The organism is Lysobacter helvus (assembly GCF_018406645.1).
GTDB classification, from domain to species: Bacteria; Pseudomonadota; Gammaproteobacteria; order Xanthomonadales; family Xanthomonadaceae; genus Noviluteimonas; species Noviluteimonas caseinilytica.
Genome location: NZ_AP024546.1, coordinates 112,158 through 222,791, shown reverse-complemented (window position 1 = coordinate 222,791; position 110,634 = coordinate 112,158). Strand labels below are relative to the sequence as shown.

General features: G+C 66.4%; 112 protein-coding genes, 1 tRNA gene and 1 pseudogene (2 of these 114 running past the window's edge). 74 read left to right on the top strand and 40 right to left on the bottom strand.

The window, feature by feature from the left end; genetic code table 11:
- Together LYSHEL_RS01150 and LYSHEL_RS01145 are read left to right on the top strand one after the other, a co-directional pair.
- Positions 1-20, top strand: partial view of a DNA polymerase III subunit delta' gene (locus LYSHEL_RS01150; protein WP_213435225.1) — the final stretch only. 952 nt of this gene lie to the left of the window's left edge; 20 of the gene's 972 nt are visible here — the last part of the coding sequence; the start codon falls outside the window, past its left edge; it ends in the stop codon at positions 18-20.
- On the top strand, positions 17-382 hold the full coding sequence (locus tag LYSHEL_RS01145; RefSeq protein WP_213435224.1) for a PilZ domain-containing protein: 366 nt from the start codon (positions 17-19) through the stop codon (positions 380-382). The genes LYSHEL_RS01150 and LYSHEL_RS01145 overlap by 4 nt, the downstream gene beginning before the upstream one ends.
- A 7-nt stretch (positions 383-389) precedes the next feature.
- Here the strand turns inward: LYSHEL_RS01145 and LYSHEL_RS01140 are convergent, their stop codons facing one another.
- Positions 390-2,441: a 3-hydroxyacyl-CoA dehydrogenase NAD-binding domain-containing protein gene (locus tag LYSHEL_RS01140; protein WP_213435223.1), complete on the bottom strand. Its 2,052-nt coding sequence runs from the start codon at positions 2,439-2,441 to the stop codon at positions 390-392.
- A gap of 188 nt (positions 2,442-2,629) precedes the next feature.
- On the opposite strand from LYSHEL_RS01140, the gene rpoE reads away from it, so the two are divergent.
- From rpoE to LYSHEL_RS01055, 17 genes are all read left to right on the top strand, one after another.
- The gene (gene rpoE / locus LYSHEL_RS01135) at positions 2,630-3,247 is read left to right on the top strand and encodes an RNA polymerase sigma factor RpoE (RefSeq protein WP_213435222.1); all 618 of its coding nucleotides are present in this window, start codon (positions 2,630-2,632) and stop codon (positions 3,245-3,247) included.
- Positions 3,244-4,128 carry an RseA family anti-sigma factor gene (locus LYSHEL_RS01130; RefSeq protein WP_213435221.1) on the top strand — a complete coding sequence of 295 codons (885 nt, stop codon included), beginning with the start codon at positions 3,244-3,246 and terminating at the stop codon, positions 4,126-4,128. Before rpoE ends, LYSHEL_RS01130 begins: the two co-directional genes overlap by 4 nt.
- A gap of 55 nt (positions 4,129-4,183) precedes the next feature.
- Entirely contained in the window at positions 4,184-5,701 is a 1,518-nt protein-coding gene (locus LYSHEL_RS01125; RefSeq protein WP_213435220.1) for a DegQ family serine endoprotease, read from the top strand.
- Positions 5,702-5,805: 104 nt separating this feature from the next.
- Positions 5,806-7,599 (top strand): translation elongation factor 4, encoded by a 1,794-nt coding sequence (lepA, locus tag LYSHEL_RS01120; protein WP_213435219.1) that lies wholly within the window; start codon positions 5,806-5,808, stop codon positions 7,597-7,599.
- A 36-nt stretch (positions 7,600-7,635) separates the two neighbouring features.
- On the top strand, positions 7,636-8,436 hold the full coding sequence (lepB, locus tag LYSHEL_RS01115) for a signal peptidase I (RefSeq protein WP_213437475.1): 801 nt from the start codon (positions 7,636-7,638) through the stop codon (positions 8,434-8,436).
- A gap of 36 nt (positions 8,437-8,472) precedes the next feature.
- A complete protein-coding gene (locus tag LYSHEL_RS01110; protein ID WP_213435218.1) occupies positions 8,473-8,853 on the top strand; it encodes a DUF4845 domain-containing protein in 381 nt (126 codons plus the stop codon).
- Positions 8,837-9,517: a ribonuclease III gene (gene rnc / locus LYSHEL_RS01105; protein ID WP_213435217.1), complete on the top strand. Its 681-nt coding sequence runs from the start codon at positions 8,837-8,839 to the stop codon at positions 9,515-9,517. The genes LYSHEL_RS01110 and rnc overlap by 17 nt, the downstream gene beginning before the upstream one ends.
- A gap of 70 nt (positions 9,518-9,587) precedes the next feature.
- Positions 9,588-10,487: a GTPase Era gene (gene era, locus LYSHEL_RS01100; RefSeq protein ID WP_213435216.1), complete on the top strand. Its 900-nt coding sequence runs from the start codon at positions 9,588-9,590 to the stop codon at positions 10,485-10,487.
- Positions 10,488-10,522: 35 nt separating this feature from the next.
- A complete protein-coding gene (gene recO, locus LYSHEL_RS01095; RefSeq protein WP_213435215.1) occupies positions 10,523-11,260 on the top strand; it encodes a DNA repair protein RecO in 738 nt (245 codons plus the stop codon).
- A 28-nt stretch (positions 11,261-11,288) separates the two neighbouring features.
- Entirely contained in the window at positions 11,289-13,310 is a 2,022-nt protein-coding gene (locus tag LYSHEL_RS01090; RefSeq protein WP_213435214.1) for a translocation/assembly module TamB domain-containing protein, read from the top strand.
- Between the two features lie 32 nt (positions 13,311-13,342).
- Positions 13,343-13,972 (top strand): DUF1318 domain-containing protein, encoded by a 630-nt coding sequence (locus LYSHEL_RS01085; RefSeq protein WP_244858617.1) that lies wholly within the window; start codon positions 13,343-13,345, stop codon positions 13,970-13,972.
- Between the two features lie 66 nt (positions 13,973-14,038).
- Positions 14,039-15,373, top strand: a complete 1,335-nt coding sequence (gene rlmD / locus LYSHEL_RS01080; protein ID WP_213435213.1) for a 23S rRNA (uracil(1939)-C(5))-methyltransferase RlmD — start codon at positions 14,039-14,041, stop codon at positions 15,371-15,373.
- Positions 15,374-15,412: 39 nt separating this feature from the next.
- Entirely contained in the window at positions 15,413-16,411 is a 999-nt protein-coding gene (gene nagZ / locus LYSHEL_RS01075; RefSeq protein ID WP_213435212.1) for a beta-N-acetylhexosaminidase, read from the top strand.
- Positions 16,408-16,965, top strand: coding sequence for a hypoxanthine-guanine phosphoribosyltransferase (locus LYSHEL_RS01070; RefSeq protein WP_213435211.1), 558 nt, complete (start codon positions 16,408-16,410; stop codon positions 16,963-16,965). The genes nagZ and LYSHEL_RS01070 overlap by 4 nt, the downstream gene beginning before the upstream one ends.
- A gap of 2 nt (positions 16,966-16,967) precedes the next feature.
- Positions 16,968-17,717 carry an S-methyl-5'-thioinosine phosphorylase gene (locus tag LYSHEL_RS01065; protein WP_213435210.1) on the top strand — a complete coding sequence of 250 codons (750 nt, stop codon included), beginning with the start codon at positions 16,968-16,970 and terminating at the stop codon, positions 17,715-17,717.
- Positions 17,718-17,832: 115 nt separating this feature from the next.
- On the top strand, positions 17,833-18,039 hold the full coding sequence (locus LYSHEL_RS01060; protein WP_213435209.1) for a cold-shock protein: 207 nt from the start codon (positions 17,833-17,835) through the stop codon (positions 18,037-18,039).
- Positions 18,040-18,118: 79 nt separating this feature from the next.
- Positions 18,119-19,720, top strand: a complete 1,602-nt coding sequence (locus LYSHEL_RS01055) for an acyl-CoA dehydrogenase family protein (protein WP_213435208.1) — start codon at positions 18,119-18,121, stop codon at positions 19,718-19,720.
- Here the strand turns inward: LYSHEL_RS01055 and LYSHEL_RS01050 are convergent.
- From LYSHEL_RS01050 to LYSHEL_RS01030, 5 genes are read right to left on the bottom strand one after another with little or no spacing between them, the layout of a single operon-like run.
- Positions 19,717-20,304, bottom strand: coding sequence for an HD domain-containing protein (locus tag LYSHEL_RS01050; protein ID WP_213435207.1), 588 nt, complete (start codon positions 20,302-20,304; stop codon positions 19,717-19,719). The genes LYSHEL_RS01055 and LYSHEL_RS01050 overlap by 4 nt on opposite strands.
- Positions 20,297-22,099, bottom strand: a complete 1,803-nt coding sequence (locus LYSHEL_RS01045; RefSeq protein ID WP_213435206.1) for an ABC transporter transmembrane domain-containing protein — start codon at positions 22,097-22,099, stop codon at positions 20,297-20,299. The genes LYSHEL_RS01050 and LYSHEL_RS01045 overlap by 8 nt, the downstream gene beginning before the upstream one ends.
- Positions 22,096-22,689 carry an IMPACT family protein gene (locus LYSHEL_RS01040; RefSeq protein WP_213435205.1) on the bottom strand — a complete coding sequence of 198 codons (594 nt, stop codon included), beginning with the start codon at positions 22,687-22,689 and terminating at the stop codon, positions 22,096-22,098. The genes LYSHEL_RS01045 and LYSHEL_RS01040 overlap by 4 nt, the downstream gene beginning before the upstream one ends.
- Entirely contained in the window at positions 22,686-23,639 is a 954-nt protein-coding gene (locus LYSHEL_RS01035) for a hypothetical protein (RefSeq protein WP_213435204.1), read from the bottom strand. The genes LYSHEL_RS01040 and LYSHEL_RS01035 overlap by 4 nt, the downstream gene beginning before the upstream one ends.
- Positions 23,636-24,199: an RNA polymerase sigma factor gene (locus LYSHEL_RS01030; protein ID WP_213435203.1), complete on the bottom strand. Its 564-nt coding sequence runs from the start codon at positions 24,197-24,199 to the stop codon at positions 23,636-23,638. The genes LYSHEL_RS01035 and LYSHEL_RS01030 overlap by 4 nt, the downstream gene beginning before the upstream one ends.
- Before the next feature lie 270 nt (positions 24,200-24,469).
- Here LYSHEL_RS01030 and LYSHEL_RS01025 point away from each other — a divergent pair, with 270 nt between their 5' ends.
- The 3 genes from LYSHEL_RS01025 to LYSHEL_RS01015 all read left to right on the top strand — a co-directional run bounded on the left by LYSHEL_RS01025 (position 24,470) and on the right by LYSHEL_RS01015 (position 28,189).
- Positions 24,470-27,337, top strand: a complete 2,868-nt coding sequence (locus LYSHEL_RS01025) for an EAL domain-containing protein (protein WP_213437471.1) — start codon at positions 24,470-24,472, stop codon at positions 27,335-27,337.
- Between the two features lie 259 nt (positions 27,338-27,596).
- Positions 27,597-27,884, top strand: coding sequence for a ribbon-helix-helix domain-containing protein (locus LYSHEL_RS01020; RefSeq protein WP_213435202.1), 288 nt, complete (start codon positions 27,597-27,599; stop codon positions 27,882-27,884).
- 50 nt (positions 27,885-27,934) lie between these two features.
- Complete coding sequence (locus tag LYSHEL_RS01015; protein ID WP_244858616.1) at positions 27,935-28,189, top strand: hypothetical protein; 255 nt, start codon at positions 27,935-27,937, stop codon at positions 28,187-28,189.
- A 3-nt stretch (positions 28,190-28,192) separates the two neighbouring features.
- On the opposite strand, the gene LYSHEL_RS01010 is transcribed toward LYSHEL_RS01015, so the two are convergent.
- Positions 28,193-29,632, bottom strand: coding sequence for an aldehyde dehydrogenase family protein (locus LYSHEL_RS01010; protein ID WP_213435200.1), 1,440 nt, complete (start codon positions 29,630-29,632; stop codon positions 28,193-28,195).
- 14 nt (positions 29,633-29,646) lie between these two features.
- The gene (gene xseA, locus LYSHEL_RS01005) at positions 29,647-30,990 is read right to left on the bottom strand and encodes an exodeoxyribonuclease VII large subunit (protein ID WP_213435199.1); all 1,344 of its coding nucleotides are present in this window, start codon (positions 30,988-30,990) and stop codon (positions 29,647-29,649) included.
- Between the two features lie 113 nt (positions 30,991-31,103).
- Between xseA and ispG the strand changes: the two genes are divergently transcribed.
- The gene (ispG, locus tag LYSHEL_RS01000) at positions 31,104-32,378 is read left to right on the top strand and encodes a flavodoxin-dependent (E)-4-hydroxy-3-methylbut-2-enyl-diphosphate synthase (protein WP_213437469.1); all 1,275 of its coding nucleotides are present in this window, start codon (positions 31,104-31,106) and stop codon (positions 32,376-32,378) included.
- Here ispG and LYSHEL_RS00995 read toward each other — a convergent pair whose 3' ends face one another.
- Positions 32,379-33,722: a cryptochrome/photolyase family protein gene (locus LYSHEL_RS00995; RefSeq protein WP_213435198.1), complete on the bottom strand. Its 1,344-nt coding sequence runs from the start codon at positions 33,720-33,722 to the stop codon at positions 32,379-32,381.
- Between the two features lie 146 nt (positions 33,723-33,868).
- Between LYSHEL_RS00995 and LYSHEL_RS00990 the strand changes: the two genes are divergently transcribed.
- Positions 33,869-34,252 (top strand): response regulator, encoded by a 384-nt coding sequence (locus tag LYSHEL_RS00990; protein ID WP_213435197.1) that lies wholly within the window; start codon positions 33,869-33,871, stop codon positions 34,250-34,252.
- A gap of 9 nt (positions 34,253-34,261) precedes the next feature.
- On the opposite strand, the gene LYSHEL_RS00985 is transcribed toward LYSHEL_RS00990, so the two are convergent.
- Together LYSHEL_RS00985 and LYSHEL_RS00980 are read right to left on the bottom strand one after the other, a co-directional pair.
- The gene (locus tag LYSHEL_RS00985) at positions 34,262-34,453 is read right to left on the bottom strand and encodes a hypothetical protein (protein WP_213435196.1); all 192 of its coding nucleotides are present in this window, start codon (positions 34,451-34,453) and stop codon (positions 34,262-34,264) included.
- A gap of 129 nt (positions 34,454-34,582) precedes the next feature.
- Complete coding sequence (locus LYSHEL_RS00980) at positions 34,583-35,329, bottom strand: helix-turn-helix domain-containing protein (protein ID WP_213435195.1); 747 nt, start codon at positions 35,327-35,329, stop codon at positions 34,583-34,585.
- Between the two features lie 143 nt (positions 35,330-35,472).
- On the opposite strand from LYSHEL_RS00980, the gene LYSHEL_RS00975 reads away from it, so the two are divergent.
- From LYSHEL_RS00975 to LYSHEL_RS00940, 8 genes are all read left to right on the top strand, one after another.
- Positions 35,473-36,486 (top strand): beta-ketoacyl-ACP synthase 3, encoded by a 1,014-nt coding sequence (locus LYSHEL_RS00975; RefSeq protein ID WP_213435194.1) that lies wholly within the window; start codon positions 35,473-35,475, stop codon positions 36,484-36,486.
- On the top strand, positions 36,486-37,475 hold the full coding sequence (locus tag LYSHEL_RS00970) for an NAD-dependent epimerase/dehydratase family protein (protein ID WP_213435193.1): 990 nt from the start codon (positions 36,486-36,488) through the stop codon (positions 37,473-37,475). Before LYSHEL_RS00975 ends, LYSHEL_RS00970 begins: the two co-directional genes overlap by 1 nt.
- Positions 37,468-38,307: an MBL fold metallo-hydrolase gene (locus LYSHEL_RS00965; protein ID WP_213435192.1), complete on the top strand. Its 840-nt coding sequence runs from the start codon at positions 37,468-37,470 to the stop codon at positions 38,305-38,307. Before LYSHEL_RS00970 ends, LYSHEL_RS00965 begins: the two co-directional genes overlap by 8 nt.
- On the top strand, positions 38,300-39,457 hold the full coding sequence (locus LYSHEL_RS00960; RefSeq protein ID WP_213435191.1) for an ATP-grasp domain-containing protein: 1,158 nt from the start codon (positions 38,300-38,302) through the stop codon (positions 39,455-39,457). The genes LYSHEL_RS00965 and LYSHEL_RS00960 overlap by 8 nt, the downstream gene beginning before the upstream one ends.
- A complete protein-coding gene (locus LYSHEL_RS00955) occupies positions 39,454-40,566 on the top strand; it encodes a hypothetical protein (protein WP_213435190.1) in 1,113 nt (370 codons plus the stop codon). The genes LYSHEL_RS00960 and LYSHEL_RS00955 overlap by 4 nt, the downstream gene beginning before the upstream one ends.
- A gap of 9 nt (positions 40,567-40,575) precedes the next feature.
- Positions 40,576-41,586 carry an aromatic ring-hydroxylating oxygenase subunit alpha gene (locus tag LYSHEL_RS00950; protein ID WP_213435189.1) on the top strand — a complete coding sequence of 337 codons (1,011 nt, stop codon included), beginning with the start codon at positions 40,576-40,578 and terminating at the stop codon, positions 41,584-41,586.
- A gap of 64 nt (positions 41,587-41,650) precedes the next feature.
- Entirely contained in the window at positions 41,651-42,022 is a 372-nt protein-coding gene (locus tag LYSHEL_RS00945; protein ID WP_213435188.1) for an ArsR/SmtB family transcription factor, read from the top strand.
- The gene (locus tag LYSHEL_RS00940) at positions 42,019-42,504 is read left to right on the top strand and encodes an SRPBCC family protein (protein ID WP_213435187.1); all 486 of its coding nucleotides are present in this window, start codon (positions 42,019-42,021) and stop codon (positions 42,502-42,504) included. The genes LYSHEL_RS00945 and LYSHEL_RS00940 overlap by 4 nt, the downstream gene beginning before the upstream one ends.
- Positions 42,505-42,517: 13 nt before the next feature.
- On the opposite strand, the gene LYSHEL_RS00935 is transcribed toward LYSHEL_RS00940, so the two are convergent.
- A complete protein-coding gene (locus tag LYSHEL_RS00935; protein ID WP_213435186.1) occupies positions 42,518-43,435 on the bottom strand; it encodes a hypothetical protein in 918 nt (305 codons plus the stop codon).
- A 72-nt stretch (positions 43,436-43,507) separates the two neighbouring features.
- Positions 43,508-44,338, bottom strand: coding sequence for an alpha/beta fold hydrolase (locus LYSHEL_RS00930; protein WP_213435185.1), 831 nt, complete (start codon positions 44,336-44,338; stop codon positions 43,508-43,510).
- Between the two features lie 153 nt (positions 44,339-44,491).
- On the opposite strand from LYSHEL_RS00930, the gene LYSHEL_RS00925 reads away from it, so the two are divergent.
- Positions 44,492-45,040: a hypothetical protein gene (locus LYSHEL_RS00925; protein ID WP_213435184.1), complete on the top strand. Its 549-nt coding sequence runs from the start codon at positions 44,492-44,494 to the stop codon at positions 45,038-45,040.
- Between the two features lie 239 nt (positions 45,041-45,279).
- Here the strand turns inward: LYSHEL_RS00925 and LYSHEL_RS00920 are convergent, their stop codons facing one another.
- Positions 45,280-45,567: a hypothetical protein gene (locus LYSHEL_RS00920; protein ID WP_213435183.1), complete on the bottom strand. Its 288-nt coding sequence runs from the start codon at positions 45,565-45,567 to the stop codon at positions 45,280-45,282.
- 549 nt (positions 45,568-46,116) lie between these two features.
- On the opposite strand from LYSHEL_RS00920, the gene LYSHEL_RS00915 reads away from it, so the two are divergent.
- From LYSHEL_RS00915 to LYSHEL_RS00900, 4 genes are all read left to right on the top strand, one after another.
- Entirely contained in the window at positions 46,117-47,085 is a 969-nt protein-coding gene (locus LYSHEL_RS00915; RefSeq protein ID WP_213435182.1) for an AlbA family DNA-binding domain-containing protein, read from the top strand.
- Between the two features lie 110 nt (positions 47,086-47,195).
- Positions 47,196-48,557, top strand: a complete 1,362-nt coding sequence (locus LYSHEL_RS00910) for a HEPN domain-containing protein (protein ID WP_213435181.1) — start codon at positions 47,196-47,198, stop codon at positions 48,555-48,557.
- A gap of 34 nt (positions 48,558-48,591) precedes the next feature.
- Positions 48,592-49,893, top strand: coding sequence for a HEPN/Toprim-associated domain-containing protein (locus LYSHEL_RS00905; protein ID WP_213435180.1), 1,302 nt, complete (start codon positions 48,592-48,594; stop codon positions 49,891-49,893).
- Between the two features lie 21 nt (positions 49,894-49,914).
- A complete protein-coding gene (locus tag LYSHEL_RS00900) occupies positions 49,915-50,481 on the top strand; it encodes an HNH endonuclease (RefSeq protein ID WP_213435179.1) in 567 nt (188 codons plus the stop codon).
- 86 nt (positions 50,482-50,567) lie between these two features.
- Here the strand turns inward: LYSHEL_RS00900 and LYSHEL_RS00895 are convergent, their stop codons facing one another.
- The 4 genes from LYSHEL_RS00895 to LYSHEL_RS00880 all read right to left on the bottom strand — a co-directional run bounded on the left by LYSHEL_RS00895 (position 50,568) and on the right by LYSHEL_RS00880 (position 53,640).
- The gene (locus tag LYSHEL_RS00895; RefSeq protein ID WP_213435178.1) at positions 50,568-51,032 is read right to left on the bottom strand and encodes a HEPN family nuclease; all 465 of its coding nucleotides are present in this window, start codon (positions 51,030-51,032) and stop codon (positions 50,568-50,570) included.
- 153 nt (positions 51,033-51,185) lie between these two features.
- Positions 51,186-51,722 carry a hypothetical protein gene (locus LYSHEL_RS00890; protein WP_213435177.1) on the bottom strand — a complete coding sequence of 179 codons (537 nt, stop codon included), beginning with the start codon at positions 51,720-51,722 and terminating at the stop codon, positions 51,186-51,188.
- Positions 51,723-52,200: 478 nt separating this feature from the next.
- The gene (locus LYSHEL_RS00885; protein WP_213435176.1) at positions 52,201-52,881 is read right to left on the bottom strand and encodes an ATP-grasp domain-containing protein; all 681 of its coding nucleotides are present in this window, start codon (positions 52,879-52,881) and stop codon (positions 52,201-52,203) included.
- Between the two features lie 393 nt (positions 52,882-53,274).
- Positions 53,275-53,640, bottom strand: coding sequence for a hypothetical protein (locus tag LYSHEL_RS00880; protein ID WP_213435175.1), 366 nt, complete (start codon positions 53,638-53,640; stop codon positions 53,275-53,277).
- Between the two features lie 418 nt (positions 53,641-54,058).
- Between LYSHEL_RS00880 and LYSHEL_RS15945 the strand changes: the two genes are divergently transcribed.
- From LYSHEL_RS15945 to LYSHEL_RS00865, 3 genes are read left to right on the top strand one after another with little or no spacing between them, the layout of a single operon-like run.
- On the top strand, positions 54,059-54,325 hold the full coding sequence (locus LYSHEL_RS15945) for a hypothetical protein (protein ID WP_244858615.1): 267 nt from the start codon (positions 54,059-54,061) through the stop codon (positions 54,323-54,325).
- A 26-nt stretch (positions 54,326-54,351) separates the two neighbouring features.
- Positions 54,352-54,894, top strand: a complete 543-nt coding sequence (locus LYSHEL_RS00870) for a BglII/BstYI family type II restriction endonuclease (RefSeq protein ID WP_213435173.1) — start codon at positions 54,352-54,354, stop codon at positions 54,892-54,894.
- A 60-nt stretch (positions 54,895-54,954) separates the two neighbouring features.
- The gene (locus tag LYSHEL_RS00865; protein ID WP_213435172.1) at positions 54,955-56,721 is read left to right on the top strand and encodes a hypothetical protein; all 1,767 of its coding nucleotides are present in this window, start codon (positions 54,955-54,957) and stop codon (positions 56,719-56,721) included.
- A gap of 134 nt (positions 56,722-56,855) precedes the next feature.
- On the opposite strand, the gene LYSHEL_RS00860 is transcribed toward LYSHEL_RS00865, so the two are convergent.
- Complete coding sequence (locus LYSHEL_RS00860) at positions 56,856-57,395, bottom strand: MarR family winged helix-turn-helix transcriptional regulator (RefSeq protein WP_213435171.1); 540 nt, start codon at positions 57,393-57,395, stop codon at positions 56,856-56,858.
- 108 nt (positions 57,396-57,503) lie between these two features.
- On the opposite strand from LYSHEL_RS00860, the gene LYSHEL_RS00855 reads away from it, so the two are divergent.
- Positions 57,504-58,520, top strand: a complete 1,017-nt coding sequence (locus LYSHEL_RS00855) for a hypothetical protein (protein WP_213435170.1) — start codon at positions 57,504-57,506, stop codon at positions 58,518-58,520.
- A 597-nt stretch (positions 58,521-59,117) separates the two neighbouring features.
- On the opposite strand, the gene LYSHEL_RS00850 is transcribed toward LYSHEL_RS00855, so the two are convergent.
- Both LYSHEL_RS00850 and LYSHEL_RS00845 read right to left on the bottom strand, forming a co-directional pair.
- Entirely contained in the window at positions 59,118-59,585 is a 468-nt protein-coding gene (locus LYSHEL_RS00850; RefSeq protein WP_213435169.1) for a hypothetical protein, read from the bottom strand.
- A gap of 144 nt (positions 59,586-59,729) precedes the next feature.
- A complete protein-coding gene (locus LYSHEL_RS00845) occupies positions 59,730-60,176 on the bottom strand; it encodes a helix-turn-helix domain-containing protein (RefSeq protein WP_213435168.1) in 447 nt (148 codons plus the stop codon).
- 272 nt (positions 60,177-60,448) lie between these two features.
- Here LYSHEL_RS00845 and LYSHEL_RS00840 point away from each other — a divergent pair, with 272 nt between their 5' ends.
- The 3 genes from LYSHEL_RS00840 to LYSHEL_RS16130 all read left to right on the top strand — a co-directional run bounded on the left by LYSHEL_RS00840 (position 60,449) and on the right by LYSHEL_RS16130 (position 62,954).
- Positions 60,449-61,198 (top strand): DUF429 domain-containing protein, encoded by a 750-nt coding sequence (locus LYSHEL_RS00840; protein WP_213435167.1) that lies wholly within the window; start codon positions 60,449-60,451, stop codon positions 61,196-61,198.
- A gap of 131 nt (positions 61,199-61,329) precedes the next feature.
- On the top strand, positions 61,330-62,409 hold the full coding sequence (locus tag LYSHEL_RS00835) for an HNH endonuclease (protein ID WP_213435166.1): 1,080 nt from the start codon (positions 61,330-61,332) through the stop codon (positions 62,407-62,409).
- Positions 62,397-62,954 (top strand): WYL domain-containing protein, encoded by a 558-nt coding sequence (locus tag LYSHEL_RS16130; protein ID WP_407075151.1) that lies wholly within the window; start codon positions 62,397-62,399, stop codon positions 62,952-62,954. The genes LYSHEL_RS00835 and LYSHEL_RS16130 overlap by 13 nt, the downstream gene beginning before the upstream one ends.
- A 49-nt stretch (positions 62,955-63,003) precedes the next feature.
- On the opposite strand, the gene LYSHEL_RS00825 is transcribed toward LYSHEL_RS16130, so the two are convergent.
- Entirely contained in the window at positions 63,004-64,599 is a 1,596-nt protein-coding gene (locus tag LYSHEL_RS00825) for a recombinase family protein (RefSeq protein WP_213435164.1), read from the bottom strand.
- Between the two features lie 177 nt (positions 64,600-64,776).
- On the opposite strand from LYSHEL_RS00825, the gene LYSHEL_RS00820 reads away from it, so the two are divergent.
- The 4 genes from LYSHEL_RS00820 to LYSHEL_RS00805 all read left to right on the top strand — a co-directional run bounded on the left by LYSHEL_RS00820 (position 64,777) and on the right by LYSHEL_RS00805 (position 69,222).
- Positions 64,777-66,423 carry a recombinase family protein gene (locus tag LYSHEL_RS00820; protein ID WP_213435163.1) on the top strand — a complete coding sequence of 549 codons (1,647 nt, stop codon included), beginning with the start codon at positions 64,777-64,779 and terminating at the stop codon, positions 66,421-66,423.
- Positions 66,424-66,541: 118 nt separating this feature from the next.
- The gene (locus tag LYSHEL_RS00815; protein WP_213435162.1) at positions 66,542-67,672 is read left to right on the top strand and encodes a recombinase family protein; all 1,131 of its coding nucleotides are present in this window, start codon (positions 66,542-66,544) and stop codon (positions 67,670-67,672) included.
- Positions 67,673-67,845: 173 nt separating this feature from the next.
- Entirely contained in the window at positions 67,846-68,424 is a 579-nt protein-coding gene (locus tag LYSHEL_RS00810; protein WP_213435161.1) for a DUF4136 domain-containing protein, read from the top strand.
- Positions 68,425-68,472: 48 nt separating this feature from the next.
- On the top strand, positions 68,473-69,222 hold the full coding sequence (locus LYSHEL_RS00805; protein WP_213435160.1) for a hypothetical protein: 750 nt from the start codon (positions 68,473-68,475) through the stop codon (positions 69,220-69,222).
- On the opposite strand, the gene LYSHEL_RS00800 is transcribed toward LYSHEL_RS00805, so the two are convergent.
- From LYSHEL_RS00800 to LYSHEL_RS00795, 3 genes and pseudogenes are all read right to left on the bottom strand, one after another.
- The gene (locus LYSHEL_RS00800) at positions 69,204-70,145 is read right to left on the bottom strand and encodes a tyrosine-type recombinase/integrase (RefSeq protein WP_244858614.1); all 942 of its coding nucleotides are present in this window, start codon (positions 70,143-70,145) and stop codon (positions 69,204-69,206) included. The genes LYSHEL_RS00805 and LYSHEL_RS00800 overlap by 19 nt on opposite strands.
- Positions 70,146-70,238: 93 nt before the next feature.
- Positions 70,239-70,436, bottom strand: a pseudogene (locus LYSHEL_RS16125) (Arm DNA-binding domain-containing protein); the annotation flags it as partial.
- A gap of 142 nt (positions 70,437-70,578) precedes the next feature.
- Positions 70,579-70,654, bottom strand: a tRNA-Ala gene (locus tag LYSHEL_RS00795).
- A 111-nt stretch (positions 70,655-70,765) separates the two neighbouring features.
- Between LYSHEL_RS00795 and LYSHEL_RS00790 the strand changes: the two genes are divergently transcribed.
- The gene (locus tag LYSHEL_RS00790; RefSeq protein WP_213435158.1) at positions 70,766-71,074 is read left to right on the top strand and encodes a hypothetical protein; all 309 of its coding nucleotides are present in this window, start codon (positions 70,766-70,768) and stop codon (positions 71,072-71,074) included.
- A 52-nt stretch (positions 71,075-71,126) separates the two neighbouring features.
- On the top strand, positions 71,127-71,834 hold the full coding sequence (locus tag LYSHEL_RS00785; RefSeq protein ID WP_407075150.1) for a M15 family metallopeptidase: 708 nt from the start codon (positions 71,127-71,129) through the stop codon (positions 71,832-71,834).
- On the opposite strand, the gene LYSHEL_RS00780 is transcribed toward LYSHEL_RS00785, so the two are convergent.
- Positions 71,831-72,901: a serine hydrolase domain-containing protein gene (locus LYSHEL_RS00780; protein ID WP_213435157.1), complete on the bottom strand. Its 1,071-nt coding sequence runs from the start codon at positions 72,899-72,901 to the stop codon at positions 71,831-71,833. The genes LYSHEL_RS00785 and LYSHEL_RS00780 overlap by 4 nt on opposite strands.
- Before the next feature lie 221 nt (positions 72,902-73,122).
- On the bottom strand, positions 73,123-74,673 hold the full coding sequence (locus tag LYSHEL_RS00775) for a histidine kinase (RefSeq protein ID WP_213435156.1): 1,551 nt from the start codon (positions 74,671-74,673) through the stop codon (positions 73,123-73,125).
- A gap of 22 nt (positions 74,674-74,695) precedes the next feature.
- On the opposite strand from LYSHEL_RS00775, the gene LYSHEL_RS00770 reads away from it, so the two are divergent.
- On the top strand, positions 74,696-75,325 hold the full coding sequence (locus tag LYSHEL_RS00770) for a response regulator transcription factor (protein WP_213435155.1): 630 nt from the start codon (positions 74,696-74,698) through the stop codon (positions 75,323-75,325).
- A 6-nt stretch (positions 75,326-75,331) separates the two neighbouring features.
- Here the strand turns inward: LYSHEL_RS00770 and rnd are convergent, their stop codons facing one another.
- Positions 75,332-76,447 carry a ribonuclease D gene (rnd, locus tag LYSHEL_RS00765; protein ID WP_213435154.1) on the bottom strand — a complete coding sequence of 372 codons (1,116 nt, stop codon included), beginning with the start codon at positions 76,445-76,447 and terminating at the stop codon, positions 75,332-75,334.
- Positions 76,448-76,573: 126 nt separating this feature from the next.
- On the opposite strand from rnd, the gene LYSHEL_RS00760 reads away from it, so the two are divergent.
- On the top strand, positions 76,574-78,418 hold the full coding sequence (locus LYSHEL_RS00760; RefSeq protein WP_213435153.1) for a formylglycine-generating enzyme family protein: 1,845 nt from the start codon (positions 76,574-76,576) through the stop codon (positions 78,416-78,418).
- Positions 78,419-78,446: 28 nt separating this feature from the next.
- Positions 78,447-79,346, top strand: a complete 900-nt coding sequence (locus LYSHEL_RS00755) for a M48 family metallopeptidase (RefSeq protein WP_213435152.1) — start codon at positions 78,447-78,449, stop codon at positions 79,344-79,346.
- Between the two features lie 65 nt (positions 79,347-79,411).
- Here the strand turns inward: LYSHEL_RS00755 and phbB (LYSHEL_RS00750) are convergent, their stop codons facing one another.
- The 4 genes from phbB (LYSHEL_RS00750) to gluQRS all read right to left on the bottom strand — a co-directional run bounded on the left by phbB (LYSHEL_RS00750) (position 79,412) and on the right by gluQRS (position 82,648).
- On the bottom strand, positions 79,412-80,152 hold the full coding sequence (gene phbB, locus LYSHEL_RS00750; protein WP_213435151.1) for an acetoacetyl-CoA reductase: 741 nt from the start codon (positions 80,150-80,152) through the stop codon (positions 79,412-79,414).
- 156 nt (positions 80,153-80,308) lie between these two features.
- Positions 80,309-80,797: a polyhydroxyalkanoate synthesis repressor PhaR gene (gene phaR, locus LYSHEL_RS00745; RefSeq protein WP_213435150.1), complete on the bottom strand. Its 489-nt coding sequence runs from the start codon at positions 80,795-80,797 to the stop codon at positions 80,309-80,311.
- Positions 80,798-80,975: 178 nt separating this feature from the next.
- Positions 80,976-81,716, bottom strand: a complete 741-nt coding sequence (gene phbB, locus LYSHEL_RS00740; RefSeq protein ID WP_213435149.1) for an acetoacetyl-CoA reductase — start codon at positions 81,714-81,716, stop codon at positions 80,976-80,978.
- A gap of 29 nt (positions 81,717-81,745) precedes the next feature.
- Positions 81,746-82,648: a tRNA glutamyl-Q(34) synthetase GluQRS gene (gluQRS, locus tag LYSHEL_RS00735; protein ID WP_213435148.1), complete on the bottom strand. Its 903-nt coding sequence runs from the start codon at positions 82,646-82,648 to the stop codon at positions 81,746-81,748.
- A gap of 74 nt (positions 82,649-82,722) precedes the next feature.
- On the opposite strand from gluQRS, the gene htpX reads away from it, so the two are divergent.
- A complete protein-coding gene (gene htpX, locus LYSHEL_RS00730) occupies positions 82,723-83,628 on the top strand; it encodes a protease HtpX (RefSeq protein WP_213435147.1) in 906 nt (301 codons plus the stop codon).
- 49 nt (positions 83,629-83,677) lie between these two features.
- On the opposite strand, the gene LYSHEL_RS00725 is transcribed toward htpX, so the two are convergent.
- Complete coding sequence (locus LYSHEL_RS00725) at positions 83,678-85,756, bottom strand: EAL domain-containing response regulator (protein WP_213435146.1); 2,079 nt, start codon at positions 85,754-85,756, stop codon at positions 83,678-83,680.
- Positions 85,757-85,918: 162 nt separating this feature from the next.
- A complete protein-coding gene (gene epmB, locus LYSHEL_RS00720; RefSeq protein ID WP_213435145.1) occupies positions 85,919-86,935 on the bottom strand; it encodes an EF-P beta-lysylation protein EpmB in 1,017 nt (338 codons plus the stop codon).
- Positions 86,936-87,023: 88 nt separating this feature from the next.
- Between epmB and efp the strand changes: the two genes are divergently transcribed.
- The 7 genes from efp to folE2 all read left to right on the top strand — a co-directional run bounded on the left by efp (position 87,024) and on the right by folE2 (position 92,399).
- Entirely contained in the window at positions 87,024-87,590 is a 567-nt protein-coding gene (efp, locus tag LYSHEL_RS00715) for an elongation factor P (RefSeq protein ID WP_213435144.1), read from the top strand.
- Positions 87,591-87,624: 34 nt separating this feature from the next.
- The gene (locus LYSHEL_RS00710) at positions 87,625-87,846 is read left to right on the top strand and encodes a hypothetical protein (RefSeq protein ID WP_213435143.1); all 222 of its coding nucleotides are present in this window, start codon (positions 87,625-87,627) and stop codon (positions 87,844-87,846) included.
- A complete protein-coding gene (locus tag LYSHEL_RS00705; RefSeq protein WP_244858613.1) occupies positions 87,843-89,174 on the top strand; it encodes a TRZ/ATZ family hydrolase in 1,332 nt (443 codons plus the stop codon). The genes LYSHEL_RS00710 and LYSHEL_RS00705 overlap by 4 nt, the downstream gene beginning before the upstream one ends.
- A 14-nt stretch (positions 89,175-89,188) precedes the next feature.
- Positions 89,189-89,920, top strand: coding sequence for a bifunctional 2-polyprenyl-6-hydroxyphenol methylase/3-demethylubiquinol 3-O-methyltransferase UbiG (gene ubiG, locus LYSHEL_RS00700; protein ID WP_213435142.1), 732 nt, complete (start codon positions 89,189-89,191; stop codon positions 89,918-89,920).
- Entirely contained in the window at positions 89,917-90,606 is a 690-nt protein-coding gene (locus LYSHEL_RS00695) for a phosphoglycolate phosphatase (RefSeq protein ID WP_213435141.1), read from the top strand. The genes ubiG and LYSHEL_RS00695 overlap by 4 nt, the downstream gene beginning before the upstream one ends.
- Positions 90,594-91,316, top strand: coding sequence for a phytoene/squalene synthase family protein (locus tag LYSHEL_RS00690; RefSeq protein ID WP_213435140.1), 723 nt, complete (start codon positions 90,594-90,596; stop codon positions 91,314-91,316). Before LYSHEL_RS00695 ends, LYSHEL_RS00690 begins: the two co-directional genes overlap by 13 nt.
- 159 nt (positions 91,317-91,475) lie before the next feature.
- Positions 91,476-92,399: a GTP cyclohydrolase FolE2 gene (gene folE2 / locus LYSHEL_RS00685; protein ID WP_213435139.1), complete on the top strand. Its 924-nt coding sequence runs from the start codon at positions 91,476-91,478 to the stop codon at positions 92,397-92,399.
- Here folE2 and LYSHEL_RS00680 read toward each other — a convergent pair.
- The 3 genes from LYSHEL_RS00680 to yidD all read right to left on the bottom strand — a co-directional run bounded on the left by LYSHEL_RS00680 (position 92,396) and on the right by yidD (position 94,931).
- Positions 92,396-93,250, bottom strand: a complete 855-nt coding sequence (locus tag LYSHEL_RS00680; protein ID WP_213435138.1) for a M23 family metallopeptidase — start codon at positions 93,248-93,250, stop codon at positions 92,396-92,398. The genes folE2 and LYSHEL_RS00680 overlap by 4 nt on opposite strands.
- Positions 93,251-93,327: 77 nt before the next feature.
- On the bottom strand, positions 93,328-94,689 hold the full coding sequence (locus LYSHEL_RS00675) for a dihydroorotase (protein WP_213435137.1): 1,362 nt from the start codon (positions 94,687-94,689) through the stop codon (positions 93,328-93,330).
- A 23-nt stretch (positions 94,690-94,712) separates the two neighbouring features.
- Entirely contained in the window at positions 94,713-94,931 is a 219-nt protein-coding gene (yidD, locus tag LYSHEL_RS00670; protein WP_213435136.1) for a membrane protein insertion efficiency factor YidD, read from the bottom strand.
- A 120-nt stretch (positions 94,932-95,051) separates the two neighbouring features.
- On the opposite strand from yidD, the gene dksA reads away from it, so the two are divergent.
- Entirely contained in the window at positions 95,052-96,125 is a 1,074-nt protein-coding gene (gene dksA / locus LYSHEL_RS00665; RefSeq protein ID WP_213435135.1) for an RNA polymerase-binding protein DksA, read from the top strand.
- Between the two features lie 66 nt (positions 96,126-96,191).
- Here dksA and LYSHEL_RS00660 read toward each other — a convergent pair whose 3' ends face one another.
- The 3 genes from LYSHEL_RS00660 to cysS are packed head-to-tail and all read right to left on the bottom strand — an operon-like array spanning position 96,192 to position 99,249.
- Entirely contained in the window at positions 96,192-97,433 is a 1,242-nt protein-coding gene (locus tag LYSHEL_RS00660; protein ID WP_213435134.1) for an MFS transporter, read from the bottom strand.
- Positions 97,430-97,870: a SufE family protein gene (locus LYSHEL_RS00655; protein ID WP_213437463.1), complete on the bottom strand. Its 441-nt coding sequence runs from the start codon at positions 97,868-97,870 to the stop codon at positions 97,430-97,432. Before LYSHEL_RS00655 ends, LYSHEL_RS00660 begins: the two co-directional genes overlap by 4 nt.
- Before the next feature lie 14 nt (positions 97,871-97,884).
- A complete protein-coding gene (gene cysS, locus LYSHEL_RS00650) occupies positions 97,885-99,249 on the bottom strand; it encodes a cysteine--tRNA ligase (RefSeq protein ID WP_213435133.1) in 1,365 nt (454 codons plus the stop codon).
- A gap of 147 nt (positions 99,250-99,396) precedes the next feature.
- Here cysS and LYSHEL_RS00645 point away from each other — a divergent pair, with 147 nt between their 5' ends.
- The 12 genes from LYSHEL_RS00645 to LYSHEL_RS00590 all read left to right on the top strand — a co-directional run.
- The gene (locus LYSHEL_RS00645; RefSeq protein WP_213437461.1) at positions 99,397-99,807 is read left to right on the top strand and encodes a hypothetical protein; all 411 of its coding nucleotides are present in this window, start codon (positions 99,397-99,399) and stop codon (positions 99,805-99,807) included.
- A 258-nt stretch (positions 99,808-100,065) separates the two neighbouring features.
- Complete coding sequence (locus LYSHEL_RS00640) at positions 100,066-101,097, top strand: N-acetylornithine carbamoyltransferase (protein ID WP_213437459.1); 1,032 nt, start codon at positions 100,066-100,068, stop codon at positions 101,095-101,097.
- A 32-nt stretch (positions 101,098-101,129) separates the two neighbouring features.
- Positions 101,130-102,362, top strand: a complete 1,233-nt coding sequence (locus LYSHEL_RS00635; RefSeq protein ID WP_213435132.1) for an argininosuccinate synthase — start codon at positions 101,130-101,132, stop codon at positions 102,360-102,362.
- 1 nt (position 102,363) lies between these two features.
- Positions 102,364-103,446: an acetylornithine deacetylase gene (locus LYSHEL_RS00630; RefSeq protein WP_213435131.1), complete on the top strand. Its 1,083-nt coding sequence runs from the start codon at positions 102,364-102,366 to the stop codon at positions 103,444-103,446.
- Positions 103,443-104,795: an acetylglutamate kinase gene (locus LYSHEL_RS00625; protein WP_213435130.1), complete on the top strand. Its 1,353-nt coding sequence runs from the start codon at positions 103,443-103,445 to the stop codon at positions 104,793-104,795. Before LYSHEL_RS00630 ends, LYSHEL_RS00625 begins: the two co-directional genes overlap by 4 nt.
- Positions 104,795-105,397, top strand: coding sequence for a GNAT family N-acetyltransferase (locus LYSHEL_RS00620; protein ID WP_213435129.1), 603 nt, complete (start codon positions 104,795-104,797; stop codon positions 105,395-105,397). The genes LYSHEL_RS00625 and LYSHEL_RS00620 overlap by 1 nt, the downstream gene beginning before the upstream one ends.
- On the top strand, positions 105,394-106,350 hold the full coding sequence (gene argC, locus LYSHEL_RS00615) for an N-acetyl-gamma-glutamyl-phosphate reductase (RefSeq protein WP_213435128.1): 957 nt from the start codon (positions 105,394-105,396) through the stop codon (positions 106,348-106,350). The genes LYSHEL_RS00620 and argC overlap by 4 nt, the downstream gene beginning before the upstream one ends.
- Positions 106,347-107,630, top strand: a complete 1,284-nt coding sequence (gene argH, locus LYSHEL_RS00610) for an argininosuccinate lyase (RefSeq protein WP_213435127.1) — start codon at positions 106,347-106,349, stop codon at positions 107,628-107,630. The genes argC and argH overlap by 4 nt, the downstream gene beginning before the upstream one ends.
- Before the next feature lie 171 nt (positions 107,631-107,801).
- Positions 107,802-109,241: a phosphatidylinositol-specific phospholipase C domain-containing protein gene (locus LYSHEL_RS00605; RefSeq protein WP_213435126.1), complete on the top strand. Its 1,440-nt coding sequence runs from the start codon at positions 107,802-107,804 to the stop codon at positions 109,239-109,241.
- Positions 109,242-109,407: 166 nt separating this feature from the next.
- A complete protein-coding gene (locus tag LYSHEL_RS00600; RefSeq protein ID WP_213435125.1) occupies positions 109,408-109,749 on the top strand; it encodes a YkgJ family cysteine cluster protein in 342 nt (113 codons plus the stop codon).
- Positions 109,750-109,765: 16 nt separating this feature from the next.
- Positions 109,766-110,068, top strand: coding sequence for a hypothetical protein (locus LYSHEL_RS00595; protein ID WP_213437899.1), 303 nt, complete (start codon positions 109,766-109,768; stop codon positions 110,066-110,068).
- 53 nt (positions 110,069-110,121) lie between these two features.
- Positions 110,122-110,634, top strand: the start of a protein-coding gene (locus LYSHEL_RS00590; RefSeq protein WP_213435124.1) for a tetratricopeptide repeat protein. It continues 819 nt past the right edge of the window; only the first 513 of its 1,332 coding nucleotides appear in the window; it begins with the start codon at positions 110,122-110,124; its stop codon lies off the right edge, out of view.

Sequence of the window (110,634 nt, the reverse complement as noted above, 5' to 3'; positions counted from 1 at the left end):
CGAAAGGGGGCAGGGCATGAGTTCAGTCGCAGGAGCCGGTGGCGCACGACAGGGCATCCTGTCGCTCGCGATCAAGGACAAGGCAGCGCTCTACAACGCGTACATGCCCTACCTGAAATCGGGCGGCATCTTCGTGCCGACGCCCAAGCGCTACTTCCTCGGCGACGAGGTCTTCCTGCTGCTGACCCTGCTCGAAGAGAAGGACCGCCTGCCCGTGGCCGGCAAGGTGGTGTGGGTGACGCCGCCGGGCGCGCAGGGCAATCGCGCGGCCGGCATCGGCGTGCAGTTCGCCGACAGTGCCGAAGGCGAAGCGGTGAGGCACAAGATCGAAACCATCCTGGCCGGCACGCTCACGGCGGACAAGCCGACGCACACGATGTAGGTGCGCGTCAGCGCAGTTGCGGTGAATCCCAACCGGGGCGCGGCGCGAATCGATCGCCGTGCACGGCCTGCAACGCTTTCAACTTCGCCAGCAGCACGTCGGCGCCCGTCGCGCGGATGTAGGCGATCGGGCCGCCGCGGAACGGCGCGAACCCTGTGCCGAAGATCACGCCCGCATCCAGCAGGTCCGCATCCGCCACCACGCCGTCGTGCAGCGCGGCGACGGCTTCGTTGAGCAACGGCAGGATCAGGCGATCCTCGAGGTCGTCGGGCGCCTTGTAGTCCTTCGGCAGTTCCGGCTTGCGCGGCTTGCCTTCTTCCCACGCGTAGAAGCCCTGGCCGTCCTTCTTGCCGCGCTTGCCCGACGCGAGCTTGTTCTCCAGGCCCGGCGGGATCGACAGACCGAGGAACGGCGCGAGTTCGTGGCCCACGCCCGCGGCGACATCCAGGCCGACGGTATCGACGAGTTCGATCGGCCCCATCGGCATGCCGAACTTCACGGCGGCCTTGTCGATCTCCGGCCCCGGGATGCCTTCGGCGTACGCGGCCATCGCTTCGAGCATGTAGGGGAACAGCACGCGGTTGACCAGGAACCCCGGCGTGCCCGCCACCGGCACCGGCAGCTTGTCGATCGCGCGGCAGAACGCGGCCAGGCGCTTGCCGGTCTCTTCGGCCATCGTGTCGTGGTGGATGATTTCCACCAGCGGCATCAGCGCGACCGGGTTGAAGTAATGCAGGCCGGCGAACCGTTCCGGGTGCGCGATGTGGCCGCGCAGTTCGGTCAACGGAATCGACGAGGTGTTGGTGGTGAGCAGCGCGTCGGGCTTGAGGCGCGGTTCCACTTCGGCGTAGAGCGCGCGCTTGGCCTCGGGTTGCTCGATGATCGCTTCGATCACCAGGTCCGCGGTCTGCACGCCATCGCCGTGCAGGTCGCCGCGCAGGCGCGCCGCGACCGCGGGACGTCGCGCGGCGTCCTTGATGCGCTTGGCGAACATGTCCTGCGCGCGCTGCAACGCCCGGTCGATGAAACGCTGTTCGCGATCGGCCAGCGTGACCTCGAAGCCCTTGTAGGCCGACCACGCCGCGATGTCGCCGCCCATCACGCCGGCGCCGACGACGTGCACGCACACGATGCCGTGGTCCTTGCCGCCCAGGCCCTTCAGGCGTTCCTGCAGGAAGTACACGCGGATCAAATTGCGCGCGGTAGGCGTGGACGCGAGCTTGACGACGGACTTGCGTTCGGCGCCGAGCAGCGACTGGATGCCGCCGCCGCTGCGCCGCCAGGTTTCGATGAGCGTGTAAGGCGCGGGGTAGTGTTCGCGACGCGCCTTGCGCGCAACCTGCTTGGCCAGCATCGGCGCGAGGATCTGTCGCGCGGGCCACGTGTTGGTGAGCCATGCAAGCGCGCGTTGCTTGAACGGACGCGTCGTGCCGCGGCGCGCGAGTTCGACGGCCGCGTCGGTGAGCATCGCCGGTTCGACCACCTTGTCGACCAGGCCCATCGCGCGCGCCGCGGAAGCCGACAACGTGCGGCCGGTCAGCATCATGTCGAACGCCGCCGGTGCACCCACCAGCCGCGGCAGGCGCACGCTGCCGCCCCAACCCGGGTAGATGCCGAGTTTCACTTCGGGCAGGCCGATGCGCGTGGAGGGATCATTGGTGGCGACGCGATAGCGACAGGCCAGCGCGATCTCGGTGCCGCCGCCCATGCAGTGGCCGTGGATCGCGGCGACCGTGGGGCAGCGCAGTTCGGCCAGCCGCTGGAACACCTGCTGCCCGCGACGGATCGCGTCGCCGACCGTGCCCTTCTCGTCGAAGGCCTGGAATTCCTTGATGTCGGCGCCCGCGATGAAGCCGGCGACCTTGGCCGAGCGGATCACCAGGCCCTTCGGCGGATCCAGCGCCAGCCGTTCCAGCAGCGCGTCCAGTTCGAACAGCACGTCCTGCGACAGCGTGTTCACGCCCTGTCCGGCGCGGTCGAAGCTCAGCACCAGCACGCCGTCGGCCGCGCTTTCGACGCGCCAGTGCTGGAAGCGCAGACCATCGAGTCCAGCGAGCATGGGACCATCCGACAGGGTACGGGGGAGGGGGCTATGATCCCGGCCGCGTTTGAGTCCCGTCAATGCCGCCCCCATTAGAGTCGCGTGAAGCCCGCCGCGACGCGGCCGGGCGGTGAACTTTCCTGGACATCGACTGTCCCAAGGCCCGGCCATGCGCCGAGCGACCACTGCAGGAGCCCGGCGCGGCGATGGCCACCGACAACGAAACACAGGAACTCGACCAGGCGCTCGTGGCCCGGGTGCAGCGCGGCGACAGCCTCGCCTTCGACCTGCTGGTGCGCAAATACCAGCACCGGATCGCGGCGCTGATCTCGCGTTACATCAAGGACTGGAGCGAAGTGCAGGACGTCGCGCAGGAAACCTTCATCCGCGCCTATCGCGCGATCGGGAACTTCCGCGGCGACGCCCAGTTCTACACGTGGCTCCACCGGATCGCAGTGAACACCGCAAAGAACCACCTTGTCGCCAACAACCGCCGCCCGCCGACCGACGACATCGACGTCTCCGACGCCGAACACTTCGATTCCGGGATCCGCCTCCGCGACAACGACACCCCGGAACGCGAACTGATGCGCCAGGAAATCGAAACCGCCGTGATGCGCGTGGTCGACAAGCTTCCCGCCGAACTGCGCGAAGCGATCACGCTGCGCGAGGTGGAAGGCCTGAGTTACGAAGAGATCGCCGAGCGGATGCAATGCCCCATCGGCACGGTGCGTTCCCGCATCTTCCGTGCGCGCGATGCGATCGACGAAGCCCTGCGCCCCTTGCTCGACACCGAACCGAAACGCGAGCGTGCCTCCCGATGACCACGACCAGCCACCCGACCTCCGATCGCGAAGCGCTGAGCGCGTTGTTCGACGGCGAACTCGCCGGCGACGCGGCCCGTTTCGCCCTCAAGCGCCTCGACCACGACCAGGACTGGCGCGACAGCTGCGAGCGCTGGCAGGTCGTCGGCGATGTGCTGCGCGGCGCAGCCAATCCGCGCATGCCGTCCACGTTCGCCGCACGCGTGCACGATGCGTTGCGCGCCTCGGCCCCCGCACCCGTTGCCAAGCCCGCTTCCACGCGTCGCTGGGGCACGGTGGCGCTCGCTGCGTCCGCGGCGATGGTCGCGTTCTTCCTCGCGCGCTTGCCGCACACCGCGGATGCCCCTGCATCGGCGCCCACCGTCGCCTCTTCCGCGGGCAACACCGCGCCCGCGCGCGACATGGCCGCAACGCAGCCCGCCGCGCGCACGCCGAAGGTGCCCACGGCACCGGACCAGGCGGGCGATCCGTCCGCCGTGCAGCTCGTCGGCGCCAGCGTGGCGCTCGCTTCCGCCACGCGCCAGGCCAGCCAGCGCCGCGCACCGCAACGTGCGCAGCGCAATGCCGCGCCGCCTGCGACGGTGCGTTCGCCGGTCACCGCCGATGTCGTCGGTGCGGATGTCGTCGGTGCGGACGTCGTCGACATCGCCGTGGCCGATGTGCGCCCCGCAACGCCGCCCAACGTATTGACCACCGCGACGCCGTTCGATGCCAACGCCGCGCGCCCGTGGCCGCGTGCCGTGTTGCCGCAATACAGCGGCAGCGCCGCGCTGTCGGCGGACTACGTGCAGGCGCCGTCCTTCTATCCCTTCGTCCCGCGCGTGCCCGCGGACACCGCAGCGCCTGCCGCGAACGAAGACATCGCACCGCAATCGCCCTGAGCCCGAGCCACTTCCGCCCACGCATTCCCCTTCCCTGATCGAGGATGCCTCCCCGATGCGCGCCGCACTCCGTCCTGTCTTCCGCAATGCCCTGCTGGTGGCCGCGACGGCCACCGCGACCACCGCGGTGCTCGTCGCCACCGACGTGATGCCGAACGCGAACGCGCAGACCACCGCGCCCGCCACGCCCGCGCCGCAGATGGTCTCGGGCCTGCCCGATTTCACGAACCTCGTCGACCAGGTCGGTCCGGCGGTCGTCAACGTCGAAGCCGACATCAACGGCGGAGCGAAGGACCAGCCGGCGACGGACGACGACGAAGACATGCCCGAATTCTTCCGGCGCTTCTTCGGCCCCGGCATGCCGATGCCGCAGATGCCGCCCGGCGGACGCGGGCAGGGCGTGTCGATGGGCACCGGCTTCCTGATCTCGCCCGACGGTTACGTGCTCACCAACCACCACGTGGTCGACGGCGCGGATGAAGTGAAGGTGCGCCTGTCGGATCGTCGCGAATTCACCGCGAAGGTCGTCGGCAGCGACGAACAATCCGACGTCGCGCTGCTCAAGATCGCCGCCACCAATCTCCCGTCGCTGCGCATCGGCGATTCGCGCGCGCTGCGCCCGGGGCAGTGGGTGGTCGCGATCGGGTCGCCGTTCGGGCTCGATCATTCCGTCACCGCCGGCATCGTGAGCGCGGTGGGCCGTTCCAATCCGTACGCCAACCAGCAATACGTGCCTTTCATCCAGACCGACGTCGCGATCAACCGCGGCAACTCCGGTGGCCCGCTGCTCGACACGCGCGGCCAGGTGGTCGGCATCAACTCGCAGATCTTCAGCAATTCCGGCGGCTACATGGGCGTGAGCTTCGCGATCCCGATCGACGTGGCGATGAACGCCGTCGACCAGCTCAAGCGCAGCGGCCGCGTCAGCCGTGGCCTGCTCGGCATCGGCCTGGAGGGCATCGACAACGACCAGGCCCGCGCACTCGGCCTGCCCGACACGCGCGGCGCGCTCGTGCGCGAAGTGCAACCGGGCGGCGGCGCCGCGAAGGCCGGCGTGCAGCGCCTCGACGTGATCCGCGCATTCAACGGCACGCCGATCGAAGACGCCTCGTCGCTGCCGCCGCTGGTGGGCGCGCTGCCCCCGGGTGCGAAGACCACGCTGACGATCATGCGCGACGGCAAGTCGCGCGACGTGACCGTGGTGCTGGGCGAACTGGATGCCGGCCCGCGCACCATCCCCACGTCCGCCACGCCGGCGCCCACGCACGACAACCCGCTCGGCATCGTCGGCGAAGACCTCGACCAGGCGCAGCGTCGCCAGCTCGGGCTGGACGCGGGCGAGGGCGTGGCGATCGCGCGCATCGAAGGCCTCGCCGCGCGTCGCGCCGGCCTGCAGCCCGGCGACGTGATCCTCGCGGTGGGCCGCAATTCCGTCGGCACCCGCGCCGCGCTCGACCGCGAACTGCGCGCGCTGAAGGCCGGCGACACGGCGATGCTGCTCGTGCAGCGCGGCGGCAGCAGCCGCTATGTCGCCGTCACCCCGCGTCCCGCCAGCACGCCCAGCGAGCAATAACAAGCGATACACCCGCCCATCCGGCTGCCCCGTTGCCCTGATCCCCCCACGGGGCGGCGGGGCAGCCGTGCGATAATGCCGCGCTTTTTCACGCCCGGCCTTCAATGCAGCTCATTCGCAACTTCTCGATCATCGCCCACGTCGACCACGGCAAGTCGACGCTGGCCGACCGCATCATCCAACTCTGTGGCGGCCTGGAGGCGCGCGAGATGGAGGCGCAGGTGCTCGACTCCAATCCGATCGAGCGCGAGCGCGGCATCACCATCAAGGCCCAGTCCGTGTCGCTGCCGTACACCGCGCGCGACGGCGTGACCTACCAGTTGAACTTCATCGACACGCCCGGCCACGTGGACTTCAGCTACGAAGTCTCGCGTTCGCTCGCCGCGTGCGAAGGCGCGCTGCTCGTCGTCGACGCCGCGCAGGGCGTCGAGGCCCAGTCGGTCGCCAACTGCTACACCGCGGTCGAGCAGGGCCTGGAAGTCGTCCCGGTCCTCAACAAGATCGACCTGCCCACCGCCGACATCGACCGCGTCAAGAAGGAAATCGAAGCCGTCATCGGCATCGACGCCGAAGACGCGGTGGCCATCAGCGCCAAGACCGGCCTCAACGTCGTCGACGTGCTCGAAGCCATCGTCAAGCGCATCCCGCCGCCGGTGCCGCGCGACACCGACAAGCTGCAGGCGCTGATCATCGATTCGTGGTTCGACAACTACCTCGGCGTCGTCAGCCTCGTGCGCGTGATGCAGGGCGAGATCGTGCCCGGCGCGAAGATGCTGGTGATGTCCACCGGCCGCACGCACCAGGTCGAAGGCGTCGGCGTGTTCACCCCGAAGCGCAAGCCGCTGAAGAAACTCGGCGCGGGCGAAGTGGGCTGGATCACCGCCTCGATCAAGGACGTGCACGGCGCGCCGGTCGGCGACACGCTCACGCTCGCCAACGATCCGGCCGCCAAGCCGCTGCCCGGCTTCCAGGAAATGCAGCCGCGCGTGTTCGCGGGCCTGTTCCCCGTGGATGCCGAGGACTACCCCGCGCTGCGCGAAGCGCTGGAAAAACTGCGCCTCAACGACGCCGCCCTGCGCTTCGAACCCGAAAGCTCCGAGGCCATGGGCTTCGGTTTCCGCTGCGGCTTCCTCGGCATGCTGCACCTGGAGATCGTGCAGGAGCGCCTGGAGCGCGAATACAACCTCAACCTGATCACCACCGCGCCCACGGTGATCTACGAAGTGCTCAAGACCGACGGCACCGTGATGCCGCTGGACAACCCGGCCAAGCTCCCGCCGGTGAACCACATCGAGGAGATCCGCGAACCGATCATCCGCGCCAACGTGCTCACGCCGCCGGACTACGTCGGCAACGTGATCACCCTGTGCGAGGAAAAGCGCGGCTCGCAGGTCGGCATCACGTACATGGGCAGCCAGGTGCAGATCAGCTACGAGCTGCCGATGGCCGAAGTGGTGCTCGACTTCTTCGACCGCCTCAAGTCGGTCTCGCGCGGCTATGCCTCGCTGGACTACCACTTCGTGCGGTTCCAGGCTGGCCCGTTCGTGCGCGTGGATACGTTGATCAACGGCGACAAGGTGGATGCGCTGTCCATCATCACCCACCGTGCGCACGCCGATCGCCGGGGACGCGACCTGACCGAGAAGATGCGCGAGCTGATCCCGCGGCAGATGTTCGACGTGGCGATCCAGGCCGCGGTCGGCTCGCAGATCATTTCGCGCAGCACGGTCAAGGCGCTGCGCAAGAACGTGCTGGCCAAGTGCTACGGCGGCGATGCCTCCCGCAAGAAGAAGCTCCTCGAGAAGCAGAAAGAGGGCAAGAAGCGGATGAAGCAGGTCGGACGCGTGGAAATCCCCCAGGAGGCGTTCCTCGCCGTCCTGCAGGTCGACAACAAGTAAGCTGCGCCCGACGGGCCGGTAAAAGGAGCAGGCATGATTGCGTGGTTCGAGAAGGTCCTGGTGGGGCTGACCCTGCTCACCGGCCTCATCTGGTTGGTGGACCGCCTGTTCTTCGCCAAGCGCCGCGCCGAGCGCGCCGGCCTGCTGGACGAGAAGGAACCCATCCTCGTCGACTATTCGCGTGCGTTCTTCCCGGTCCTGGCCCTGGTGCTGGGGTTGCGCAGCTTCGTCGCCGAGCCGTTCAAGATCCCGTCCAGCTCGATGATGCCCACGCTGCTGATCGGCGACTTCATCCTGGTCAACAAGTTCGCCTACGGCCTGCGGCTGCCGATCAACAACCACAAGTTCCTCGCCATCGGCGAACCCAAGCGGGGCGACGTGGTGGTCTTCCGCCCGCCGCACCATCCCGACCAGGACTGGATCAAGCGCGTCATCGGCCTGCCCGGCGACACGGTGGCCTACCGGGCCAACACCGTGTACGTGAACGGTGTCCCGATGCGCTACGCGAAGATCGGCAACTATGTCGGCAAGGGCCAGGGCGCGGACATGACCGGGGCCGACCTGTTGCAGGAACAGCTGCCGGGTCGCCCGCACGACGTCCTCGAACGCGAGGATTCGGCGTACTTCACCCAGCAGGGCGAGGGGGAGTGGACGGTGCCGCCGGGGCAGTATTTCGTCATGGGCGACAATCGTGATAATTCTGAGGACAGTCGCTTCTGGGAAGTGCACTTCCTGCCGGAGGAAAACCTCCGCGGCAAGGCCTTCCTGATCTGGTTGAACTGGGACTGGAGCGCGGGCGGGGTGGATTTCTCGAGGATGGGGTCGAGCATCCCGTAACGGGCACGAATTTCGGGTATGGGGAAGGGGATCCAAATGAAGCGCACGCAACGCGGCATCACGCTGTTGGGGTTCATCGCCATCCTCGCGGTGGCGGGCATTTTCATCTACGTCGGGATGAAGGTGATCCCGATGTACACCGAGTACTACGCCGTCAAGAAGTCCATGCAGGGCCTGGCCCTGGAGCCCGGCATCAACAACGCCGGGACCGACAAGATTCGCAACCTGTTCTTCCGCCGCCTCTACGTGAACTACTCGGAGAACGTGAAGGCGGAGAACGTCAAGATCGAGCGCATGGGCGGCGGCTGGAAGATGACGGTGAAGTACGAAGTGCGCCGTCCGCTGATCTCCAACCTCGACGTCGTCGGCAACTTCGAGAACGTGCAGGAACTCACCCACGGTGGCCCGTCCGACTGACGGGGCGCCGCGGCTGCCCGGGGTCGAATTCACCGACCCCGGCTTGCTCGTCCAGGCGCTCACCCACCGCAGCGCCGCGTCCATCCACAACGAGCGGCTGGAATTCCTCGGCGACGCGCTCGTCAACCTGATCGTCGCCGAAGCCCTCTACGCGCACTGGCCGAAGGCCGACGAAGGCACGCTTACCCGCGCCCGCGCCGAACTCGTGCGCGAGTCCTCGCTGGCCGCCATCGCGCGGCACATGCAGCTGGGCGAAAAGCTGATCCTGGGCCCCGGCGAGATGAAGTCCGGCGGCCATCGCCGCGACTCGATCCTGGCCGACGCGCTGGAAGCGATCATCGGCGCCATCCACCTGGATGCCGGCTTCGAAGCGTGCCGCGCCGCCGTCCTGCCCTGGTTCGAAGCGGCCATCGCCGCGCTGCCGCCGCCCAACAAGCTCGGCAAGGACGGCAAGACGCGCCTGCAGGAATGGGTGCAGGCGCGCCAGAAGCCGCTGCCGGTCTACCGCCTGCTGGCCGAATCCGGCGACGAACACGCCAAGCAGTTCAGCGTGGCCTGCACGCTGGCCGATCCGCCGATGGAGTGCGTGGGCGAGGGACATTCGCGCCGCGCCGCCGAGCAGGTCGCCGCGGAACGCATCCTCGCCACGCTCGATCCCAACTGACGCGCGTTGCAGCGCCTCGTTTTGGCGAGAATCGCGGGCGCCGGCAGGGCCGCGGGCTTAGAATCCCCGCATGACAGACCTCCCCTCCCACCGCGCCGGCCACGTCGCCGTGATCGGCCGCCCGAACGTGGGCAAGTCGACGCTCGTCAACGCCCTCGTCGGCTTCAAGATCAGCATCACCTCCAACCGTCCGCAGACCACGCGCCACCGGCTGCTCGGCATCGCCTCGTTCCCGCACGGCCAGTTGCTGCTGGTCGACACGCCCGGCCTGCACCGCGAGCAGAAGAAGGCGATGAACCGGATGATGAACCGCGCCGCCCGCGGCGCGCTGGAAGGCGTGGACGCCGCGCTGCTGGTGATCGAAGCCGGCCGCTGGGACGACGAAGACACGCTCGCCTACGAAGCGCTGAAGGAGGCCGGCGTGCCGGTGGTGCTGGCGGTCAACCAGGTCGATCGCATCAAGGACAAGGGCAAGCTGCTGCCGTTCCTCGCCGAGGTGGCGAAGGATCGCGAGTTCGCGGCCGTGCATCCGATCTCCGCGCTCAAGCGCAAGGGGCTCGAAGACCTCGTCGACAGCCTGCTGCCGCTCGTGCCGGAGCAAGCCGCGCTGTACGGCGAAGACGAAATCACCGACAAGAGCCAGCGCTTCCTCGCCGGCGAACTGGTGCGCGAACAACTGATGCGCCAGCTCGGCGCGGAACTGCCGTACGCCACCACCGTGGAGATCGAACAGTTCGCCGTCGACGGCAAGCTGCTGCGCATCGGCGCGGTGATCTGGGTGGAACGCGACGGGCAGAAGGCCATCGTGATCGGCAAGGGCGGCGAACGCCTGCGCGAGATCGGCACGCGCGCGCGCGGGCAGATGGAACGCCTGTTCGACAGCAAGGTGTTCCTGGAAACCTGGGTGCGCGTGCGCGAAGGCTGGTCGAACGACGAGGCCGCACTGCGCACGCTCGGCTACCACGACTGATCGCGCCCCCGCATCGCGTGCCACGCCGCTGACGCATGCGCATCGTCGACGAACCCGCCTACGTCCTGCACACGCGCGCCTGGCGCGAGACCAGCCTGCTCGTCGAAGTGCTGTCGCAGAACCACGGCCGCATGGGGCTGGTCGCGCGCGGCGTCGGCGGGCCGAAGCGCCACGTGCTGCGCGCCGCGTTGCAACCGTTGCAATACGTCCGCCTGGATTGCGTGCTGCGCGGCGAACTCGCGCAACTGCGCCAGGCAGAAGCGCTCGACGCCGCACCGCTGCTGCAGGGCGACGCCGCGCTCGCCGCGTTCTACGTCAACGAACTCGTGCTGCGCCTGGCGCCGCGCGGCGATCCGCATTCGGAGATCTTCGCGACCTACGGCCAGGTGCGCGCAGGCCTGGGCTCGGACGCACCGGTCGCGTGGACGCTGCGCCTGTTCGAACGCGACCTGCTCGAAGCCCTGGGCTTCGGCCTCGCGCTGGATGTCGATGTCGACGGCGTACCGATCGATCCCGCCGCGCGCTATCGCCTCGATCCCGAACAAGGCCCGCGCCGCGTCCGACACGACCGCGGGCAGGGCGACCGCGACACCGCCGCCACCGGATCGGCCTTGCTCGCGCTGGCGTCCGACGTCCAGCCCGGCCCGGAAGACCTCGCCAGCCTGCGCCGCGCCCTGCGCGACGTGCTGGCCCACCACCTCGGGCCGCGCGGGCTGAAGTCGTGGGACATGCTGGCCGAACTCGGGCGCTTGTCGCGCCCGCGAAATCCCTGAAGACGCCGGCCCCGCTATCCTCCCGCCGGTGAAGCCCCTGCGCCACGCCGTCGCCCTGCTGCTCGCGCTGTTCGCCGGCGTTGCGCACGCGCGCACGCTCGATGCCGACATCGCCCGCGTGCGCCTGCCCATCGCCACGCTCGAAGGCGTGCACGTGCACCTGGACTGGCCCGCGAATGCGACCGAAGGCGCATTGCACCTCACCGCCGCGCGCGTCGATGCGCCCGACCTCGGCGTGCATGCGCGCAACCTCGCGTGGACCTGTCCGTTGCGGCGTGCGCCGCGCGCAGGCTGGCAGTGCGACGGCACGTTGCGCAGCGGGCGCGACACGTTCGCGCTGTCGATCGCCTTCGATGCCGCCGATACGCGCGCGCGTTTCGGTCGCGGCCGCGGCGTGCTCGCCGTCGAACGCAATGCCGCCACGCCCGATCTCACCCGCGTCGATCTCGCGCAGGTGCCGATCGCCTGGGCGCAAGGCCTGTTGTCGCAGGCGTGGGCGGATGCGCGCCTGCAGGGCGGCACGCTCGACGGGCGCGTGGACGTGCGCAGCCCGAAACGCGGTCCGCTGCAGATCGCCGGTCATCTGCAAACGAACGGCCTGAAACTCGAAACCACCGACGCCAGCATCGCGGGCGACCATCTCGCCGGTGCGTTCGATTTCGACTACCGCATCAACGATGCGCCAACGCCGTCGCTGCTCACGCTCGACGGCACGCTGCGCGGCGGCGAATTCCTCGTCGGCACCACGTACGTCGCATTGCCCGCGACCCCGGTCGCGTTGTCGATCGCGGCCGAACATCGCGTCGGCGACGGCTGGCGCCTGCCGCGCCTCTCGTGGGACGACGGCAACGTGCTGCAAGTGACCGGCAGCGCTACGTTCGCCGAAGACGCGGCACTGCGCGCGCTCGATTTGCAGGTCCGCAGCCGCGACCTCGCCCCCGTGCGCGATCGCTACCTGTCCGGCGTGCTCGGCAACGCGGGCCTCGGCGAACTCGCGCTGTCCGGCGCGCTGGATGCGCACGTGCGCCTCGACGAATCCGGGTTGCGCGATTTCGTCGCGACGCCGCACGCGGTGGACATCGTCGATCCCGGCGGACGCTTCGCCTTCCATGGCCTCGACGGCGAACTGCGCTTCTCCGGCGACGCCGCCGAAACCAGTGCGCTGCGTTGGCACGACGGCGCGCTGTACGGCCTGAAGTTCGATGCCGCCTCGCTGCCGCTGCGCAGCGAACGCGGCGCGATCGCCCTCACCGCGCCCGTCGATGTTCCCTTCCTCGGCGGTTCGCTGCGCTTCGAGGACATGACGCTGCGCCCGCCGGCGAACGGGCAGGGCGCCGACGCGGTGTTCGGCCTGCGCGTGGACCACCTCGACATCGGCCAGCTCGCCACCACGTTCGGCTGGCCTGCCTTCCGCGGCGAACTCACCGGCCGCCTGCCGCGCGCGCACTACGCGAACGAACGCCTCGACTTCGAAGGCGGCCTGTCGATGGCGATGTTCGACGGGCGCGTGGATGTGTCGTCGCTATCGATGGAGCGTCCGTTCGGCGTGGCGCCCACGCTCGCGGCCGACCTGCGCATCGACGACCTCGATTTGCTCGCCCTCACCGAAGTCTTCGACTTCGGCAGCATCACCGGGCGCCTGGACGGCACGATCGACGCGCTGCGCCTGGTCGACTGGAGCGTCACGGCCTTCGACGCACGGCTGCACACCGACACGCCGCCGCGCGGCGTGCGCCAGCGCATCAGCCAGCGCGCCGTGCAGAGCATTTCGAGCGTCGGCGATTCCTCGTTCGTCACCACCCTGCAGGGCAAGCTGATCGGGCTGTTCGACGACTTCGGTTATCGGCGCATCGGCATCGGCTGTCGCCTGGCCAACGAAGTGTGTGAAATGACGGGCCTGCGTTCAGCGGGCGACACCTTTACTATCGTCGACGGTGCGGGCATCCCGCGCCTGACGGTCAACGGGATCCACCGCCGGGTCGATTGGCCCACCCTCGTCGAACGCCTCGCGGCGGTCGGCTCGGGCGAGGTGAAACCCGTCGTCGAATGACCTTCCATCCACGCAACGCCAAGGACTCCAACATGCGCAACCGACGTTCGAAAGCCGGCTTCCTGGGCGGTTCGCTCGCATCGATGGGCGCCCTGGCGGCGCTCAGCGCCTGCGTCACCATCAACGTGTACTTCCCCGCGGCCGAAGCGAAGGAAGCGGCGAAGCAATTCGTCGAGAAGGTGATCGGCGACGACGCCGCCACCCAGCCCGCCAAGCCGGCCACGCCGGGCGGCGGCATGGCCGCGCTGATCCGCCGCATCGATCCGCTCTCGCTGGTCGGCATCGGCAGCGCGCAGGCGCAGGAGACGCCCGACATCAGCATCAAGGCACCGGCCATCCAGGCCATCCAGGCCCGCATGGAATCGCGCTTCGACGCGAGCCTGCGCAAGGGCTTCGACGCCGGCGCGCTGGGCTACAGCAACGATGGCCTGGTGGTGCTGCGCGATCCGGCGCAGCTGGAGCTGAAGGACCGCGTGGGCATGCAGTCGGCCGTGAACGACGACAACCGCGACCGCAAGGCCCTGTACCGCGAAATGGCGGTCGCCAACGGCCACCCGGACTGGGAAGGCAAGCTCCGCGCCATCTTCGCCAAGCAGTGGGTCGACAGCGCGCACGGCGGCTGGTGGTACCAGGACGCGGGCGGCGCCTGGAAGCAGAAGTAAGCCTGCGGGCCCGGGGGGCGCGCGACCGGCGATAATGCCCGGCCGCCGTCCCCCGAAGTCGTTCCCTTGGCCCGCATCGACCAGACCCCTTTCACGATCGACATCGTCGATCAGACCCACGACGGCCGCGGTGTCGCGCGCCGCGCAGATCCCAAGGTCCCCGGCGCCGGCAAGGCCGTGTTCGTGTCCGGCGCGCTGCCGGGCGAAACCGTGGTGGCGCAGCTCACGCAGCGCCATCGCAGCTTCGACGAAGCCAGGACCCTGGAAGTCCTCTCCGCCTCGCCCGACCGCGTGACCCCGCGCTGCCCGCACTTCGGCACCTGCGGCGGCTGCGCGCTCCAGCACCTCGACGAAGGCAAGCAAATCCACGCCAAGCAACGCGTGCTGCTGGACAACCTCGAACGCATCGGCCACGTCACGCCGCAGACCGTGCTCGAACCCCTCGTCGATGCCGCGTGGGGCTATCGCCGCAAGGGCCGCTTCTCCGTGCGTCGCGTCGACAAGAAGGACAAGACGCTCGTCGGCTTCCGCGAACAGGACGGGCGCTTCGTCGCCGACCTGTCGGAATGCCACACGGTGATGCCGCAGATCGGCATGAAGATCGCCGCGTTGTCGGCGCTGATCGACGGCCTCGATGCGCGCGCCCAGGTGCCGCAGGTGGAATTCATCGCGGGCGACGACACCGTGGCGCTCGTGTTCCGCCACATGATGCCGTTGTCCGAGTGCGACCTTGCCGCGCTCACCGCGTTCGCGCAGGCGCACGACTTCGCGATCTTCCTGCAGCCCGGCGGCATCGATTCGGTGCACGCGTTGTGGCCGCATGCGCCGAAGCTCGCGTTCACGCTGCCGGCGTGGGACATCGAACTCCAGTTCCGCCCGCTCGACTTCATCCAGGTCAACGCCGGGCTCAACCAGAAGATGATCGCGCGCACGCTCGACCTGCTCGACGTGCAAGCCGGCGATCGCGTGCTCGACCTGTTCTGCGGCCTCGGCAATTTCACGCTGCCGCTGGCGCGCGTGGCGAACGAAGTCGTGGGCGTGGAAGGCGACGCCGGCCTCATCCGCCGCGCACGCGAGAACGCCACGCACAACCACCTGGACAACGTGGACTTCCACGCCGCCGACCTCGCGCAGGACCTGTCCGCGCACGCCTGGATGCGCGCCGGCTTCGACCGCCTGCTGCTCGACCCGCCGCGCTCGGGCGCCGACGTGGTGCTCAAGCAACTGCCGCTGGGCGGCCTGAAGCGCATCGTCTACGTGAGCTGCCACCCGGCCTCGCTGGCGCGCGACGCCGGGTACCTCGTGAACGAGCGCGGCTGGAAGCTGCGCGCGGCCGGCGTGATGGACATGTTCCCCCATACCGCGCATGTGGAAAGCATCGCGATGTTCGAACCGCGCTGACCGTATGATCCGGCGCCTGACCCAGAAGGAATCCCCCGCATGCTCGTGATCGGCGTCGCCGGCACCGAACTCAACGCACAGGAACGCGACTGGCTGCAGCACGATGCGTGCGCCGGCGTGATCCTGTTCGCCCGCAACTTCGCCTCGCGCCAGCAGGTCGCCGAACTCTCGCAGGCCATCCGCGAAGCCGCGCCGCGCCCGCAGCTGGTGTGCGTGGACCAGGAAGGCGGCCGCGTGCAGCGCTTCCGCGACGGGTACAGCGCGCTGCCCGCGCTGGAAGGCTTCGGCAAGCTCTACGGCAGCAACCCCGACCGTGCGATCGAACTGGCGAAGGAACATGCCTGGCTCATGGCGAGCGAAGTGCGCGCCAGCGGCGTGGACCTCAGCTTCGCGCCCGTCGTGGACCTGGGCCGCGGCAACCGCGCGATCGGCGACCGCGCGTTCTCGCACGATCCGCAGATCGTCGCCGAGTTCACGCGCGCCTATGTCGCCGGCATGCACGCCGCCGACATGGCGGCCACGCTCAAGCATTTCCCCGGCCACGGTTCGGTGCTCGAAGACACGCACTTCGACGATGCGGTGGATCCGCGTCCGTTCGGCGAAATCGAACTGCTCGACCTCGTGCCGTTCGTGGCCGGCATCGATGCCGGCGCCGACGCGGTGATGATGGCGCACGTGGTGTATCCGCAGGTCGCGCCGGAACCGGCCGGGTATTCGCCGGTGTGGATCCAGGACATCCTGCGCAAGCAGATGGGCTTCCGCGGGGTCGTGTTCTCCGACGACATCGGCATGGCCGCGGCGTTCTCCGCCGGCGGCGTCAAGGCGCGCATCGATGCGCACCTGGATGCAGGCTGCGATGTGGTGCTCGTCTGCCATCCGGACCTGGTGACCGAATCGCTCGCCGCGGTGGAAGGCCGCACGCTCAACACGATGGCGCTCGCCGGCCTGATCGGTCGCGGTCCGCTCGCGTGGGACGGCCTGCTCGCCGACGCGCGCTACCAGGAATCGCACGCACGCTTCGGGGGCGACCTCGCATGAAGCTGCCGCACGATCTGCCTGAAGCGCTCGCCACCGCCGACGTCATCCACGACCGGCAGGTCATCGAACAGGCGATCGCGCGGATGGCCGCGCGCATCCGCAACGACTTCGCCGGCAGCGTGCCCGTGTACCTCACGGTGATGCACGGCGGCCTGCCGTTCGCCGGCCAGCTCGCGCTGGAGATCGGCGCGCTGGGGCTCGACCTGGAATTCGATTACCTGCATGCAACGCGCTATCGCGGCGCCACGTCGGGCGGCGCGCTGCACTGGAAGCATCGTCCGGCCACGCCGCTGCGCGGCCGTCGCGTGTTGCTGGTCGACGACATCGTCGACGAAGGCCACACGCTGGCCGAAGTGCGCGCGTGGTGCCGGCAGCAGGGCGCGAGCGACGTCCGCATCGCCGCGCTCGCCGTCAAGCAGCACGACCGCTGCGTGGCCGGCCTGCACGCCGACTACGCCGGCCTCGTGGTGCCGGACCGCTACGTGTTCGGCTACGGCATGGACTTCAAGGAACAGGGCCGCAACCTGCCGGCCATCTACGCGCTGAAGGAGTGAGCATGCACGCGGACATCGCCCTGGGCGTCATCGGCGGCACCGGCGTCTATCGCATCGCCGGGCTCGAAGCGGTCGAGACCCACCTGCCGGAAACGCATTACGGCTTCCCGTCCGGGCCGGTGCGCGTGGGCATGATCGATGGCAAGCGCGTCGCATTCCTCGCGCGCCACGGCGAAGACCACGGCGTCCCGCCGCACCGCATCAACTACCGCGCCAACCTCGCTGCGCTGCACAAGATCGGGGTCACCCGCGTGCTCGCGATCAACACGGTGGGCGGCATCACCGAACGCTTCGGACCCGGCGTGCTCGCGTGCCCCGACCAGTTGATCGACTACACCTGGGGCCGCGTCTCGACGATCTGCGAGGAGCCCGGCACCGACGTGCTGCACGTCGACTTCGGCGATCCGTACACCAATGCCGTGCGCGCGCAGGTCCTCGCTGCAGCGCAGCGTGCGGGCGTGGCCGTCGTCGACGGTGGCTGCTACGGCGCCACCCAGGGTCCCCGCCTGGAAACGCGCGCGGAGATCGCGCGCATGCGCCGCGACGGCTGCGACCTGGTCGGCATGACCGGCATGCCCGAGGCGGGCCTCGCGCGCGAAATGGGCCTGCAATATGCGTGCCTCGGCATCGTCGCCAACTGGGCGGCCGGCTGCGGCGACGATGCGGAAATCACGATGGCCGACGTCCTGTCCATCGTTGAAACCGCTTCCAGTGGAATCCCGCCATTGCTGCGGTCGCTGCTCGCCGATTGAGCCGTGCCGGCGCGGTGTTGCGCGTCCCGTTCATCCATGCATACTCCGGCCCGTGCGCCCCGGGCCCCCGCACCGGTGCGCACGTACATCGCATCCAGACGAGGTCACACAGGTTATGCAGTACGGCACCGTGAAGTGGTTCAACGACGCGAAGGGTTTCGGGTTCATCGCCCCGGAAGACGGAAGCGCCGATGTGTTCGTGCATTACTCGGCGATCAACTCCAAGGGCTTTCGCAGCCTGCAGGAAGGCCAGCGCGTCAGCTACGACGTCGTGCAGGGTCCGAAGGGAGCGCAAGCCGCTGGCGTGATCCCGGTCGCCTGACCGGACACGCAACGCAGCAAGGGAAACCCCGCTCCGGCGGGGTTTTTTTTCGGGCGCGCGGCGGGCGCAGAATGCGGCCATGACCGAGCCGACCAACCAGCCCCCCGAATTCGCCCCGCGCGACCTGTGGGCCGACGATGCTGCATTGCGGGACGCGGTGGCGCGCGAAGGGGCGGGGGCGCATGCGGGACGCATCGAAACCTACGCGCGGCTTGCGGGCGATGCGTTGTACGCGCTCTCGTTCGATGCGCATCGCGACAGGCCGCGGCTGCGCACGCACGACCGGTTCGGGGCGCGCATCGATCGCGTGGAGTTCCACCCGAACTACCACGCGCTGATGCAGGCCGCGATCGAACACGGCGTCGCCGGCCTGTCGTGGCACGCGCCGGCGCAAGGCGTGCACGTGGCGCGCGCGGCGTTGAGCTACCTGCACCACCAGGTGGAACCCGGCACCAGTTGCCCGCTGACGATGACGCATGCGGCGGTGCCCGCGCTGCGCCGCGAACCCACGCTGGCCGAGTGGGCCGCCAAGGCCGCCGCGCCGCATTACGACGCACGCGAGGTGCCGATCGGCGACAAGCGCGGCGTGACGCTGGGCATGGGCATGACGGAGACGCAGGGCGGGTCGGACGTGCGCGCCAACACCACGCGCGCCGACGCGCTCGCCGAGACGGGCACGTACGCGCTCACCGGGCACAAATGGTTTTTCAGCGCGCCGATGTCCGACGGGTTCCTCGTGCTGGCGCAGGCACCGGGCGGGCTCACGTGCTTCCTGTTGCCGCGGCGCCTGCCCGACGGCGCGCGCAATGCGTTCACGCTGGTGCGGCTGAAGGACAAGTTGGGCGACTGGTCGAATGCGTCTTCGGAAGTCGAATTCCAGGGCGCATGGGCACGACGCATCGGCGACGAAGGTCGCGGCATCGCGACCATCCTCGACATGGTGATGCTGACGCGCCTGGACTGCATGCTGGGCTCGGCGGCGGAAATGCGCATGGCGCTTGCGCACGCGCTGCACCATGCGCGGCATCGCAGTGCGTTCGGGAAGTTGCTCGTCGACCAGCCGTTGATGCGCAACGTGCTCGCCGACTTGGCGCTGGAAGCCGAAGCGGCGCTTGCTTTATCGATGCGGGTCGCGCGCGCCGTGGATGCCGCCGGGCGCGATGCGGGCGAAGCCGCATTCGCGCGCATCGCCACCGCGATCGGCAAGTACTGGATCTGCAAGCGCGCGCCGGCGTTCGTCAACGAAGCGCAGGAGTGCCTGGGCGGTGCGGGCTACGTCGAGGAATCGATCCTGCCGCGCCTGTACCGGCAGGCGCCGCTCAATTCGATCTGGGAAGGCAGCGGCAACATCCAGTGCCTCGACGTGCTGCGCGCGTTGCACCGCGAGCCGGAGAGCGCGGCGGCCTTCTTCGCCGAACTCGATGCAGCGAGTGGATTGCATGCGGCGCTCGATGCGGAAACGACGCGCCTGCGCGACGCCACGGGCGCGCCGCAGGAAGCGGAGGCGCGCATGCTGGTCGAACGCATGGCGCTCGCCTTGCAGGCGTCGGTGTTGTTGCGGGCGAATGCCGCGTGCGCGGACCTGTTCTGCCGCAGTCGCCTGGCGGGTGCGCGGGGCCAGGTGTTCGGCACGTTGCCGGCGGGCGACGACGTCGCGCCGGTGTTGTCGCGCGCGCGCTAGGCGCCGAAGAAGCCTTTCGTCTTCGCCGCGACCAGTTGCGGCTCCAGCCACGCCCACAGCGCCGGGCACCCGGCCTGGATCGGCGGCCCGACCTTGCGCACGACGCGATCGAAGCTGATCCCGTTCTCCACCCAGCTTCCGCCGCCCTGCGCGAGGTTGAGCAGCACCGGCATCGCGCGATCGGCTGCATGCGCGAAGCGCGCTTCCGGCGTCGCCCCGTCTTCGAATTCTTCCCACAACGCGAGGAACCGCGCGCCGTGCGCATTCGGCAGCATCCCGAAGATGCGTTCGACCGCCACGCGCTCGGCCGCCTTGCGCTCGGCCAGGCCTTCCTCGGCGTAGACGATCGTGTCGCCGGTATCGATCTCGCCGATGTCGTGCACCAGCAGCATCGCGACCACGCGTTGCACATCGATGCCGGGCTCGGCGAAGTCGGCCATGGCCGCGGCGAACAACGCGATCTGCCAGCTGTGTTCGGCCGAGTTCTCGTAGCGGTCCAGCCCGACGGGCTTCGACTTGCGCGTCACGCCCTTGAGGCGGTCGATCTCGAGGATGAAGTCGGCGACGGGTTGGAAATCAGGCATGGGGTGAGTCCAGGAATTGCAGGCGCGCGAGGTCCGCATACAGGCCGCCTTGCGCGAGCAGTTCGGCATGCGTGCCTTCGGCCACGATGCGGCCGGCGTCCATCACCACGATGCGGTCGGCCTTCAGCACGGTCGCCAGGCGATGCGCGATGACCAGCGTCGTGCGCCCCTGCATGAGGCGTTCCAGCGCGTGCTGCACGGCGCGTTCGCTCTGCGCGTCGAGCGCGGAGGTGGCTTCGTCGAGCAGCAGGATGGGCGCGTCCTTCAACAGCGCGCGCGCGATCGCGATGCGCTGCTGCTGGCCGCCGGACAGGCGCGCGCCGCGTTCGCCGAGTTCGCTGTCGTAGCCGCCCGGCAGCACGGACACGAACTCGTGCGCTTCGGCCGAACGCGCGGCGGCTTCGACCTCCGCGTCGCTCGCTTCCAGGCGCCCGTAACGGATGTTGTCGCGCGCGCTCGCGGCGAAGATGGTCGGCGATTGCGGCACGAGCGCGATGGATTCGCGCAGCTGGGCGGGATCGACGTCGCGGATGTCGATGCCTTCCACGCACACGCGCCCGCCCTGCGGATCGTGGAAGCGCAGCAGCAACGCGAACACGGTGCTCTTGCCGGCGCCGGACGGCCCGACCAGCGCCACCGTTTCGCCCGGCTGCACGCGCAGGCTGAAGCCTTCGAGCGCCGGGGCATCCGGCCGCGAGGGATAGTGGAAGGCGACGTCTTCGAACGCGATCTCGCCGCGCAGCGGCTGCGGCAGCGACACAGGGTGTTCCGGTGCGACGAGATTCGCGCGTTCCTGCAGCAACTCGTCGATGCGCCCCATGCCGCCGGCCGCGCGCTGCAGGTCGTTCCAGACTTCCGCCAGCGCACCGACCGAACCGCCCCCCAGCACCGCGTACAACATGAACTGCCCGAGCGTGCCGGCGGTGATGCGATGCGATACCACGTCGTGCGCGCCCGACCACAGCACCAGCACGATCGCGCCGAGGAAGGCGAGCATCGACACGACGGTGACGATGGCCTGCAAGCCGATGCGACGCCGCGCGGTGGCGACGGCCGTGGCCACGGCGCCGAAGAAGCGTTCGCGCTCGTAGGGTTCGCGCGCGTGCGCCTGCACGGTGCGGATGGCGCCGATCACTTCGCTGGCCAACGCATTCGCATCGGCGACGCGGTCCTGGCTCTGCCGCGAGATCTTCCGCAGGCGGCGGCTGCCGACCACGATCGGCAAGACGAACAACGGAATGCCGACGAGCGTCCACGCCGCCAGCCGCGGCTGCGTCACGAACATCATCACGATGCTGCCCAGCACCATCACGAAGCTGCGCAGCGCCACCGAAATGCTTGAGCCCACGACGCCGCGCAGCATTTCGCTGTCGGCCGACAGGCGCGACACCAGTTCACCGCTGCGCGTGCGTTCGAAGAACGCCGGATCCAGCGTGAGCAGGTGCGAGTACAAGCGTTGCCGCAGGTCGGCGACCACGCGCTCGCCCAGCAGGGTGATGAAGAAGAAGCGCGCGCCGGTGGCCAGCGCGAGCGCGGCGATCACCAGCATCAGCAGGCCGAAGCTCGAATCGATGCCTTCCGGGCTCGAGAAGCCCTGGTCGACCATGCGCTTCACCGCGGGCGGCAGGCTCAGCGTGGCCGCCGACGACGCACCGAGCGCGACCAGCCAGGCAGCGAACAGCACGCGATGGCGCTTCACGAATGGCCACAGCGCGCGCAGCGTCAGCAGCCGGCCCTTCGCCTGCGCGGGGTCGATGGGCACGTCGGTGGGGATGTCGCGGGAACGTCGGCTCATTGGCCCGCATTGTCCCCGATGCGCGCGCGGTTGCGGGTGGCGTCGCGCAGGTGTGCGGCCAGGGCTTCGGCGCGTTCGTCGGGGAGGCGGAATTCGAGGCGCACGCCTTGCGTGCCGAAGGTTTCGGCCAGGCGCTGCGCGCCATGCGCGGCCAGCGCGGCGTGGACGGCGCCCAGGTCGTCGAACGGCGCCTCGACCACCAGCGTCCGCCACGCGACCAGGGGCACGCGCGGCGCGGTGCGCAGGCATTCGGCCGCTGCGCCGCCGTAGGCGCGCACGAGGCCCCCCGCACCGAGGTTGATGCCGCCGTACCAGCGCGTGACCACCACGACGACCTGGTCGAAGCCCTGGCCATCGATCGCCGCAAGGATCGGCCGCCCCGCGGTGCCCGCCGGTTCGCCGTCGTCGCTGGAGCGATAGTCCTGGCCGATGCGGTAGGCCCAGCAGTGGTGCGTGGCCGGCGTGCGCGCCAGTTGCGCATGGAAGGCGAGCGCGTCGGCGGGCGTGGCGACCGGCGCGGCCTGCGCGAGGAACCGGCTGTGCTTGACCTCGAGCGCGTGCGAAACCGGGCCTGCGAGCGTGTCGCTCATTCGCCGAGCGCGCGCAGGTCTTCCGGCACGACCTGGTGCGGATAGCGATGGCGGAATTCGCGCAGGCTGGCGCGCGCGGCCTCGAGGTCGCCCGCATGCTGCAGTTCGCGGATGCGCTGCAGCCAGGCGTCGCGCACGGCGGGGCTGTCGGCGGTGGCCGGCGGGACGACTTCTTCGTCGGCTTCGGCGGACGCCGGCTCGCCGTGGTCGTCGATCAACGGAACGTTGGTCGTGTCGCGCGGCACGGGGATCCTGCTCATGTCGATCGCATCCTGCTGGCGCGACTCGGCCGCGGCGGCTTTCGCCGCGGGGGCGGCGGCCGGTGCAGCGGCGCGCTGCATCGCTGCGGGGGGCGGCGGGGCTGCAGGCGCAGCGGCAGCAGCCGCGACATTCCCGCTCGCCGCCGCATCGGCGGCCGGATGGATCGCTTCGTCGATCTCGAACGGCGGCAACGTGTCGAACGCTTCCGGCTTGCGCTGCGCATCGGCGCGCGTCGCCGGGCGCACCGACGCACTGTTGCGCTGCTGCGGCGTGCTGTCGGCCGGCGGCGGTTCCGGCACCTGCAACGGCTTGCGCGGAACCACGCGGCCTTGCATCGGCGGCGGCGGCGCGTTGTATTCCGCGAGCGGGTCTTCGGTGTGCGCGGCGGCCTGCGTCGCGCCTTGCGGCCCCGGCAGCGGGCGCAATTGCCACGCGACGGCACAGGCGATCGCGGCGGTCGCCGCATATCCCAGCAACGCGGGCCAGCGCTGGCGACGCGCGTGCGGACGGCGCGCATGCGCGGCGGCGCCTTCGACCGGTTCGGCGGCGGCCGCATGCGCGGCGGCGAGGATGCGTGCGTCGAGCGCCGACGACGGCTCGCCACGCGGCGCCGTGCGCGCCAGGCGCAGCGCGAGGGCGCGCTCTTCCGGCGTCAGCGGTGCATCGTCGTGGATGGTGTCGTCGCTCATGGCGATTCGGTTCCCAGGCCCGCGCGCAACTTGTCCATCGCGTAGCGCAGCCTCGATTTGACGGTTTCCCGGCCCACGCCGGTGATCGCGCCGATTTCCTCCAGCGTCAGTTCCTGCTCCAGCCGCAGCAGCACGACTTCGCGCTGCTCCGGCGGCAATGCGTCCAGCGCGCGCTGCAAGCGACGCCGTTGCTCGAACTCCGAGAGGTTGCGCTCGGGCGTGTCGGGATCGGGAATGCGCAGTGCGCGTTCGTCGGCGTCCTCGGGCGCGGGGGGGCGGTACTTCAGGGCGCGCCAGTGATCGCCGAGGCGATTGTGCGCGATGCGATACAGCCATGTCCCGAACGGGGCATCCGGCACCCAGCCCGCGCGCGCGCCGATCACCTTCTGCCAGATGTCCTGGAAGAACTCGTCGGCCAGCGCGTTGTCGCGCACGTGGCGCAGCAGGAAGCGATACAGCCGGGTGCGATGGCGCGAATACAGCTGCTCGAAGGCGCCCGCATCGCCGGCGACCCAGTCCAGCATCAGTTGCTCGTCGCTGTCCTGCGCGCCGTCGTCCATGGCCGGCAGCGTACGGGCTCGCGCGAGGGGCGGGAAGCGGTCGACGGAAAGGGGCAGGGCGAGGGCGCCGGCAAGGGAAGGCATGCGGGGTGCAACGGCCGGGTTCCCCCGGCGGGGTTGCCGGCCCCGGCCCGAAGCGACGTTCATGGGATTCATGGAAGGCCCGACCCTCTTGATCACCGACCGTTCACATGGCGTCGGACGGGGTATCCTCCGGGCCATGGTTGGGGGAATGACGTAGCCGTGCGCAGCCCGGACGTGGCTGATTCGATGATCGCGCCTGCGGCGCAGGCCGCGGGGCCAGCGCTTGCGCGCGGGATTCGCGAGCTGTTGCCGCCCGACGCACGGATCGTCGTGGCCTGGCGCGACCTCGCGCAGGGCGACTGGTATTCCGCCGACGACGGCGCGTCCGCCGACCTGGTGGCGCGCGCCCTGCGCACGCTCGGCAAGCACGGCCGCGCACGCGACCCGGACCTGCTGGACCACTGGACCAGCGACACCGGCACCGAGATCGTCCTGGCCGCCCACAGTCCCACCGCCGTGGCCGCGCCGCCGCGCCAGGGCTGGCAGGCGCTGGCGCGCCGCGCGATCGGCGCGTCCCTGGATGCCTGGCAGGCGAACGCGCGCATCGCGTCCCTGCAGAAGTCCGAACGCCTGCAGCAGGCGCTGTACGAAATCGCGGACCTGGCCGGGTCCAACCTCGAAATGCACGAGATGCTGCGCCGCATCCACGCGGTCGTCGGCAGCCTGATGTATGCCGAGAACTGCTTCATCGTGCTCTACGACGAACTGCGGCAGAGCCTGCGCTTCCTGTATTTCGCCGATCGCCACGATCCCTACATCGCCGATCCCTCGCACGAGATCCCGGTCGCCGAAGTCCCGACCAGCCTGACCATGGCGCTGCTGCGCCACGGCGAACCGCTGCTCGGCCCGTCGGCCGCCCTGCGCGCCAAGCTCGACATCCCGCACGATCCGCTGCACGGCCCGGATTCGGAAGACTGGCTGGGCGTGCCGATGCGCCGCGAAGGCCAGGTGTGCGGCGCGATCGTGGTGCAGAGCTACGAACACCGCGCCAGCTACAGCGACGAAGACCGCGCGCTGCTGACGTACGTGGCGCAGCACATCCTCACCGCGCTCGACCGCCGCCAGGCGCGCAGCGAACTGGAACGCCGCGTCGAGGAACGCACGCACGCCCTGCAGGAAGCCAACCGCGTCCTGCAGGCCGAGATCGTCGAACGCCAGCGCGCCGAACGCCTGCAGCGCGCGCTGTTCCGCATCGCCGAGCTGTCGATCACCTCCGAGAGCCTGGAGCGCTTCTACGCCGAAGTGCACGACGTGGTGGGCGAGTTGCTCTACGCGCGCAACTTCTACATCGCGCTGCTGGCGGGCGACGGCGACGAGCTGGAATTCCCGTACTCCATCGACGAACGCGATCCCAACCGCCCGCGCCGCAAGTTCGGCATGGGCATGACCGAGTTCGTCATCAAGACCGGCCGCGCCGTGCTCGCCGACCGCAAGGCCATCGAAGACCTGGACCGCGAAGGCAAGGTCAAGACGATGGGCACGCTGTCGCACAACTGGCTGGGCGTGCCGCTGTTCCGCGACGACCTGGTGGTGGGCGTGATCGCGGTGCAGAGCTATTCGCCGGCGGTGGCATTCACGCCGCGCGACCAGGAACTGCTGACGTTCGTCGCGCACCACATCGGCAGCGGCCTGCAGCGCAAGCAGGCGCAGGACCGGTTGATGGCCGCGCACGCCGAACTCGAACGCCGCGTCGAAGAACGCACGCGCGAACTGGCCGCCGCCAACGCCGAGCTCATGTCGCAGATCGGCGAGCGCATGCACGCCGAGCGCCGCCTCACGCACCAGGCGCAGCACGACACGCTGACGGGCCTGCCGAACCGCGCACAGCTGCTCGAACGCCTCGCGCTCGCGATCCAGCGCGCCCGCGCGTCGGATCCGGCGAGCGAAGAACACCGCACCTTCGCCGTGCTGTTCCTCGACCTGGATCGCTTCAAGCTGGTCAACGACTCCGTCGGCCACGCGGTCGGCGACGAACTGCTGATCGAGGCCGGCCGCCGCATCGTCGCGGCCGTGCGCGCGGGCGACACCGTCGCGCGCCTGGGCGGCGACGAATTCGCCATCCTCGTCGAACAGATCGACGGGCAGGGCATGGCCGAGGAACTGGCCGGCCGCGTGCTCGGCGCGTTGGGGGCGCCGGTGTGGATCGCGGGCCGCGAACTGTTCCCGACGGCGAGCATCGGCATCGCGCTGTGGGTGCCGCGCTATCGCAGCGGCGAAGACATGCTGCGCGACGCCGACGCCGCGATGTACCGCGCCAAGGGCGCCGGCCGCGACCGCAGCGCCGTGTTCGACGAAGCGATGCGCGACGAAGCCACGCGCATCCTCGACCTGGAAGCCGACCTGCGCCGCGCGATCAACGCCGACGCCTTCGAACCGCATTACCAGCCGATCGTGCGCATCGCCGACGGCGTGGTGCTCGGCCACGAAGCGTTGCTCCGCTGGAGCCACGAACGCCGCGGCCTGCTCGCGCCGGGCGAGTTCATCGGCGTGGGCGAGGACAGCGGCCTGATCGAACAGGTGGACTGGCTGCTCTACGCCCGCGTGATCCAGGACATGGCCACCGCGATGACCGAGGGCTACGTGTCGGTGAATGTCTCGCCGCGCCATTTCCGTTCCGCCGATTTCGCCGACCGCCTGCTGGGTCTGCTGTCGGATGCGAACGTCGACCCGGCGCGCCTGCGCATCGAGATCACCGAGGTCGCGCTGTTCGACGATGCGCCGCGCGCGCTGCGCACGCTGAGCAACCTGCGCAGCCACGGCGTGCTCGCGCTGCTCGACGACTTCGGCACGGGCTTCTCCGCGCTGAGCTACCTGCACCACTTCCCGATCGAGTGCCTGAAGATCGACCGCAGCTTCATCGCGGGCCTGTCGACCTCGCAACCGGAAAGCCTCGCGGTGATCCGCGCGATCCTGGCGCTGGCCGGCACGCTGAGCATCGACACGATCGCCGAAGGCATCGAGACCGAAGCGCAGCGCGATGCGCTGGTGCAACTCGGGTGCGTGAACGGGCAGGGCTACCTGTTCGGCCGGCCGCAAGGGCGCGCCGCGACCTGATCTGCGGTGTCCCGCACGGCGGCGTGCCTTCGCGCGAACGCGTCGGCGCTTTGCCGCGTGGACGCGCATTCCCTCCGACTTCGCGAATCGTCCCGTCGTCGCGCTCGTGCACGGGTGTGCATCGTGCCCGCACGCCGGCCACCGTGCGCCGGCGCGGAGTTTCGTGTCATGGACGACGTGTCTTGCGCGCCCGGCGGCAGGTTGCAACTTCAACAGGATTCAATAGGATTCCATCCTGTCCCCGAACGGAGCCGCCCCCATGCGTTCCACCCAGCAATTCAGCATCACCCTGCCCAACGAGATGGCCGACGCCGTGCGCGCGCACGTGGCCTCGGGCGATTACGCGACGGAGAGCGAAGTGATCCGCGATGGCCTGCGGGCGCTGTTCGCGCGCGAACGCGCGATGGAAGCGTGGTTGCGCGAGGACGTGGTGGCTTCGGCGCGGGAGTTCGACCGCGCGCCCGGCCGCGCGCTGTCGGTGGAGGCGGTGCGCAGCCGCCTCGGCGGCGCGGCGCCTGCGACTGCGAAGCGCCGCGGCCGTACCTGATCCGCTTCGCGCCGCGCGCCGTCGCCGACCTGGAAGCGTTGCACGCGTACTTGTCGCGACACGCCGGCTACGTGCGCGCGGACCACGAACTCGCATCGCTGGTGGACTGGTGCGGCAGCTTCTCGATCTTCCCGCACCGCGGCACGCTGCGCGACGACGTGCTGCCCGGCCTGCGCGTCGCGCACCACCGCGAGCGCACCGCGGTCGCGCTGCGGGTCGATGAAGCGCATGCGCGCGTCGCGATCCTGGCCGTATACCCGCGCGGCCGCGACGTCGACGCGGCGTTGCAGACGATCGGTGCGTGACGCTCAGGCGTCGCGCACCACCAGCAGGCGCGGCTCGGTCATGTCCTCGATCGCGCTGCGGATGCCTTCGCGGCCGAGGCCAGATCCCTTCACCCCGCCGTAGGGCATGTTGTCGACGCGGAAACTCGGCACGTCGCCCACGATCACGCCACCGACCTCCAGCGCATCCCACGCCCGCATCGCGTGCGCGAGCGAACCGGTGAACACGCCGGCCTGCAGGCCGAAGTCGCTGTCGTTGACGATCGCGATCGCATCCTCGAAATCATCGAACGGCTCCAGCAACGCCACCGGCCCGAACGCTTCCTTGCGGTACAGCTCGCAGTCGCGCGGCACTTTCTCCAGCAGCGCGGCCGGCACCAAGTTGCCCTTGCGCTTGCCGCGCACGATCGCCTTCGCACCACCCGCGATCGCCGCATCCATCCACGCATCGATGCGCTTGGCCGCGGCTTCGTCCACGACGGGCCCGATGGTCACGCGTTCGTCCTTGGGATCGCCCATGCGCAGCTTGCCCACTGCATCGGCCATCGCCTTGCGGAACTTCGGATACAACGCGCGGTGCACCAGGATGCGCTGCACGCTGATGCAACTCTGGCCGGACTGGTAGTACGCGCCGAACACCATGCGATCGACGACCTTCGCGAGCGACTGCCCCGGATCCTCGTCCACGATGCACGCCGCGTTGCCGCCCAGTTCCAGCGTGACTTTCTTGCGGCCCGCGCGCGCCTTCAGGTCCCAGCCCACCAGGCCGCCGGTGAAGCTGAGCAGCGCGATGCGTTCGTCCTCGACCAGCAGGCCGGCGTCTTCGTTGGAGCAGGGCAGGATCGAGAACGCGCCTTTCGGCAGGTCGGTTTCCGAAAACACTTCGCCGATGATCAGGGCGCCGATCGGTGTCTTCGCCGCGGGCTTCAACACGAACGGGCAGCCCGCCGCCAACGCCGGCGCCACCTTGTGCGCCACCAGGTTCAACGGGAAATTGAACGGCGTGATGAACGCGCACGCGCCGATGGGCACGCGCTTGACCATGCCGCGATAGCCGCGCGTGCGCGGGGAAATCTGCAGTTCCAGCACGTCGCCGCCGATGCGCGTGGCTTCGCCGGCGGCGATGCGGAAGGTATCGATCAGGCGGGTGACCTCACCGCGCGAATCCTTGATCGGCTTGCCGGCCTCCACGCACAACGCCAGCGCCAGTTCCTCGCTGCGTTCGGTGAAGCGGCGCACGCAATGCTCCAGCACGTCGCGGCGCGCATCCGGCGGGAATTCGGCCATCGCCTTGCGCGCCTTGTGCGCGGCAACGATGGCCTTGCGCACGAGCGCGGCATCGGCGAAGGCCACGCGCGTGGCGCGCTTGCCGGTGAACTTGTCGAGGACGTCGAGTTCGGTCTTGGTGTGGACCGCCGCGTTCGCGAGGTAGCAAGGAAAGTGTTTCGCAAGCTTGTCGACCATGGCGGTTCTCCGGATCAATCGTCGGGGGCGATCACGCGCAACGGCAGGGTTCCATCGGCCAGGCGCGCCTGCACGCGATCCCCGACCTTCGCATCGTTCACCCCGCGCACGACGTGTCCATCGTCGCGCAGCAGGATGCTGTAGCCGCGCGCCACCGTGGCCAGCGGACTCACCGCTTCCAGTGAACGCGCCAGCCCACGCAGGTGCATCGCATCGTGCTGCAGGCGCCGCGCGATCACCGAACGCGGACGCTGCCGCAGCGCTTCCAGCCGCTGGCGCAGCAAGGCCACGCGCCGGCGCGGTTGCATGGTGCGCAACACCGCGTCGGCGTGGCGCATGCGCGCGCGCCAATGTTCGAGTTGCTTGCGCCATGCGGCCTCCAGGCGCCGCTGCGCTTCGGCCTGGCGCCGCAGCAGCAGGTCCAGGCGCGCGCGGGGGCGCAGGGCGTGCAGGCGCAGCGCCGCGCGATCGGCGCGCTGTGCGTCGCGACGCAGATGGTGCAGCTGCAGCGTCGCCATGCGCCGATGCAGGCCCTGCAGGCGCACGCGCAGGTCGGCGCGCGCGGGCACCAGCAGTTCGGCGGCGACCGACGGCGTCGGCGCACGCAGGTCCGCCACGAAATCGCTGAGGCTGAAATCCGTCTCGTGCCCGATCGCCGAGACGACCGGAATCGGCGATGCCGCGATCGAGCGCACCAGCCGCTCGTCGTTGAAGGCCCACAGGTCTTCGAGCGACCCGCCGCCGCGGGCGAGCAGCAGCGTGTCGTAGCGCCCGGAGCGCACCGCGCGCTGGAGCATCGCGACGATCTGTGCCGGCGCCGTTTCGCCCTGCACCTGCACCGGCAGCACATCCACTTCCACCAGCGGGAAGCGCCGCGCCAGCACGCTCAGCACATCGCGCACCGCCGCGCCCGACGGCGAGGTGAGCACGCCGATGCGCCGCACGAAGGCGGGCAGGGGGCGCTTGCGTTCGGCTTCGAACAGGCCCTCGGCCTGCAGCTTCGCCTTGAGTTCCTCGAACGCCCGCCGCAGCGCGCCTTCGCCCGCTTCCTCCAGCGAATCCAGGATCAGCTGGTAGTCGCCACGCGCCTCGTACAGCGTGAGGCGGCCGCGCGCGAGCACGCGCAGGCCTTCGCGCGGGACGAAGTTCAGCCACTGGCTCTTGGGCTTGAACAGCGCGCAGCGCACCTGGGCGCGCGCGTCCTTCAGGGTGAAGTAGAGGTGCCCGGACCCGGGCCGGGAGAGATTCCCCAGCTCGCCTTCCACCCACACCAGCGGGAACGCCCCTTCCAGCAGGTCGCGCGCCAGCGTGTTGAGCTGGGTGGGCGAGAGGATCTTGCGGGCGTCGTCGCGGGTCATGCGGGGGCTTGGAACGGCGGGACACGGTACCGCAGGCCCGTGAACGGGTCACGCGGCCGGGCCAGTCGCAGGGCCACGTGCAGGGCCGCGGTCGTAGAATGCGCGCCATGTCGATGCCCCTCCGCGATCCGCTGACCGACCTCCCGCCGCCCTGCGCCGACGCCCCGCGCTTCGGCCCGTCGCCGCGCCGCGCCACGCGCCAGGTGCGCGTCGGCGGCATCGCGGTGGGCGGCGACGCGCCGGTGGTCGTGCAGTCGATGACCAACACCGACACGGCGGACGTCGCCTCGACGACGAAGCAGGTCGCCGACCTGTGGCGCGCCGGCTCCGAACTCGTCCGCGTCACCGTCAACACGCCCGAAGCCGCTGCGGCCGTGCCGCGCATCGTCGAGAAGCTGGCGATGATGAACGTGCATGTCCCGATCATCGGCGACTTCCACTACAACGGGCACCAGCTGCTCGCCGGCGAACCGGCGTGCGCGCAGGCGCTGGCGAAGTACCGCATCAACCCGGGCAACGTGGGCTTCGGCAAGAAGCGCGACACGCAGTTCGCGCAGCTCATCGAATTCGCGATGCAGTACGACAAGCCCGTGCGCATCGGCGCCAACTGGGGCTCGCTCGACCAGGCCCTCGCCGCGCAGCTGATGGACGAAAACCATGCGCGCGCCGAACCCTGGGATGCCGGCCGCGTGCTGCGCGAAGCGCTCATCCGCTCGGCGCTGGATTCGGCCGACCGCGCCGTCGCGCTGGGCCTGCCGGCCGATCGCATCATCCTCAGCGCGAAGGTCAGCGGCGTGCAGGAACTGATCGCCGTGTACCGCGAACTCGCCACGCGCGGCACGTACGCGCTGCACCTGGGCCTCACCGAAGCCGGCATCGGCAGCAAGGGCATCGTCGCGTCCAGCGCGGCGCTCGCGGTGCTGCTGCAGGAAGGCATCGGCGACACGATCCGCATCTCGCTCACGCCCGATCCGGGCGCCTCGCGCACGCAGGAAGTCATCGTCGCGCAGGAACTGTTGCAAACCCTCGGCCTGCGCGCGTTCACGCCGATGGTCACCGCGTGCCCCGGGTGCGGGCGCACGACGTCCGAGTTCTTCCAGGAACTGGCCAAGTCGGTGCAGGAACACGTGCGCGACAAGATGCCCACGTGGAAGATCACCCACCCGGGCGCGGAAAACCTCACGCTCGCGGTGATGGGCTGCGTGGTGAACGGCCCCGGCGAATCGCGCCACGCCAACATCGGCATCTCGCTGCCCGGCACGGGCGAAGCGCCGGCCGCGCCGGTGTTCATCGATGGCGAGAAGGCGAAGACGCTGCGCGGGGACAACATCGCGCAGGAATTCGTCGCGATGATCGACGACTACGTCGAATCAAAGTACGGCCGCTGATCAGCCGCGCCGCTTGTAGGCGGCCAGGGCCGCGTCGCGCGTTTCCGCCAGGTCCACGATCGGCGCCGGGTAACGCGGCGTCCCGAGTTCCGGCACCCAGCGCCGCACGTACGCCGCGTCCGGATCGAAGCGTTTGGCCTGTAACAGCGGATTGAAGATCCGGAAATAGGGCGCGGCATCCGCGCCGGTGCCGGCCACCCATTGCCAGCCGAGCGTGTTGTTCGCCAAGTCCGCGTCCACCAGCGTGTCCATGAACCAGCGCGCGCCATGCGACCAGTGCATGCGCAACTGCTTCGTCAGGAAACTCGCCACCAGCATGCGCACCCGGTTGTGCATCCAGCCGGTGTGCCACAGCTCGCGCATGCCGGCATCGACGATCGGGACGCCGGTGCGGCCGCGCGTCCACGCATCGAACTGCACCGCATCGAACGGGGCCCAGTCGAAGTCGTCGAAGCGCGGGTCGAGGTTGCGGTCCACCGTGTGCGGGAAATGGTGCAGCAGGTGATGCGCGAACTCGCGCCAGCCGAGTTGGCGCTGGTAGGCCGCGCGCGCTTCGGGGGGCGCATCCGCATCGCCGATCGCCGCGAACACGCGCTGCACCGACACCTCGCCGAAATGCAGGTGCGGCGACAAGCGCGACGTGCCTTCGATCGCAGGCACGTCGCGTGCGTCGGGATACGCGGCGATGCGCGGCAGGAACGTGGTGAGCGCCGCGCGCGCGCCGATTTCGCCCGGGAACCATTGCGTCCAGAAGTCGTGGTCCCAGCCGCGCTTCGGCGCCAGGCCCAGGGCATCGATCGTCGTTGCGTCCGCGGCCTCCGGCGGCGCCGGCAAGCGCTTCGGCGCATCCCACGGCCGCGGCTTGCGCAACTGCGCGCTTGCGGTCTTCCAGAACGGCGTGAACACCCGGTACGGATCGCCTTGTTTCGTCGCGACGTCCCAGGGTTCGATCAGCAGCGCGCCGTTGAAGCTTTCCGCGTGCAGGCCGCCGCGGCGCAGGGCACGCTTGATCGTGGTGTCGCGTTGTTCGAACGCGGGCTCGTAGCGCCGCGTCCAGAACACGGCTTCGGCGCCCGTCGCGGCAGCGAGGCGTTCGAGGGCGGGCAGGGTGGGGCCGCGCAGCACGGTGAGACGCGAACGGCGCGCCCGCAGCGCGCCGTCCAGCGCATGAAGCGAGCGATGCCGCCACGCATCCGAGGCCGCACCGTTCGCATGCGGGCCGGCTTCGTCGGGTGCGTGGATATACACCGGCACCGGCGCGTAGCCCTGCGCGAGCGCCGCCTGCAGGGCGGGCTGGTCGTCGAGTCGCAGGTCATTGCGGAACCACACCAGCGCCGTGGGCATCGACGTTCCTTCGCGGGTCGGGCGGAGCATAGCGTTGCGTCCGGACGATTCGCGTGCACGCCGGGAAAATCGCCCCCTGTGCCGCCTGCCGTGCGCGCAAGGCCCCGCGCAGAATGCCTCGCACTCAGTATCGCAAGGAACCTGGCATGGCCCGCATCCTGATCGTCGACGACTGCCCGCTGCAACGCGCGCTCTCCCTCAAGGTGGTGCAGGCGCTCGGCCACACCGGCATCGTGTGCAGCGACGGCCAGGCGGGCGTGGAAGCCGCGATGCGCGAACGCCCGGACCTGGTGCTGATGGACGTGGTGATGCCCGGCATCGACGGCTACGCCGCCACGCGCACGCTCTGCAACCATCCCGCGTTGCGCGACATGCCGATCGTGCTGGTCACCGGCCGGTCGCAACCCACCGATTGCGAATGGGGCTTGCGCCAGGGCGCGGCCGGCTACGTCACCAAGCCGGTGCGCCCGGAGGAACTCGCCGGCGTGATCGTGCAGTTGCTCGGAACGCCGGCGAAGCAGGCGGGCTGAGCGCCCGCCTCATTCCCAGTCGTGGCCGCCGGGTTCGGTGGCCAGCGCAGGCGCCACTGCGAACGCAGCGTTGATCTGTTCCATCAGGTCGTCGGCGATCGCCTCGGCGATGCGGCCTTCCCATTCGCGCAGCTGCTGGTTGTCGGCGGAATGCGCCTTGCGCATTTCCGCGAGCACTGCTTCGAGCTTCTTGATGTTCATTGCGGCCGTCCCCTGAAAACGGTCTGCCCATGAGCGGGCGGTGCATACGCTAGTCCGCGGCAGTGAGGCCTGGGTGAACGCGCGACGCAGCGTAGGGCGCGCAGCCGGTGGACGGCACGCCGCAGTGCGTCATTCGCGGGCGTCCGTCCCGCGCCGCAGCGCAGTGAACGCCGAGAATTCCCAGCGTCGCAGCGCGAAGACCGCACTGCAGCCGTGGCGCGCTTCGAGCGGCAACTGCGTGTCGCGTCGCACCAATTCGTCGAACTCGCGCGCCAGCCGCGCCATCCCCGCCGCCACGTGTCGCATCGCAGCATCCGACAGCGTGCCGCCCATGAAGTGGAACGCATCGCCGCCCTGGTCGAAGGCGCCGCCGAAGAACTCCGGCACCACGCGTTGCAGGAAGAACGCATGCACCGGTCCGCCCGGTTGCCAGGCGAAGTTGCGCGCGGTGCGCTTGGTGAAACGCTTCGGCGGGCGGTAGTCGATGATCCGCAACTGGTCCAGGCGCAGGAGAAGCGACACAAGTTCGTTCTCGTCGACGCGGAACGCCGCCAGGATCTCGGCGAACTTCCAGTCGTTGACGATGAGGTAGGTCGCCAGCAGCAGCTTGGGGTCGGAGACGAGCGCATGTTCCTGCGCATCGTCCAGCACGGTGAGGATGCTGGCGTCCGGTTCGCCCTGCAGCAGGTCCACCAGCTCGACGCCGAGCGCTTCGCAGATGGCATCCAGGCGCGCCAGCGAGAAGTCGCCGCGGCCCAGGTCGCGCTTGACGGTCACTTCGCTCACGCCCAGCCGCGTGGCGAGTTCGCGATAGGTCAGGCCGCGCTCGCGCAGCCGGTCGCGGATCGCCTGCACCACCAGTTTGGAAGCCGCCATCCCGCCCTCTCCCCGCGTGATCCCTGCGCCCGTATCGCTTCCTGATCCCCGCCGGCTCGCGCATCGCGCCGGTGGCGCTGCATCATTGCGCATCGCGCCCCGGGTCCGCACCCTCGCCGCGCCCCTTCCAACGCGAGCGTGCAATGTCGTCCCGATCGCTTCCCGTCCCGCTCCGCATCCTCGGCACGGGCACGTTCACCCCGGGCCGCCGGGTGGAGTCCACCGAATTCGACGCCCGCTGGCGCAAGCCCGCCGGCTGGACGCAACGCCATACCGGCATCGACCATCGCCACCATGCGACCGCCGACGAAACCACTTCGGCGATGGCCGCGCATGCCGCACGCGAAGCGCTGGACCGCGCGGGCCTGCAGGCCCGCGACCTGGACCTCGTCGTCTCGGCCTGCAGCGTGATGGAGCAGGCGATCCCGTGTTCGGCGGTGTTCGTGCATCGCCGCCTCGGCCTCGAAGGCACCGGCATCGCCGCGTTCGACGTCAACGCGACCTGCCTGAGCTTCCTCGCCGCGCTCGACATGGTGGCGTGCATGCTGGCCGCCGGGCGCCTGGAGCGCGCGTTGATCGTCTCCAGCGAAATCGCATCGGCCGGCTTGAACTGGGACGACCCGGATTCGGCGCCGCTGTTCGGCGACGGCGCCGCGGCGGTGGTCGTGTCGCGCGCACCGGCCGATTCGCGATCGCAGCTCCTCGCCGCGCACATGGAAACCTATTCGGAAGGCGCCGAGCTGTGCCGCGTGCGCGCCGGCGGCACCCGCCTGCGCGTGGCCGACGACATGGACGCGTATCGCGATGCCGCGCGTTTCGAAATGGCGGGCAAGGCCACCTATCGCCTCGCCGCGCAATTGTTGCCGGGCTACCTGGCGCGCTTGTTCGGCCGCGCGGGCGTCACGCTCGATGACCTCGATGCGTTCGTCCCGCACCAGGCCAGCGACAAGGCGCTCGCGCACCTGCAACACGCCTTGCGCCTGCCCGAGGACCGGCTGGTGCGCATCCTGTCCACGCACGGCAACCAGATGGCCGCATCGATCCCGACGGCCCTGCATCGTGCGATCGACGCCGGGCGCATCGTGCGCGACGACCTCGTGGCGCTGGTCGGCTCCGGTGCGGGCCTGTCGTTCGGCGGCGCGGTGCTGCGCTACTGATGGCCCGCGTCCTCGTCACCGGCGCCAGCGGGTTCATCGGTGCGCACGTCGTCGCGGCGTTGCGCGCGCGTGGTCACGCGGTGGTCGCGAGCGGGCGCAACGCGGCGAAGCTGCCGCGGCCGGCGCCCGGCGTCGACGTGCGCATCGCCGACCTGGCGTGCGACCCGATGGCGCCGTTGCTCGCGGGCTGCGACACGGTCGTGCACGCCGCCGCGCTGTCGGCGCCGTGGGGCGCGTCCGCCGACTTCCAGCGGGCGAACGTGCTGGCCACGCAGCGCGTCGCGCGCGCCAGCCTCGACGCCGGCGTGCGTCGCTTCGTGCACCTGGGCTCGCCGAGCATCTACTTCCGATTCGAGGACCAGTACGAGGTGCGGGAGGAATTCGCCGCGCCCGCGCGCTGGATCACGCCCTATGCGCAGAGCAAGTGGGCGTCGGAACAAGTGGTGCGCGCGATCGCCGCCGAAGGCCTGCCCGCCATCGTGCTGCGCCCGCGCGCGGTGTTCGGCCCGGGCGACAACGCGATCCTGCCGCGCTTGCTCGCGGTGGCCGCGCGCGGCTGGTTTCCGCTGATCCACGGGGGCAGGGCGGTCGTGGATGTCACCTGCGTCGACAACGTGGCCGCGCTCGTCGCCGATGCGATCGATGCCGACGTGCCCGGCGACGGGCGCGCGTACAACATCACCAACGGGGATCCGATCGAAGTGCGCACCCTGGTGTCGCTGCTGTTCGATGCGCTCGACATGCGCGTGCGCCGCGTGGCGATCCCGCGCGGCCTGGCGGTGCCGCTGGCGGCGGTGTCCGAACGCATCGCACGCCTGCGTCCGGGGTGTCCCGAACCGCGACTCACGCGCTATGGCGTCGGCGTGCTGGGTTACTCGCAGACGCTCGACATCGCGCGCGCGCGGCGCGAGCTCGCGTATTCGCCTGGCACGTCGATCGCCGAGGGCATCGCGTCGTTCGCGCACTGGTGGAGGCGCCAGCATGCTTGAGTGGCGCCTCTACGAAGCCGGCCATTGCATGCACCCGGAACTGGCGACGCTGCAGGGGGGCCGCCTGGCGCCGTGCGCGTTTCCCGCGCTGGTCGCTGCCCTCCGGCACCCCGTGCACGGGAGGATCCTGTTCGATACCGGTTACGCGCATGCGTTCTTCGCCGCGACCGCGCGCTTCCCCGAGCGCCTCTACCGCTGGGCGACGCCGGTGCGCCTGCAGGAGGGCGAATCCCTCGTGGCGCAACTCGCACGCGATGGCATCGCGGCGGGGGACATCGCCTGGGTCGTCGTGTCGCACCTGCACGGCGACCACGTGGGCGGCCTCGCGGATTTCCCGCTGGCGCGCATCGCCTGCGCGCGCGAAGCGGTCGACTGGATGCGCGCGCGCGGTCGCATCGGCGCGCTGCGCAAGGGTGTGTTGCCGGCGTTGTTCGACAGCGCAACGCAGGCGCGCATGGAAGCGTTCGAAGATCGGCGCACGGTGGCGCTGGAGGGGCCGTTCGCGCGCTTCGGCGTGGCGCGCGACCTGTTCGACGACGGCAGCCTGCTCGCGATTCCCCTGCCGGGCCATGCGCCCGGGCATTACGGCCTGTTGTTCCGCGATGCGGACGGGCTCGTCTTCCTCGTCGCCGACGCGAGCTGGTCGAGCCACGCGATCCGCGCGGGCATTCCGCCGCCGGCCGCGGTCACCGGCTGGCTCGGCGACACCGACGCCTATCGCACGACGCTCGCGCACCTGCATGCGCTGCATCGCGAAGCGCCGCACGTGCGCCTCGTCCCGGCGCACTGCAGGGAATGGCGTCCCGCGGGCGAGGGCCTCGCCCATGCGTAGCGTGTTGATCCTCGGCGGGCGCGCGCCGGTCGCGCTCGACCATGCGCGCCGCTTCCACCGCCAGGGCTGGCGCGTGGTGGTCGGCGATTCCATCCCGTGCCGCTTGTCCGCGTTCTCGCGCGCCGTGCACGCGAGCGTGCGCCTGGCCTCGCCGCGCCATGCACCGACAGGGTTCGTCACGGGCTTGCGCGCCGCCATCGACCAGCACCGGATCGACCTGGTGGTGCCGACCTGCGAGGAAGCCTTCCATCTTTCGCGCCATCGCGATGCGCTGCCGGCGGGCACGCAATACGCCGTGGATGGATTCGAGCAACTGCGCGCGCTGCACAGCAAGTGGACGTTCCTCGGCCTGGCGCAGCACTGCGGCGCGCACGTGCCGGACAGCGCGCGCGTGCATTCGATCGAACAGGCCCGCGAATGGGCGAAGGGCGCGCCGGTGGTGCTGAAGCCGGAGTACTCGCGCTTCGGCGTCCACGTGCGCCTGCATCCGCACGGCATGCCCGAGGATGCGCCGCCGCTGGCGCAAGCCGGGGCGTGGGTCGTGCAGCGCTTCCATGCAGGGACGGAAGCCTGCTCCTACAGCGTCGCGCACGCAGGCCGGCTGCTGGCGCACGCGTGTTACCGGCCGAAGCATCGGCTCGGTGCGAGTTCGAGCTACTACTTCGCCCCCCACCGATCGGAAGCGATCCGCGGCTTCGTCGAAACCTTCGTGCGGAAGATCGGTTACACCGGGCAGATCGCCTTCGACTGGATCGAAGGCGCCGACGGCACCGCGACGGTGCTCGAATGCAATCCGCGCGCCGTGAGCGGCGTGCACCTGTTCGCGCCGGACGATGCGCTGCCGGACGCGTTGTGCGGGCAGGGCGATGCCTGCGTCGAGCCGGCGGAAGCATCGCCGCGCATGCTCGCCGCCATCATGCTCGGCGCGGGCGGGGCGCGTGCCTTGCGCACGGGTCGCATGGGCGAATGGCGACAGGACTGGAGGCGCGCGCGCGACGTCATCGGCGTCGCCGGCGATCGCGCGCCGCTGGCGGGCGCCATCGCCGACCTGGCCGCCTATGCATGGTCCGCGTGGCGTTCGGGCAACACCTTGCGCGAGGCGGCGACGCAGGACATCGAATGGGACGGCGAGCCCCTGCCGGACGCATGAACGCGCGCATCGCAGCGACACCCGCCGGCGCGCTCGATGGCGCGGACTTCGCGCGCCTGCATCCGGCTGACGCGCTCGCGCGCTTCATCCCCAACGTGCCCGGTCGAATGCAAGCGATCGGCGCAGGCGATGCACGACTTCCCGTGCTGGTGTGCGAACCCGGGGCCGACGCCGCCTGGACCTGTTCGCCGACCACCGCTTGGGCGCGCTGCGGCCGCGAGGAAGCTGCGCGCACGCTGCCCGGGTGGCTCGGCGCGCCGGTCGGCGGCCTGTTGCGTGGCGTGGAAGCATGGCTGGCGCGCGCGGGCGTGGATCGCGTCGTCGTGCTCGACCACTGGCTGCTGTCCACCGACCTGCACGCGCCGGTGGCAGGCGTCGACCTGCCGCGCGCCATGGACGAGGCCCGCGACCGCTGGCCCGGTCATGCGCTGTGGATGCGCTCGTTGAACGCGATCGACAACGCCGACTGGTTGCAGGCGCTCGAACGCGCGGGCAGCACGCTGGTCGCCAGCCGGCAGGTGTACCTGTATCGCGACGTGCCCGCGCTTGTGGCGCGCCACCGCGACATGAAGCGCGACTTCGCCCTGCTCGCGAAGACCGCGCTGCATCGCGCGCACGACGACGGGATCGGCGAGCGCGACTACGCGCGCATCGCGCAGTTGTATGCACAGCTGTACCTGGACAAGTATTCGCGGTTCAACCCGATGTATACCGAAGCCTTCCTGCGCGCGTGGCACCGCGCGGGCCTGCTCGAATTCCATGGCTTCCGCAACGACGCCGGCGACCTGGCGTGCATCGTCGGCCTGTTCCGCCGCGCCGGCACCGTGAGCGCCCCGATCGTGGGGTACGACACGCAGCAGCCGCAATCGCTCGGCCTGTATCGCCTGCTCACCGCGCTCGCGTTCGAACGCGTGGCGCAGACTGGCGAACGCCTCAACTTCAGCGCGGGCGCAGCGGGCTTCAAGCGCTCGCGCGGCGGGATCCCCGCGATCGAATACGGTGCATTCGACGTGCGCCATCTTCCGCGGCGTTCGCGCGCCGCGGTCGCGCTGCTGTCGCAAGCGACGCGGCGCATCGGTGTTCCCCTCCTGCAACACTACAGACTCTGACGACCGGCCATGGGCGACTGGCACCCCGCATTGTTCTCGCACTGGTATGCCGTGGCGCGCAGCCGCGATGTGCGCAAGGCGCCGCACGCGATCACCGTGCTCGACCTGCCGATCGTCCTCGCGCGCTCGGACGATGGCCGCGTCTACGCCCTCGAGGATCGCTGCCCGCATCGCCACGCGCCCTTGTCGGCCGGGTGCCGCACCGCGCAGGGCATCGCGTGCCCGTACCACGGCTGGACGTTCGGCGCCGACGGCGCGGTGCAGCGCATCCCCGGCCTGCCGGACGACGTTGCGTTGCCCGCCGTGCGCGCCCGCGCATTCGCCACGCACGAGCACGACGGCATCGTGTGGCTGCGTCCGGGCGACGAAGGCGACGCGATGCCGGGTGCGTTCGTGCAGGCCCTCGATCCCGCGCATCGTCGCTTCCTGTGGCGCACCACGTGGGACGCGCACGTCGTCGATGCGATGGAGAACTTCATGGATCCGATGCACACGCATTCGATCCATGCCGGGCTGGTGCGTGGCGGTGCGCGCGCGCCCGCGACGGCCACCGTGCGCGCGGACGGGGAGGGCTTGTCGGTCGAATACAGCGGGCAGGTGGCGCAGTCGGGGTTGTTGTACCGCCTGTTCGAGTCGCCGCGCACCAGCGAGCACGTGCACTTCGCCCCGCCTGGCAGCGCGCAGATCGCGTACCGCTATCGCGACGGCGCCATCGTGCGCATCACCCTGCACTTCACGCCGCGCAATGCGCGCCAGACCGACGTGGTCGCAACGTTGCACGTCGAGAACCGCTGGGCGCCGGCGTGGGCGGTGCGCTGGTTCGTGTGGCCGTTCCTGCGCCGGGTGGGCGAACAGGACCGGCGCATGCTGGCGATGCAGGCGCGCAACCTCGAACGGTTCCCCGGCCGGCGGGGCGCCTCCACGTCGCTCGACGTGCTGCGTCCGTTCCTCGAAGCGTTCTGGCTGCGCGGGGAACGCCCTGCGTCCGCGCCTGCGCGCAGCGTGCCGATGATGCTCTGACGCGGCGATTGGCCCGCACCGACGGGCTTCGCGCAGGGAACCGTTGTGGTTGACATGCAAGTAAATGCCTGCATATCATCCGCGCCACGCCAGAACAGGAACCGATCCGCTGCCTTCCGATCTCGACAAGGTGTTCAAGGCCCTGGCCGATCCCGGCCGGCGGCGCCTGCTCGATTTGCTGCACCGCGAGAACGGCCAGACCCTCGGCGCGTTGTGCGAGCAGATGGACATGACCCGGCAGGCCGCCACGCAACACCTGAAGGTGCTCGAAGACGCCAACCTCGTCGCCGTGTTCTGGCAGGGGCGCGAAAAGCTGCACTACCTCAACCCCGTTCCGCTGCACGAGATCCACGCGCGCTGGATCGGGAAATTCGAACATGGCCGCCTCGCCGCGCTGCGCGCGCTGAAGCAGAAACTCGAAGGAGAGACCGAATGAACAAGCCCGACTTCGTCTACGTGACCTACATCGCCACCACGCCCGAGAAAGTCTGGAAAGCGCTGGTGGATCCCGACATGGCACGCCAGTACTGGGTGGATCCGGTGCGCGGCTGTGCACGCGTCAATGTCTCGGACGATTGGCAGCCCGGATCGCGCTGGGCGCATCGCCGCGCCGACGACATGGACACCGTCGACATCGCCGGCAACGTCATCGAATCCGATCCGCCGCGCCGGCTCGTGATGAGCTGGGCCCGGCCCGAGGAGATCGACGATGCGGGCAAGCACTCGCGCGTGTCCTTCGACATCGAAGCGCTGTCCGATGCCCTGGTCCGCCTGACCGTCACGCACGACGACCTCGCGCGCGATCCGAAGATGCTGGCCGGCGTGTCCGGTGGCTGGCCGACGGTGTTGTCGAACCTCAAGACGTTGCTCGAGACGGGGCACGCGCTGCCGTCGTCGGCGGCGAAAGCGGCGGCCTGACGCGCGCGTCGCGCTACTTCGCGGGCAACGCCGGTGGTACGCCCATCTCAGGTGGCGGCGTTGCGCGCGTGGGCTGCAGCCACATCCGGCCCGCGGCCAGGTCCAGCGTGACGATCCAGTCCTTGAGGAAGGGCATGCCGAGGTTGCCGTCGATGTTCATGTCGGTGACGAACACCAGCCCCTTCGCCGCGATGCCCGGTGCGATCGGGATGGTGCCGGGCGTCGGCGCCTTCGCCTGCGGATCCAGGCCGAACAATTTGGCGTAGGCACGCGACACGAGCAGCGTGCCACCGTTGCCGCTATCGAGTTCGAAGCGCGCGATGCCTTGCGGCGTCGGCACTTCCAGGTTGACGGCCAGCGCGAGGCCTTGCACTTCGTGCGAGAGGCGCACCGGCAACTCGCGCGCACCGACGATGCGTTGCGCGGCGCTGGCAGGCGATTCGATGTAGAGCTTGCCGCCGGCGAAATCGATCGTGATGGTCTGGCCCGCGAACACATCCAGCGCCAGCAGACCCGCGATCGGCGGGGCATCCTTCGCGATCAGCGGCGCCACCTGCATCACGCCGGCCACCGGCGCCGTGAGCCGATGTCCGTCGACGTCGAACTGCAGGCCGTCGCAGCGCGGCATCGCGAGCTTCGTGCCGGTCATCGTGAAGCCGCCGAGTTCGCCCCAGGGTTTGCAGCCGGCCGCGGCCGCGAATTCCGGCGAGGCGATGGAATGCCCGCCGGCGGTATCGAACGCGAACAGGCCCTTCGTCCCGTTCGCGTCGACGCGCACGGCCACGGAGCGACGGAACGGCTCCAGCGTCAGCGTGGCGACGGGCGCCGCCGTGACGGCCGGCGGCGGCGTGGCCGCCACGGATTGCGTCTGCGCAATCGCAGGCATCAACACACCCAGGCACACCAGCGAACACCACGGCAGCAAGCGCATGCGAACACTCCGAAGGGCATCGACGCGTTGTGATGCGCGGGCAGCCGTGGCGGTTTAATCGCGGCGGGCGGGTCAGCCCTTGATGAAGGCCAGCAGGTCCGGATTGATCACCTCGGCGTGCGTGGTGCACATGCCATGCGGGAAGCCCGGATAGACCTTCAGCGTGCCGTTCTTCACCAGTTTCACGGCGAGCTTGCTCGCATCGTCGATCGGCACCACCTGGTCGTCGTCGCCGTGCATGAACAACGTAGGCACTTCGATGGCCTTGAGGTCGTCGTTGAAGTCGGTTTCGGAGAAGGCCTTGATGCCTTCGTAATGCGCCTTCGCGCTACCCATCATCCCCTGGCGCCACCAGTTGGCGATGACGCCTTCGGACGCCTTCGCGCCGGGCCGGTTGTACCCGTAGAACGGCCCCGACGGGACGTCGCGGAAGAACTGCGCGCGATTGGCGGCGAGCCCGGCGCGCAGGCCATCGAACACTTCGATCGGCAGGCCGCCCGGATTGCTGGCGGACTTGACCATGATCGGCGGCACGGCGCTGATCAGCACCGCCTTCGCCACGCGGCCCTTGCCGTGTCGCGCCACGTAGCGCGCGACTTCGCCACCACCGGTCGAATGCCCGACGTGCACCGCGTTGCGCAGGTCGAGGTGCTCCATCACCGCGGCGGCATCGGCGGCGTAATGGTCGACGTCGTGCCCTTCGCTCACCTGGCTGGAACGCCCGTGGCCGCGCCGGTCGTGCGCGATGACGCGAAACCCTTCCTTGAGGAAGAACAGCAGCTGCGCATCCCAGTCGTCGCTCGACAGCGGCCAGCCGTGGTGGAACGCGATCGGTTGGGCCGTCTTCGGGCCCCAGTCCTTGTAGAAGATTTCGACGCCGTCTTGCGTGGTGACCGTGCTCATCGGTGTTCCTCCGTGGGGGTGGGAGAAAAGCGGCGCCGTTGCGGCGCCACGACCGATGCTACGCCCGCCCTCCGACGCGGGCATGACGGAAGTCGTGTAGCCAGGCGGCGGTACGGCTGCTTATGGTGTCGCCCTCATCCCGGGGGAAATGCCATGCGCCTGTTGCTCACCGTCGTGCTCGCCGTGTCGTCCGTGCCCGCGTTCGCGCAGGCCAAGGTGGAGCGTCCGCCGCATCCCGTCGCCACGCCCGTGCCGGCGGCGAAGGCCGAGGACGTGAAGAGCATCGACGGCATCATCGCGGCGCTGTACGACGTGATCTCCGGCCCGCCGGGCCAGGCGCGCGACTGGAACCGCATGCGGTCGCTCTTCATCCCCGGCGGCCGGATGATGGCGGTGGGCGGCAAGACGCGCGACGTGGTCGGCATCCGCCTGCTCACGGTCAACGACTACGTCGCCAGCTCGGGCCCGATCCTGCTGGAAAAGGGCTTCCACGAACGCGAGCTCAAGCGCACCGTCGAACAGTTCGGCGACATCGCGCACGTGTGGAGCACGTACGAAGGCGTGACCGAAAAGGACAAGCACAGGATGCGTGGCATCAACACGCTGCAGCTGATGTTCGACGGCCAGCGGTGGTGGATCGTGTCGCTGATGTGGGAAGCGGAAGGCGAGGGCGTGGCGTTGCCGGCGAAGTACTTGCCCTGAAAAAAGAAAAGGGCCGCTTGCGCGGCCCTTCGCTTGATTCGTGGTGGAGCGGAGGAGGATCGAACTCCCGACCTTCGCATTGCGAACGCGACGCTTACCCCCTCGGGCCGAGCGGAAAGACCTATCGGATCAAGGGCTACCTGGGGTAGCTAACCCGTTGATTAATGGGATAAGTGCCAGGTAAGCCGGAATTGTCGACGGCCGTTGTGGTGCGGCGCACCAACGTCTTAAGCGCACTTCTAGCCCTTTCCATCGTCATACAGGACTGTGACTGCGTGGTCCTTCTGCCATTGCTCGCTGTCCTTCGGCAACCAGGTGACAAGCACTAAAGCACTCCAAGTCCCTAGTGGTTCAATCGCTGCAATGGTCTCTTTTGAACCCCACAACGCCAAATAAGCGTTGGAATACTTATGGTTCTTGAGCGTCGTCAATGAACACAAAGAGATCTTCTTTCCGTCGCTAAACACGATCTCTCTCTGTTTGATGAACTGCGCCGTCTTCTCCTCGCCCAAAATGTCGACAAGCATCGAGTGCTTCAAGTCGCCTAGCCTGGGAACCACCACTACGCCACTTTTGGCTGTTTCCAACATCTCCAGCAATTTGACAAGACCAACCCTCGCGCCCTCAGGATTGTCACCGAAGGATTTGACGAGAAATCTTTCCCGAGTCACTAGAATTCCTTTTTTAAAAGCGACGACCCGAAATTGGTCGTGACGTCAATGCTGCGGACGTAGCCGCAATGAGTCAAATTGGCGAATCAATGAAGGACCGACCAAGGCCGCCTTTCCAAGTGCCGTCGCCATCCTTGCGTCTGAACGATCCCAAGTGGATGGGGACCTGCCGAGCACGCGAAAAATTCTCTGATGCACCGCATCATTGGTTCCGCTGCTATTGGGCAAGTCCTAGAACAGCCGCCATCTGCGCAATACAAGTGTGATCCGAGGCGACTGCGCGGATAAGCTCCACGAGGCATCCCGATGGTGCACCCGCGCGCCTTGAACCTCGATGGCTCTACTTAGGAGGTAGAAGTGATGTCCCGTGCTCGCGACCTATTCGAACGGATACGAGCTGGAGGGATGGCAGAGATCAACGCCATGCTTGCAGATCGAGTTTCTGAGGAACTGTTTCTGGACTTTAAGAAGTCTGGCGACAATGGCGGCGGGAACGTTCTTCACGCTAGCGATAATAAGAACTTGTCAAAGGCAATCGCGGGGTTCGGAAATAGTGCTGGCGGAGTAGTCGTCTGGGGTGTTGAATGTGCCGCTAGGCCTGATGGTGCTGATCTTGCGGCGACACTACATCCGGTACACAACGCTCAGGCATTTCGTTCCCGACTTGAGTCGGCGATTTCAAGACTCACAGTGCCGCCGCATGACGGGGTCGAAAACATAGCGGTTACAAACGAGGGCGAGGTCGGCGGATTTGTTGTAACCCTTGTGCCGCAATCATCTCGGGCTCCACTTCGAGCTGAGGCGCCCGGTTTAAGGAACTACTATTTGCGAAGTGGGTCGTCTTTCGAGGTGATTCCGCATGACGCCCTTGCAGGCCTTTTTGGACGTCCTCCGAGAGCAAAAGTTGCACTCCAGTTCGTCTCACTTCCGGCTAGGCGTCCCCAGCATCAACAAGATGACAGGCTGGTGCTGGCGTTCTCTCTAGCCATCGCAAACACAGGGGCGGTGCTAGCCGAGAAGCCCTACATGTCAGTGTGGTGGGGCGACACCGGGGAGGCGAAAGTTTCAGTACATCAGAAGCGCGAAGCATTTCCGGTCCGCATGAACTCATTTCCCGGAGCCCAAGCTGTCGCGCTTGACGGAATGTCGTTGGCGCCAGATGCGGTGGACGAGGTCCTCGATTGCCTTATTACGGTCTCGGAAGATCCGGTGGCTGACTTATCGATTCGGATTACAACCGGGGCGCGAAATGCGGAGCCGGAAATCACACGGATTTTGGGGAGATCTGCGGATCTGAGGGCCGCTGTCGATCGAAGCCGTCGGCAACAGCTTGAGACGTCCGAAGTACTGATGCGAGTTGTCGATCAAGTCTGAGCTGCCTCCCCTCCACGATGTGCCCTAGATGGTCCGGTACTTTTCACGGAGTGAAGTACTAAAACCAGCGAAACTCCCTAAAAGTAAAAGGAATGCATATGCCTAGACTGGTGGATCTCCTCGGCATCGCAATCAACGAGACTTTGTCAATGCATGGAAGCTCGTTCGATACATGGGCACAGGAGTTGCCTGACGAGCCTTTCGGGCCGACTATTCCAGCAGGCGATGGGCTCGGCTTTTACAGAACCAGCCGTGTGGGAATGAACGCTATTGTTCAAATAGCAGATGCCTTACAAGCCAATGATCAGAGCACCAATCGGACTGTTAGCCAAGAAACTATTCGCCACGAAGCGGCTAAGGCCCTGGGAGAGCTCTTGAATGAGTTCGCTCAATCGGGCAACGAAAATGCGAATCTAGCAAGATACAAGGAACGTTTGAGCGATCGATTGAATCAACAAAAGCTCAAACTGACGCATTATTTTGCTGTGTGGCTTTTTCTCGGGCAGGAGGCAGCCGATTTCAACGTTGGAACTGTCTGGTTCCGCTCTCCCGCGAACTGGCTCGCAGAAGTTGAGCGCCTTCGTGGCCAGAGTTCGTCATGGATGTGCGAAGTGCTTGAACGCTGGTCAGGGGATTCAAAAGAAGAGAGCCTTTCGCGCACCGCAAATGTCGTCGCGCGCTCCGTTCATTCCGATCAATGGGTAGCGTGCGTTACAACCGATGGGTTTGAACGGGAGGAGTCTCACAGACGTGCCTTGATCGCTGTGCGTGCCGCAGTCGATACACTGCGTCTGGTCGTGCCCCATTCGCACAACAGCCGGCTGTGTTTAGCCGTAGACCATGCGCCTCCCATAAACGCAAACCGTTTAACGCAGCGCGATAACGCCGATTTAGCAATCGGAACCTCATTTAACCCGCCTGGTCTTTCGGGCGCCCCGGGTATGGGTCAGACCGTACTGAAACAAAGTGAGGGCCTCCGAGACGCAGCGGGAAGACGAATCATTATTCCCTTGCTCGCAAACCCGGAAATGGCTCCATGCCGGAAACTGTCAGAAAGATGGGTCAACGCGGTGCACTGGTATGGGCGTGGCTGTTCCGAGGAAGCGGACTTCACCGCCATAGTGAGTTTTGCGATCGCGATGGACATCCTTTCCGGCGGTCTGGAAGATCGGGGAATTCTAGAGCTTGCGGCTCGGCTCCTTCAGATTCCGTATTCCCGCTCAGTAGTTGGGGACGGAACTACTCTTAAGCAGCTCGTAGCCCGCATTTATAAGTACCGATCTGGGATCGCGCATGGTTCAATTTTGGCGCTAGAAGAACGTCTTCGGACCGAAAGAGCGAAGGCTGATGTTCTGGCATCCGCAATATTGGCGTCATATGCGATTGAGCTTGACCGCTATGCAAATTCTAATGGCGTCGATGATCGAGACACCTTTCGGAACACTCTTCTCGCAGTTCCGGACGGACCTTAAGTGAGCCATTGAGCGATGGGCTGAGCATCAACTTATGGGCACATATACAGACTTTTGCGTTGCCGGCTACCCACTTATTAGTAGCAAGAGTGCGGTCGTGCCGGAGGCGATGACTGTGTTCCGTGAAGAGGATAAAAGAGTCTTCGCTCGGGACCTGGGCTCGAGGAACGCGCTCATTTGGGGCGATGCTTACTCAGACGATGCTGGTCAAGTCGAAACCGCCACGGAATACGCATGTGACACAGGCGCAGTGGTGGCACGGCTGGAGATAATGGGATTCACCCTCACCAGGGCGCGTCGTGAGTTCGAGGCGGGTCGTCAGGCAGAATTGGAAATGTACAAGGAGTGGGCCGCAGAAGAGCCTGATGCGACCTGGTTCATCGACAAGGTCGAGGTTCTTAAAGAACTTTCCTTTGATGAGTATCTCGTCGCTCTAAAGATGGTGATTGCGGAAGGACTCCGTCCATCTCCGTTTGATGATTGCGGGAGGACAGGTCTTTCGACCGCTGTGAAGTATGTTTTGGAGGATAACGAAGAATACCTGTTCGGCTTCTTTACGTCAGATGTGCGCTGCCTTATTCGCGTTGCATGCGAGGTGGCACAAAAGCCAAGTGAAGTGGCCCAAGACATTACGGACCTGATTGATGGCGGCTACTACGACTCGAATGACTCCGTCTGCAAGCAGTCGATCGATTCGTTGACTATTGGTCACCTAGAGAATGCCAATCGAATCGTTCTCACAGAAGGCGTAACAGACACGGTAGTGCTCAAGGCATCTCTGGAGTTGCTTTACCCGCACTTGGCTGGATACTACTCGTTTCTGGACTTCGGTGGAACGCGAATCCCCGGAGGGGCAGGTCAGCTTGCGTCCTTGGTCAAAGGTTTCGCAGGGGCTGGTATTGGCAACCGTATCATTGCAATTTTTGATAACGACTCAGCAGCTCGGGACGCGATCAGATCGTTGGCGCAATTACGATTGCCTTCTAATATCGCTGTTCTCAGATATCCCGATATCGATCTACTGCGTAGCTATCCGACTCTCGGACCGAGCGGAAACACTAACCTTGATGTCAATGGGCTCGCAGCGAGCATTGAGTTGTATCTGGGAGTTGATGTGTTAGCCCGAGACGACGGGTCGCTCGCACCAGTGCAATGGAAGGGGTACGTAGAAGCTGTCGCTGGATATCAAGGCGAGGTATTGGGGAAGAATGAACTTCATGCAGCATTTGTGCGCAAGGTCGCCGCCGCGCGGCAAGATTCGAGCGCCGTTGTTCAGCAGGACTGGTCGGGTATCGACACGATACTGCGCGCGATATTTTCTGCATTTCGTGATTAAGCCAGAATCGAGACCATCTCCGTGACCGTTTACAACACTCCGTCAGACGCAGCCAACACTGCTGTTCGCTCGTTCCTAACCTCCGTGGGCCAGCACTACCTCGGCAAAGCCTTCAATACCGGATCGGGTAGCGGCAAGGCCACATGGCTTCGAATATGTGATGACTTCGGTGGCATGTGCGCCTACTGCGGGACACTTGCCCCGATGCAGATCGAACATCTGGTTATGTTCAATCGCACCGAATATGGGCTCCATCATCCAGGCAACGTGGTGCCGGTCTGCAGGCCGTGTAACAAGCGCGCGAGAGATGTGAACAATCAGTACGTTCCCTGGGAAGCGCACCTCGCTCACGTGTGCGGAGGGGAGGGCTCCGAGGAGTACATGTCCCGCTACTCGAAGATCTTGGGTCATGTCGCCAAATATAACTATCCAGCGCTAACCAATCATGAGCGTCACGCGATTCGAGTAATCGCCGAAGCGTTGTACGAGAACATCAAAACCGAAGCCGAGAAGGCGCTTTCGATGTATCGGAAGCTCGATGCGGCGTTCGTGCAATCGCCCAAGACGCCCGAAGTAGCGAAGTCCTAGGGCCAGCACCGCTCGCGCCGTGCCACTGGACCGAACTGGACGACAGGCCGGAGGAACTCCATAGAGGGTACACGACGCACTTAGCGTCAACCCAAGGTCTGCTCTACGAGATCAATGAATCTCAGGCAGAAGTCCTTTAGGTCTACGGCGGATATTGTCGCGCGCCAATATGGAGCGTCTTGACCGGGCCGGTAATCTTCGACAGAAATCACCACGTCCGAGATATCCGTGCTGTCCGAGTTGAACGAGAAACGTCCATGTGCGATCGCATTCCTGAGATGGCGAAAAAGTTGCGCTAACGTTTCACAGATCTGTAGCTCAAAGGTCCATTGGGGCCAGCCACCTGCTTGCAGGGAAGCGAGACTCATGACCCCAAGCTGCTTAACCAAGTTCCGTTCGTGCGGAACAACCACCAGGCCAAGCAACGAGACAACCAACTGTGTAGTCGGATGAACCGCATCACCTGCCTCATATGCCGCGTCAATGCACTCTAAATTTCTACGGGTGCGAGCAGCGAAGCCGAGGGCCTCATTGCGGGATGCGTATTGCATTTTCTTGCTCGCTTGTGCTGAGTTGGAATGGAAGTCCTAGAGTCTCAACCATCCGTATCTTCCTACTCGCCCGACGGGTCGGCTGGCCGAGTGAAGCCCGTACGCGGCGCATGTCCGCTTTTTTCCTGAGCAGACACGCCCCTCAAAGCCGGACTACTCGATCTGAATGAAGTTGGTTGCGCGGACGAGCACTTCAAGTTCGGTTAGCGTCGACGACTGCGGAATCTTGCAAGTGATCCCGAACACGGACGCGGTGAATCGGCCTGTGCCCGTTTCGATCTGCACGGACCCTGTTCGCGACTCGGTATTCGTGGTTGCTTGGCCCCAGAAGTAAACGAAATCGATGCCGGGAGCGCCTATGTTGACAGCGGCCTTGCAGGGCATGGTTACGCGCGACAGCGAGGTCGCGAAAGACATCCTTGTGCGCACGACACGAATGTCGTCATTGGGCAGGACTACGAGGTTGGGCATCGGCACAGAGCACGTCACCCACACAGTTCGGGTAGCACTCGTGTTTCGGAGGCCTTCGATCGACCTGAGTAGCAACGCTTCATCGGTTGGCGTGTTCGCCACGCAAGCTGTCGCAGGTAGCGCCCACAATCGAGTGTCGGGGCCATCCAGTGTGTCTTGTGCCTGGGTCACCCCTGCGACCAAGCCGAGTGCGAAGAACGGAGCCACGATCTTGTTCATGATGCATCCTCCGGGGCGCCGGCAAACGCTGCCACGGGGCGGATTCTTGCGCGGAGAGTCGCCATCAACAGTGAAATCCAGCGCCGTCTATCGGGGGCTCGTCTATTCACCCGCCCAAGCGGCCGTCTCGCCTAGCGATAGTAACTATGCCAGCGAAAGTATCCGCCCCCTGCATCGTGGCAGCCCAGCAAACCCGAGAGTTCGAAGTCCTAGATCCATCGCCACCAGCGCAATCCCACTGATCCGAATTGGACGACTGGCCGGAGGAACTCCATAGAGGGGAGGCCGCGCTGACCGCCCATGACTTTGCAGATCCACGACGCTCTGCACTCGGGGCGAGCGGAAAGACCTATCGGATCAAGGGCTACGGGCTGAGCTAACCCGTTGATAAATGGGCATAAGTGCCTCTTAAGCCGGAATCCACCACACAAGCCTGCTGGTGCAGCGCACAACGCGGGCTGCGAGAAACCGTCAAGTCCTACGTCAAGTGCGTGACGGGCGATCCGACTCCGTGGATCGGCATGTCGTAGCTGGAATCGATAGAACCTTCGGAGTCAGCCAGCTCAATCAAGAGCTCACCATTTGTGGGCATCGGAGAATCCAACGCTCGCGCCATAAGTCCCGCGACTTCGGTGCCAGCTAATAGGTCGAGATAGAGGAACTGCCCCGCAGGATTGACTTCAAAAAACACAACCTCTCCATCGGAGGTCTTCCGAAGATCAATCGCGGCGTAGTTCAACTGCGCAAGTTTGCAGAAGGTGATGATCTGGCTCTCAACGACCGCCGGAAGCTCAACGACCTGGCAGGGCGTTTTGGTGTCAATGCGAACATCCGTTGGGTATCGGCTTTTCGTCAAATCAAATCCAACCGCCACGACGCTCTCTTCCACTACAGTCACGCGGATATCCAGCGGGCCCTGAACATTCTCTTGAAAGATGGCCGGACAGACCCTCAAGCGATCGAGTGAGCTGCGCACCACAGCGTCGACTTCGCGAGTTGGTTGCCAAAACGCCTCGCTTCCCCAGAAACTCTTGTAAATCGCAGACGGGTGTTTTGCGAGAAACTGCGCTGCTTCCAGAGGATCACTGGTGACACATGTATCCGGAACGCGCATTCCGCACCTGCTCGCCAAACACAGTTGATGGATCTTGCGATCCATCGTCCGGTGGACATCTGGGTGGTTAAAGAATCTGCAGTTTTCGGGGAGGCTGGCTAACAAGCCCTCCAGAAACTGCGTCTGCTCGACTTCGATGAAGTTTCGATAAGTTTGATCGCAATTGGGGGGCGCAGACACATGAGTCGGCCTCCGCCACCAAACAGTTCGAACATGCGCAAGACTTACTGCTTCGCCAGAAGGCAATCGAAAGCTGGGGAATCTGTGCGTTCCTGGATGGACAGTGCCAACGGTCCCATTGCCGAGATCGCGAAGGTCGATCAATAAAGGGACACAATCCGAAGACAGTCGACTGACCACCGGAAGGATATGTTCATCCTTCCGGTGGGAGAAAAGAAGTGTGGTCGGCGAGATCACAGAGCACGCGCGAATCGCAGACTAAGTGTCATCGAGACTCTTTCGAATAGTTCCGCCGTCATCCACCCATTTGAGAATGGAGCCGGCGCCTTGAATTGTGTCGTCCTTGCTCTTCGATAGGGTGCCGCCATCATCGATCCACTTAAGTATCGAGCCAGAAGCCGAAAGACCACGGCCATCTAGATCGCCGGCGGTCACTGTGATCGTTATCTCCGCGTCCTCGTTCAAAAATAGTCGAGTCAGCGCATCCTTGTTTGTATCCATGGGAGCCGACTTGACCACCGAGGACTTTTCAATCGAAAGCGAGGTTCCATCGAGCATAAGGACCGAGATGGAACCTGATTTGCCATCCTCCACATACCCCTCGAGAACCACGAGCCGGCCCATGGAAGTCTCCTCAAGATGCTGGTGACTGAGGCAACGGGAGGGTCGAGATCGAGCGGACAGCGTACTGCGGAGAATCTTGGTATCGCGTTGAACAAGGGTGGCTATTCAACGAGCCGAAGGGGAAGTGCAAGCTCTGCTAAAGCGCTAGCGACCAAGTTCTCGCGTTCCGTGCAGAACGGCTAAGCTCCGGTGCGTAAGGGGGGCGGCCATGGGTAACGGCAAGACCGCGAAGTATTCAAGGATTCCAAGTGAGTCGGAGCTGGAAGGGTTCACTGGCATGCACTGCGCCCGAATCTACAAGAGTGCAGTTGCGGCTGGATGGTGTTGCCCTTCATGCGGAAGGTCGGCACGGGAGCTTGTGCGCTGGACGGAGATCAGAGGCCGAGGCTGGCGAGAGCGCTTCGGAGACGAGCACGGCATGGGATTCTCGATCTCGATGACGCACCACCACTGTCATGGTGTCGGCAGGTTCCCAAGAACGCTAATTTGCGGCGACTGCAACTCGGCTGATGGTGCAGTCAAAAGGAAGCTGCGCTTGCCTCAGGCCTGGTCATTCTCGCCTGCCGAAATTGGGCGCTTTGTGTCCGTGGTTCCGCACAGCGGCGCGACTGTCATCGACTACGAGAAAGCGAAAAGAATTTTCGAGGAAGCTCATCGTCCGGCCGGATTGTTCTGGCAAGACTAAAACCCGATCACTTCGCAGAGATTACGATGAACTTTCAGAAGCATAGTCATCGCTACGGCGAGATCATTCTTAACTCCTCGCTCAAGGTGAAGCACGAGATTGAGAGCGTGGTCGAGTCCATAAGCGTGGACATGATCGAGCAGGAGCATCAGAACTCCCTTGGAGTTGCCAAAGAGCGCGGAAAAAAGGGTTCTGTCGGCAAGCAGGCGGCGCTCAACAATATTTTTCGAGGCAAGTTCGCCGAGAGGGGCTGGGTGGCCGAAAAGCGGATCTTTGAAGGCGAAGATCAAGACCTCAAGATGGACTTCTGGAAGCCAGATTTCGGAATAGACGTCGCCTTTAATCATCGCTCGTTCATCGGGGGCGACCTCCTTCGACTTCAAGCTGCGTCAGAAGTGCGGAACCTAATTGACGTAGGCATTTACATCTGTTCGACCAAGAAGTTCCTTAAGTACATTTCGCCCAAGGACTGCAACTCCCTAGTGAGCTTTGAGCGAACGAAATGGTACTTGGAGAACTTCGGTCCAGTAATTACTACGCCGGTCTATCTCATTGGACTTGACCCATAGAGTTTCTCGATCGCAGAAGGTCTTGAGTATTCGGCGTTAAGCATAGGGGGCGAGGGAGCGATGTACGACGATCTAGCGTTAACGCTAAATGCGCAGTTTTATCGCGCGAATGAAAATGCTAGCGACGCGGACTTTGAGGCGATACTGGATGCCGCGGTGGAGAACGCCTTTCCCGGTAGCATCATGGTTGATGACCTCCGCATAGCTGTTGGGAGAGGTCGTAACCGGTATCGATATTCACTTCGAGTTTTCAAGGCGAGGAGACCAGTCTATTTTTTGCCACGTCTACAGCTGGAGGACCAGATTCACGCCTTTATCCTCGTGCTGGAAATTGAACACTGCATAGTCGTTTTACGAAAGAGCTGCGCAAACATCAGCGATCAACTAGAGAGCGTAGGCCACCTGATTCCACCTAACGAGCTGTGGTCGACGTTTGACGACAGCCTAGTGGAGTTTCAGAAGTTGAGCGTTCGGAACATGACAGTTTCCGATAAGACGCTTAGGGCCAGGACGCTGGAAGCGGCCGATCTCAAGGGGCTTGTTTCTACTCATGCGGCTGGTAGGTCAATTCCCTATTTCCTCAGGGTGCGGGAGGGTAGGAAGCTGACTTCATTAAGCCTCTCAACTTCGCGCGTGTTCGACGCGTCAGATCGCGTGCCGAGCGCTGCCGTCGTCGAATGGGCAAGGCAAAAGATCAGGCAGATTGGTAGTTCGGCTAATCGCGACAAGAGCTTTCTCTCCAGCTTCGCCGCAACCGTAGATTTGAGCGCGGTTCTAGCTCGCTCGAACCCTTCTGCGCTGTTGATCGAGAGTGGAAGACTTGCGGAGTTGCTGATGGAGCGATCAGCGCGTCTTTTTACCGTAGAGGACGGTGTAAAGCGCTGGTTGTCCACTGACCTGCAAGAACGCGTGCTAGAGGCGCTGGAGCGCGTCTTTGAGATTGGGTCCAAAGCTGAAAACGGTCGCGATTTCGAAGTGGTCGGAGCGAAGGCGGAGCTTAGAGTGAACAAGGCATCTCTTAGCATCCGGTCAAAGTCGCTCCAGCGTATTCACGTCGACATTGGCGGAGACGTTTCGACGCTACAGTCGCTCATCGTCAAGGGCAATCTGTTTTGCGTTTGCTTTGATGACCCGAAGTACATGTATTTCATGGGGCAATGCTTCGAAGACTCGTCCGGAGTCTCGCAGATCGAAAGTTTGCTCGAAATGCTACACCCCCATGCAGAGCTTTCCAGGGCGACAAGCGAGAAGGGGGAGCCCTTCTCGCGATCGCAAACGCGGTTCAAGCCGACCAGCGTTTTCGACGTTGTGGAGAGAATGCACGCCGCTGAGGATTTCGTGTTCTGTGACGACAAAGGGATTGAGTGGGCGGATCACATCGTTCTAAACCGCAATGAAGGCGTCATTACGTTCATTCATTCAAAGCACGGGAAGCAGAGTACGTCTGCCTCAAAGTTGCACGATGTGGTGGGTCAGGGAATAAAGAACCTAGGGAATATGTTCTTCGATGTCGACCAATTCATGAGCAAGTATGCGAGCAAGCTGCGCCTCGACTACGATTCTACGCAAATCAATCGAAAGAGGAGAGGCAGAGAAGCTGAGCTACGGCCAACACTGAAAGCGTTGCTCGCAAACTATGGTACGCAGCGTAGGTGTGTGCTCGCTTGCGACTTCATTAGTAAAGCAGACGTTTCCGCTCAATTCGCTCGCGTAAAGGCGAGGCAGCCCGTAAAAGGGCACATCATCCAGTTGCTTTGGATCCTGTCCTCCTTTTCCCATGCCGCCAAGGAGGTCTCCGTTGAGCCGCGCATCTACTGCGAGCCGTGAGTCGCGATAGACCGGTCTGGATTCTATTGATTGATGCGGAAGTCCTAGATCCTATGCCGTCTGCGCAATCCCACTGATCCGAAGTGGACGACTGGCCGGGGTCACTCCATAGAGGCGATCCGGCCATTATGGAGCTAGAGCTTAGCCCGGACTTTTCGCACGATTGCCCGCGTGGAGTGCTTCTTTAGCGATTTCAAGTAGCGCTCCTGGCGCTCGTCTGACCGAGCCTTGTCATTTGCCGCATTGCCCAATCGGGCAGCCACGAAGAACTGACGCCGATACTTGGTGGGCAGCGTCGCATAAGCAGCTTCCAGTACATCGTGTCGAATCACCAGCCCACGCCGTAACGCTTGGTGTCCGGCTCTCGTCAGGGTCAGTGCGTGGGTCTTTAAGAACTCGCTACGTTCAACGCCAACTAGATCATTCGACTCTAAACCCCGGATTGTTGTAACTAGGCTGCTGGGCGTTACTCCGATGGCTCTCGCGACTTGTGCTTGATTGCATTCATTACGCGAGTCTGCGCGTTTCGCCATCTCAGCCAGCACCTGCAATCCTGTAATCGTCAAGCGAGGCGTCGATTTCTTGAGGGCCCCGTCAAGCTGCCCAGATAGCCGATTGCAGAACAGGAACAGATCGTCGAAGGCGGGGTACGGGATGTCCTGATTGATAGCCATGAATGTCACGTGGTGGTTTGTTGGATATCAAACATTGCACCATATTTCACTGCGCGAAGCTGCTCCCACCCGAAGCCATCTCGCTTCGGCAATACACGGGAGACTGAAATGGCTAAGCAGGATGATGTCACGCGCAGGTTGCAGGCCGCTCGCCAAGCGGGTGCGCTCGCTCTAGCCCGCAAAATTGTCAGCCGACGCGAACGAGTGATTGCAGAACTCAAGTTGATCCGCACTTGGATCGAGCGCGTAGACCTCGAGCTCGAGCCGGTGGTGCAGGAAACGGCATGGGTGCAATACCGTTACATGTCGCCGCTGGATCGCACGGAACTTTTCACCCAAGCGTATCGCGCCGTCTACGTCGAGATGATTGCAACCCACTTCCCAGATGACGATCCGTCCAAAAAGAATCCGATCGAGGCGGAGTTCGCACGGAACAGCTTCGCCGACATGAAGTGTTTGTGGAATGCGCGGCAGATGGCAGACATGTTGGGCGTCCCGTACGACCTCTATCTTCGCAAAGTCATGGAGGGCTTGTTGGTCAACGGCAAGTGGAAACGGCCACCCCGTCCGAATCAACTGATCGATGACCAAACAGGGCCCCGGCTGCGCGGAGCGCTTGACCGCGACGAACTAATGGAACGCCTATACGGTGCTGACTGGGATCCCCGCTTCAAAGCAACCGTGTACACCGGCGATCCCGTTCAGGAAACCGCATTGCAAATGGTTGTGCCGATCATCAGGGATGCAGACCAGCCCGCAAGCGTGCTAGCGGAATACCTGTGCGAGCGGCAGGTGATTGCCTGGGAACGTGCTGAGGAATTGTTCGGCGAGCAGTTGGTTGCCGAAGCCATGGAGTTGAGCAGCAGGCCGGCCCTTAGCGGGCTCGCCGAAGGACGGCCGGTAACACCAGCTTGTGCGGGGTTGCCTGCAGTAAGCGACAGCTCGCCATGTACAACGTGCCGAGTGGTTGATCCGTGTTTGCTGTTGGCGAAACGCGTCCGGGAAGACTTGATTGCATCAACAGGATCGGACGATCCACGCGCTGCCGGCAAGCGTCATAAGGCGAATATGCGTAAGCGAAAGCAGCGTGAGAACCAGAGGGCTAACGACCAGACACGGTCTTAGCCGTGCCACGCATCTGATCCGTCGTCGGTTGGGCGCCTTGTCTTGGCGCCCGACCTAATTTATTTGTGCGTGACATTTACGATTCTGTGACAGCAAGGATGTCACGCGTCCCATAAAAGCTATTACTACCTTGGTCTTTAAGAAGACTTAAAGTAACTAGAAAACCGTCACGCTACTGGGGGCTGAAAGCGCACATGGACCTTCGGTACGGTCGGGCTTCGCCCTCCCTGCCTTCGGTCCATGTGTGGCGCCTTCGGCGCCGGGGATTTAGTTCCGAAGGTTCTAGATGATCTCGGGATGCCGTAAATTCTGAGACATCACGGAATTGCTTCCAGCCCGGCACACCCATGCCGGGCCTTCGGCCCCCATGGGCGCATCCGGAAAGCGCCGTGGTTCCGCTCGGTATAAGGCGATTACGCTGCAAGGCTTCATACGTGGCGCGCCTGCGTTTGGGGGGGGGGCGGAAATCATTATCCAAACCGCGCGCCAAACCGCGCCAGACGCGCTACAGCGTGCGTGTGGGAGTCGATAGCTACGTGGGTACCACTTGAAGCTCACGCAGCACCTGATGTCAGTTATCGCGTTCTACGTATGAAGTTACACCATTCGCTCGGCTAGGCCATCGAGCCAGCTAGCCTCATTGACATTGGCAACAGCTTCGATCGATCCGTCTGCCCAGTCCAACGCGACCTTGGCTTCGAGTTCCGGCGTCGTTGGAAAGAACGGTCCGTCCGGCTTCGTCAGGAACCAGTCGCCTTGCAGCGCTTCACAGTGCACGCAAGTATTCGACCAATACGAGATCCCCGCAGTGCGTGAGGGCGTGTTGCGAACCCAAGGGGCAGCATTGCGCCATATGGCCAGAGCCTCCGCGTTGACGTCTTGGACGTACAGCAGTAGCCCAGCACCCTCGATGGGATACCAGTAATCGTCCTCGTCGTCCGGTTCGTTGCGCCATTGTCCACCGCGAACGAGCAACGCTTTGACCGGTGTCCATTCGCCACATGCATGACACTTGGTTGAGCTGCTGACAACGCCGAATCGATCGGATTTGACTGTGGGTGTCATGTGCTCAGTAAGTCGATGATCGGACAGCGCTAGGGCTTCACCAAACAATCCAGGAACCAATCCTAGCGCGCGATAGCTACGTGGGTAGCTCCAGGGCGCAGGAGCGCGCTAGGTCGCGATTGGTTGGTTCGTGCAGGACGAGGATCACCCGCGTTTCTTAGGCGATGCCTGCTGCTCCAGGCGGGCGATTGCATCGCGCTTGCCTAGTCCACGCAGCACTGCAAGCGCCGCAACCTGTGACTGTCGGGGGATCGTCTTGCCGGTCTCCCATCCATAAACCGATTGCCCCGACACTCCAGCGAGGCGCCCGTAATCATTTGCGGACAACCCCAGCTTGGCACGGTGTGATTTCAAGCCCTTAGCGGAAAAGCGGACTCTGCCTGACTCAGTCGATTCCAACGGAGCTGCTCGCTTTGTGCCCCAGACCGCAGTCGCCAACTGACGTTGGAGGTCAGTGACCTGGCGTTTTAGGGCTGCGATGTCCCGCCTGTATGAAGCGCCGGACTTACGCAACGCGTCGGTTTGGGCTTTGACTTCCTTGCGGGCAAGGCGGGTAATTTCGGACTTGAGCAGGGTGCCGATGTTGGCCATGTATGGAGCTCATTGGGGGATGCTCGATGCTACATGGGATAAGAAAAATTCCTAGACTCAAGGCGTCCTTGGGCTGTTAGACCGTCGAAACCTAATGAAAAGCGCAAGTCCGGATGCGCTTTTGGCGCAACTTGCCGAGGTAGCGGTGCTCTAGATAAAACGTTGAGGGGTGGCTCTCGCATACAAAACCTCACAGTTATATGGAGTGTGAGCCATGCATTGTGCATAAATCGGCGCGAGACGTTGCCCCGCTCTGACGTTAGGAGGGTGTGGTGGTTCAAACCACGATCATTGGAATCGACTGCGCAACCGAGGACTCGAAAGTCGGGTTGGCTTTGGCGGTTGTGAGTGAGGATGGGTGTCAGCTTGTGCAGGCGTCCGCATGTCCCAGTGAGCAGAAAGTTGCTGAGCTAGTAAGTACCTGGATTCGCGAGGCCGACCGTGTGCTGATTGCACTTGACGCTCCGTTGGGCTGGCCGCGATCCCTCGGGGAGGCGTTGCCGGCACATCGTGCGGGACAGGTGCTGCGGCAAGATGCGAATAAACTCTTTAGGCGAACGACTGACGAATTCATTCGCAAACACTTAGGGAAGCAGTCACTAGATGTCGGTGCTGACCGGATTGCCAGAACGGCACACTCGGCATTGCGGCTACTTGATGAACTTCGCAAGCGGACAGGTTATGCGGTTCCTCTTGCCTGGGAGCCGTTCTACTCGGAACGCGCAGCGGCAATCGAGGTCTATCCGGCAGCGACCCTCATCGCCCATGGGATTCAGTCATCCCGATACAAGAAGCGGGATGCCACAGTAGATCGCGCGGCCATCTTAGAGAGACTAAACAAAGTACTCGGCTTGCCGGACGATCTGTCTTCGATGGTGAACAATGCAGACGCATTGGATGCCGCGATCTGTACCCTTGCTGGGTTCGATTTCTTAAAAGGGCTTGGGAGCCAACCAGAGGAAACAGAAACGGCAGTGCGTGAAGGCTGGATCTGGGTGCGCGAGCGGGCAGACCAGCGGTAGCCGATGGCCGCGCTGTTGTCCGACATCTTCTGGCCTGGCAACCTGAGCGCTGGCTTTGCGCTTGGGGGAGAGCCATGGCTAGCGGATGGAGTGATGACGAACTTGCTGCATCGGTTGCAGCGTATCGAGACATGGCCGCAAAGGAGGGCGCAGGGGAGGCGTACTCCAAGCGGCAGGTCTACAGGGAGCTAGCTAATAGGTTCAACAGGTCCGAGAAGGCTTTTGAGTACCGGATGCAGAATATTTCGGCTGTCTTGGACGAGCTCGGGCAGCCATGGATCAATGGCTTGAAGCCTGCGGCCAATGTAGGGGAGGGCGTGAAGCCGCGCCTCGTAGCCCTTCTCCAGGGCCAGACTGCCGAAGCGCCACAGGGCGGCAGTTACAGATATGGCGGGCAGCCGCATTGGAAGCTCGCGCTTGATGCGGTAGTTGCCCTTGGAGGAACAGCCAGTCCGCAGCAGGCCTTCGCATGGATTTTGGCCAGATTCCCTGATTACGTCCAATCAAATCTCGGGGCGGACCTAGCAGCCTTGTCGGTCAACTCACCGTCTAGAACTTCCTATTCGCAGAACTCAAAGCCAAGGCGCACCGATCAAGGCAGTCAGTACGACCGACTGTTCAAAATCGGCGACGGGCCCGGCGTCGTGTTCGAACTGTACGACCCGGCACAGCATGGCGTGTGGGAGATATTCCCGGACGCAACGGCAGGAAATCGTCACGGGATGGGCGTACGGCAAGTCGTGAATCCCGTGACGACTGGGATAGCGGATGCGGTGCAGGAAGCGGAGAACACAGGGGCATTTGATGCCAAAAACGTCGAAGATGCGAGGAAGCGGGTTTTGGCCGGAATTGTCCGCAGGCAAGGACAGCCAGCTTTCCGTAAAGCATTGATCGATGCTTACGGTGGCTCATGCGCTATTACTGGCTGCGCGTTAATTGCCATCCTGGAAGCGGCTCACGTGCATCCGTACAGGGGCGAGCACACCAACGTGGTGTCCAATGGACTCTTGCTGCGGACCGACATACACACGCTGTTCGATCTGCGATTGATAGCAATTGACCCGGAAACATTGACCGTCCTGGTTTCGCCGGAACTGGATGGAACTGATTACGCGAGGTTACGGGGTGGGGCACTGCTCGCGCCCACGAAGGTCGCCCACTGGGTTAGCGTTGACGCTTTGACTTGGCATCGCAGTCGATGCGGATGGTGAACGGAAAGCCGATTAGAGATCGAGGGATGACGCAAAAAATTCGGGCTGCTGCTGGAATCGCCATTGGTTTCGCTTGCTTTCTAGTGCTGGCCCACCTAGTACCTGACTCGGTGTGCAGAGACGGGTGGCAGTCGCCATCCATAGGAAGGCAGGGGGCTTGCTCACACCATGGTGGAGTCAGGATTTACAGCGCTCTTTATTTGCCGATTTTCGGCGTAGCTACTTTTCTCGGACTTTGGATCGGTGGCGGATTGCCGAGACGTGGCATCAAATCGGATACGGTCAATTCGGCTCCGCACGTGTTTCAGTCCACAGAGGAACAATTGATTCGCGCGGCAATTGAAGAAAAGAAGCGATTGTGTTTCTTGTATTGCAAGCATGGCAGCTCGCGATGGACTCAAAGACGAGTAAGGCCAATGCAGTATCGGGAGCGTTTGGGTCGGGAGCGAGTTCCCGCTGCATGCCTAGTGGCATTCTGCGAGGAACGACAAGCAGAGCGTATTTTTCTACTTCGACGAATGCGAGATTTGATTGTCGTTGACTAGTCGTCAGAAGCACCCATATCGCGTCGCCTTGACTTGGGTTGTTGGGGCGTCATAGCGATTTGCTCGTGTACTCGTCGCGCTTTCGGATGCCCTGGGCCTTGCGCCTGCGTTTCGAGAGATGGGTCATAAGTCGAGGCATGCATGGTGGATGCGACAATCGCAACATCTCAAGGCGGCGCATCACGTCATTCATGGATTGAAGACGATATGGGTTCACCCATGTTCTTACGGCACCTCCTTCCTTATTTACGTAGCCGGTTCGCATCTCGTCGCCAGGAATAACAAAATAATCCAGGATGACGTCCCCTTCGCACGCGAGCCGTGCCACAAGACTAACGTCGGGGGCAACGCGCCGGTCTGGGGAAATGAGCCAAAACGGTTGGCCGTTTGTCGTGCGATAAGCCTGCGTGCTCCTCACGGACAGGGTGAGCCCGCCCTCTACGCAAGCGCGACGTGTTTGGGGATGCCAGTAGAAGCCCACGCCCATGTTGGCGTAGTGGTCTGCCAGTTCTTTGAGCAGCAGAAGCTTCGTCGTTCTGCGCCGGTGAATGATGTTACGTCGTGAGCATTGTTTGGCATTTGGACGAACTCCAGCCGCTTCACAGGCGTCCGCCATTGAACCGAAATGAAAGATAAAAAGCGTAGTCTGAGGTGCTCCTGGTTCCTTCATCATCAACGCGGGCGTTACATCCCCGTGCTTTGCGTGAACTCGGCGGACAACGTCGAGCAATTCATCATCTGACCAGTAGTGCCGTTGCCGCGCCTCCAAGTTAACTCTGGCTTTCTCAAAAGTATCTCGGGACACGACCGCCGGAAATGCATCCTCTGCACGAACCCACCTTTCTGGCGGATTCTCATGCCACGGCGTCTTTAAGCTGCACGAGCGCCTCGCGTACAAAGTAGTTCCGGTGTACCGCTCATTTCGCAGAATCGAGCGAATCATTTCACCGCGCCAAGGGAGCATTCCTGTGCGGCTCGGGTACCCACCCCAATTGAGCTGCCTTGCAATGTCTGCCTCAGACATTCGCCTTTCGACAAACAGGTAAAAAATCAACCTGATCAATCCGCAATCGAGGGGATCCCCTAGAGCGAGCAGCACGCGATCCGTTTGGATCGACTTGCGCTGACGCCTGCCCAACTCTCCCTTGACCTCTCCGGTCTCTGACACCAGAACGCGTTTAAGGCCGAAGCTGGGAAATCCGCCCATGTGAAAGCCTCGGCCCGCCAGCAGGCTCTGGCCCGCGAACACCTTCGCACCCAGTTCGCGGCTGTACTCTGCTGCCATTGCGCGTTTGACGCTCTTTATTACGACTGCCATCGGCCCAGGCACGTCAGCAAATGGCTCGGCGCAATACAGGACGGGTACGCCGGCCCGTCTACAAACGAACTCGTAATACGCACTTTCATCCACGTCTTGGAAGCGGCCCCAACGACTCACGTCGAAGACCAGAATCGCCTGGAAAGCGCGACGCATGCTCAATACGTCGTCCAGCATCGCTTGAAGTCCGGGGCGTCCCCAAAGAGTCAATCCGCTCTTGCCCGAATCCTCGTACGTAACCACGACTCGCATGCCGTGCGTCGCAGCATATCGATTGATCTCTAATCGTTGGTTGGTTGTTGAATAGCGCTGATGCTCCGTCGACATACGGAGGTACTGCGCGACGGGAATCGGGGCGGCTCTAGAATCGGGCATAGGGGCCTTTTCCTCCATCTCCACCCATTGCACAGTCACCCGTGCGGGCGCAACTCGCAGCGCTGGCGAGCGCAGCCTCGCCCAGCCGGGTGACTTACAAATCGCAAGGCGCGCGCACAGATTCGTGCCATGTCCCAGCCGACGGATGCGAACTTAGTGCCGGTTGCTCAGTACTTGCGTATGTCCGCCGAGCACCAACGGTACTCCACGACCAATCAGCGAGAGGCTATTGGTCAGTACGCGCGTGCAAACGGTATGGAAGTTGTCTGTACGTACGAAGATAGCGGTAGAAGCGGGCTGACGCTTCGTGGTCGTCCAGCGTTGCAGAGGTTGCTAACCGAGGTGCACGACGCATCTAGGTGTTTCAAGGCAATCGTCGTGTTTGATGTTAGCCGCTGGGGGCGGTTTCAAGACGTAGACGAGAGCGCCTTCTACGAGTTTCTGTGCCGACGCGCAGGCGTCAATGTCCACTATTGCGCGGAGTCGTTTGATTGCGTCCCTGGCCCCATGGCCGCAGTGGTCAAGAGCATAAAGAGGGCCATGGCCGCTGAATACAGCAAAGAGTTGAGCGGGAAGGTGTACTCCTCGCTCCAAGCGTTGGCTAGACGAGGTTTTCACACTGGCGGGCCGGCCGGATTTGGACTAAAGCGCGTCCAGGTGTCACCAGACGGTCGCGTGCGCCGAGAGCTGCCGCCTGGCGAGCGGAAGTCGCGCGCAGATGACCACGTTGAGCTAGAACCAGGAGACGCATTTGACTGTGGCTTGGTTCGTCTGATTTTTCATCTCTTTGTCCATTGCAAGATGAAGGAGGCAGACATCGCTTTGCAACTCAATTGGAGCTGTTACCCAAGTCAAATCGGGCTGATCCCGTGGCGAGCGGATGCTATTCGCACCGTCTTGCGGCGCGAGCAATACGTTGGAACCAATGTGTTCGGACTTCACACTCAGAAACTCAAGTCAGCTTCCCGCTACGTGCGGAAGGATCAACGCATTCGGGTGCCGAACAGCTTCACGCCGGTTGTTTCGCAACTAGACTTCGATGCCGCCCAGCTACTAGTTGGAGACCGATTGCCACGTCGGAAGTGGTCGCGCTCGGACCTTATACGTCTAGTTCGCAGCGAAGCTGCCGAGTTCGGACGGTTCAATGTTGCAGCGTTACACCGTCGCGGAGGGCCGGCGGCCCTGCGATTTATTGAGTGCTTTGGATCGGTTGCCGATGCGTGCAGTGCTGCCAACGTTCCGATTTGCAGGCGCACGGCTACGTCTGGGCGCCGTCGCAAACAGCGGCAAGCAATTAAAGTTCAAATTCTCGACTGGCTAGCAGAACATTACAGGGAAAGTGGACGGACTTTCTACTGCCATACCTCCACTAGGCGAGCCTGCATCGAAGACTCGCTCACGATCTCGGTGCGCGTAGCTCACCCTCAAGTTTCTCATGACTCCTTTGGCTGGACCCTTCGTCCCGACAAATTGGTGGATGCGGATTTGGGCATATTTGCGCGGGTGAATGACAAGGCTGAGATTCTCGACTATTTCGTCATCCCCAGAGAAGAGGATCGCAACGGCTTTGTGAATTCGAAAGGAGCGGTAACCGGTAATTGGTTGGAGCAATGTAGGTGCGCATCTCCAGCCGATGTCATATACAGGCTCGAATCAAGTGGAAGTTCGAAAATCTGTGGGGTTACGCGCATGTTGCGCCAGTCGGAAGCTCGCCGTACGCGCAATCTGCACTCGGCCGAGCGGACGGTCGTAAAAGATGTAGGTGCTTTTCCCTAGCCCTTTAGGGCAAGTCCCTCTAAATCTACGAGACTGACGCGGATTTGCTGTTAGGGTCGAACGCATGAGTAGCGACACGCCGCCACCCAGCCCAATCCCGGTCGCACAGTACGTCCGCATGTCCACCGACATGCAGAAGTATTCAACGGCCAACCAGGAGGCGGCTATAGCTCGCTTCGCTGATTCGCATGGTATGCAGGTTGTTCGAACCTATCGGGATGATGGCAAGAGTGGATTGCGCATTCGCGGTCGTACCGGACTACAGGCCCTAATGCGCGATGTGCACATCGAGCCGCGCGGTTTCAACGCAATACTCGTCTACGATGTTAGTCGGTGGGGCAGGTTCCAGAATCCCGACGAAAGCGCGCACTACGAGTTTTTGTGCACTCGCGCGGGTGCACCTGTTGTTTATTGCGCGGAGCTATTTCCTGATATGACCGGCCCAATGGCTGCCGTCCTGAAATCCATTAAGCGAAGCATGGCCGCAGAGTTCAGTCGCGAGCTGGCAGTAAAGGTGAGAGCCGGCCAATCTCGTGTTGCGCAGATGGGATTTTTCACAGGCGGGGTGACGAACTTTGGCATGGCTCGGAAACTGTTGGGAGATGGAGTCGAAGATCGCGGACTCCTGCGGATTGGACAGCATAAGGCTCTGAACAGCGATCGAGTGGTTCTGACGGCCGGCAAAGGTTGGGAGGTCGCTGTAGTGAGACTGATCTTCTACCTTTACGTCAAAGAGAGAATGGGAGAGCTTGCAATCTCGCGACACCTGAACTCACGTGGCATCACCACAAGACGAGGTGCTCGATGGGAGACGTTACATATCGTCCGCATTCTGAGAAACGAGGTGTATGTCGGCGTCACCTGGTACAACCGAACGACTCGACCGCTCGGCGCGTCGCCGATCCGCAACCCCCCGGAAGAGTGGGTGCGCGGGGACGCGCCGTTTGCGAAACCTGTAATCAGTCGCAGGATGTTCGATGAAGCTCAGAAGATCAAAGCGAGCAGGCCCAAGAGGCCCACTGAGGAGCAGTATCTAGATGTCTTGCGCGCCATATATCGAGCCGAAGGAAAGATCACCGTGCGGTTGGTTAGAGCCTCTCCTTACGTACCCAACTACAAGTGGTTCTATCGTCGCTTTGGGAGCCTGCCCGCAGCGTGCCGCGCAGCAGGAATTCCTCCCGCTCCCTTGGGGCCGCCAAAACGCCCCCGGATAGGCAACGGGCGGCGAAGTGCTCACCAGTCCGCATAGCTTCCAAAGGTGATGCGAAGGGCAGCGAGCAGTCCCTCGACGGGACCTGCCAGGCGGTCCCTTTGGTCACTGGCGCGGAGCGTCTGGAAGAGTAAGGTTGCGTCGCGGAGGCTGATTCGGGCGGCGGTTGAACCGTTCATGAGCCTTAATGATGGGCCCCGCGAGGAGGTTCTATGCGACGTGCCATCCGTTGGCTTTGCAGCCTAGTTGCCCTTGTCGCCTTAGTTAGCTGCGTCAGCACGCCCGAGACTCGTGCGGACTACGACAAGACTGTGAATTTTGCGCAGTACCGCAGCTTCGCGTTCTTCGACAAGGTCGGCACCGACGACGCCGATTACGAATCACTGATGACCAGGCAGCTGAAAGACTCGACGCGCCGCGAACTTGAAGCCCGCGGCTATCGATACAACGAGTCGGCGCCAGATTTGCTCGTGAACTTCAAGGCCAGCGTCACGCAACAGACGCGCGTGCACCCCGGGCCGATGCCCTACTGGGGCGGCTACTACGGTTACGGGTGGCCTGGCTACTACGGCTTCTGGGGCGGCTATTACGAGCCGTACGTGGACCAGTACGACGAGGGCACGTTGAACATTGACATTGTCGATGCCAGACGCAAGCAGCTTGTTTGGGAGGGGGTCACCACCGGCCGCATCACCGACAAGGCAAGGAATAACCGCTCGGCTGCAATAGATACGGCTGTGCGGGACATGTTTACGCAGTTCCCATTCCGCGCTGGTGGTGCTCCTGAGTAATTGACACACACCAGCATCCGTCGCCGCCTACCTAAGGAACATTCCCACATGGCTCCGAATTGGTCGCTTCGCGTTGCCGCACTCACGACCCTAACCCTCGCAAGCGGTTTGGCACAGGCATCGCCGTCCAGTGGATGGGACTGGGCCATCGCCCCTTACATCTGGGGTATCAACGTCAAAACGGACCTCGACCGAACGACGCCCCCGGTAAGCATCAGCAACGAGTCGCGATTTGACGACGTGCTCGACCAGTTCGATGGCGCCTTCCAGGTGCACGCTGAGGGCGAAGGCGACGATTGGGGGCTGTTCGCCGACTTCACCTATCTCGGACTGTCATCGGGCGACGACCGTCGTTTTCTACACACAGAGACCGACCTAGACACACGGCTACTTGAGGTTGCGGGTGTGTGGTCGCCTGGCCCCGAACGCGGACGCGGCTGGAACCTCTTCGCTGGCGGTCGCTTCATCGATCTCGACTACACCACGGTATTCATCCCCAACGACCCGGCCTTCGCGCCTGCTTCGGTCCATGTCGGCGAAACCTATACAGACTTCATGCTCGGCGCGCGTTACACATGGGCGCTTTCGGATCGGTGGTCGATCACGCTACGCGGGGATGGTTCGTTCGGCGACACCGACGGGACCTGGAACGCAAGCGGGGTGGCCCAGTACAACATGAGCAATGGCGCTTGGGTGTTCGGTTACCGGTATTTGGACGTTGGCTTCAAGCGGACCCAAGACAACTCGCTGAGCATCAACTTACACGGACCGGAAATCGGCTATGCGTTTCGGTTCTGATTTCGATGTGAATGCTTAGCCGCAAGCGAGGCACAACTGAGCTTCGCCACTGCCGCAGCAAGGTGGTCTGGTCCAAGGTGTGAGTAGCGCAACGTCATCTTGATGTCGGAGTGGCCTAGCAACTCGCGCACGGTGTTTAAGTCCACGCCAGCCATTACCAGTTTGCTAGCGAAGTGATGTCGCAAGTCGTGGAATCGAAACTTTTCCAGGCCTGCGGACTGAATTAGCGAATTCCAGGCGGTTTTGATGTCAGCGATGTCAAACACGCCCGCGCCGGTGGATCGTCTAACCCAGGACCGAAGCACGCCGGTGGCTTCGGCATTGAGCGGGATATGGCGTTGTCGACCGTTCTTCGCATTCTCAGAGCGAACCGTCAGAATGCGCGCATCGAAATCAACGTCCGTCCAGTTCAACGACAGTAGCTCTCCTCGACGCAGGCCCGTGTTCATCGCCAGTAGCACTACGGGCGTCAGATGATCTCCAAAACCGTCCGAGTCAATTACGGGCAATAGCGGCTTGCTACGTGCAATTCGCCAGCTGTTACCGGACTCGCGGGATGCGATCATTGCAGCATCTCGATCAGCTAGTGCTTGGCGCAGCATCCGTTCTTCGGACTGGTTGAGAAATCGAACAACCCGGCGTGATTCGACAGGGCGAATTTGCAGATCAGAAAGGGGATTTTGATCAAGCACGCCCCATTTTGTGGCCTTGTTCATGGCCGCGCGTAGGCATGCCAGATCACGAGATGCAGTTGCTCGGGACACGGCAGCGATCCGCTTAAGCCACCACTGGTCGACCCACGCTGCGTTGATTTCCGAGAGATCGCGGGGCAGGGCGTCAGAAAACGCAGCTTCGATTCGATCAACCCACTGCTGACCTCGTCGCAGGTGGGAGACTGCCCACGGCGCGTAGCGATCGCTCAAGAAGCCAGCCAGTGAGCACCTGGCGCGTTCCTGCCTCGCGATGCTAGGTAGCCCACGCTGGATGTGCTCCGCCATCGCCTGGGACGCGTGTGCGCGCGCCTGATCGAGTGTCAGGTGACCCAGTGCCCCGAGGGTCCGTCGCTTACCCCGGGTCCACTCGATGATCCAAGCCTTGTGCCCCGAAGGCTGCACCCGCAACAGCAACCCTCGTACTTGAGTGTCCCTGAGCTCATAGGGGCGCTCTTGGGGCTGGGATGACTGAATAAGGCGCTTGGTGAGCTGAGCTCGCATGTGATCCCTCGTAAGTGCACGTGTAAGTGCACGCTAGGAAGCACCGCGAATCCGTGTTCGGATAAGGACCATCCGCGTTGGCGCACTCGGCGCACGGAAGTCCTTGAAAAGAAAAGGCTCGCCGAAGCGAGCCTTTAAATCGTGGTGGAGCGGAGGAGGATCGAACTCCCGACCTTCGCATTGCGAACGCGACGCTCTCCCAGCTGAGCTACCGCCCCACGAAAGGCGCGCAGTATACGGACGGCGGCGGTGACTGCCAAGCGGGGAAGGTGCGAATTCGCGCCGGCTGCACGCGGGTTTGGGCCTGCTGGGGCCCCACCGGAGGCGCCATGTACCTGGTCCAGTTGCTGCTCCCCGTCTACGACGCCTCGGGCACGCCGTTCCCGCGCGCGCGCTTCGATGCGGTCCGGCGCGCGCTCGCGGATCAATTCGGCGGCGTGACGGCGTACATGCGCGCGCCGGCGCAGGGCCTGTGGGAAGACGATGCAGGGCACATGGAGCGGGACGAGGTGCTGCTGTTCGAAGTGATGGTCGAGGCGCTGGACCACGGGTGGTGGGCGGCGTACCGGCAATCGCTGGAGGCGGACTTCGCGCAGGACGAGATCCTGGTGCGGGCCTCGCCGGTGGAGCGGCTGTAAGGGCACGCCGGGACGCGCTACCGTTTCGCCAGGCGTGAATGGGGAACCGACGATGCGACTTGCGATGTGCCTGCTGGCCATGGGCCTCGGCGCCTGTGCGGCCACGCCGCCCGCGACGGGGCCGCGGACGTCGAGGGCCACCACGCCCGACGCCGCCGGCCTGGTCTCGATCCAGGCCCTCGTCCCCGACATCGACCTCGACATCCGCTACGCCGGCCACCACAACTTCACCGGCGCGCCGGTCGATGGCTACGACGCGCCGCGCTGCTACCTGTTGCGTCCCGCCGCCGAAGCGCTGGCCCGCGTCGAAACCGCGCTGCGCCCGCAGGGCTATCGCCTCCGCATCTTCGATTGCTACCGCCCCGTGCGCGCCGTGCGCGATTTCATGGCGTGGATCGACACGCCGGACGATGCGGCCACCAAAGCCGCCTGGTATCCGCAGCTCGACAAGCGCAGCCTGCGCGGCGACTACATCGCGCCCACCTCGGGCCACAGCCGCGGCGCGACGCTCGACCTCACGCTGCTGCGCTGCGAACACGATGCGTGCACGCCGCTCGACATGGGCACGCCGTTCGATTTCTTCGACACCAGCGCCAACACCGATTCGCCGAAGGTCACGCCCGCGCAGCGCGCCAATCGCCACGTGCTCGGCGACGCGATGACACGCGGAGGCTTCCGCAACTACCCGATGGAGTGGTGGCACTTCACGTTGCAGCCCGAACCCACGCCCGACACGCAGTACGACGTGCCCGTGCGTTAGTCGAGGTACAAGGCGGCGATCTTCTTCGCGGTGGCGTAGGGCTCCGGATCGTCGCGATTGGTCAGCACCACCACGGTCAGCTTGCGCGCCGGATAGCGCACGATCACGTTGCGGAACCCGACCGTTTCGCCGGAATGCCACAACGTCTCCCCGGTGATCCGCCACCCGAAGCCGTATTGCACGTCCGCTTCGTCGGTTTTCGTCGCGGGCGTGAAGGCCTGCGCCCACGTCGCCGGCTTGAGCAGGCGTTGTTCGCGGATCGCGGCGTCCCAGTGCACGAGGTCGTCGATCGACGAATAGATCCCGCCATCGCCGAGCACCGCGCTCGTCGTGCTCTGGTCGGTGCGCATCCAGCGGCCTTGCTGGAAGGTGTGGCCAAACGCGCGATGGGCGACGGTCGAACGTCCCGCTTCGAACGCGACGGTATTGCGCATCCCCAGAGGTTCGAAGATGCGCGTGCGCAGGAAATCCGCGTACCGCATCCCGGACGCACGCTCGACCACGAGCGACAGCAGCGCATAGCCGCTGTTGCTGTAGCGATACCCGGTGCCCGGCGCGAAATACGTGCGCGGCTGGCCTTCGAGCAGCTTCAATACATCCGCGTCGTGCACCTGCACGTCGCTCGCCGGATCCATCACGTCTTCGTAGTCGATCAGCCCCGCGGTGTGCGTGAGCAGGTGGCGCAACGTCACGGCATCCACCGCCGCCGGCAGCGAGGGCAACCAGCGTCGCACCGGATCGTCCAGGCGCAGCTTGCCGTCCTCCATCAGCAACAACACCGACGCGGCGGTGAACTGCTTGCTGACCGACGCGAGGCGGTAATTGGTGGCCGGCGTGGCGCGCACCTCGCCGTCGAGGTCGGCGAAGCCGTAGCTGCGGCGCACGATCGGCACGCCGTCGCGCACCACCAGCACGGAGGCGCCGGGCACGTGGCCGTCGTAGTCGCGCATCAGTGCGTCGATGTCGCGCGTCATGTCGACGGGCCCCGTGTCGTGCGATGCGGAGGCGCAGCCGGCCAGGGCCAGTGCGGCGAGGAATCCAGCGGCGATCCGGGGCAGGGGGCGCATTCAGGCGATGCTACCTCCGACGCAGCCGGATGCGAGAAATTTTCTGATGGGGGGCGGGCACGCCGCGCGCGATGATCCTGCCCAAGCGCGAGTGCCGTCGCGCCCGTTGGATCCAAAGCCTGGTACGCGTTGGAGAAACGAACCGCTGCGGACGGCGGCGGTTCTGGGCGGTAGGGCTGGCCTGCTGGCTGTTTCGGGGGAATCAGCGGCAGGCCGGCTTCCTATCCCGCAGGCACGCGCACATCGAGCAGGTGCCGCGGGTACCCCGAGTCCGGGTTGAACACGTACTCCGCACCGATCGCATCCGCGCGATCGTGGATGTTCTGCAGTCCCAGTCCCTTGCCGTTGCCCGGGTCGAACGCGCCGCCATCGTCTTCGATGCGCAGGTGCACGTCGGCCGCCGACGCGTGTTCCCACACCGCGAGGTGCACGGCGATGCGGCCACCGCATCCATGGCGCACGCAGTTGGTCGTGGCTTCCTGGCAGATGCGGTAGAGCGCGGTCGCCACTTCCGGCGGCACGCGGTCCACGTTGCCTTCGATCGTGCACTGGTAGGTGATGCCGTGGTCGCGCGCGAGTTCGTGCATCGGGCCTTCCGACAAAGCGCGCGCCAGGCCGAAGCGATGCAGCACGAGCGGATGCAAGGCCTGGATCACTTCGCGCAGGTGTTCGTGCGCATCGCCGACCAGGTCGGCGATCGAGCGCAGGCCATCGCGCATCGCGTCCTGGTCCGGCGTGCGCTCCACCAGGCGCAGGCGCGTGGCGATGGCGGTCATGTCCTGGCCGAGCTGGTCGTGAAGCTCCGCGCCGATGCGGCGGCGTTCTTCTTCCTGTTGCGAAACCAGGCGATTGGCGGTGTCGGACAACGCGCGCGTGCGCGACGAGAGCATGTCGACCGTGTTCTTCAACGCCTTGCCCTGCGTGCGCAACGCATCGCCGGACACGCCGAGCGACAGGCCCGCGAACCCGGATGCGGCAATCAGCAATTGCAGTTGCGGCAAGGGCCAGGAGCTGCCGAGCGTGCCCACGCCCAAGCCGTGCACCGCGGCGCTCAACAAGCCCAGGGCCACCGAACACGCACGCCATCCGTAATGGAACGACAGCCAGAACAACGGGAAGATCGCCAGCATCACCGGGTACAGCGGCACGTTCCGGTGCGGGAGCGCCGACAGCACCAGCACTACCAGCACCGGCGCCAGCACCCAGCCTTCGCCGAACACGACGTGCCACGGCACGCGCTGCGGCCCGAGTTGTCCGAGCAACGTCCGCGCGAGCGACGCGACGACCAGGATGCCGATGAAATCGCCCACCGCGAAGCTGTAGAGCATCGCGACCGGCGGCTGCGGCAGCACGCCGTCGTCCATCAGGTTGATCAGTACCAGCGCGCCCGCCGTGACCACCGAGGCCGCGATGCCGCACAGCAGGAACCGCATCATCGTGTCGGGCGTGGGGCTGGGCCCGGGCGAGCGCGCGAACGTGCCCACGATCAGCGCATACAGGCACCACGGCACGGTCGCGGCGAGCAGCAGCGCCACCGGATCGGTGAACGTGCCGCGCGCCAGCGCGACCAGCACGATGGCCGCGGCTTCGCACAGCGCGATCGCCCACCACCAGCGGCGCGGCATCAGCCACAGCGCCGCCAGCCGCAGGCCGGCGGGCAGGAACCAGTGCATGCTCGACAGCAGGTAGAGCCCCGCCCAGAGCGCGATGTACGCGGGCGCCATCCACCACTGGATTGGACGCTGGGCCGGTCGCCGCGTTTCAATGCGCATCCCGCTCCTGGATTCCGTCCCCATGCCGCCTCTTCGCATCGTGCTGGTCGACGATCATCCCATCGTTCGCGCGGGCTTTCGACAGTTGCTGGAGATGGAGCCCGGCTGGGAAGTCACCGACGAACTCGGCAGCGCGCGTGAAGTCGCCGCGTGGCTGCTCACCGCGGCGTGCGACGTGCTGGTGATGGACCTCTCGCTGCCCGACGGCGACGGCCTGGTGCTGATCCGCCACGTGCTCGCGCAGAAGCCGGGCATGGCGATCGTGGTGATGAGCATGCATGACGGCGCGTTGTACGTGCAGGACGCGTTGTCGGCGGGGGCGCGCGGCTATGTCACCAAGCGCGCGGCGCCGGACGAACTGGTGGATGCGATCCGCGCGGCGGGGCGCGGCGAGCGCTTCCTCGGCAAGGACGTGCGCGCGCAGAACCACGAGGAAACCGACGAAGCCGCGGGTTTGCCGGAGCTCACCAGCCGCGAAGCGCAGGTGTTCCTGCTGCTGGCGCGCGGGCATTCGGTGTCGCGCGTGGCGGCGACCATCGGCATCAGCAACAAGACGGCGTACGCGCACCGCGCCAACATCTACGCCAAGCTCCACCTGCAATCCGACCACCAGCTGCGCGTGCTCGCGGAGCGACGCGGGCTGGTGTCGTAGCGGGCGTCAGTTCGCGGGCGAGGGCGCCAGCAGCGGCTTGAGCCGCGGTTCGAGTTGCGCGCGCCGCCAGCCCGACAACGCACCGGGCCAGTCGTGGCCGTCGAGCAGCGCTTCCAGCCAGCGTCGCGAAGCGAGCACGCCATCGGGCAGGCCGAGTTCGCGCGAGACTTCCGCGGTGGTGTCCTGCAACTTGCGCAGCGCGAGCTTGTCGCGCTCTTCGCTGCGCGGCAACGGTGCTTCGGCTTCATCGGGCAGCGGCGTCGTCAATGCGGTCCACAGCGCATCGACGAGGCTGCGCGGGGATTTCGGGATCGTGTCGAGGTGGCGCTTCAATGCATCGCGGTCGATCGGCGGCGTGCGCGCGAGCGCGGTGGCCAGTTCGTTGTCGAGGATCCAGGTGCGCGGCCGGTCGCTCGTGCGCGCATACGCATCGCGCCAGCGCAGCAAGCGCAGCAGGCGATGCTGCGCGTCGGTGTCGAGAAATTGCGCGGCGCGCAGCGCCAGGTGGGGCCAGCGTTCGCCGGCTTCGTCCACGCCGAGCGCGAGGCGCGCGCTGTCTTCCTCCAGCCACGCGCGGCGGCCCAGCGTGTCCAGGCGCGCCGACAGTTCGCGATACAGCGCGTCCAGGTACACCACGTCCTCGGCGGCGTAGTGGCGTTGCGAATCCGTCAGCGGGCGGCGCAACCAGTCCGAGCGCTGCTCGCCCTTCTGCAGCGCCACGCCCAGCAGGTCCTGCACGATGCGCTGGTAGCCCATGCCCGCGCCGACGCCCGCGATGCCCGCGGCGATCTGCGTATCGAACAAGGGCGAGGGTGCCACGCCGCAACTGCGCTTGAGCGCCACGATGTCTTCGCTCGCGCTGTGCATCACCTTCAGCACGTTCGGATCGGCGAGGAGCGGTGCGAGGGCTTCACACATGCCGGGCACCAGCATGTCGGCGAGCAGGATGGTCTGGTCGTCGCTGCGTCCGTCGCCCGCGTTGCCGGCGTAGGCGATCTGCACCAGGGCCAGTTGCGGCCAGTAGGTGCGTTCGCGGATGAATTCGGTGTCCAGGCCCACGCGGGCGGGGCGGTGCGCGAGGCGCGCGGCGAGGTCGGCGGGGTCGGTGATCCAGTGGTGCACGCAGGGACTTCGAAACGATCGGGCGGCCAGACTACCGGTCCCCCGCGGGCACTGTCGAACGCCGGCGGTTGCCGGATCGCGTCGCCATGGCCCACCATCGGCCGCGTCGACGCCACCGGACGCTCCATGGCCCACCCGCGCAGCACGCCTTCCCCCATCGCCGCGCTGGTCCTTGCGTTGCTGCTGGCGGGCTGTGGCGACAAGGGTGCGCAGGGGCCGGCGCCGGAAGCGGCGGGCCGCGATCCCACGGTCACCATTTCGGGCGACGAAGCCGTGGTGGTGCCGGCCTGGCAACCTGCGCCGGTGCAGATCGCCGTGGGCGACGAACCCAAGGTGCTCGCCGAAGCCATCGCCGCGCTCGATGCCGGCAAGCTCTTCGGGGGCGATCGCGACGCGATGCCGTTGCTCATCGAGCTGCATGCGCGCCTCCCCGACGATCCCGAAGTCTCCCGCGTCCACGCACGCGCCGTCGCGATGCTGCTCGCCGAAGGCGACGCGGCCCTCGCGGCCATGGACACCGATCCGAACGGCCTGCGCCACGCGCACGAAGTCGGCGAAGTGGCGCGCACGGCCGCAGCCGATGCACCGACCGTGCGCGCCTATCTCTCGCGCGTGGATGCCGCCGATGCGTCCGTGCAGCTCGATCATCGCGGCGAGCGCGAACTCCAGGCCGATCGCCTCGGCGAAGGCGACACCCGCGGTGCGTTGCAGTATTTCCGCGAAGCGCTCGTCAAGCGCCCCGGCGATGCGCGCGCGGCGCAAGGCATCGCGGCGGTGGAAAGCGCGTTGATCCGGCGCGCGGAAACCGCGGCGGCCACGTCGGATTTCGCGCAGGCCGAAACCTGGTTGCAGCACGCAGCCCCCATCCGCCCCGGCATGTCCACCGTCGCCGACGCGCGCCTGCGCATCGGCGCATTGCGCACCGAGCGCGTCAACACGCTGCGCGACCAGGGCCTCGCCTTGCTGATGCGCGACGGCGGCCTGCCGCAGGCGCGCCGCATCCTGTCGGACGTGTTGCGCATCGCACCGCCCGCCGATCCGGCCGCCACGGAATTGCGCGAACGCATCGACCTGGTCGCGCACTACGGCTTGTTCCGGCCGGGCCAGGCGTTCACCGATGCGTTGCGCAGCGGCGCGCGCGGCCCGCAGATGATCGTCGTGCCGCACGGCGGATTCCGCATGGGCGCGCGCGATGGCGAAACCGATGCGTTGCCGAACGAACGCCCGCTGCACTACGTGCGCTTCGACCGCGGCTTCGCAATGGCGCGCACCGAAACCACCGTGGGCGAATTCCGCCGCTTCGTCGACGCCACCGGCTATCGCAGCCGCGCGGTGCGGCGCGGCCATTCGATCGTGTACGACGAACGCAGCGGCAATCTGGTGCGCCGCAGCGGCGTGGACTGGCGCCACGACTACAACGGCGCGATCGCGCGCGACGACATGCCCGTCCTGCACGTGAGCGCGCGCGATGCCGAGGCGTACGCGCACTGGCTCTCGCAGCAGACCGGCGAGCGCTATGCGCTGCCGAGCGAGGCGCAGTTCGAATACGCCGTGCGCGCGGGCAGCGAAGGCAGCCTGCCGTGGCGTTCGCGCATTCCGCCCCGCAGCGCGGGCAACGTCACCGGTTCGCTGGATCGCTCGCCGACGGGCCGCACGTGGCGCAACGCCTTCCAGGGCTACGGGGACGGGTGGTGGGGGCCGGCTCCGGTGGCCAGCTTCGCGCCGAATGCATTCAGCCTTCACGACCTGGCCGGCAACGTCAGCGAGTGGGTGGCCGATTGCTGGCACGAAGGCTATCGGCGCGCCCCCGCGGACGGACAACCCTGGGTCAACCCGGGCTGCCGCACGCGCGTGATCCGCGGCGGCTCGTGGGCGAGCGCACCTGCGCAGGTGCGGGCGGCCTGGCGTCTGTCGACGGACGGTGACACCACCAATGCGCGCCTCGGGTTCCGCCTCGTGCGAGAACTCTGAGCCGCGCGACACAAGGAGATTGCACGCGATGGCCATCGATCCGTACGGCAACCAGGCACAGGGCGGACAACGGCGCGGCTTCGGCTTCGGCGGCATCCGCTGGTGGGTGTTGCTGCTGTTCGCCGGGTACGCCGCGTACTACTGGATCTCCAATCGCTCGACCGATCCGCTGACCGGCGAGGCGGTGGTGATCGACAAGAACATCTCGCCCGAGGACGAAAAGGCGCTCGGCCTGCAGGCGTGGGAAGAGCTGCTCACGACCGAGAAACCCATTTCGCCCAGCGATCCGAACGCGCAGGCCGTGCGCGCGATCATGCAGCGCCTGGTGGCGAAGATCCCGCAGGTCGAGGACGCGCTCGCGGCCGAACACAACCTGACGGCGCCGCACATCGAGAAGACGTTCGAGTGGGACGTCAACCTGCTGCAGTCCGACCAGGTCAACGCGTTCTGCCTGCCGGGCGGCAAGATGGCGGTGTACACCGGCCTGATCCCCGTCGCGCAGAACGACAACGCGATGGCGATCGTGATGGGACACGAGATCACGCACGCGTTGCTGCGCCACGGGGCGCAGCGCATGACGGAACAGAAGCTCGCGCAGATCGGCCAGATGGCCGGCGCGATGAGCGGCATGGACCAGTCGCAGATGCAGGCGGTGATGGCGGTGTACGGCTACGGTCGTGCGCTGCCCTATGCGCGCAAGCAGGAAACGCAGGCGGACGAGATGGGGCTGATGCTGGCCGCGGCCGCGTGCTTCGATCCGCGCGAAGCGATCCCGCTGTGGGAGCGCATGGATGCCGCGAGCGGTGGCGAGGCGCCGCCGGAATTCTCGTCGACGCATCCCAATCCCGGCACGCGCATCCAGAACCTGCAGGCGCTGATGCCGAAGGCGATGGAGTATCGGGCGAAGTTCTGCGAGTCGGCGAAGTAACACCCGCCTGCAAAAAGAAAGCCGCGGCAGTGCCGCGGCTTTTTTGTTTCCGGGTTTCGGCGAACTCAGAAGCTCATGAACAGACCGCCGTTGACCGGGATGTTCGCGCCGGTAATGAACCCCGCGTCGTCATGCGTCAGGAACTCCACCGTGCGCGCGATCTCGCTCGGCTTGCCCAGGCGGCCCACCGGCACGCCGTCGACGATCTTCGTGCGCACCTCTTCCGGCACCGCCATTACCATCGCCGTTTCGCAGTAGCCCGGCGACACGCTGTTGACCGTGACGCCCTTGCGCGCGACTTCGCGCGCCAGCGCCATCGTGAAGCCATGCATGCCGGCCTTCGCCGCCGAATAGTTGGTCTGGCCGAACTGGCCCGTCTGGCCGTTGACCGAGCTGATGTTCACCACGCGCCCGAAGCCGCGCGAGGTCATGCCATCGACCACGTGGCGGCACATGTTGAACACGCCGTCGAGGTTGATGTTCAGCACGGCGTCCCAGTCGGTGCGCTCCATCTTGCGCAGCGTGGTGTCGCGCGTGATGCCGGCGGCGTTGACGAGGATGTCGACCGAACCGCGTTCGGCCTCCAGCTTGCGCACGAGCGCGCCGCAGGCTTCGTAGTCGCCGACGTTGCCGGGCTCGAAGTGGATGTCCAGGCCTTCGACGTCGCGGCGGAACTCGGCGATGCGGTCCTCGCGCGCGGCCAGGTCGGTCGCCACCACGGTGCGCCCGGCACGGGCGAGGGTCTTGCAGATCTCGGTGCCGAGACCACCGATGCCGCCGGTCACGACGGCCACGCGCTTGCTCATGTCATCCCCAGGAAAGGTGTTTGGTGCGGTGCAGCAGGCGATGGTGCCGCTGCGCCGGTGGTGCGTCAAATGCGGGTGGCGGGACGCGCGGACGGGGTCGCGGTCTGGCAAAAAAAAAGCCGCGATCGCGGCTTTTCTGCGGTTCCCACCCCGGATTCAGGCCTTCGTCTCGTCCTTGGCCTTCCCCGAGCGCGCCGCCGGGCGGCCCATGGTCCCGCCGACGAGGTTCTGCTGGAAATCCTTCCACAGCTCCAGGTTCTTCTCGGTCAGCTGGTTGAGCATGGTCCACGGCGCCTGGCCGATCAGCCCGCTCATCTGCTGGCGGAACTGCTGCTGCTGTTCCAGGAACATCGTCATCGAGCGTTCCAGGTAACTGCCCATGAAGCCCTGCAGCGAATCCCCGTAGAACCGGATGATCTGGCTGAGCAGCTGGGTGGACAGCATCGGCTCGCCCTCCTGCTCGTGCTCCGAGATGATCTGGAGCAGCACGCAGCGGGTGAGGTCATCGCCGGTCTTGGCGTCGCGCACTTCGAACTCTTCGCCATCGACGATGAGCTGGCGCACGTCTTCGATCGTGATGTAGCTGGAGATGCGCGTGTCGTACAGACGGCGATTCGGATATTTCTTGATGACGCGGACTGGCATGTGCGGTCGACCCCCGAGGAACGCGGAGCCGAGCATGGCGCAGTGCAGCAGCGGAATGCAATAACCCTGTCAAGAGCCTCAGGTCATCATCGTGAACGGGCGGTTGGACGGGGTTTAGCGAAGCCGCGTGGCCCGCTCCCGACCTCCCCCGCGCGGCGGGGGAGGAGGCAGGCGCCGATTACCAACCCATGTATTGGCCGCCGTTGGCGGACAGGTTGGCGCCGGTGATCCAGCCGGCTTCGTCCGGCAGGAAGAACGACACGGCGTAGGCGATCTCGTCGGGCTCGCCGAGGCGGCCGGTCGGGATCTGCGCGACGATCTTGTTGCGCACGTCCTCCGGCACGGCCATGACCATGTCGGTGCCGATGTAGCCGGGCGAAACGGTGTTGACGGTGATGCCGAACTTCGCGTTCTCCTGCGCCAGCGAGATCGTGAAGCCGTGCATGCCGGCCTTCGCGGCGGCGTAGTTGGCCTGGCCGTACTGGCCCTTCTGGCCGTTGATCGAGGCGATCTGCACGATGCGGCCCCACTTGCGGGCGCGCATGCCTTCGATCACCGGGCGCGTGACGTTGAAGCAGGAATTGAGGTTGGTGCAGATCACCTCGGTCCACTGCTGCGAGGTCATCTTGTGGAAGGTGGTGTCGCGCGTGATGCCCGCGTTGTTCACCAGGATGTCGACGGGCCCGAGCTGGCGTTCGACCTCCTGGACCATCGCGGCGGCATCGTCGGCCGAGGCCACGTCGCCCTTCGCCAGCGCGATGTCCAGGCCTTCGCCGCGCAGCTTTTCCTGCCACTCGCGGGCTTTCTCTTCATTGCGGTAGTTGGTCGCCACGCGGTGGCCGGCGAGCGCCAACCGCTTGCAGATGGCCGTGCCGATCCCGCCCGTGCCGCCTGTCACCAACGCTATTTTTGCGCTCATGTGCCTCTCCCTTTGCAGTTCGCCCGAGTCTAGGCGTCGGATGCGACAGTGGCGTTGTGCAGTGCAATGGAGCGCGAAGGGATGCGTGAGGGATCGAACTCGACCAGTGCGGCCGCCAATGCAGCCCCTGGCGAGGCGCAATCGGCCAGTGCGGCCGGCGACTGGCCGAGCGCGGCCCACGCGAAGCGCAAGGCCGGGAGCGGATCGGCCGCATCGATCGGCAAGGCCGCCTGCGATTTCGAGAGCTTTCGGCCTGCGTCGTCGACGACCAGCGGCAAATGCGCGTAGCGCGGCGTCGGCAGGCCGAGCGCGCGCTGGAGGACGATCTGCCGCGGCGTGGAGTCGAGCAGGTCGGCGCCGCGGACGATGTCGGTGATGCCTTGCGCGGCGTCGTCGACGACCACGGCGAGCTGGTAAGCCCACAAGCCATCGGCGCGACGCAGCACGAAATCGCCGACCTCCGCGCTGACGTCCTGCACCACGCGACCCTGGATCGCGTCGTCGAACGCAACGTGCGTCCCCGCCGGCACGCGCAGCCGCACCGCGGGCGTGCGGCCGGGCTGCGGGCCCGCTACGCAGGCGTGGTGGATACCGCCGGCGGGCGCAAGGTCGGTGCGGCTGCACCAGCATTCGAACGCGGTGCCGGCATCGATGAGTTGCCCGAGCGCCTCGGCGTAGGCGGCATCGCGCGTCGACTGGTACAGCACGGCCTCGTCCGGCGTGAAGCCGAAGGCGGCGAGGGTGCGCAGTTGGTGGTCGATCGCGCCCGCCTGTTCGCGCGGCGGATCGATGTCCTCCACGCGCACCAGCCACGCGCCCCGCGCATGGTGCGCGAACAACCAACTGCCGAGCGCAGCCAGCAGCGACCCCGGATGCAGCGGGCCGGTGGGCGAGGGCGCGAAGCGCCCGCGGACGTGGGTGTCGGTGAACATTCGACTTGAATTTAACCGGCCCGCGCCTCAGTTTTCGACCACGGCCGCGACCCCCGGCGGCCAGGACCCCCGCCATGTTCAAGCGCGTCGCCCTGTTCCTCGCCACCAACCTCGCCGTCCTCGCGCTGTTGAGCATCGTGATGTCGGTGCTGGGCCTCAATCCCTCGAGCATGGCCGGCCTGCTGGTGATGGCCGCGGTCTTCGGTTTCGGCGGGTCGATCATCTCCCTGCTGTCGTCGAAGTGGATCGCCAAGCGCACCACCGGCGCCCACGTCATCGACCAGCCGCGCAACGAAACCGAACGCTGGCTCGTCGACACCGTGCGCCGCCAGGCGCAGGCCGCCGGCATCGGCATGCCGGAAGTCGCCGTCTACGACGCGCCGGAAATCAACGCCTTCGCCACCGGCGCCAACCGCAACAAGGCGCTGGTCGCCGTCTCCACCGGCCTGCTGCGCGCCATGGAGCGCGACGAAGCCGAAGCGGTGCTGGGCCATGAAGTCAGCCACGTCGCCAACGGCGACATGGTCACGATGGCCTTGCTGCAGGGCGTGCTGAACACCTTCGTGATCGTGCTTTCGCGCGTGGTCGGCCGCGTGATCGACGGCTACCTCAGCGGCGGTCGCGACAGCGGCGGTGGCGGCATCGGCTATTTCGTCACCGTGTTCGTGCTCGACATGGTGTTCGGCCTGTTCGCCAGCATGATCGCGATGTGGTTCTCGCGTCATCGCGAATTCCGCGCCGACGCCGGCGGCGCCACGCTGGCCGGCCGCGACAAGATGGTCGCCGCGTTGCAGCGCCTGTCGCAGACCTACGGCGCGAGCACGCTGCCGAAGCAGGTGGCCGCGTTCGGCATCAGCGGCGGCGTGGGGCACGGGTTGAAGCGCCTGTTCCTCAGCCATCCGCCGCTGGAGGAACGCATCGAAGCGCTGCGGAACTGGCAGCCGAATTCCGGCGACGTGCGACAGGGTGTCGTCGCGTAAACAAGAAGCCCGCCGGAAGGCGGGCTTTTTCGTTGCAGCGTGCGATGGATTACTGGAATTCGTAATCCATCTCGGGACCCGCGGCTGCCAGGAAATGCCCCTGCACGAAATCCACGCCGCTGGAGAACAGGAACGTCATGCTGCCGGCGTCCTGCACGAACTCGGCGATGGTCTGCGCACCCGTTTCCGCCACGCGCGCGCTCATCTCGCGGATCTTCGCCTGGTTTTCCGGGTTGGACGCCAGGTCCTGGATGAAGGCGCGATCGATCTTCACCAGCGCCGGTTCGAAGTGCTGCATCAGCTGGAACGAGTTGAGGCCCGTGCCGAACTGCTCCAGCCCCACGCGCGTGCCGAAGGCGGCCACCGCGGCGCGGAACGCCTGGGCCTGCTTGAGGTGCGTGAACACCTTGGACTCCGGCAACTGCAGCACCAGGCGCGAGCCCGGCACCTTGTGCACGGCCAGCTGTTCGCCGATGTAGCGCGCCAGCGTGTCGTCCTGCAGCGAGGCCTGGGTGATCTTGACCAGCATCGTGGTTTCTTTCCGCAGGCGCGCGCGCTCGGCGATCACCTGGATCGCGCGGCCCACCACCCAGCGGTCGATTTCCCACAGCAGGCCGTGCTCTTCGGCGATCGGCAGGAACATCTGCGGCGGCACCAGCTCGCCTTCGTTCGCGCCGCGCAGGCGCAGCAGCGATTCGTAGGTTTCGCCTTCGTCGCCGTGCAGGCTGATGACCGGCTGGTAATGCAGCACGAAGCCATCGCCGTCCACCGCCGTGCGGATGCGCTCGACCCACGCGCGCATGCGTTCTTCTTCCGCGCGATCCACCGCGCCCGGGTCGAAGATGTCGGCGCGGTTGCCGCCCACGCCCACCGACGACTGCACGCCCTGGCTCGCCTTGGCGAGCACTTGCGTCACCGAAGCGATCTTCTCGCCGATCTGCACGCCACCGATGCTCACCGTGGCGCTGAGCGAACGCTCGCCCACCGCGAACACGTGGTCGGCGAACGCCGAGCGCATGCGTTCGGCCAGCTCCACCGTGCTCTGGTGGTCGCTGTTGCGCGACAGCACCGCGAACTGGTGTTCGCCGAAGCGCGCCGCGACGTCGTCGTCGCGCAACGCGCTGCGCAGGCGGTCGGCGAGCGCGGCGATCAGGTCGTCCGCCGCCGCCAGGCCGATTTCCTGCAGCAGCTTGACGAAGTGATCGGGCTCCACCAGCAGCAACGCGTGGTGCGCGCCGCTCTGCGCCGTGCCGGCCACCGCGGTCTCGAGGGTCTGCAGGAACGTGGCACGGTTGAGCAGGCCGGTCGCCTGGTCGCGCTGGCGCAGCTCTTCGACTTCCCGCGCGAGTTCGGGGTCGGTTTCCTGGCGGCGGAACACGATCTGCACGCACGGCTCGCCTTCGTAGAAGGCGGGCGTGAATTCCATGACCGCCGGGAAGCTGTTGCCTTCCTGGTCGCGCGCTTCCAGTTCGTAGCGCGGCGGGGGCGTCTCGCCCTTCGACAGCTTCTTGAGCAGCGTCTTGAAGTCGGCCACGTCCTTGGACGCGACCAGGTCGAGCAGCGACATGCCTTCGAGGTCCTCGAAGTCGTCGAAGCCGAACATCTCCAGGTACGCCGCGTTCGCGCGGATGTGCATGCCTTCGTGCACGTAGGCGATGGGGTCGCGCGAGGATTCGATGAGTGCGTCGCAGCGGCGTTCGGTCTCGCGCACCTGCGCTTCGAGCAGGCGCTGCGCGCGACGCGCTTCCAGGTCGGCCCATTCGGCGCGCACGGTGCCGAGCAGGTGCGGCGCCCGGCCGCGCAGCACCAGGCCGCGCACGCCGCGTTCCTGGGCCTGCAGCAGGGTGGTGTCGTCGACGGTGTCGACCACCATCAGCACGGGCACGTCCTTGCCGCTGGCATCGAGCGCCTGCATGACCGCCGCCAGCGTGGGCGACTTGGCTTCGCGGGCGACGATGGCGATGTCGAGCGCGCCGCCCAGCAGGGCGGGCAGCTCGGCCTCGGATTCGGGGCGCGCTGCGCGCACGGCGATGCCGGCATTGCGCAGGCCACTGGCGATGGCCTCCGCTGCTTCGACACTGTCGTCGACGATCAGCAGCCGCAGCACGCTGTCCTGTTTGACTCGCATCCGTCTCTCTCTTGATCGGGTCGGCCCGGTCCGCCTCTCCTTCGGCGGGACGACGGTCGCGGGGTGGTTCGCAGGGCTCACGCCCATGCAAACGTTTCCCGACGACGAACGGATGCACTTATGGCACGAATGGTGGCTTGCGGTCCATGCGCCCGCGTCCGTTCAGAGGGGTCGCTTGCCCGGATCGCCGGGCAGTTCACGGACCAGGCGCGGCACGAGGTACCCCGACACCCGCGCGGCGAGGGCCCGGTGCAGGGCGATCGCGGTGGCGTCGTCGACCTCGAAATGGGCCGTGCCCTGCACCCGGTCCAACTGGTGCAGGTAGTAGGGCAGCACGCCGGCGGCCAGGCCCCGCTCGGAAAGCGCGGCCAGTGCGTCCACCGAATCGTTGACCCCGTGCAGCAGCACGGCCTGGTTGAGGAGCAGCGCGCCGGCCTCGCGCAGGCGCGCGAGGGCTTCGTCCACCTCGCCATCGAATTCATGGGCGTGGTTGGCGTGCACCACCACCGTCACCGGCCAGGGCAGGGCGCGCAGCCAGGCGACGAGGTCGGCGTCCACGCGCGCGGGCAGCACGATCGGCAGGCGCGTGTGCACGCGCAGGCGGCGCAGGTGCGGGATCGCGGCCAGTGCATCGGTCAGTTCGGCCAGCTTGTGGGTGGCCAGCGTCCACGGATCGCCGCCGGACAGGATCACTTCCTCCACGCCCGGATCTTCCGCGATGCGGGCCACGGCCTCGCGCCAACCGTTCGCCGCCGCGGTGTCGCCGGCGTAGTCGAAATGGCGGCGGAAGCAGTAGCGGCAATGCACCGCGCAACTCCCCGTGGCGACGAGCAACGCGCGCCCCCGGTACTTCTGCAGCACGCCGTGCGCGGTGCGCGCGGCGAGGTCGCCGACGGCATCCAGGCCGAAGCCGGGGACCAGGCGGTCCTCGTCATCCAGCGGCAGCACCTGCCGCAGCAGCGGATCGCGCGGATCGCCGGCCCGCATGCGCGCCACGAACGCCCGCGGCACCCGCAGCGGGAACTGCGCTGCGGCCGCATCGGAGATCCGCGCCGACAGCGCCTCCAGCCCGAGCATCGACAGCAGTTCCCGCGGGTCGCGGACCGCATCGCGCAATTGCCGTTGCCAGCCGGCGGGGGCAGGCAGCGGCTGCAGGGGAAGGGGTGGGGCGGGTATCATGCCGGGCTAGTCGCTTCAGAGCCCGCCATTCTAGCCGCCGATCGCGGCCCGGCCGGCCCTCGCACACATTCGCAACAGGAGCACCACCGTGGCCACGCTAGGCATGAACGACGTCAAGACCGGACAGAAGATCCTGGTCAACAACGACCCTTGCATCATCATCGACACCGAATACGTCAAGCCGGGCAAGGGCCAGGCGTTCACCCGCGTGAAGTACCGCAGCATCAAGTCGGGCCGCGTCGTCGAAATGACGATGAAGGCCACCGACAGCGTGGAACAGGCCGACGTGGTCGACACCGACATGCAGTACCTCTACGCCGACGGCGAGTACTGGCATTTCATGAACCAGGAATCCTTCGAGCAGGTCCAGTCCGACAAGGCCGGCATGGGCGGCGCGGAGAAGTGGCTCAAGGGCGAAGAGGAATGCGTGGTCACGCTGTGGAACGGCTCGCCGATCATGGTCACCCCGCCCAACTTCGTCGAACTGAAGATCGTCGAGACCGATCCGGGCGTGCGCGGCGACACCTCGGGCGGCGGCGGCAAGCCGGCCACGCTCGAGACCGGCGCGGTGGTCCGCGTGCCGCTGTTCGTCGGCAACGAAGAGATCATCAAGGTCGACACGCGTTCGGGCGAATACGTCAGCCGCGTGAAGTGATGTGACCCAGCCCGCGCCCAACATGATCGAAGGCATGGATTCGCCCGCCGCGTACCTGGCGGTGTGGCTGGTCGGCGTGCTGCTGGCCGCCGGCGCGGTGCTGTGGCTGTGGAACAGCACCCTGCCGCGGATCTTCCCCGGCCAGGTGCGCACGCTGTCCTACGGCGAATCGCTGCGCCTGATGATCCTGGCGTGGCTGCTGTTCGGGGCCGGCGCGTTCGGGCTCACCTACGCGCTCGGGTTCGGCGTCTGGTGACGCGCGAAGCCTGCGACCTGCTGGTCGAAGCCGGCCACGTCGTCCCGGTCGTCCCGCACGGCGTGGTGCTCGAGCGCCATGCCGTCGCCGTGCGCGACGGCGCGATCGTCGCGATCCTGCCCATCGACGCCGCGCGCGAACGCTTCGAAGCGCGCGAAGTCGTCTCGCGCCCCGATGCCGCGCTGATCCCGGGCCTGGTCAACGCGCACACGCACAACCCGATGACGCTGCTGCGCGGCGTCGCCGACGACCTGCCGCTGATGGACTGGCTGCAGGGCCACATCTGGCCGATCGAGGGCGCGGTGATCGGGCCGGATTTCGTTGCCGATGGCGTGTCGCTCGCGATCGCCGAGATGCTGCGCGGCGGCACCACGTGCTGCAACGAAAACTATTTCTTCCCCGACGTGCAGGCCGCGACGTACCGCAAGTTCGGTTTCCGCGCGCGCGTCGGCCTGCCCGTCATCGACTTCCCCACCGCGTGGGCGCGCACGTCGGACGAATATTTCCACCGCGCCGGCGAAGTGCACGACCAGTGGCGCAACGATCCGCTGGTGGCCACCGCGTTCGCGCCGCACGCGCCGTACACCGTGTCGGACGCGAACTTCGAACGCATCCGCATGCTGTCCGACCAGCTCGACGTGCCGGTGCACTGCCACGTGCACGAAACCGCGCACGAAGTGACCGAATCGCAGGCGCAGCACGGCCAGCGTCCGCTCGCGCGGCTGGATCGCCTCGGCCTGGTCAACGATCGGTTGATCGCCGTGCACATGACGCAGCTCACCGACGCGGAAATCGCGCTGTGCGCCGAACGCGGCGTGAGCATCGCGCACTGCCCGGAATCCAACCTCAAGCTCGCCTCCGGCTTCTGCCCGGTCGCGAAGATCACGCACGCCGGCATCAACCTTGCCATCGGCACCGATGGCGCAGCGAGCAACAACGACCTCGACATGTTCGGCGAGCTGCGCACCGCGGCGTTGCTGGCGAAGGGCGTCGGCGAAGACGCATCCGCGCTGGATGCGTTCGCCGCCTTGCGCGCCGCGACGCTCGGTGGTGCGAAGGCGATGGGCTTCGACCATCTCGTCGGCTCGATCGAAACCGGCAAGCAGGCCGACCTCGTGCTCGTCGACCTCGGCGCGCTCGAAACCCAACCTTTGCACCACGTGGTGTCGCAGCTCGTGTACGCGTGCGGCCGCCACCAGGTCAGCGACGTGTGGATCGCGGGGCAGCGCAAGCTCGACAAGCGCATCCTCGTGGACATGGACACCGATGCGCTCGTCGCCAACGCGCGCCAGTGGCGCGACCGCATCGCCACGGTACGCACGGCGTGACGCAGGAGCCCGGCATGCAAGACGCAGCGCGCGACGACAACCCTTCGTCCGACAACTTCCGCCAGGCCGAACTCGATCGCTTCAACGAGCTCGCGCATCGCTGGTGGGATCCCGAAGGTCCGCAGAAGGCGTTGCACGCGCTGAATCCCGCGCGCCTGGCCTACGTCGCCGAACGCGCGCCGCTGCCCGGCACGCGCGTGCTCGACGTCGGATGCGGCGCGGGCTTGCTGAGCGAAGCGATGGCCGCGGCGGGCGCCGATGTGGTCGCGATCGACCTTGCGCCCGACCTGCTGAAGGTCGCGCGCCTCCACGGCCTGGAAACCAACGTGCGCGTGGACTATCGCGAAGTCGCCGCCGAAACGCTGGCGGCCGACATGCCCGCAGCGTTCGACACGATCACCTGCATGGAAATGCTCGAGCACGTGCCGGATCCCGGCGCCGTGCTGTCCGCGTGCGCAGCGATGCTCAAGCCCGGCGGCCGCCTGTTCGTCTCCACGCTCAACCGCACGCCGGCCGCATTCGCGCTGGCGATCGTCGGCGCGGAATACGTCGCGCGCATCCTGCCGAAGGGCACGCACCAGTACCGCGATTTCATCAAGCCGTCCGAACTCTCGGCGTGGCTGCGCGCCGCCGGCCTCGAACTCGAGGACGTCAGCGGCCTGCTGTACGAACCCTGGCGCAATGCCGCGCGCATCGGCCGCCGCACGGACGTGAATTACCTGGCGTGCGCCCGGAAGCCCGGATGAGTGCATCGCAGCAAGCCAGCGCGCCCCGCTTCCCGCGCGCCGTGCTGTTCGACCTGGACGGCACGCTGCTCGACAGCGCGCCGGACATGCTCGCCACGGTGAACGCGATGCGCGCCGCGCGCGGACGCGGCCCGATGGCGATGGACGCGTTGCGCCCGGTCGTGTCGAAAGGCGCGCGCGCGATGGCCGCGGCCGCATTCCCCGATGTCGATGCCGACGAGCGCAACGGCTGGATCCCCGAGTTCCTCGAAATCTACGAACGCGAACTCGGCCACCACGGCGAACTGTTCGACGGCGTCGCGGAGATGCTCGCCGCGCTCGAAGCCGACGGCTGCGCGTGGGGCATCGTCACCAACAAACCCGAATACCTCGCGCGCAAGCTGATGCCGCTGCTCGGCTGGGAAACGCGCTGCGCCGTGCTGATCGGCGGCGACACGCTGCCGCAGCGCAAGCCGCATCCGCTGCCGTTGCTGCACGCGGCCGACGCGATGGGCGTCGCGCCCGCCGATTGCGTGTACGTCGGCGACGACGAACGCGACATCGCCGCCGCGCGTGCTGCGCGCATGCGTTCGGTCGTCGCGCTGTGGGGCTATCGCCTGGACGAAGACGATCCGCAAGCGTGGCAGGGCGACGTGCTCGTCGAAACGCCGCGCCAGTTGCTGGACGCCGCTGCGTGGCCGGCGTGATGCCCGTGCGCGATCCGGCGGTCGACAGCGCGCTGGAAAAGTGGCGCGCGCACTGGCCCGAGTGGACCTTCGCCGAACCCTTCGTGCCGTTCATGCATCGCGAGCGCGCGCAGGCGTGGTTCGCCTTGCGCAGCGAACTGGTGCAAGCCGCGTGGGGCGGCGCCGATCCGCGCCCCGGCGAAGCGAAGCTCGCGTGGTGGGCCGAAGAACTGCAGGGCTGGGCGCGCGGCATGCGCCGCCATCCGCTGGGCAACGTGTTGCAGCGCGAAGCCGCGCCGTGGGGCGACCTGGGCGCGAGCCTGGCGTCGCTGGCCGCATCGCGCCAGCGTGCCGCCAACGAAGACGAAGCGTTCGCGCGCCTCGTGCCGCATGCGCAAGCGCTGTCGTCGATCTCCACGCGGCTGTTCGCCTCGCCGTCGGACGCGGCCCCGGTGCCGAGCGTCGTCGCAGGCCTGCTGGCGGAACAACTCTTCCTGCTGGATGCAGGCGCGGTGCCGCAAGCCTTCGCGTCGGCGCCGGATGCGCCGCGGACCTGGGCGCGCGAATTGTGGAATCGCTGGCCCATCCCGCACGAAGGCGCGGTGGCGGGGCGCCTCTACGCCACGTTGCTGCGCAAGCGCCTGCTCGGATTCTCGAAGGGCGCGGCCCCCGCGACGCCGCTGCCGGCCTGGCGAGCACTGGGTGCAAGCTGGCGCGCCGCAAGGCGCTAGCGCTCGTCGTTCCCGCGAAGGCGGGAACCCATCGATCCGATGGGCGCGTCGGCCTGGATTCCCGCCTTCGCGGGAATGACCTGTTCCGGCCGCGTCGACACGGCCCCGCTCGCCGCGCCGCTACAATGCGCGCCTTCGCATTCCCCCGGCGAACCCCCGATGTCCTCCACGCAAGGCCCCGCCCAGCTCCCCGATGTCGCCTTCGAAGCGGCTGCGCTCGCACGCCCGCTCGACTGGGTGGGCATGGATCGCGTCGCGGTGCCGGTGCGCGTGCATGACGCGGAAGGCGCGACCGTGCAGGTCGCCGCCGATGTCGATGTCGCCGTGGACCTGCGCGATGCCGACGCGCGCGGCATCCACATGTCGCGCCTGTACCTGCAGTTGCAGCAGGCCTTCGCGCGCGAAGCGATCACCGCGCCGGGCCTGCGCCGCGTGCTGCAGGGCTTCATCGATTCGCAGGCTGGCCTGTCGACGCGCGCGCGCCTGCAGGTCCGCTACGACCATCTGCTGCAGCGTCCCGCGCTGGCGAGCGGACACCTGGGCTGGAAGCGCTACCCCGTGTCGATCGACGCCGAACTCGCCGACGGCCACCTGCAGCTCGTGCTCGGCTTCGCCGTCGAGTATTCGAGCACGTGCCCCGCGTCGGCTGCGCTCTCGCGCCAGCGCAACGCCGATCGCTTCAACGAAGACTTCGCCGCCGCGCGCCCGTTGTCGCCGCAGGTCGTGGGCGAATGGCTTGCGTCCGAACGCGGCCTGGCCGCCACGCCGCACGCACAGCGCAGCCGCGCCGACGTGCGCGTGACCTTGCGCCCGGCCTTCGACGAACTCCCGCTGCTCCCGCTCGTCGATGCGGTGGAAGCCGCGCTCGGCACGCCGGTGCAGACGGCGGTGAAGCGCGAGGACGAACAGGCCTTCGCCGAACTCAACGCCGCCAACCTGATGTTCTGCGAGGACGCCGCGCGCCGCGTGGCGGCCGCGCTGGCCAGCGATGCGCGCGTCGAACGCTGGGACGTGCGCGTAGCGCACTTCGAAAGCCTGCACCCGCACGATGCGGTGGCGCGGGTGTCGGGCGCGCACGCTTAACGCGTCGCGTCGTCCCCCAGCACCAGCAGCGGATCGATCCGCACCTCGAACCAGTTCATGCCCCAATGCAGGTGCGGCCCGCTCGCGCGCCCGGTCGCGCCGACGGCGCCGATCACCTGGCCCTGCGCGACGCGATCGCCCACGTGCACATCGATGCGCGACAGGTGCAGGAAATTCGAACTCACGCCGTGGCCGTGGTCGAGCAGCAGCGTGCCGCCGGTGAGATAGAGGTCGGTGGCCGCGAACGTGACGATGCCCGCCGCTGGCGCCAGCACCGGCGTGCCCGTGGGCGCCGCGATGTCCATGCCCGAATGCGGCGCCTGCGGGACGTCCGTGCCGTCCTTCAAGACGTACACGCGCCGGTTGCCGAAGCGTCCGCTGATGCGGCCGCGCACCGGCCAGATGAAGGCCTGTGCAAAATCGCTGCGCGCATCGTCGCGCGTGCGCGCGGCGGCGACGGCGGCCTGTTCGCGTTCGATGCGCGCGGCGATCTCCGGCGGCGGCGACACGGTTTGCGGCGGCACGCCGGTGATGCGTTCGACCGGGAAATCGCGCGGCGTGACGGTGATGCGGTGTTCGATGGGCGCCGACGACGGCGGCGTGATCGCGACGACGATCGAGGCGGGCGCATCGCGCGCCACGCCGATCGCGAACGTGCCATCCGGCGCGACGCGCACCACGCGTCCGGCATATTCGACGCGCGCGTCGGGATGCGTGTGGCCGATGACGAGGGCGCCTTGCTGGACTTCGTCCGGGAGCACGTAGGTCGTGCGCGCGTGCGTCGTCGGCGGCGTGATGACCGCGCCGGTGCCCGGATTGGAAGCGCAGCCTGAAAGCAACAAAGCCGTCATTCCCGCGAAGGCGGGAATCCACGAAGCGCGACGAAGCCCCGGTTTCCCGCCTTCGCGGGAATGACGCGCCATCGACCTCACCGCGCGAATTCCAGCCTCTGCCCGTTCGGCGTCCCCGCCAGTTGGCTGCCGTCCCACACCAGTTCGCCATTCACCCACGTGGCGCCGATGCGCGAATGGAACGTGCGGCCTTCGAACGGCGACCAGCCGCACTTCGACAGCACGTCCTCGCGGCGCACGGTGAACGGCGTGTCGTCGATCAGCACGATGTCCGCAGCAAAGCCTTCGCGCAGGAACCCGCGCTGCGCCACGTCGAACAACTGCGCCGGCGCATGCGACACCTTCTGCACCACCTGCGCGGTGGTGAGCTTGCCTTCGCGCACCAGTTCCAGCGCCGCGACCAGCGCGTACTGCACCAGCGGCAGGCCGCTCGGCGCGCCGGTGTAGGGGCGTGACTTCTCTTCGAGCGTGTGCGGCGCATGGTCCGTTGCCAGCACGTCGATCACGTCCTCGGCGACCGCGGCGATCAACGCCTCGCGATCGCTGGCTTCCTTGATCGACGGATTGCACTTGATCAGGTGCCCGAGCGTCGCGTAATCGGCGCGGTCGAAGCGCAGGAAGTGGATGCAGGTTTCGGCGGTGATGCGCTTGCGCGTGCCGTCGCCGCGGATGAGCGGGCCGCGTTCGAACAGGGCCAGCTCGTCGGCGGTGCTGATGTGCAGCACGTGCAGGCGCGAATCGTTGCGGCGGGCCAGCTCCAGCGCGAGCAGCGTGGACTTCATGCACGCCTGGCGCGAGCGGATGTCGGCGTGGAATTCGGCCGGGATGTCGTCGCCGAAGCGCGCCTTGAACTGCGCCAGGGTGGCGTCGATCATCGGCGTGTCTTCGCAGTGCGTGATGATCGGCGTGGGCGCGTACTTGAAGATCGCGTCCAGGGTCTCCGGGTTGTCGACCAGCATGTTGCCGGTGGAGGCGCCCATGAACACCTTCACGCCCGGCGTGCGCAGCGGATCGATCGCCTTCACCGCTTCCAGGTTGTCGTTGCTGGCGCCCATGTAGAAGCCATAGTTGGCGCGTGCCCGTCCCGCGGCGCGCGCGTACTTGTCTTCCAGCGCCGCCGCGTCCAGCGTGGGCGGGTTGGTGTTGGGCATGTCCATGAAGCTGGTGAGCCCGCCGGCCACCGCGGCCGCGGACTCGGTGGCGATGTCCGCCTTGTATTCCATGCCCGGTTCGCGGAAGTGCACCTGGTCGTCGATCATCCCGGGCAGCACGCGGCGCCCGGCGGCATCCACGACGTGTTCGCCTTCGCGCGCGGACAGGCCGGTGCCGATCTGCGCGATGCGCCCGTTCTCCATGCGCAGGTCGGATTCGAATTCGCGGCCGTCGCTGACGAGGCGGGCGTTGACGATCAGCGTGGGCTTGCTCGCGATGGGGGGCATGCGGAGTTCCTTCTGAATGCGGATCAGCGTGGCGGCACGGGATCGTGCCCGCCGGGGTGGAAGGGATGGCAGCGCGCGACGCGGCGCGCGGCGAGCCAGCTGCCGCGCAGGGCACCGTAGCGTGCCACGGCTTCCATCGCGTACTCCGAACACGTGGGTGCGAATCGGCAGCGCGGGCCGAGCAACGGGCTGATCCAGCGCTTGTAGGCGCGCAGGCAGCCGATGAGCAGACGGTCGATCACGGTGCGCAAACCGGTCCTCGTATAGGCGTGGCGGGACGATGTTGCGCGGGTTGCCGCACCCGGCGGGGCAGGGTATAACAGCGCGCTTTCCCGCCTCAAGGGAACGAGGACGTCACGCTCGTGGCAGCGAAGAAACCAGCGAAGAAGGCCGCCAAGGCCGCGAAGAAGACCAGCGCCGCCAAGCCGGCAGCGAAGAAGCCCGCCGCGAAGAAAGCCGTGCCCGCCAAAAAGGCGACGCCGGCGAAGAAACCCGTAGCGAAGAAGGCAGCCCCGGCGAAGAAGCCGGTCGCGAAGAAGGCAGCGCCGGCGAAGAAGCCCGTCGCCAAGCCCGTCGCGAAGAAACCTGCACCCGTCAAGAAGGCTGCTGCACCGGCGAAAGCCGCGCAGAAGCCGGCAGCCAAGGCTGCCCCCACCAAGGCCGCGCCTGCGAAGGCCGCGCCGATGAAGGCCGCACCCATCAAAACCGCACCCGCAAAAGCCGCACCTGTCAAAGCCGCACCCGTCGCGAAGTCCGCGCCGGCCGCAGTGAAGAAGCCCGCCGCCAAGCCCGCCACGACGAGCGCACCGTTCGACGCACCGGTGGCAAAGCCCGTCGCCACCCCGGCCAAGGCCACCAAGCCCGCCACCGCAAGCGCACCGAAGTCGGCCACCACGTCGGCCGCCGTCACGTCGCGCCCACGTCCGGAGGGGAAAGTGGCGGTTGCCGTCGCAGCCCGTCCGGCTGCGCCCACGCCGCGGGGAAAAGTGAAGGTCGTGCAGTACAAGAACGATGAGACCACGGGTCGTCCCGTCATCCCGCAGGGCTACAAGCCCTCGAATGACGAGGAGTACATGAGCCCGTTGCAGGTCGAGTACTTCCGCCAGCGCCTGCTGTCCTGGCGCAGCGACCTGGTCGAGGAATCCAAGCAGACCATCGAGAACCTCAAGGACGAAGTGCGCGACGTCGGCGACGAAGCCGAACGTGCGACGCGCGAGACCGAGAACTCGCTCGAACTGCGCACGCGCGACCGCTACCGCAAGCTGATCGGCAAGATCGACAGCACGCTCAAGCGCCTGGATGCCGGCGAATACGGCTACAGCGTGGACTCGGGCGAAGAGATCGGCCTGGAGCGCCTCGAAGCGCGCCTCACCGCCGAGCGCACGATCGACGAGCAGGAGCGTTGGGAGCACTTGCAGAAGCAGATGGGCGACTGAGTTCCATCGCCCGTCATTCCCGCGCAGGCGGGGATCCAGGAAGCCCCGCGGAAGCGGGGCTTTTTGTTAGTGCAGCTCGCGCAAGTCCAGCTTGCGCAACTTCGGCGCCAGCTTCGCGGTCGCCGCGACGATGCCCATCGTCATGCACCCGCCGAAGATCACCGACGGCACCAGGCCCAGCAGCTTCGCCGCCAGGCCCGATTCGAACGCACCGAGTTCGTTCGACGATCCGATGAAGATCCCGTTGATCGCGGACACGCGCCCGCGCATCGCGTCGGGCGTGGCGAGCTGCAGGATGGTCGAACGCAGCACCACCGACACACCGTCGAATGCACCGGAGGCGAATAGCAACGCCGCCGACAGCCACATGTTCTTCGACAGCGCGAAGCACACGATGCACAGCCCGAAGCCGAACACCGCCATCAGCAGCAGGCGGCCCGCGTTGCGTTCCGGCGGCTTGCGCGACAGCCACAACCCGACGATCACCGCGCCCGCGGCCGGCGCACCGCGCAGGATGCCGAGCGCTTCCGGCCCCGCGTGCAGCACGTCCTTGATGAAGGCCGGCAGCAACGCGACCGCGCCGCCGAACAACACGGCGAACATGTCGAGCGCGAGCGCGCCGAGCAGGATCTGGTGGCCGAACACGAAGCGCAGTCCTTCGCCGATGCTGGCGAAGATGGGCGCGCGTTCGCCTTCGTGGTGCGGTTCGTGGATCCGCATCAGCAGCAACGCGATCGCCGCTGCGAGTGCGAGCGCCGCGGCCAGGCCATACGCCGCGCCCTTGCCGGCCCACGCGACCAGCGCGCCGCCGAACGCGGGCCCGAGCACGAGTCCCAGCTGGAACACGACGCTGCCGAACCCCGCGCCGCGCGCGAACTGCTCGCGCGGCAACACGCGCGCGAACAAGGTGTTGTAGATCGGCGTCAGGAACGAACGCACCGTGCCGGTGAGCGCGATCGCCGCGTAGATCAGCAGCGTGCCGTGCGGATCGAGCCAGCCTTGCGTGATCGACACCAAGACGAACGCGGTGATCGCCAGCCCCGAACACGCAAGCGCGCCGAGACGCCGCCGCCGCAGGTGATCGACCAGATAGCCGGCGAACGGCGCGACGCAGAAATACGGGATCACTTCCGCCAGCCCCACCAGGCCCAGCGCGAGCGGATCGCGCGTGATCTCGTAGATGTGCCAGCCCACCGTCACCGCGACGATCTGGTACGACAGCATCGCCAGGATGCGATAGCTGAGCAGTTGCAGGAACGCGCGGTTCTTCAGCGGCGCCGGTGCGGCCGCGGCGACGGCTTCGCTCACGCGGCGATCGCCCGTGCGCGGTCGCGGATGAAGCCCAGCAGCGCGGCGTGGCCGTTGCTGCGCGTGGGCGACAGGTGCTTCGACAGGCCGATCTCTTCGATGTACGCAGGTTCCGTGGCGAGGATCTCGTCCGCCGAACGCCCCGAGTAGACGCGCAACGCGAGGAACGCCAGGCCCGACACGATCGCCGAGTCGCTGATCGCGCGGAAATCCAGGCGCGCGCGGTCGCCTTCGCCGACGATCCACACCATCGACTGGCACCCGTGCAGGCGATGGTCTTCGGTCTTCAGCGCATCGGGGAACGCGGGCAGCTTGCGGCCGAGGTCGATCAGGTACTGGTAACGCTCCGACCAGTCACCGAAGAACGCGAACTCCTCGGCGATCGCGGCCTGCGCCTGCGCGGCGCTGGGCTCCAGCGGGAACAACGCGTCGCTCATTCCAGCCACCTGGTTCATGCACGCTTCCAGCGTACGCCCTGGGGCGTGTCTTCCAGGAGAACGCCTTCGTCGGCCAGCTGTTGGCGGATGGCGTCGGCGCGGGCGAAATCGCGCGCGGCCTTGGCGGCGATGCGTTCGTCGATCAGGGCCTGGATGCGGGTGTCGTCGTCTTCGGACGCACCGCGTGCGAACCAGGCTTCGGGCGCCTGTTGCAGCAGGCCCAGCGCGAGCCCGGCCCCGAGCACTGCGGCCTTCGCTTCGCGGCGCGCGGGCCCTTCGGCCTTGCGTGCGTCACCGGCGATGCGGGCGAGTTCGGCGAGCGCCTGCGGCGTGTTGAGGTCGTCGTCGAGCGCGTCTTCGATCGTCGCGGGGATCGCGGGCGCGGCGTCCACGTCCGCGAGGTCGCGCAACGTGCCGTACAGGCGATCGAGCGTGCGCACGGATTGTTCGATCAGCGCCGGCGTCCAGTCGAGCGGCTGGCGGTAGTGCGCCGACAGCAACGCCAGGCGCAGCGCTTCGGCCGGGTGCTTCGCGAGCAGGTCGTGGATGCGCTCGACGTTGCCCACCGACTTGGACATCTTCGCGCCACCGAACACCAGCATCCCGTTGTGCAGCCAGAAGCGCGCGAACGGTTTTCCGCCGTGCGCGCATTCGCTCTGCGCCACTTCGTTCTCGTGGTGCGGGAACTGCAGGTCGATGCCGCCGGCGTGGATGTCGATGGTGTCGCCGAGGTGCGCTTCGGCCATCGCGGAGCACTCGATGTGCCAGCCGGGACGGCCGCGGCCCCACGGCGAATCCCAGCCGGGGAGGTCGTCCGTCGAGGGCTTCCACAACACGAAGTCGCCGGGATCGCGCTTGTACGGCGCCACTTCGACGCGCGCGCCGGCGAGCATGTCGTCGGGATCGCGGCGCGAGAGCTTGCCGTATTCGGAAAAACTTCCGACGGAGAACAGCACGTGGCCTTCCGCCGCGTACGCATGCCCGCTTTCGATGAGGCGCTCGATCATCGCGACGATCTGCGGGATGTGGTCGGTCGCCTTCGGCTGCAGTTCCTGCGGGACCACGCCGAGGGCCGCCATCTCCTCGCGGTAAGCGGCGGTGAAGCGGTCGGTGATCTGGCCGATCGGCACGCCCGCTTCGCGCGCGGCGTTGTTGATCTTGTCGTCGACGTCCGTGATGTTGCGCGCGTAGCGCAGGCCGCCGAAGCGGCGGCGGAGCAGGGCGGCCAGCACGTCGAACACCACGGGCCCGCGCGCGTTGCCGATGTGCACGTAGTTGTAGACCGTCGGCCCGCACAGGTACATCGTCGGGGCGGACGGATCGAGCGGCGCGAAGGGCTCGACCCGGCGCGTGAGGGTGTTGAACAGGCGCAGGTTCATGGCGTCGTACAGGGGGTGACCGGGGCATTCTACCGGTCACGACAGGGCCGATTCAGGCCGAAGGCCCGGTGCGGCGCTTACACTGAATGCGTGCGCACCCTCGCAGCCCCCGTCATCGCCCTGATCCTGTCCGCCTTCGCGGGCGCCATGCCCGTGGTCGCACGGGCCCAGGACAGCGGCACCACGGTGCTCCAGAACGAGAACGTCCGCCTCGACTTCGCCCAGGTGATGCGCGTGCAGCCGATCTACCAGGTGTTGCGCGCCACCCGCATGGAACCGCGCTGCCACGGCGACGCCGAGCCCGCGGGCACCGGCGTGGCGAAGGTGGTCGGCGCCGTGCGCGGGGCCTTCGGCGGCAAGCCCGCGCCGGCGCCGGCCCAGGGCGAGTGCGAGATGGTCCCCGTCGTGCGCGAATTCCGCCGGCCCATCGCCTACGACGTGGACTACGTGTACCGCGGCACCAAGTACCGCTCGCGCCTGCCGTTCGACCCGGGCAACCGCCTGCGGGTCCGCGTTTCGGTGGTGCCCTACATCCCGCCGCGCGCCAGCACGCCCTGACGCTTTCGTTGCATCGCCGCACCCTTGGTGCGACCATGCGCGCCCCATGACGCACCTCCGCGCCGACGCCGACGTCCTCACCTCCGCCTACATGGCGGCCGGGATGACTTCGCGCGCGCGCCGACTGCAGGCCCACAAGTTCGCTGGGTAGCAGCCAGGCGTCATGCTTGCTTGCGAGAAACCCGGCCTCCGTGCCGGGTTTTTGCGTTCCAGCCCCGGCGAAATCCATCCCTCATCGAAGAACGACCCATGAAGCAGGTGCCGCTCCAACATTTCCTCAACACCCAGGACTGGTCGCGCGACCAGCTCGATGCCGTGCTCGCGCAGGCCGCCGAGTTCAAGCGCCAGCCGTTCGGCGCGCCGGGCAAGCCGCGCGCGCTGGAGGGCAAGTCGATCGCGTTGGTGTTCTTCAACAGTTCGCTGCGCACGCGCACCAGCTTCGAGATCGGCGCGTTCCAGATGGGCGGCCATGCGGTCGTGCTGCAGCCGGGCAAGGATGCGTGGCCGATCGAGTTCGACCTGGGCACGGTGATGGACGGCGAGACGGAAGAGCACATCGCCGAAGTCGCGCGCGTGCTGTCGCGCTACGTGGACCTGATCGGCGTGCGCGCCTTCCCGAAGTTCGTGGACTGGTCGGCCGATCGCGAGGACCGCGTGCTGAAGGGCTTTGCGAAATATTCGTCGGTGCCGGTGATCAACATGGAAACGATCACGCATCCGTGCCAGGAGCTCGCGCACATCCTCGCGCTGCAGGAACACTTCGGCACCACCGACCTGCGCGGCAAGAAGTACGTGCTGACGTGGACCTACCATCCCAAGCCGCTCAACACGGCGGTGGCGAACTCTGCGCTCACCATCGCCACGCGCATGGGCATGGACGTGACGCTGCTGTGCCCCACGCCCGAATACGTGCTGGACGCGCGCTACATGGCCTGGGCCGCGCAGAACGTGCAGGAAAGCGGCGGCTCGCTGCAGGTCAGCCACGACATCGAAAGCGCCTACGCCGGCGCCGACATCGTGTACGCGAAGAGCTGGGGCGCGCTGCCGTACTTCGGCAACTGGGCGCCGGAGAAGCCCATCCGCGATACCAACAAGCACTTCATCGTCGACGAAGCCAAGATGGCGCTCACCAACGACGGCGTGTTCTCGCACTGCCTGCCGCTGCGCCGCAACGTGAAGGCCACGGACGGCGTGATGGATTCGCCGCGCTGCATCGCCATCGACGAAGCCGAGAACCGCCTGCACGTGCAGAAGGCCGTGATGGCCACGCTGGCCGGCCAGCGTCGCTGATGTCCACCATCGAATCGAACGGAACGTCCCCCATGGCAAACAAAGACATCGTGCTGGCCTTCTCCGGCGGCCTCGACACTTCCTTCTGCGTTCCCTACCTGCAGGAGCGGGGCTGGAACGTGCACACCGTGTTCGCCGACACCGGCGGCGTCGATGCGGAAGAACGCGCGACGATCGAAGCGCGCGCCGCCGAGCTCGGCGTGGCATCGCACGTCACCATCGATGGCGGCCCGGCGATCTGGGACGGTTTCGTCAAGCCGTTCGTCATGGCGGGCGAGGGCTACCAGGGCCAGTACCCGTTGCTGGTGTCCGATCGCTACCTCATCGTCGATGCATCGCTCGCGCGCGCGCAGGCGCTCGGCACGCGCGCCATCGCGCATGGCTGCACCGGCATGGGCAACGACCAGGTGCGCTTCGACCTGGCGGTGAAGGCGAGCGGCGATTACCAGATCGTCGCGCCGATCCGCGAAATCCAGAAGGAACACACGCAGACGCGCGCGTACGAGCAGGCGTACCTGGAAGAACGCGGCTTCGGCGTGCGCGCCAAGCAGAAGGCCTACACGATCAACGAAAACCTGCTGGGCCTGACGATGTCCGGCGGCGAGATCGACACCTGGGACATCCCGGGCGAAGGCGCGCGCGGCTGGTGCGCGCCGCGCGACCAGTGGCCGAGCGAACCGCTGCGCGTGACGCTGCGCTTCGTCGAAGGCGAAGCGGTCGCGCTCGACGGCATCGCGATGCCGGGCGCGCAGCTGCTCGCGAAGCTCAACGGCCTGTTCGCCGCCTACGGCGTGGGCCGCGGCATGTACACCGGCGACACGACGATCGGCCTGAAGGGCCGCATCGTGTACGAAGCTCCGGGCCTGGCCGCGCTGCTCGCCGCGCACCGCGCGCTGGAGGAAGCCGTGCTCACGAAGCAGCAGAACCGCTTCAAGCCCGACGTCGCGCGCAAGTGGGTGGAGCTGGTGTACGAAGGCTTCTACCACGACCCGCTGAAGACCGACCTCGAAGCCTTCCTCGTGTCGAGCCAGCGCATGGTCAACGGCGAAGTCGTGCTCGAAACGCGCGGCGGTCGCGTGGATGCGGTCGCGTTGCGTTCGCCGCACCTGCTCAACGCAAAGCGCGCCACGTACGCGCAGTCGGCCGACTGGGGCGTGGAGGAAGCCGAAGGCTTCATCCGCCTGTTCGGCATGAGCAGCACGTTGTGGGCGCAGGTCAACGAGGGACAAGGGACCGGGGGCCGGGGACCGGGGCGGAACGGCTGACATGCTCCAGGACGTCCTCCGCCACCTCGACGCGCTCGTTTCCTTCGACACGCGCAACCCGCCGCGCCACATCGGCACGGGCGGGATCTTCGATTACCTGCGCGCGCAGTTGCCGGGCTTCCGCTGCACGGTCACCGACCACGGCGAAGGCGCGGTGTCGCTGCTCGCCGTGCGCGGTGCGCCGACGCGCGTGTTCAACGTGCACCTCGACACCGTGCCGTCGTCGCCGGCGTGGAGCGCGGATCCGCACGCGCTGCGCGTCACCGCCGACCGCGCGATCGGCCTTGGCGCCTGCGACATCAAGGGTGCCGCGGCGGGCTTGGTGACGGCCGCGAACCTGACGACCGGCGACGCCGCCTTCCTCTTCAGCAGCGACGAAGAAGCCAACGATGCCCGTTGCATCGATGCGTTCCTCGCCAGCGACCACGGCTTCACCGAAGCGATCATCGCCGAGCCCACGCTGTGCGAAGCGGTCCTCGCGCATCGCGGCATCAGTTCGGTGCTGATGCGCTTCAAGGGGCAGGCGGGGCACGCGTCGGGGCCGACGGCGCTGCAGGCCAGCGCATTGCACCAGGCGATGCGCTGGGGCACGCGCGCGCTGGATTTCGTCGAAGGCCAGGCGCACCAGCGCTTCGGCGGGCTGACCGGCCTGCGCTTCAACATCGGTCGCCTGGAAGGCGGCATCAAGGCGAACGTGATCGCGCCGAGCGCGGAAGTGCGCTTCGGCTTCCGCCCGCTGCCGTCGATGGCGTTCGAACACCTGCACGAAACCTTCGGCACGCTCGCCGATCCGGGCGCACTCGATCGCTACGAAGAAACCTTCCGCGGTCCGTCGCTGCCGTCGGGCGATGTCGCCATCGCAGAAGAACGCCGCCTGGCCGCGCGCGACCTCGCGGACGAACTGGGCTTCACCATCGGCAACGCGGTGGATTTCTGGACCGAAGCCTCGCTGTTCTCGCGGGCCGGCCTCACCGCGTTCGTGTACGGCCCCGGCGACATCGCGCAGGCGCACACCGCCGACGAGTGGGTCGCCCTCGAACAACTCCAGCGTTACACCGAATCGATCAAGCGCATCCTCCAATGAATCCTGCCTTCAACCAGCACGCGCTCAACAAGCACGTCCACGATCCGCAAACGCGCCAGACCATCGTCCGCCTGCTCTCGAGCATGGCCGGCGCGAAGGAGATCTCGCAGTACCTCAAGCGCTTCTCGCAACTGGACGCGGCGCGCTTCGCCGTCGTCAAGGTGGGCGGCGCGGTGCTGCGCGACGACCTGGACGCGCTGACGTCCTCGCTCGCCTTCCTGCAGGACGTGGGCCTGACGCCGATCGTCATCCACGGCGCGGGCCCGCAGCTCGACGAGGAACTCACCGCCGCCGGCATCGAGAAGCAGACGGTGAACGGGCTGCGCGTGACGTCGCCCGAAGCGCTGGCGATCGTGCGCCGCGTGTTCCATTCGCAGAACCTCAAGCTGGTCGAAGCGCTGCAGGCGCAGGATGCGCGCGCGACGTCGATCGTGTCGGGCGTGTTCGAAGCCGATTACCTCGACCGCCACACCTACGGCCTCGTCGGCGAAGTGAAGCGCGTGGACCTCGCGCCGATCAACGCGAGCCTGCAGGCCGGTTCGATCCCCGTCATCGCGAGCCTGGGCGAAACCGCGGGCGGGCAGATCCTCAACGTCAACGCCGACTTCGCCGCCAACGAACTGGTGCAGGTGCTGCAGCCGTACAAGATCGTCTTCCTCACCGGCACCGGCGGCCTGCTGGACGACGGCGGCAACGTGATCGATTCGATCAACCTGTCCACCGAGTACGACGACCTGGTCGCGCAGCCGTGGATCCACGGCGGCATGAAGGTGAAGCTGGAACAGATCAAGGTGCTGCTCGACAAGCTGCCGTTGTCGTCGTCCGTCTCGATCACGCGGCCGGGCGAACTGGCGAAGGAACTGTTCACGCACACGGGTTCCGGCACGCTGGTGCGGCGCGGCGAGCGCGTGCTCACGGCGGAGTCGTGGGACCAGCTCGACCTGGGCCGGCTGCGCAAGCTCATCGAATCCGCCTTCGGCCGCAAGCTGCTGCCGGATTACTTCGAGCGCACGCGCCTGCATCGCGCCTACGTGAGCGAGAACTACCGCGTCGCCGTGATCCTCACGCAGGAAGACGCGGGCGTGTACCTCGACAAGTTCGCGGTGCTGGACGAAGCGCAGGGCGAGGGCCTGGGCCGCGCGGTGTGGCACGTGATGCGCGAGCATAATCCGCGCCTGTTCTGGCGCTCGCGCCTGGGCAACCCGGTCAATGCGTTCTATGCCGCGGAAAGCGACGGCACGTTGAAGCAGGCGCGCTGGCAGGTGTTCTGGTACGGCTTCGAATCGTTCGATGACATCCGCGCGTGCGTCGAACATTGCGCACACCGCCCCGCGACGCTGGAGGATTGATGGCTGCGATCACCGACTGGACCACGCCGCCGACCCTGCGCGGCACGCACGTGGGCCTGGAACCGCTGGCGATGGCGCACGTGCCCGGCCTGCAGGACGCCGTCGAGGATGGCCGCCTGTATGACCTCTGGTACACCAACGTGCCCGAAGCGAAGGACGTGGAGGCTTTCGTCGCCGGCGCGCTGGAGAAGCAGGCCGGCGGCACGCAGCTCGCCTTCGCGGTGCGCGATGCCAACGGCCGCGTCGTCGGCACCACGCGCTACTACGAGATCGAACCCAACACGCCGCGCCTGCAGATCGGCTACACCTGGTACGCCGCGAGCGTGCAGCGCACCGGCCTGAACACCGAAGCCAAGCTGTTGCTGCTCGGGCATGCGTTCGACGTACTGCGTTGCGCGTCGGTGGGCCTGCAGACGAGCTGGTTCAACCATGCCTCGCGCGCGGCCATCGCGCGCCTGGGCGCGAAGGAAGAAGGCATCACGCGCAACCACGTGCGCCATCGCGACGGCACGCTGCGCGACACGGTCAACTTCTCCATCCTCGATACCGAATGGGCGTGCGTGAAGCGCAACCTGCAGGCCCGCATGGCGAAGCACGCATGAACCCGAAGCTCGGACTCGTCGGCGCGCGCGGCCATGTCGGCGCGGAACTGATCAAGCTGGTCGCGGGCCATCCGCATTTCGACTTCGCGTTCGTGTCCTCGCGCGAACTGGAAGGGCAGTTGGTCGCGGACCACCATCCTGCGTATCGCGGCGACCTGCGCTACATCGCGCCGGCGCATGAAACGCTGCCCGCGTTCGGCGCCGATGCGGTCGTGCTCGCGCTGCCGAACGGCAAGGCGAAGGTGTGCGTGGATGCGTTCGATGCGGCGGGGCTGGATCCCGTCATCATCGATCTGTCCGCGGACTATCGCTTCGATCCGGCCTGGTATTACGGCCTGCCGGAACTCACGCGCGCCCGTTATCAGGGCCAGCGCCGCATCAGCAATCCGGGCTGCTACGCGACGGCCATGCAGTTGGCGGTCGCGCCGATGCTGGATGCGCTCGACGGCCCGGTGCAGTGCTTCGGTGTCTCCGGGTATTCCGGCGCGGGCACCACGCCGTCGGACAAGAACGATCCCGACAAGCTGCGCCACAACCTGATGCCCTACGCGTTGACCGGCCACGTGCATGAGCGCGAGGCCAGCACGCAGCTCGGCCATCCGGTGGAATTCATGCCGCACGTCGCGCCGCATTTCCGCGGCCTGACGATCACGGCGAACCTGCACCTGGCGCGTGCCTTCAACCGCGACGACATCCTCGCGCGTTACCGCGAACGCTACGCCGCCGAACCCCTCGTGCGCGTCGGCGACGAAGCGCCGTGGGTCAGCCACATCGCGGGCGCGCAACACGTCGACGTCGGTGGCTTCACCTTGTCGGAGGACGGCCGACGCCTGGTCGTCGTCGCCACGGAAGACAACCTGCTGAAGGGCGCCGCCACGCAGGCGCTGCAGAACCTCAACCTCGCCTTCGGTTTCGACGAATTCGCCGGCATTCCCCTGGAGACGCACGCATGAGCGACCTGTTGTGGCAGAAGCCGGGCGTCACCGTGGACTCGGGCATCCAGGCGTTCCTCGCAGGCGACGACGTGATCCTGGATCGTGAATTCTTCCAGCACGACATCGTCGCCAGCCGCGCGCACGCGCAGGGCCTGCAGCGCATCGGCGTGCTGTCGGCGGACGAACTGGTGGTGCTGGAGCGCGAACTCGCCACGCTCGCGGAGGATTTCCGCAGCGGCGCGTTCGTGCTCGACGAGACGTTCGAAGACGGCCATTCCGCCATCGAAGCGCGCCTCACCGAACGCCTCGGCGACACCGGCCGCCGCATCCACACTGGCCGCAGCCGCAACGACCAGGTGCTCGTCGCCACGCGCCTGTGGCTGAAGGAAAAACTCGAACGCGTGCAGGCGTTGTGCCGCGAAGTCGCCACGGTTGCGCTGGATCGTGCAGGAGCGGAGCAGGGCATTCCGATGCCCGGCTACACGCATCTGCAACGTGCCGTCGTTTCGTCCGTCGGCATGTGGTGGGCGGGATGGGCCGAGGCCTTCATCGACAACGCGCGTCGCGCCGCCGACACGCTCGCGTGGGTCGACGCCAATCCGCTCGGCACGGCCGCCGGGTACGGTGTCAACCTGCCGCTCGCGCGCGACCACGCGACGCAGGCGCTCGGCTTCGGCCGCCTGCAGGTGTCGCCGTTGTATGCGCAGCTTTCGCGCGGCAAGTTCGAACTCGCCGCGCTCGAAGCCTTGAACAGCGCGATGCTCGACCTGCGCCGCCTCGCGTGGGACCTGAGCCTGTTCACCAGCGCCGAGTTCGGATTCGTGCGCTTGCCGTCGCAGTACACGACGGGCAGTTCGATCATGCCGAACAAGCGCAATCCCGATGTCGTGGAGTTGATGCGCGGCACGTACGCGAGCGTCGCCGCCGCGCGCACGGAGATCGAACACCTGCTGTCGCTGCCGGGCGGTTACCACCGCGACCTGCAGATCACCAAGGGCGCGCTGTTCCATGGCTTCGGCAAGGGCCTCGGCGCGCTGTCGCTACTGCCCGACCTGCTGCGCAACCTCGACTGGAACAGCGAGCGCATGCAGGCGGCGCTCGAACCTTCGATGTACGCGACCGACCTCGCCGTGGATCTCGCGAAGCAGGGCATGCCGTTCCGCGATGCGTACAAGCAGGCGGCCGATCCTGCGCGCTGGTCCGCGGGCGATCCGCAGGAAAGCCTCGCGGCGCGCACGTCGCCGGGCGGGGCAGGGGATCTGCGACTGAAGGACCTGCGCGATCGCCTCGGGGGCTGATGCCCCGGGTCGCGCAACCGCACTCGCGTTTCACGGGCGCGTTCGGCCAGCACCGCTGAGCCATGCGGCAAAAGCCTGCTGCGAAGCAGCGAACATTCTCCTCGGTGCGAGGTGCGCCACCGCCTAAGGTGCGCGCCGCGACGCATTCCGCGTCTGCCCTGGAGTGCCCACATGTTCCGACTTTCGATGCGCCATGCCGGCGCCGCGCTGGCGTTGTCGTGCCTGGCGTGCCTGCCCGTCGGGCAGGCCGCCGCCCACTGGGACAACGCCTACTACCACGACTACGACGACCTCCCCTTGCAAAGCCGCTGGATGGCGACGCTCGACGACAAGACGCCGCTCAGCATGATCACCCTCCCGGGGACGCATGGGTCCGCCGCGCGTCACGGCGGGTGGATCGTCGAGAACCAGACGTTGACGATCCCGCAGCAGCTCAATGCGGGGATCCGGTTTTTGGACCTGCGCACGCGGCACTACCGCAACAATCTGTACCTGCACCACGGTGCCTTCTACCAGCACCAGAAGCTGGACGATGCGTTGAACGCCGTCGTGCGGTTCCTGCGAGAAAACCCGACCGAGACCGTGCTGGTCCGCGTCAAGGACGACGAACACACCGCGGCGGGCAATACGCGTTCGTTCCGGGAGACGATCTACAACTACTACTTCAACTACAAACACCACTTCGCCATTGGCGCGAAGGAGAACGCGCCGCTGGGATCGCTGCGCGGGAAAATGGTGATGCTGCGGAACTACACCGTCACGGACCGCGACCCGTTCGAGGGAATCGGCTTCAGGGAGCACCTGGAACGACAGGACGCGTTCCACCTCCGCACGAACTGGGACTTGTACGGAAAGTGGGAGAAGGTGAAGGCCCACATCAACCACGCGAACCATTTCAACACCAACGGCCAGGCCGTCACGCCCTTCATCAATTTCCTGTCGGGCTCGGGCGGTGCGTTCCCGTATTTCGTCGCCAGCGGGCACAGCGATCCGCGCACGGGGGCGCCCGCCCTGGTGACGGGCAAGGCGACGCCGTTCTTCAACGACTGGCCCGACTTCCCTCGCGGTGCGTGCCTGCTGTGGTTCTGCACCATCTACTTCGAAGGCACCAACACGCTCACGAAGCATTACCTCAACAACAACGCGCACATCCAGTACGCCGGCATCGTCGCGGCCGACTTCCCCGGTTCGGGCCTGATCCATTCCGTCGTGCAGGTCAACCGCACCAACCGGTTGATGGTAAGCGCCAACAACGGTCAATGCCTGGACATCGAAGGCGGCGTGCGCAACGGCGGCAACCTGATCACGTGGCCCTGCCACGGTGGTGCGAACCAGCGCTTCACCTTCCGCCACGGCCGGATCCTGGTGGGCGGGCTGTGCCTGCAGGTGGAGGGCTTTCCCTTTGTCCGGCAGGGGGCGCATGTCCGCGCCAGGCCGTGCTCGCCTTACGTGGAGCAGCAGTGGGGCGTGGCGAACGACGGGACGATCCGCAGCATGCTGTCCGGCGCCCATCGCTGCCTCGACCTGATCGTGGAAGACCGCAATCGCGTCGGCCTGTGGGGCTGCCATGCTCCCAGCCCCGACCAGCAGTTCCGGACCCGGGTCCGCTGAGCGACCCTCCATCGCCGGGGAAGCCCGCTTCCCTGGCGATGGTTCATCCCGTCCGGCCGTGAAGGCGGCCTTGCGGGTGTAGAATGCCGCGGCACTCGGCTGCCTTCCTGGCGCCGTGCATCCGAGCCTCCGTGCAGCTCCCTCGCGGACCTGTGCCTGCCGTCGGATGTCGACCCCCCACCCGGATACCTACCTCGACGCCCCCGACACGGGTGTCGCCGCCGATTGTGCCCACTGCGATGCGGTCTGCTGCCGTCTCACCGTGGTGGTCCAGCCCGAGGATCGCATCCCCGGACACCTGCTCGAGGAGCGCGACGGCCTGACCGTCATGGCGCGCGACGAGGAGGGCTGGTGCGTGGCCCTCGATGGCGCGCGCATGTGCTGCTCGATCTACGAAGGCCGTCCCGAGGTCTGTCGCCGATTCGCCATGGATGGCCCGTATTGCCGCGCGATCCGCACCGATTACACGGAACGGCGCGCACGCGGCATCGAACTCATCCTGCATTGACCCACCGGAGATCCGCATGACCGCGAGCAAGTCCACCAAGCCCGGCGCCGCCGCCGCAACGCCGCCCGCCCCGGGCGCCGCCGCCGACAGCCGCAACGGCCGCGACACCAAGCACCTGTTCACGCGCAAGCAGACCTCCTCGACCAGCCAGGTCACGCGCGAGCGCATCGCCGAGGACATCGACGCCTTCCGCAAGGCCGGCGGCAAGATCGAAGTGCTGGGCGTGACCCACACCCTCAAGAAGCTCGACGGCGCCCCGAACCAGGCGAGCACCCAGCCGGCGCGTCCGTCCGCCGGTGGCAAGCGCTCGAAGGGCTGAGAACTGCGGCATGATTCCCTCGCGTCCCGGATGAGGACGCAGGGGAGTCGGGCATGAAGCAGGCGATCGGCTGGCTGCTGGCCAGCATGGTGTGTGCATGCACGGCGGTCGAACCGCCCCCACCCATCGAATCCCTCGCCAGCATCACGGCCCGCATGGATGTCCCCGGCGGCGCCGGCAGATCGCTGGAAGGCATCCCCGCAGCGCTGGATGCCTGGCTCAAGCAGCATCCGGACTCGGCCGAGGCCTGGATCCAGTACGCCCGGTACCACCTCAAGTCCGGACATCGCTACGGTCGCGTCTACGAGGACGATGCACTCGTCGCGGCCTACAACGCGCTCGATCGCGCCGAGAAACTCGCGCCGGGTGATCCGGACATCGATACCGTCCGCGGCCACGTCGTCGACCTGCTGGGCTGGACGGACGATGCCGAAACGATCTTCGCGCGCGCCGAACAGCACGGCGCCGACGCCAGCCCGTGGTTCCGCCTGTATCGCGCCGAGTTCCACCAGCACCAGGGCCGCACCACCGATGCCAAGCGCGATTGCGACAACGTCGCGGCGCGC

What these genes read in the sequence shown, in the direction of transcription:
- LYSHEL_RS00780 (WP_213435157.1), bottom strand. Translation starts at nt 72,901, where the DNA reads ATGCGCCCCCTGCCCCGGATCGCCGCTGGATTCCTCGCCGCACTGGCC.
- LYSHEL_RS00980 (WP_213435195.1), bottom strand. Translation starts at nt 35,329, where the DNA reads ATGGCGGCTTCCAAACTGGTGGTGCAGGCGATCCGCGACCGGCTGCGC.
- LYSHEL_RS01070 (WP_213435211.1), top strand. Translation starts at nt 16,408, where the DNA reads ATGAAGCTGCCGCACGATCTGCCTGAAGCGCTCGCCACCGCCGACGTC.
- LYSHEL_RS00805 (WP_213435160.1), top strand. Translation starts at nt 68,473, where the DNA reads ATGGCTCCGAATTGGTCGCTTCGCGTTGCCGCACTCACGACCCTAACC.
- LYSHEL_RS00985 (WP_213435196.1), bottom strand. Translation starts at nt 34,453, where the DNA reads ATGAACATCAAGAAGCTCGAAGCAGTGCTCGCGGAAATGCGCAAGGCG.
- LYSHEL_RS00995 (WP_213435198.1), bottom strand. Translation starts at nt 33,722, where the DNA reads ATGCCCACGGCGCTGGTGTGGTTCCGCAATGACCTGCGACTCGACGAC.
- LYSHEL_RS00905 (WP_213435180.1), top strand. Translation starts at nt 48,592, where the DNA reads ATGGGCACATATACAGACTTTTGCGTTGCCGGCTACCCACTTATTAGT.
- LYSHEL_RS00975 (WP_213435194.1), top strand. Translation starts at nt 35,473, where the DNA reads ATGTCGTCCCGATCGCTTCCCGTCCCGCTCCGCATCCTCGGCACGGGC.
- LYSHEL_RS00870 (WP_213435173.1), top strand. Translation starts at nt 54,352, where the DNA reads ATGAACTTTCAGAAGCATAGTCATCGCTACGGCGAGATCATTCTTAAC.
- LYSHEL_RS00630 (WP_213435131.1), top strand. Translation starts at nt 102,364, where the DNA reads ATGCTCCAGGACGTCCTCCGCCACCTCGACGCGCTCGTTTCCTTCGAC.
- LYSHEL_RS00835 (WP_213435166.1), top strand. Translation starts at nt 61,330, where the DNA reads ATGGCCGCAAAGGAGGGCGCAGGGGAGGCGTACTCCAAGCGGCAGGTC.
- LYSHEL_RS01145 (WP_213435224.1), top strand. Translation starts at nt 17, where the DNA reads ATGAGTTCAGTCGCAGGAGCCGGTGGCGCACGACAGGGCATCCTGTCG.
- LYSHEL_RS00775 (WP_213435156.1), bottom strand. Translation starts at nt 74,673, where the DNA reads ATGCGCATTGAAACGCGGCGACCGGCCCAGCGTCCAATCCAGTGGTGG.
- LYSHEL_RS00940 (WP_213435187.1), top strand. Translation starts at nt 42,019, where the DNA reads ATGAACAAGCCCGACTTCGTCTACGTGACCTACATCGCCACCACGCCC.
- phaR (WP_213435150.1), bottom strand. Translation starts at nt 80,797, where the DNA reads ATGCCAGTCCGCGTCATCAAGAAATATCCGAATCGCCGTCTGTACGAC.
- LYSHEL_RS00710 (WP_213435143.1), top strand. Translation starts at nt 87,625, where the DNA reads ATGGATTCGCCCGCCGCGTACCTGGCGGTGTGGCTGGTCGGCGTGCTG.
- LYSHEL_RS01010 (WP_213435200.1), bottom strand. Translation starts at nt 29,632, where the DNA reads ATGGTCGACAAGCTTGCGAAACACTTTCCTTGCTACCTCGCGAACGCG.
- rpoE (WP_213435222.1), top strand. Translation starts at nt 2,630, where the DNA reads ATGGCCACCGACAACGAAACACAGGAACTCGACCAGGCGCTCGTGGCC.
- LYSHEL_RS00595 (WP_213437899.1), top strand. Translation starts at nt 109,766, where the DNA reads ATGACCGCGAGCAAGTCCACCAAGCCCGGCGCCGCCGCCGCAACGCCG.
- LYSHEL_RS00760 (WP_213435153.1), top strand. Translation starts at nt 76,574, where the DNA reads ATGGCCCACCCGCGCAGCACGCCTTCCCCCATCGCCGCGCTGGTCCTT.
- ispG (WP_213437469.1), top strand. Translation starts at nt 31,104, where the DNA reads ATGCCCCTCCGCGATCCGCTGACCGACCTCCCGCCGCCCTGCGCCGAC.
- LYSHEL_RS01085 (WP_244858617.1), top strand. Translation starts at nt 13,343, where the DNA reads ATGCGCAACCGACGTTCGAAAGCCGGCTTCCTGGGCGGTTCGCTCGCA.
- phbB (WP_213435149.1), bottom strand. Translation starts at nt 81,716, where the DNA reads ATGAGCGCAAAAATAGCGTTGGTGACAGGCGGCACGGGCGGGATCGGC.
- LYSHEL_RS00850 (WP_213435169.1), bottom strand. Translation starts at nt 59,585, where the DNA reads ATGACACCCACAGTCAAATCCGATCGATTCGGCGTTGTCAGCAGCTCA.
- recO (WP_213435215.1), top strand. Translation starts at nt 10,523, where the DNA reads ATGCGCATCGTCGACGAACCCGCCTACGTCCTGCACACGCGCGCCTGG.
- phbB (WP_213435151.1), bottom strand. Translation starts at nt 80,152, where the DNA reads ATGAGCAAGCGCGTGGCCGTCGTGACCGGCGGCATCGGTGGTCTCGGC.
- LYSHEL_RS01140 (WP_213435223.1), bottom strand. Translation starts at nt 2,441, where the DNA reads ATGCTCGCTGGACTCGATGGTCTGCGCTTCCAGCACTGGCGCGTCGAA.
- LYSHEL_RS00770 (WP_213435155.1), top strand. Translation starts at nt 74,696, where the DNA reads ATGCCGCCTCTTCGCATCGTGCTGGTCGACGATCATCCCATCGTTCGC.
- LYSHEL_RS01035 (WP_213435204.1), bottom strand. Translation starts at nt 23,639, where the DNA reads ATGAGCGACGACACCATCCACGACGATGCACCGCTGACGCCGGAAGAG.
- LYSHEL_RS01025 (WP_213437471.1), top strand. Translation starts at nt 24,470, where the DNA reads ATGATCGCGCCTGCGGCGCAGGCCGCGGGGCCAGCGCTTGCGCGCGGG.
- nagZ (WP_213435212.1), top strand. Translation starts at nt 15,413, where the DNA reads ATGCTCGTGATCGGCGTCGCCGGCACCGAACTCAACGCACAGGAACGC.
- LYSHEL_RS00845 (WP_213435168.1), bottom strand. Translation starts at nt 60,176, where the DNA reads ATGGCCAACATCGGCACCCTGCTCAAGTCCGAAATTACCCGCCTTGCC.
- LYSHEL_RS00990 (WP_213435197.1), top strand. Translation starts at nt 33,869, where the DNA reads ATGGCCCGCATCCTGATCGTCGACGACTGCCCGCTGCAACGCGCGCTC.
- LYSHEL_RS00695 (WP_213435141.1), top strand. Translation starts at nt 89,917, where the DNA reads ATGAGTGCATCGCAGCAAGCCAGCGCGCCCCGCTTCCCGCGCGCCGTG.
- LYSHEL_RS00785 (WP_407075150.1), top strand. Translation starts at nt 71,127, where the DNA reads ATGCGACTTGCGATGTGCCTGCTGGCCATGGGCCTCGGCGCCTGTGCG.
- LYSHEL_RS00965 (WP_213435192.1), top strand. Translation starts at nt 37,468, where the DNA reads ATGCTTGAGTGGCGCCTCTACGAAGCCGGCCATTGCATGCACCCGGAA.
- LYSHEL_RS00855 (WP_213435170.1), top strand. Translation starts at nt 57,504, where the DNA reads ATGGCTAAGCAGGATGATGTCACGCGCAGGTTGCAGGCCGCTCGCCAA.
- LYSHEL_RS00955 (WP_213435190.1), top strand. Translation starts at nt 39,454, where the DNA reads ATGAACGCGCGCATCGCAGCGACACCCGCCGGCGCGCTCGATGGCGCG.
- LYSHEL_RS00935 (WP_213435186.1), bottom strand. Translation starts at nt 43,435, where the DNA reads ATGCGCTTGCTGCCGTGGTGTTCGCTGGTGTGCCTGGGTGTGTTGATG.
- LYSHEL_RS00820 (WP_213435163.1), top strand. Translation starts at nt 64,777, where the DNA reads ATGTCCCAGCCGACGGATGCGAACTTAGTGCCGGTTGCTCAGTACTTG.
- LYSHEL_RS00825 (WP_213435164.1), bottom strand. Translation starts at nt 64,599, where the DNA reads ATGTCGACGGAGCATCAGCGCTATTCAACAACCAACCAACGATTAGAG.
- LYSHEL_RS00635 (WP_213435132.1), top strand. Translation starts at nt 101,130, where the DNA reads ATGGCAAACAAAGACATCGTGCTGGCCTTCTCCGGCGGCCTCGACACT.
- argC (WP_213435128.1), top strand. Translation starts at nt 105,394, where the DNA reads ATGAACCCGAAGCTCGGACTCGTCGGCGCGCGCGGCCATGTCGGCGCG.
- LYSHEL_RS01130 (WP_213435221.1), top strand. Translation starts at nt 3,244, where the DNA reads ATGACCACGACCAGCCACCCGACCTCCGATCGCGAAGCGCTGAGCGCG.
- argH (WP_213435127.1), top strand. Translation starts at nt 106,347, where the DNA reads ATGAGCGACCTGTTGTGGCAGAAGCCGGGCGTCACCGTGGACTCGGGC.
- LYSHEL_RS01045 (WP_213435206.1), bottom strand. Translation starts at nt 22,099, where the DNA reads ATGAGCCGACGTTCCCGCGACATCCCCACCGACGTGCCCATCGACCCC.
- LYSHEL_RS01050 (WP_213435207.1), bottom strand. Translation starts at nt 20,304, where the DNA reads ATGCCTGATTTCCAACCCGTCGCCGACTTCATCCTCGAGATCGACCGC.
- LYSHEL_RS00675 (WP_213435137.1), bottom strand. Translation starts at nt 94,689, where the DNA reads ATGCCCCCCATCGCGAGCAAGCCCACGCTGATCGTCAACGCCCGCCTC.
- LYSHEL_RS00885 (WP_213435176.1), bottom strand. Translation starts at nt 52,881, where the DNA reads ATGGATCGCAAGATCCATCAACTGTGTTTGGCGAGCAGGTGCGGAATG.
- LYSHEL_RS00915 (WP_213435182.1), top strand. Translation starts at nt 46,117, where the DNA reads ATGGCAGAGATCAACGCCATGCTTGCAGATCGAGTTTCTGAGGAACTG.
- LYSHEL_RS00970 (WP_213435193.1), top strand. Translation starts at nt 36,486, where the DNA reads ATGGCCCGCGTCCTCGTCACCGGCGCCAGCGGGTTCATCGGTGCGCAC.
- era (WP_213435216.1), top strand. Translation starts at nt 9,588, where the DNA reads ATGACAGACCTCCCCTCCCACCGCGCCGGCCACGTCGCCGTGATCGGC.
- LYSHEL_RS00625 (WP_213435130.1), top strand. Translation starts at nt 103,443, where the DNA reads ATGAATCCTGCCTTCAACCAGCACGCGCTCAACAAGCACGTCCACGAT.
- LYSHEL_RS16130 (WP_407075151.1), top strand. Translation starts at nt 62,397, where the DNA reads ATGCGGATGGTGAACGGAAAGCCGATTAGAGATCGAGGGATGACGCAA.
- LYSHEL_RS15945 (WP_244858615.1), top strand. Translation starts at nt 54,059, where the DNA reads ATGGGATTCTCGATCTCGATGACGCACCACCACTGTCATGGTGTCGGC.
- cysS (WP_213435133.1), bottom strand. Translation starts at nt 99,249, where the DNA reads ATGAACCTGCGCCTGTTCAACACCCTCACGCGCCGGGTCGAGCCCTTC.
- LYSHEL_RS00945 (WP_213435188.1), top strand. Translation starts at nt 41,651, where the DNA reads ATGCCTGCATATCATCCGCGCCACGCCAGAACAGGAACCGATCCGCTG.
- LYSHEL_RS00810 (WP_213435161.1), top strand. Translation starts at nt 67,846, where the DNA reads ATGCGACGTGCCATCCGTTGGCTTTGCAGCCTAGTTGCCCTTGTCGCC.
- LYSHEL_RS01040 (WP_213435205.1), bottom strand. Translation starts at nt 22,689, where the DNA reads ATGAGCGACACGCTCGCAGGCCCGGTTTCGCACGCGCTCGAGGTCAAG.
- LYSHEL_RS00920 (WP_213435183.1), bottom strand. Translation starts at nt 45,567, where the DNA reads ATGCTTGTCGACATTTTGGGCGAGGAGAAGACGGCGCAGTTCATCAAA.
- LYSHEL_RS00895 (WP_213435178.1), bottom strand. Translation starts at nt 51,032, where the DNA reads ATGCAATACGCATCCCGCAATGAGGCCCTCGGCTTCGCTGCTCGCACC.
- LYSHEL_RS00960 (WP_213435191.1), top strand. Translation starts at nt 38,300, where the DNA reads ATGCGTAGCGTGTTGATCCTCGGCGGGCGCGCGCCGGTCGCGCTCGAC.
- epmB (WP_213435145.1), bottom strand. Translation starts at nt 86,935, where the DNA reads ATGATACCCGCCCCACCCCTTCCCCTGCAGCCGCTGCCTGCCCCCGCC.
- LYSHEL_RS01030 (WP_213435203.1), bottom strand. Translation starts at nt 24,199, where the DNA reads ATGGACGACGGCGCGCAGGACAGCGACGAGCAACTGATGCTGGACTGG.
- gluQRS (WP_213435148.1), bottom strand. Translation starts at nt 82,648, where the DNA reads ATGTTCACCGACACCCACGTCCGCGGGCGCTTCGCGCCCTCGCCCACC.
- xseA (WP_213435199.1), bottom strand. Translation starts at nt 30,990, where the DNA reads ATGACCCGCGACGACGCCCGCAAGATCCTCTCGCCCACCCAGCTCAAC.
- LYSHEL_RS00680 (WP_213435138.1), bottom strand. Translation starts at nt 93,250, where the DNA reads ATGACGGCTTTGTTGCTTTCAGGCTGCGCTTCCAATCCGGGCACCGGC.
- LYSHEL_RS00620 (WP_213435129.1), top strand. Translation starts at nt 104,795, where the DNA reads ATGGCTGCGATCACCGACTGGACCACGCCGCCGACCCTGCGCGGCACG.
- LYSHEL_RS01060 (WP_213435209.1), top strand. Translation starts at nt 17,833, where the DNA reads ATGCAGTACGGCACCGTGAAGTGGTTCAACGACGCGAAGGGTTTCGGG.
- folE2 (WP_213435139.1), top strand. Translation starts at nt 91,476, where the DNA reads ATGTCCTCCACGCAAGGCCCCGCCCAGCTCCCCGATGTCGCCTTCGAA.
- LYSHEL_RS00865 (WP_213435172.1), top strand. Translation starts at nt 54,955, where the DNA reads ATGTACGACGATCTAGCGTTAACGCTAAATGCGCAGTTTTATCGCGCG.
- LYSHEL_RS01065 (WP_213435210.1), top strand. Translation starts at nt 16,968, where the DNA reads ATGCACGCGGACATCGCCCTGGGCGTCATCGGCGGCACCGGCGTCTAT.
- LYSHEL_RS01125 (WP_213435220.1), top strand. Translation starts at nt 4,184, where the DNA reads ATGCGCGCCGCACTCCGTCCTGTCTTCCGCAATGCCCTGCTGGTGGCC.
- LYSHEL_RS00890 (WP_213435177.1), bottom strand. Translation starts at nt 51,722, where the DNA reads ATGAACAAGATCGTGGCTCCGTTCTTCGCACTCGGCTTGGTCGCAGGG.
- LYSHEL_RS00790 (WP_213435158.1), top strand. Translation starts at nt 70,766, where the DNA reads ATGTACCTGGTCCAGTTGCTGCTCCCCGTCTACGACGCCTCGGGCACG.
- LYSHEL_RS00645 (WP_213437461.1), top strand. Translation starts at nt 99,397, where the DNA reads ATGCCCGTGGTCGCACGGGCCCAGGACAGCGGCACCACGGTGCTCCAG.
- LYSHEL_RS00930 (WP_213435185.1), bottom strand. Translation starts at nt 44,338, where the DNA reads ATGAGCACGGTCACCACGCAAGACGGCGTCGAAATCTTCTACAAGGAC.
- ubiG (WP_213435142.1), top strand. Translation starts at nt 89,189, where the DNA reads ATGCAAGACGCAGCGCGCGACGACAACCCTTCGTCCGACAACTTCCGC.
- LYSHEL_RS00950 (WP_213435189.1), top strand. Translation starts at nt 40,576, where the DNA reads ATGGGCGACTGGCACCCCGCATTGTTCTCGCACTGGTATGCCGTGGCG.
- LYSHEL_RS01020 (WP_213435202.1), top strand. Translation starts at nt 27,597, where the DNA reads ATGCGTTCCACCCAGCAATTCAGCATCACCCTGCCCAACGAGATGGCC.
- LYSHEL_RS00925 (WP_213435184.1), top strand. Translation starts at nt 44,492, where the DNA reads ATGCGCCTGTTGCTCACCGTCGTGCTCGCCGTGTCGTCCGTGCCCGCG.
- LYSHEL_RS00725 (WP_213435146.1), bottom strand. Translation starts at nt 85,756, where the DNA reads ATGCGAGTCAAACAGGACAGCGTGCTGCGGCTGCTGATCGTCGACGAC.
- LYSHEL_RS00600 (WP_213435125.1), top strand. Translation starts at nt 109,408, where the DNA reads ATGTCGACCCCCCACCCGGATACCTACCTCGACGCCCCCGACACGGGT.
- htpX (WP_213435147.1), top strand. Translation starts at nt 82,723, where the DNA reads ATGTTCAAGCGCGTCGCCCTGTTCCTCGCCACCAACCTCGCCGTCCTC.
- LYSHEL_RS00860 (WP_213435171.1), bottom strand. Translation starts at nt 57,395, where the DNA reads ATGGCTATCAATCAGGACATCCCGTACCCCGCCTTCGACGATCTGTTC.
- LYSHEL_RS00605 (WP_213435126.1), top strand. Translation starts at nt 107,802, where the DNA reads ATGTTCCGACTTTCGATGCGCCATGCCGGCGCCGCGCTGGCGTTGTCG.
- lepA (WP_213435219.1), top strand. Translation starts at nt 5,806, where the DNA reads ATGCAGCTCATTCGCAACTTCTCGATCATCGCCCACGTCGACCACGGC.
- LYSHEL_RS00755 (WP_213435152.1), top strand. Translation starts at nt 78,447, where the DNA reads ATGGCCATCGATCCGTACGGCAACCAGGCACAGGGCGGACAACGGCGC.
- LYSHEL_RS01110 (WP_213435218.1), top strand. Translation starts at nt 8,473, where the DNA reads ATGAAGCGCACGCAACGCGGCATCACGCTGTTGGGGTTCATCGCCATC.
- LYSHEL_RS00655 (WP_213437463.1), bottom strand. Translation starts at nt 97,870, where the DNA reads ATGAGCGACGCGTTGTTCCCGCTGGAGCCCAGCGCCGCGCAGGCGCAG.
- LYSHEL_RS01055 (WP_213435208.1), top strand. Translation starts at nt 18,119, where the DNA reads ATGACCGAGCCGACCAACCAGCCCCCCGAATTCGCCCCGCGCGACCTG.
- LYSHEL_RS00880 (WP_213435175.1), bottom strand. Translation starts at nt 53,640, where the DNA reads ATGGGCCGGCTCGTGGTTCTCGAGGGGTATGTGGAGGATGGCAAATCA.
- LYSHEL_RS00815 (WP_213435162.1), top strand. Translation starts at nt 66,542, where the DNA reads ATGTCCACCGACATGCAGAAGTATTCAACGGCCAACCAGGAGGCGGCT.